The organism is Desertibaculum subflavum (assembly GCA_003576705.1).
GTDB classification, from domain to species: domain Bacteria; phylum Pseudomonadota; class Alphaproteobacteria; order Ferrovibrionales; family Ferrovibrionaceae; genus Desertibaculum; species Desertibaculum subflavum.
The window spans coordinates 55767-159737 of the sequence record QOZS01000003.1 but is presented as its reverse complement, the minus strand read 5'-3'; the positions used below and the strand labels follow the sequence as shown (position 1 = coordinate 159737).

General features: G+C 68.1%; 104 protein-coding genes (1 of these 104 cut by a window edge). 55 read left to right on the top strand and 49 right to left on the bottom strand.

From position 1 onward, the window contains the following. Nucleotides 1-114: 114 nt before the first annotated feature. Entirely contained in the window at nt 115-507 is a 393-nt protein-coding gene (locus DT074_RS02935; RefSeq protein ID WP_119418301.1) for a hypothetical protein, read from the bottom strand. Nucleotides 508-533: 26 nt separating this feature from the next. Next, on the bottom strand, nt 534-1433 hold the full coding sequence (locus DT074_RS02930) for a hypothetical protein (protein ID WP_162914578.1): 900 nt from the start codon (nt 1431-1433) through the stop codon (nt 534-536). A gap of 190 nt (nt 1434-1623) precedes the next feature. On the opposite strand from DT074_RS02930, the gene DT074_RS02925 reads away from it, so the two are divergent. Continuing rightward, nucleotides 1624-2346: a ribonuclease activity regulator RraA gene (locus DT074_RS02925; protein WP_119418299.1), complete on the top strand. Its 723-nt coding sequence runs from the start codon at nt 1624-1626 to the stop codon at nt 2344-2346. A gap of 199 nt (nt 2347-2545) precedes the next feature. On the opposite strand, the gene DT074_RS02920 is transcribed toward DT074_RS02925, so the two are convergent. From DT074_RS02920 to DT074_RS02910, 3 genes are all read right to left on the bottom strand, one after another. After that, on the bottom strand, nt 2546-3280 hold the full coding sequence (locus DT074_RS02920) for a hypothetical protein (RefSeq protein WP_162914577.1): 735 nt from the start codon (nt 3278-3280) through the stop codon (nt 2546-2548). Between the two features lie 81 nt (nt 3281-3361). Next, entirely contained in the window at nt 3362-4420 is a 1059-nt protein-coding gene (locus DT074_RS02915) for a TIGR03617 family F420-dependent LLM class oxidoreductase (protein WP_119418297.1), read from the bottom strand. A gap of 55 nt (nt 4421-4475) precedes the next feature. Then, entirely contained in the window at nt 4476-5072 is a 597-nt protein-coding gene (locus DT074_RS02910) for an MgtC/SapB family protein (protein ID WP_368744394.1), read from the bottom strand. A gap of 29 nt (nt 5073-5101) precedes the next feature. On the opposite strand from DT074_RS02910, the gene DT074_RS02905 reads away from it, so the two are divergent. Both DT074_RS02905 and DT074_RS02900 read left to right on the top strand, forming a co-directional pair. Further along, nucleotides 5102-5503 carry a CBS domain-containing protein gene (locus tag DT074_RS02905; RefSeq protein ID WP_119418316.1) on the top strand — a complete coding sequence of 134 codons (402 nt, stop codon included), beginning with the start codon at nt 5102-5104 and terminating at the stop codon, nt 5501-5503. A 2-nt stretch (nt 5504-5505) separates the two neighbouring features. Next, a complete protein-coding gene (locus DT074_RS02900) occupies nt 5506-5763 on the top strand; it encodes a hypothetical protein (protein ID WP_119418296.1) in 258 nt (85 codons plus the stop codon). Here the strand turns inward: DT074_RS02900 and DT074_RS02895 are convergent. Further along, nucleotides 5760-6404, bottom strand: coding sequence for a PAS domain-containing protein (locus DT074_RS02895; RefSeq protein WP_119418295.1), 645 nt, complete (start codon nt 6402-6404; stop codon nt 5760-5762). The two genes, DT074_RS02900 and DT074_RS02895, sit on opposite strands and share 4 nt — an antisense overlap. A gap of 177 nt (nt 6405-6581) precedes the next feature. Between DT074_RS02895 and DT074_RS02890 the strand changes: the two genes are divergently transcribed. Continuing rightward, nucleotides 6582-6878 carry a hypothetical protein gene (locus DT074_RS02890; protein WP_162914576.1) on the top strand — a complete coding sequence of 99 codons (297 nt, stop codon included), beginning with the start codon at nt 6582-6584 and terminating at the stop codon, nt 6876-6878. Nucleotides 6879-6885: 7 nt separating this feature from the next. Here DT074_RS02890 and DT074_RS02885 read toward each other — a convergent pair whose 3' ends face one another. Together DT074_RS02885 and DT074_RS02880 are read right to left on the bottom strand one after the other, a co-directional pair. After that, on the bottom strand, nt 6886-7383 hold the full coding sequence (locus DT074_RS02885; RefSeq protein WP_119418293.1) for a P-loop nucleotide/nucleoside kinase family protein: 498 nt from the start codon (nt 7381-7383) through the stop codon (nt 6886-6888). Nucleotides 7384-7430: 47 nt separating this feature from the next. Then, entirely contained in the window at nt 7431-8498 is a 1068-nt protein-coding gene (locus DT074_RS02880; protein WP_119418292.1) for a class III extradiol ring-cleavage dioxygenase family protein, read from the bottom strand. A gap of 183 nt (nt 8499-8681) precedes the next feature. On the opposite strand from DT074_RS02880, the gene DT074_RS02875 reads away from it, so the two are divergent. Together DT074_RS02875 and DT074_RS02870 are read left to right on the top strand one after the other, a co-directional pair. Then, nucleotides 8682-9611, top strand: a complete 930-nt coding sequence (locus DT074_RS02875; protein ID WP_119418291.1) for a DMT family transporter — start codon at nt 8682-8684, stop codon at nt 9609-9611. Nucleotides 9612-9674: 63 nt separating this feature from the next. Continuing rightward, nucleotides 9675-10220, top strand: a complete 546-nt coding sequence (locus DT074_RS02870) for an acyloxyacyl hydrolase (protein ID WP_119418290.1) — start codon at nt 9675-9677, stop codon at nt 10218-10220. An 11-nt stretch (nt 10221-10231) separates the two neighbouring features. Here the strand turns inward: DT074_RS02870 and DT074_RS02865 are convergent, their stop codons facing one another. The 4 genes from DT074_RS02865 to DT074_RS02850 form a co-directional block, all read right to left on the bottom strand. Beyond that, on the bottom strand, nt 10232-10561 hold the full coding sequence (locus DT074_RS02865; protein ID WP_119418289.1) for an NIPSNAP family protein: 330 nt from the start codon (nt 10559-10561) through the stop codon (nt 10232-10234). Between the two features lie 93 nt (nt 10562-10654). Continuing rightward, nucleotides 10655-11173, bottom strand: coding sequence for a hypothetical protein (locus DT074_RS02860; RefSeq protein WP_119418288.1), 519 nt, complete (start codon nt 11171-11173; stop codon nt 10655-10657). A 13-nt stretch (nt 11174-11186) separates the two neighbouring features. Then, on the bottom strand, nt 11187-11924 hold the full coding sequence (locus tag DT074_RS02855) for a hypothetical protein (protein WP_119418287.1): 738 nt from the start codon (nt 11922-11924) through the stop codon (nt 11187-11189). A gap of 86 nt (nt 11925-12010) precedes the next feature. Continuing rightward, nucleotides 12011-12631: a PRC-barrel domain-containing protein gene (locus tag DT074_RS02850; protein ID WP_162914575.1), complete on the bottom strand. Its 621-nt coding sequence runs from the start codon at nt 12629-12631 to the stop codon at nt 12011-12013. A 189-nt stretch (nt 12632-12820) separates the two neighbouring features. Between DT074_RS02850 and DT074_RS02845 the strand changes: the two genes are divergently transcribed. Continuing rightward, nucleotides 12821-13303 carry a DUF3592 domain-containing protein gene (locus DT074_RS02845; RefSeq protein ID WP_119418285.1) on the top strand — a complete coding sequence of 161 codons (483 nt, stop codon included), beginning with the start codon at nt 12821-12823 and terminating at the stop codon, nt 13301-13303. Between the two features lie 45 nt (nt 13304-13348). Here the strand turns inward: DT074_RS02845 and DT074_RS02840 are convergent, their stop codons facing one another. Then, a complete protein-coding gene (locus tag DT074_RS02840) occupies nt 13349-13543 on the bottom strand; it encodes a hypothetical protein (protein WP_119418284.1) in 195 nt (64 codons plus the stop codon). A gap of 152 nt (nt 13544-13695) precedes the next feature. Here DT074_RS02840 and DT074_RS02835 point away from each other — a divergent pair, with 152 nt between their 5' ends. Together DT074_RS02835 and DT074_RS02830 are read left to right on the top strand one after the other, a co-directional pair. After that, entirely contained in the window at nt 13696-13998 is a 303-nt protein-coding gene (locus DT074_RS02835) for a type II toxin-antitoxin system HigB family toxin (protein WP_119418283.1), read from the top strand. An 8-nt stretch (nt 13999-14006) separates the two neighbouring features. Continuing rightward, nucleotides 14007-14420 carry a helix-turn-helix domain-containing protein gene (locus DT074_RS02830; protein ID WP_119418282.1) on the top strand — a complete coding sequence of 138 codons (414 nt, stop codon included), beginning with the start codon at nt 14007-14009 and terminating at the stop codon, nt 14418-14420. Nucleotides 14421-14638: 218 nt separating this feature from the next. Here the strand turns inward: DT074_RS02830 and DT074_RS02825 are convergent, their stop codons facing one another. From DT074_RS02825 to DT074_RS02815, 3 genes are all read right to left on the bottom strand, one after another. Continuing rightward, nucleotides 14639-15106 (bottom strand): hypothetical protein, encoded by a 468-nt coding sequence (locus DT074_RS02825; protein ID WP_119418281.1) that lies wholly within the window; start codon nt 15104-15106, stop codon nt 14639-14641. 166 nt (nt 15107-15272) lie between these two features. Next, nucleotides 15273-16025, bottom strand: coding sequence for a DUF5131 family protein (locus DT074_RS02820; protein WP_119418280.1), 753 nt, complete (start codon nt 16023-16025; stop codon nt 15273-15275). Beyond that, nucleotides 16018-17142 (bottom strand): three-Cys-motif partner protein TcmP, encoded by a 1125-nt coding sequence (locus tag DT074_RS02815; RefSeq protein ID WP_119418279.1) that lies wholly within the window; start codon nt 17140-17142, stop codon nt 16018-16020. The genes DT074_RS02820 and DT074_RS02815 overlap by 8 nt, the downstream gene beginning before the upstream one ends. Nucleotides 17143-17288: 146 nt before the next feature. Here DT074_RS02815 and DT074_RS02810 point away from each other — a divergent pair, with 146 nt between their 5' ends. The 3 genes from DT074_RS02810 (at nt 17289) to DT074_RS02800 (ending at nt 20690) form a co-directional block, all read left to right on the top strand. Next, nucleotides 17289-18005: a hypothetical protein gene (locus DT074_RS02810; protein WP_119418278.1), complete on the top strand. Its 717-nt coding sequence runs from the start codon at nt 17289-17291 to the stop codon at nt 18003-18005. Further along, the gene (locus tag DT074_RS02805; RefSeq protein ID WP_162914574.1) at nt 18002-18838 is read left to right on the top strand and encodes a hypothetical protein; all 837 of its coding nucleotides are present in this window, start codon (nt 18002-18004) and stop codon (nt 18836-18838) included. The genes DT074_RS02810 and DT074_RS02805 overlap by 4 nt, the downstream gene beginning before the upstream one ends. 196 nt (nt 18839-19034) lie before the next feature. After that, a complete protein-coding gene (locus tag DT074_RS02800) occupies nt 19035-20690 on the top strand; it encodes a thiamine pyrophosphate-binding protein (protein ID WP_119418276.1) in 1656 nt (551 codons plus the stop codon). A gap of 96 nt (nt 20691-20786) precedes the next feature. On the opposite strand, the gene DT074_RS02795 is transcribed toward DT074_RS02800, so the two are convergent. Next, the gene (locus DT074_RS02795) at nt 20787-21599 is read right to left on the bottom strand and encodes an NAD-dependent epimerase/dehydratase family protein (protein ID WP_119418275.1); all 813 of its coding nucleotides are present in this window, start codon (nt 21597-21599) and stop codon (nt 20787-20789) included. Between the two features lie 11 nt (nt 21600-21610). Continuing rightward, a complete protein-coding gene (locus DT074_RS02790; protein WP_119418274.1) occupies nt 21611-22369 on the bottom strand; it encodes a FadR/GntR family transcriptional regulator in 759 nt (252 codons plus the stop codon). A 90-nt stretch (nt 22370-22459) separates the two neighbouring features. Here DT074_RS02790 and DT074_RS02785 point away from each other — a divergent pair, with 90 nt between their 5' ends. From DT074_RS02785 to DT074_RS02775, 3 genes are all read left to right on the top strand, one after another. Then, complete coding sequence (locus DT074_RS02785; RefSeq protein ID WP_119418273.1) at nt 22460-23470, top strand: TRAP transporter substrate-binding protein; 1011 nt, start codon at nt 22460-22462, stop codon at nt 23468-23470. An 87-nt stretch (nt 23471-23557) separates the two neighbouring features. Continuing rightward, the gene (locus tag DT074_RS02780) at nt 23558-24073 is read left to right on the top strand and encodes a TRAP transporter small permease (RefSeq protein WP_119418272.1); all 516 of its coding nucleotides are present in this window, start codon (nt 23558-23560) and stop codon (nt 24071-24073) included. Nucleotides 24074-24083: 10 nt separating this feature from the next. Next, entirely contained in the window at nt 24084-25367 is a 1284-nt protein-coding gene (locus tag DT074_RS02775) for a TRAP transporter large permease (RefSeq protein ID WP_119418271.1), read from the top strand. A gap of 4 nt (nt 25368-25371) precedes the next feature. Here DT074_RS02775 and DT074_RS02770 read toward each other — a convergent pair whose 3' ends face one another. Together DT074_RS02770 and DT074_RS02765 are read right to left on the bottom strand one after the other, a co-directional pair. After that, entirely contained in the window at nt 25372-26970 is a 1599-nt protein-coding gene (locus DT074_RS02770) for an MBL fold metallo-hydrolase (RefSeq protein ID WP_119418270.1), read from the bottom strand. Nucleotide 26971: 1 nt separating this feature from the next. Then, nucleotides 26972-28492, bottom strand: coding sequence for a thymidine phosphorylase family protein (locus DT074_RS02765; protein WP_119418269.1), 1521 nt, complete (start codon nt 28490-28492; stop codon nt 26972-26974). A 132-nt stretch (nt 28493-28624) separates the two neighbouring features. On the opposite strand from DT074_RS02765, the gene DT074_RS27890 reads away from it, so the two are divergent. Continuing rightward, nucleotides 28625-29053 (top strand): host attachment protein, encoded by a 429-nt coding sequence (locus DT074_RS27890; protein WP_162914573.1) that lies wholly within the window; start codon nt 28625-28627, stop codon nt 29051-29053. 78 nt (nt 29054-29131) lie between these two features. After that, complete coding sequence (locus DT074_RS02755) at nt 29132-30538, top strand: methyl-accepting chemotaxis protein (protein ID WP_119418268.1); 1407 nt, start codon at nt 29132-29134, stop codon at nt 30536-30538. Between the two features lie 15 nt (nt 30539-30553). Here DT074_RS02755 and DT074_RS02750 read toward each other — a convergent pair whose 3' ends face one another. Continuing rightward, entirely contained in the window at nt 30554-31252 is a 699-nt protein-coding gene (locus DT074_RS02750; protein ID WP_119418267.1) for a 2OG-Fe(II) oxygenase, read from the bottom strand. Then, nucleotides 31249-32346, bottom strand: a complete 1098-nt coding sequence (ada, locus tag DT074_RS02745) for a bifunctional DNA-binding transcriptional regulator/O6-methylguanine-DNA methyltransferase Ada (RefSeq protein ID WP_368744393.1) — start codon at nt 32344-32346, stop codon at nt 31249-31251. The genes DT074_RS02750 and ada overlap by 4 nt, the downstream gene beginning before the upstream one ends. Nucleotides 32347-32556: 210 nt before the next feature. Between ada and DT074_RS02740 the strand changes: the two genes are divergently transcribed. After that, nucleotides 32557-34347 carry an acyclic terpene utilization AtuA family protein gene (locus DT074_RS02740; protein ID WP_119418266.1) on the top strand — a complete coding sequence of 597 codons (1791 nt, stop codon included), beginning with the start codon at nt 32557-32559 and terminating at the stop codon, nt 34345-34347. 41 nt (nt 34348-34388) lie between these two features. Here DT074_RS02740 and DT074_RS02735 read toward each other — a convergent pair whose 3' ends face one another. Further along, nucleotides 34389-35030 (bottom strand): peroxiredoxin, encoded by a 642-nt coding sequence (locus tag DT074_RS02735; RefSeq protein WP_119418265.1) that lies wholly within the window; start codon nt 35028-35030, stop codon nt 34389-34391. A gap of 102 nt (nt 35031-35132) precedes the next feature. Between DT074_RS02735 and DT074_RS02730 the strand changes: the two genes are divergently transcribed. Both DT074_RS02730 and DT074_RS02725 read left to right on the top strand, forming a co-directional pair. Then, nucleotides 35133-36047 carry a DMT family transporter gene (locus tag DT074_RS02730; RefSeq protein ID WP_119418264.1) on the top strand — a complete coding sequence of 305 codons (915 nt, stop codon included), beginning with the start codon at nt 35133-35135 and terminating at the stop codon, nt 36045-36047. Between the two features lie 51 nt (nt 36048-36098). Next, nucleotides 36099-37460 carry a sodium-dependent transporter gene (locus DT074_RS02725; protein WP_119418263.1) on the top strand — a complete coding sequence of 454 codons (1362 nt, stop codon included), beginning with the start codon at nt 36099-36101 and terminating at the stop codon, nt 37458-37460. Nucleotides 37461-37464: 4 nt separating this feature from the next. Here DT074_RS02725 and DT074_RS02720 read toward each other — a convergent pair whose 3' ends face one another. The 3 genes from DT074_RS02720 to DT074_RS02710 all read right to left on the bottom strand — a co-directional run bounded on the left by DT074_RS02720 (nt 37465) and on the right by DT074_RS02710 (nt 40769). Further along, nucleotides 37465-38007, bottom strand: coding sequence for a redoxin domain-containing protein (locus tag DT074_RS02720; RefSeq protein ID WP_119418262.1), 543 nt, complete (start codon nt 38005-38007; stop codon nt 37465-37467). 347 nt (nt 38008-38354) lie between these two features. Continuing rightward, nucleotides 38355-39644 carry an amidase gene (locus DT074_RS02715; RefSeq protein ID WP_119418261.1) on the bottom strand — a complete coding sequence of 430 codons (1290 nt, stop codon included), beginning with the start codon at nt 39642-39644 and terminating at the stop codon, nt 38355-38357. Between the two features lie 213 nt (nt 39645-39857). Next, nucleotides 39858-40769 carry an N-formylglutamate amidohydrolase gene (locus DT074_RS02710; protein ID WP_119418260.1) on the bottom strand — a complete coding sequence of 304 codons (912 nt, stop codon included), beginning with the start codon at nt 40767-40769 and terminating at the stop codon, nt 39858-39860. A 73-nt stretch (nt 40770-40842) separates the two neighbouring features. Here DT074_RS02710 and DT074_RS02705 point away from each other — a divergent pair, with 73 nt between their 5' ends. From DT074_RS02705 to trxC, 5 genes are all read left to right on the top strand, one after another. After that, nucleotides 40843-41211: a response regulator gene (locus DT074_RS02705; protein WP_119418259.1), complete on the top strand. Its 369-nt coding sequence runs from the start codon at nt 40843-40845 to the stop codon at nt 41209-41211. Nucleotides 41212-41264: 53 nt separating this feature from the next. Further along, nucleotides 41265-41831 (top strand): class I SAM-dependent methyltransferase, encoded by a 567-nt coding sequence (locus DT074_RS02700; protein WP_119418258.1) that lies wholly within the window; start codon nt 41265-41267, stop codon nt 41829-41831. Further along, entirely contained in the window at nt 41828-43060 is a 1233-nt protein-coding gene (locus DT074_RS02695; protein WP_119418257.1) for a hypothetical protein, read from the top strand. Before DT074_RS02700 ends, DT074_RS02695 begins: the two co-directional genes overlap by 4 nt. An 18-nt stretch (nt 43061-43078) precedes the next feature. Continuing rightward, nucleotides 43079-43843, top strand: a complete 765-nt coding sequence (locus DT074_RS02690) for a glucose 1-dehydrogenase (protein ID WP_119418256.1) — start codon at nt 43079-43081, stop codon at nt 43841-43843. A 64-nt stretch (nt 43844-43907) separates the two neighbouring features. Then, nucleotides 43908-44345 (top strand): thioredoxin TrxC, encoded by a 438-nt coding sequence (trxC, locus tag DT074_RS02685; RefSeq protein WP_119418255.1) that lies wholly within the window; start codon nt 43908-43910, stop codon nt 44343-44345. Here trxC and DT074_RS02680 read toward each other — a convergent pair. Both DT074_RS02680 and uvrB read right to left on the bottom strand, forming a co-directional pair. Further along, the gene (locus DT074_RS02680; protein WP_119418254.1) at nt 44311-45993 is read right to left on the bottom strand and encodes a tetratricopeptide repeat protein; all 1683 of its coding nucleotides are present in this window, start codon (nt 45991-45993) and stop codon (nt 44311-44313) included. The two genes, trxC and DT074_RS02680, sit on opposite strands and share 35 nt — an antisense overlap. A 28-nt stretch (nt 45994-46021) precedes the next feature. Continuing rightward, complete coding sequence (uvrB, locus tag DT074_RS02675) at nt 46022-48217, bottom strand: excinuclease ABC subunit UvrB (RefSeq protein ID WP_119418253.1); 2196 nt, start codon at nt 48215-48217, stop codon at nt 46022-46024. A gap of 47 nt (nt 48218-48264) precedes the next feature. Here uvrB and DT074_RS02670 point away from each other — a divergent pair, with 47 nt between their 5' ends. Next, nucleotides 48265-49194 (top strand): SMP-30/gluconolactonase/LRE family protein, encoded by a 930-nt coding sequence (locus DT074_RS02670; RefSeq protein WP_119418252.1) that lies wholly within the window; start codon nt 48265-48267, stop codon nt 49192-49194. Between the two features lie 22 nt (nt 49195-49216). On the opposite strand, the gene DT074_RS02665 is transcribed toward DT074_RS02670, so the two are convergent. Both DT074_RS02665 and DT074_RS28405 read right to left on the bottom strand, forming a co-directional pair. Continuing rightward, on the bottom strand, nt 49217-50041 hold the full coding sequence (locus DT074_RS02665; RefSeq protein ID WP_119418251.1) for a universal stress protein: 825 nt from the start codon (nt 50039-50041) through the stop codon (nt 49217-49219). Between the two features lie 93 nt (nt 50042-50134). Beyond that, nucleotides 50135-50992 (bottom strand): hypothetical protein, encoded by an 858-nt coding sequence (locus DT074_RS28405; protein ID WP_368744390.1) that lies wholly within the window; start codon nt 50990-50992, stop codon nt 50135-50137. A gap of 113 nt (nt 50993-51105) precedes the next feature. On the opposite strand from DT074_RS28405, the gene DT074_RS02655 reads away from it, so the two are divergent. Both DT074_RS02655 and DT074_RS02650 read left to right on the top strand, forming a co-directional pair. Beyond that, entirely contained in the window at nt 51106-51864 is a 759-nt protein-coding gene (locus tag DT074_RS02655; protein ID WP_119418250.1) for a cyclic nucleotide-binding domain-containing protein, read from the top strand. 110 nt (nt 51865-51974) lie between these two features. Next, nucleotides 51975-53138: an acyl-CoA dehydrogenase family protein gene (locus DT074_RS02650; protein ID WP_119418249.1), complete on the top strand. Its 1164-nt coding sequence runs from the start codon at nt 51975-51977 to the stop codon at nt 53136-53138. A gap of 6 nt (nt 53139-53144) precedes the next feature. On the opposite strand, the gene DT074_RS02645 is transcribed toward DT074_RS02650, so the two are convergent. Further along, nucleotides 53145-53576 carry a BLUF domain-containing protein gene (locus DT074_RS02645; RefSeq protein WP_162914572.1) on the bottom strand — a complete coding sequence of 144 codons (432 nt, stop codon included), beginning with the start codon at nt 53574-53576 and terminating at the stop codon, nt 53145-53147. A 154-nt stretch (nt 53577-53730) separates the two neighbouring features. Here DT074_RS02645 and DT074_RS02640 point away from each other — a divergent pair, with 154 nt between their 5' ends. Then, nucleotides 53731-54768 carry an LLM class F420-dependent oxidoreductase gene (locus tag DT074_RS02640; RefSeq protein ID WP_119418247.1) on the top strand — a complete coding sequence of 346 codons (1038 nt, stop codon included), beginning with the start codon at nt 53731-53733 and terminating at the stop codon, nt 54766-54768. 2 nt (nt 54769-54770) lie between these two features. After that, the gene (locus DT074_RS02635) at nt 54771-55763 is read left to right on the top strand and encodes a hypothetical protein (RefSeq protein WP_119418246.1); all 993 of its coding nucleotides are present in this window, start codon (nt 54771-54773) and stop codon (nt 55761-55763) included. Nucleotides 55764-55770: 7 nt separating this feature from the next. Here the strand turns inward: DT074_RS02635 and DT074_RS02630 are convergent, their stop codons facing one another. Further along, nucleotides 55771-56745 (bottom strand): LLM class flavin-dependent oxidoreductase, encoded by a 975-nt coding sequence (locus tag DT074_RS02630; RefSeq protein WP_119418245.1) that lies wholly within the window; start codon nt 56743-56745, stop codon nt 55771-55773. A gap of 30 nt (nt 56746-56775) precedes the next feature. Beyond that, nucleotides 56776-57747 (bottom strand): Gfo/Idh/MocA family protein, encoded by a 972-nt coding sequence (locus tag DT074_RS02625; protein ID WP_119418244.1) that lies wholly within the window; start codon nt 57745-57747, stop codon nt 56776-56778. Between the two features lie 70 nt (nt 57748-57817). Here DT074_RS02625 and DT074_RS02620 point away from each other — a divergent pair, with 70 nt between their 5' ends. Then, nucleotides 57818-58927, top strand: a complete 1110-nt coding sequence (locus DT074_RS02620) for an enolase C-terminal domain-like protein (RefSeq protein ID WP_119418243.1) — start codon at nt 57818-57820, stop codon at nt 58925-58927. Here DT074_RS02620 and DT074_RS02615 read toward each other — a convergent pair. Next, nucleotides 58924-59382, bottom strand: a complete 459-nt coding sequence (locus tag DT074_RS02615) for a hypothetical protein (protein ID WP_119418242.1) — start codon at nt 59380-59382, stop codon at nt 58924-58926. The genes DT074_RS02620 and DT074_RS02615 overlap by 4 nt on opposite strands. A 342-nt stretch (nt 59383-59724) precedes the next feature. Between DT074_RS02615 and sdhC the strand changes: the two genes are divergently transcribed. The 4 genes from sdhC to DT074_RS02595 are packed head-to-tail and all read left to right on the top strand — an operon-like array spanning nt 59725 to nt 63106. After that, nucleotides 59725-60114 (top strand): succinate dehydrogenase, cytochrome b556 subunit, encoded by a 390-nt coding sequence (sdhC, locus tag DT074_RS02610; protein ID WP_119418241.1) that lies wholly within the window; start codon nt 59725-59727, stop codon nt 60112-60114. A 5-nt stretch (nt 60115-60119) separates the two neighbouring features. Continuing rightward, on the top strand, nt 60120-60512 hold the full coding sequence (gene sdhD, locus DT074_RS02605; protein ID WP_119418240.1) for a succinate dehydrogenase, hydrophobic membrane anchor protein: 393 nt from the start codon (nt 60120-60122) through the stop codon (nt 60510-60512). Between the two features lie 4 nt (nt 60513-60516). Then, entirely contained in the window at nt 60517-62307 is a 1791-nt protein-coding gene (gene sdhA / locus DT074_RS02600) for a succinate dehydrogenase flavoprotein subunit (RefSeq protein ID WP_119418239.1), read from the top strand. A 13-nt stretch (nt 62308-62320) separates the two neighbouring features. Further along, nucleotides 62321-63106 carry a succinate dehydrogenase iron-sulfur subunit gene (locus DT074_RS02595; protein WP_119418238.1) on the top strand — a complete coding sequence of 262 codons (786 nt, stop codon included), beginning with the start codon at nt 62321-62323 and terminating at the stop codon, nt 63104-63106. 109 nt (nt 63107-63215) lie between these two features. Here the strand turns inward: DT074_RS02595 and DT074_RS02590 are convergent, their stop codons facing one another. From DT074_RS02590 to puuE, 4 genes are read right to left on the bottom strand one after another with little or no spacing between them, the layout of a single operon-like run. Beyond that, complete coding sequence (locus DT074_RS02590) at nt 63216-64244, bottom strand: LLM class flavin-dependent oxidoreductase (RefSeq protein ID WP_119418237.1); 1029 nt, start codon at nt 64242-64244, stop codon at nt 63216-63218. Nucleotides 64245-64270: 26 nt separating this feature from the next. Next, nucleotides 64271-66598, bottom strand: coding sequence for a xanthine dehydrogenase molybdopterin binding subunit (gene xdhB / locus DT074_RS02585; RefSeq protein ID WP_119418236.1), 2328 nt, complete (start codon nt 66596-66598; stop codon nt 64271-64273). After that, nucleotides 66595-68001 (bottom strand): xanthine dehydrogenase small subunit, encoded by a 1407-nt coding sequence (xdhA, locus tag DT074_RS02580; RefSeq protein ID WP_119418235.1) that lies wholly within the window; start codon nt 67999-68001, stop codon nt 66595-66597. Before xdhA ends, xdhB begins: the two co-directional genes overlap by 4 nt. Beyond that, entirely contained in the window at nt 67998-68912 is a 915-nt protein-coding gene (puuE, locus tag DT074_RS02575; protein WP_119418234.1) for an allantoinase PuuE, read from the bottom strand. The genes xdhA and puuE overlap by 4 nt, the downstream gene beginning before the upstream one ends. A 131-nt stretch (nt 68913-69043) precedes the next feature. On the opposite strand from puuE, the gene DT074_RS02570 reads away from it, so the two are divergent. Together DT074_RS02570 and DT074_RS02565 are read left to right on the top strand one after the other, a co-directional pair. Then, on the top strand, nt 69044-69670 hold the full coding sequence (locus DT074_RS02570; protein WP_368744389.1) for a GNAT family N-acetyltransferase: 627 nt from the start codon (nt 69044-69046) through the stop codon (nt 69668-69670). A 213-nt stretch (nt 69671-69883) separates the two neighbouring features. Further along, the gene (locus DT074_RS02565) at nt 69884-70393 is read left to right on the top strand and encodes a GNAT family N-acetyltransferase (protein ID WP_119418233.1); all 510 of its coding nucleotides are present in this window, start codon (nt 69884-69886) and stop codon (nt 70391-70393) included. A gap of 21 nt (nt 70394-70414) precedes the next feature. On the opposite strand, the gene infC is transcribed toward DT074_RS02565, so the two are convergent. From infC to DT074_RS02545, 4 genes are all read right to left on the bottom strand, one after another. Next, on the bottom strand, nt 70415-70903 hold the full coding sequence (gene infC / locus DT074_RS02560; RefSeq protein ID WP_368744388.1) for a translation initiation factor IF-3: 489 nt from the start codon (nt 70901-70903) through the stop codon (nt 70415-70417). 106 nt (nt 70904-71009) lie between these two features. Continuing rightward, entirely contained in the window at nt 71010-72983 is a 1974-nt protein-coding gene (gene thrS / locus DT074_RS02555) for a threonine--tRNA ligase (protein ID WP_119418231.1), read from the bottom strand. 39 nt (nt 72984-73022) lie between these two features. Continuing rightward, nucleotides 73023-73751: an endonuclease/exonuclease/phosphatase family protein gene (locus DT074_RS02550; RefSeq protein ID WP_119418230.1), complete on the bottom strand. Its 729-nt coding sequence runs from the start codon at nt 73749-73751 to the stop codon at nt 73023-73025. 7 nt (nt 73752-73758) lie between these two features. Next, on the bottom strand, nt 73759-75936 hold the full coding sequence (locus tag DT074_RS02545; protein WP_119418229.1) for a VTT domain-containing protein: 2178 nt from the start codon (nt 75934-75936) through the stop codon (nt 73759-73761). A gap of 190 nt (nt 75937-76126) precedes the next feature. Between DT074_RS02545 and DT074_RS02540 the strand changes: the two genes are divergently transcribed. Next, a complete protein-coding gene (locus DT074_RS02540) occupies nt 76127-76582 on the top strand; it encodes an acyl-CoA thioesterase (RefSeq protein ID WP_119418228.1) in 456 nt (151 codons plus the stop codon). Here the strand turns inward: DT074_RS02540 and DT074_RS02535 are convergent. After that, a complete protein-coding gene (locus DT074_RS02535; RefSeq protein ID WP_119418227.1) occupies nt 76557-77573 on the bottom strand; it encodes a redoxin domain-containing protein in 1017 nt (338 codons plus the stop codon). The genes DT074_RS02540 and DT074_RS02535 overlap by 26 nt on opposite strands. 115 nt (nt 77574-77688) lie before the next feature. Between DT074_RS02535 and DT074_RS02530 the strand changes: the two genes are divergently transcribed. Continuing rightward, nucleotides 77689-78885, top strand: coding sequence for a CaiB/BaiF CoA transferase family protein (locus DT074_RS02530; RefSeq protein WP_119418226.1), 1197 nt, complete (start codon nt 77689-77691; stop codon nt 78883-78885). Here DT074_RS02530 and DT074_RS02525 read toward each other — a convergent pair. Further along, nucleotides 78866-80191: an AmpG family muropeptide MFS transporter gene (locus tag DT074_RS02525; protein ID WP_368744387.1), complete on the bottom strand. Its 1326-nt coding sequence runs from the start codon at nt 80189-80191 to the stop codon at nt 78866-78868. The genes DT074_RS02530 and DT074_RS02525 overlap by 20 nt on opposite strands. Nucleotides 80192-80566: 375 nt before the next feature. Between DT074_RS02525 and DT074_RS02520 the strand changes: the two genes are divergently transcribed. From DT074_RS02520 to DT074_RS02500, 5 genes are all read left to right on the top strand, one after another. Continuing rightward, complete coding sequence (locus DT074_RS02520; RefSeq protein ID WP_368744386.1) at nt 80567-81346, top strand: GNAT family N-acetyltransferase; 780 nt, start codon at nt 80567-80569, stop codon at nt 81344-81346. Between the two features lie 10 nt (nt 81347-81356). Next, nucleotides 81357-81653 (top strand): DUF1330 domain-containing protein, encoded by a 297-nt coding sequence (locus tag DT074_RS02515; RefSeq protein ID WP_119418224.1) that lies wholly within the window; start codon nt 81357-81359, stop codon nt 81651-81653. Between the two features lie 89 nt (nt 81654-81742). Beyond that, nucleotides 81743-82543 (top strand): NUDIX hydrolase, encoded by an 801-nt coding sequence (locus tag DT074_RS02510; RefSeq protein ID WP_119418223.1) that lies wholly within the window; start codon nt 81743-81745, stop codon nt 82541-82543. A gap of 92 nt (nt 82544-82635) precedes the next feature. Continuing rightward, on the top strand, nt 82636-83478 hold the full coding sequence (locus DT074_RS02505) for a transglycosylase SLT domain-containing protein (RefSeq protein ID WP_162914571.1): 843 nt from the start codon (nt 82636-82638) through the stop codon (nt 83476-83478). A 41-nt stretch (nt 83479-83519) separates the two neighbouring features. Beyond that, nucleotides 83520-84260 (top strand): SDR family NAD(P)-dependent oxidoreductase, encoded by a 741-nt coding sequence (locus tag DT074_RS02500; protein WP_119418221.1) that lies wholly within the window; start codon nt 83520-83522, stop codon nt 84258-84260. A gap of 3 nt (nt 84261-84263) precedes the next feature. On the opposite strand, the gene DT074_RS02495 is transcribed toward DT074_RS02500, so the two are convergent. Further along, entirely contained in the window at nt 84264-85046 is a 783-nt protein-coding gene (locus DT074_RS02495; RefSeq protein ID WP_119418220.1) for an enoyl-CoA hydratase/isomerase family protein, read from the bottom strand. Between the two features lie 128 nt (nt 85047-85174). On the opposite strand from DT074_RS02495, the gene DT074_RS02490 reads away from it, so the two are divergent. Continuing rightward, nucleotides 85175-85744 carry a DUF2889 domain-containing protein gene (locus DT074_RS02490; protein ID WP_119418219.1) on the top strand — a complete coding sequence of 190 codons (570 nt, stop codon included), beginning with the start codon at nt 85175-85177 and terminating at the stop codon, nt 85742-85744. Here the strand turns inward: DT074_RS02490 and DT074_RS02485 are convergent. Then, nucleotides 85721-86929, bottom strand: coding sequence for a multidrug effflux MFS transporter (locus DT074_RS02485; protein ID WP_119418218.1), 1209 nt, complete (start codon nt 86927-86929; stop codon nt 85721-85723). The two genes, DT074_RS02490 and DT074_RS02485, sit on opposite strands and share 24 nt — an antisense overlap. Before the next feature lie 68 nt (nt 86930-86997). Further along, entirely contained in the window at nt 86998-88308 is a 1311-nt protein-coding gene (locus DT074_RS02480; RefSeq protein ID WP_368744395.1) for a caspase family protein, read from the bottom strand. Between the two features lie 84 nt (nt 88309-88392). Here DT074_RS02480 and DT074_RS02475 point away from each other — a divergent pair, with 84 nt between their 5' ends. Beyond that, entirely contained in the window at nt 88393-89085 is a 693-nt protein-coding gene (locus DT074_RS02475) for a GntR family transcriptional regulator (RefSeq protein WP_119418216.1), read from the top strand. On the opposite strand, the gene atzF is transcribed toward DT074_RS02475, so the two are convergent. Next, entirely contained in the window at nt 89058-90878 is a 1821-nt protein-coding gene (atzF, locus tag DT074_RS02470; RefSeq protein ID WP_119418215.1) for an allophanate hydrolase, read from the bottom strand. The genes DT074_RS02475 and atzF overlap by 28 nt on opposite strands. Nucleotides 90879-91184: 306 nt before the next feature. Here atzF and DT074_RS02465 point away from each other — a divergent pair, with 306 nt between their 5' ends. The 8 genes from DT074_RS02465 to DT074_RS02430 all read left to right on the top strand — a co-directional run bounded on the left by DT074_RS02465 (nt 91185) and on the right by DT074_RS02430 (nt 102447). Then, nucleotides 91185-92804: an ABC transporter substrate-binding protein gene (locus tag DT074_RS02465; protein WP_119418214.1), complete on the top strand. Its 1620-nt coding sequence runs from the start codon at nt 91185-91187 to the stop codon at nt 92802-92804. An 11-nt stretch (nt 92805-92815) separates the two neighbouring features. Continuing rightward, nucleotides 92816-93829, top strand: coding sequence for an ABC transporter permease (locus DT074_RS02460; protein ID WP_119418213.1), 1014 nt, complete (start codon nt 92816-92818; stop codon nt 93827-93829). Continuing rightward, nucleotides 93826-94713 (top strand): ABC transporter permease, encoded by an 888-nt coding sequence (locus DT074_RS02455; protein ID WP_119418212.1) that lies wholly within the window; start codon nt 93826-93828, stop codon nt 94711-94713. Before DT074_RS02460 ends, DT074_RS02455 begins: the two co-directional genes overlap by 4 nt. Nucleotides 94714-94715: 2 nt before the next feature. After that, complete coding sequence (locus DT074_RS02450) at nt 94716-96404, top strand: dipeptide ABC transporter ATP-binding protein (RefSeq protein ID WP_368744385.1); 1689 nt, start codon at nt 94716-94718, stop codon at nt 96402-96404. Nucleotides 96405-96411: 7 nt separating this feature from the next. Next, a complete protein-coding gene (locus DT074_RS02445; RefSeq protein ID WP_119418211.1) occupies nt 96412-96597 on the top strand; it encodes a DUF4089 domain-containing protein in 186 nt (61 codons plus the stop codon). Next, complete coding sequence (locus DT074_RS02440; protein WP_119418210.1) at nt 96594-97982, top strand: AtzE family amidohydrolase; 1389 nt, start codon at nt 96594-96596, stop codon at nt 97980-97982. Before DT074_RS02445 ends, DT074_RS02440 begins: the two co-directional genes overlap by 4 nt. Before the next feature lie 151 nt (nt 97983-98133). Next, entirely contained in the window at nt 98134-100404 is a 2271-nt protein-coding gene (locus DT074_RS02435) for a calcium-binding protein (RefSeq protein ID WP_119418209.1), read from the top strand. A gap of 189 nt (nt 100405-100593) precedes the next feature. Next, nucleotides 100594-102447 (top strand): calcium-binding protein, encoded by a 1854-nt coding sequence (locus DT074_RS02430; protein ID WP_119418208.1) that lies wholly within the window; start codon nt 100594-100596, stop codon nt 102445-102447. Between the two features lie 49 nt (nt 102448-102496). Here the strand turns inward: DT074_RS02430 and DT074_RS02425 are convergent, their stop codons facing one another. Next, a complete protein-coding gene (locus tag DT074_RS02425; RefSeq protein ID WP_119418207.1) occupies nt 102497-103714 on the bottom strand; it encodes a polyhydroxyalkanoate depolymerase in 1218 nt (405 codons plus the stop codon). Nucleotides 103715-103961: 247 nt separating this feature from the next. On the opposite strand from DT074_RS02425, the gene DT074_RS02420 reads away from it, so the two are divergent. Further along, a protein-coding gene (locus DT074_RS02420; RefSeq protein WP_119418206.1) for a glutathione S-transferase family protein crosses the window boundary here: on the top strand, nt 103962-103971 show its 5' portion. 650 nt of this gene lie beyond the right edge of the window; the window shows 10 of its 660 coding nt (coding positions 1-10); the start codon lies at nt 103962-103964; its stop codon lies beyond the right edge, outside the window.

Here is a 103971-nt window from a genome sequence, read left to right as displayed (position 1 = left end):
ATCATTGGATAGAGGTCGAGCCATCGATGCTGGCCTCCAGCTCCAGCCAGCATCTTGAATCACAAATCGACCAAAACCGGAATCCCCGCCGATTCAACAAAGCCGTGAACCGCTCTAGTCGTCCTTCGCCAGCTTGGCGAGCTTGTCGCTCACCTTCTTGATGCCGTCCGAGGCGGCGCCGACGGCATCGGCGATCTTGCCGATCTTCCTGATCTTCGCCGTCGCCTTGTTCAGGTCGGCGCTGATCTTCCGGACCCTGGCGATCAGGTCCTGGATGTCGGTGCTGGCGTCGAGCCGCTGCACGGCATCGAGCGCCACGACGCTGATCTCCCGCAGGATCTTCTTCTCTGCTTCGGCGAGCTCGGTGAGCCGGGCATCGTCGTCGGCGGTCAGCTTGGGCTTGGCGCGGATCGCCTCGGCCTCGTCGACGATCGCATTGTTCACCGTATCGAGCTTCCGGAGCGCCTGTTCGGCATCGGCGGCGATCTCGGCGAAGGTGGGGGGCATGCGCCTCGCTCCTCGGCTTTGGGCTCTCAACCCGCGGCCTTGTCGAAAGCCTCGAAGGCCTTGGCCAGTGTCTCGATATCCGCGCCCAGCTTGTCGATCCGCTGGAACAGCTCGGCCAGCGACAGGTCGCGGTCGTTGAGCACCCGCACCAGCTCCTTGTGCGTCTCGTTGATCTGCCGGAACACGGCGTCGGGATCGGCCTTGAGCAGCGCGTCCATGCGCCCGGCCTTGTCCAGATAGGCCGTCGCCGCCGCGGCCGACGGCTTGCGGCGGAACTCGTCGGCCGCGCGCGAGACCTCTTCCTGGGCGGCGGCGCGTTCCGGCAGCAGAAGCAGCCGCGTCGTGGTGGCGAATTTCTCCGTGGCGTCCGGCAGCACCTTCGCCATCTCGTCGGCCGCGTGGCGCATCGCGCTCCGCTTCAGGTTGTCCTGATAGCGGCCATAGATCCAGGTGGCGAGTTGCGCGATCGGCGCTGCGAAGCCGGCGGCGGGTGCGCCGGAGACCAATGTCGCGATGCCGGTGACGGCGAGCGTCGCCTTGTCCGCCGCCGCCTTGACCTTGCCCGCCGAATCCGCGGCGGCGAGCTGTTTCAGTGCTTCCGCATAGTTCGCCAGCTCGCGCAGCAGTATCCGCTGTTTGGGAACCAGCGTGGCGGGGCGCAGCGGCTCGCCGTCGAGCCACAGGGTGCAGGCAAGGCTCGATGTCCGGCATTCGCCGCCGGACTTGCCCCTCATCACCAGGTTTGGTACGGCCACCGCGCTCTCGATACGGAGCTGCGTTTCGCGCGCAGCCCCGGCCTGGTCGGCCTTGGCGAAGGCGGTCTCGGCCTTGCCGATGGAATCGGAGAAGGCGGTAAGCGGGGCCCCGAGATCCGGCGCCGCACAGCCGGCGAGGCCGGCAAACAGCGCCAGCCGCACCCAACGCATGACGCCCGCCCGCCGCATGCGCACCCTCGCCGGTGCAAGGATCGGCCGGCATCCTAACCGGCACCGGGCCGGCAACAAGGAACTTTGCTGTGACGCGCAAAGCAGCGTCGAAAAGGCCCGGCCTGTCCGGCTAAGATGGCCGCCGCCGCGCGACAATGGGGCGGGCAACGAAAGCGGGGAGGAGATATCGATGACCGTGCTCAATCCGGATCTGCGCGAGGCGCTGGCCCGCGTCGGCACTTCCACCCTGACCGGCGTGTTGAACCGGCGCGGCCTGCGGTCCATGTGCCTCTACGACGTCTGGCCGCTGCGCGCCGGCCAGCCGCGCATGGTCGGCATCGCCTACACCATGCGCTTCATCCCCTCGCGCGAGGACAAGGACGGCCCGACTTCGACCAACCGCTCCACCATCCAGCCGCAGGCGATGGAGGAATGCCCGCCCGGCCATGTGCTGATGGTGGACAGCCGCGGCGACAGCCGCGCCGCCTCCGCCGGCGATCTCTATGTCGGCCGGCTGAAAGCGCGCGGCTGCGCCGGCATCGTCACCGATGGCGGCCTGCGCGACACCGACGGCGTCGCCAAGACCGGCCTGCCGGCCTATCTCCGCCGCGCCTCCTCGCCGCCCTCGCCGATCGCGCACCGCCCGATCGACCTGCAGCTGCCGATCGCCTGCGGCGGCGTCGCCGTCTATCCGGGCGACATCGTGGTGGGCGACGGCGACGCCGTGCTGGTGATCCCGCCCGACATCGTCGAGGCGGTCGCCGAGGAGGCACTCGCCACCTACCACTACGAAGAGTTCGCCGAAGCCGAGGTGGCGCGCGGCCGCTCCCTCAAGGGCCTGTTCCCCACCGCCGGCGAGGAGGCCAAGCGCGATTTCGAGGCCTGGAAGGCGGCGCGGGCGGGGAAGGGGTGACGTCAAGCGAAGCCGGCGCACGGGTTGTTCACCCCTCCACGGCTACCTATATTCGGACCGAGCAGCCGGGAGATCCTCATGCGCCGCAATGCCATTGTCGGTGGCACCGAAATCCCCTTCCCCTGGGGCCCGGGCGACGACAAGCGCGTGCCCGACGATTTCAAGGACAAGAAGAAGGGCTGAGGCCGAACGCTGCCTGCTAGTGAGCGGGCGGCTGCCGCGTCGCGTAATGCGCCTGGAACGCCGCGGCCAGCTCCGAGATCGCAGCATAGGGGTCCGGCATCTTGCCGTTGTGCATCGAGCGGTTGGTGGCGCGCACCGATTCGAAATGCGCCTCGAGCAGCCGGTTCATGTCGACGAAGACGAGCCCGAGCAGGTGATCGAGGTCGTCGAGGTCAAGCAGGCCGCGCTTCCACAGCACGGCCACCCAGTCGAGGTAGTCGATCAGGAGCATGATCGATTCGAAGCGCATATAGGCATTGTGCTTCATGTCCGACAGCTGCTTGGCGATGTAGAGCTGCAGCTTCCGATAGTTCGCCGCATCGGCGAGGTATTCGCTGATCGGCCGCCCGTCGCCGTGTTCGACGATGAAATCCTCGATGATCTTGAAGAAGTTCCGCCGCGCCCGGGACATCCGCGGCTCCGACCAGCGGCTGTCGATATTGGTGTAGAGCGCGGCGCGGCGAGCGTTGCGCGCCTCCTGGATCTGGCCGCGGGCGAAGATCAGCGCCGCCACGGCGATGATCGGCAGCGCGATGTTGGCGACGAAATAGCCGAGCTCGAGAAAGGCGCGGACGCGATCGTTCTGGCCGCTCAGGGCGTCGACCCGGCCTGAATCCAGCACCAGCGCCAGCAGGTACAGCAGGACCAGCGCCGCAATTGCGCCGCACAGCGCGGTGATCGCATTCGACCAGCGCATCTCGTCCCGGTGCATCGCGCCCCCAGCCCCCCGCCGTCGCGCCGCCAGTCTCCGATGGATGCCGGTCGGGCGGCAATGGGTTTCGCGCGCCGGCGGTCACCCCGCCTGGATGCGCGAGATCATGCCTTTCAGCTTCTCGGCGTCCTGCTCGCTCTCCACCGCGATGGAGAAGCCGACCTGGTCGAGGATGCCGGCATAGCGGCTGACGATCTTGTCGGCGATCTCGTCATGCGTGCCGACCACGGCGAAGGTGTGCATCACCTCGTCGGTGATCTGGCCCGGCATCTCCTCCCAGCGCTGCTCGCGCGCCAGCACGGAAAGCCGCTTCGTCAGGTCCTGCAGGCCGAAGATGTCGAAGGCCGGGCGATAGGCCGGCGTCGAGGCATAGAAGGCCACGCGGGCGCGGATGTCGCGGATGCGCGGCGCGAGCTTCTCCGGCGTTGCGGCAGTCGCCAGCATCGGCCGCATCACCCATTTCACTTTCGTCAGGTCGCGCCCGCTTTTCGCCGCGCCTTCGGCCGCCGCCGGCCGCATCACCTGGTTGATGTATTTCGGCGTGCAGATCGGATGCGGGCGGATGCCGTCCGCCACCTCGCCGGCCGCCTGGCACATGAACCGGTTCACCGCCGCGACATGGATCGGGATGTCCGGCCATTCGATCGGCCCCGGATTGAACAGCGGCACCATCAGGTCGAGGCGATAATTCTCGCTCTCGTATTTCAGCGGTGTCCCGTTCTGCCAGCAATGCCACACCGCCCGCACGGCGCCGACATAGTCACGCATCCAGGGCGCCAGCGGCGCCGCCTTCAGCCCGTAGCGGCGCACCAGATGCGCCTTCACCTGCGAACCGAGGCCGAGGGTGAACCGCCCGCGCGCCAGCTTCTGCAGGCCCCACGCCGTCAGCGCCATCGAGGCCGGCGCGCGCGGAAACGCGATCGCCACCGCCGAGGACAGCCCGATCCGCGTGGTCGCCTGCGCGGCGAGCGTCAGCAGCAGGAAGGGATCGTCCTTGGTCTCTGTCGCCATGATGCCGTCGAAGCCGAGGCTTTCGATCAGCTTCGCGTTCTCCGCCGTGCGGCCGATATCGAATGGCAGCTCGGGCTCGCGCAAGCCCGGATCGGCCTTGCCGAGCAGCAGCTCGGTGATCACCTGCATATGCGATTCCTTCCGCCGCCGATTTCGCCTTGGCGCGGGGCCGAAGTCCAGCGCCTCAACCGTCGCCGTTGCCGTTGCGCCGCTTCAGATTCTCGTCGCCCATGCCGAGCCAGCGCTCGACCGGCTTCAGCACCGCCAGAAGAAGCAGCGCGAGCGCGGTACCGATCAGCACCGTCGACCAGGCGCCGACGCCGCAGGCGACGCCGAGCGAGGCGGTGACCCAGACCGTCGCCGCCGTGGTCAGCCCGCGCACGTCCAGCGCCTTGCCGTCGCGTAGGATGACGCCGGCGCCGATGAAGCCGACCCCGGTCAGCACGCCCTGGATCAGGCCCTGCACCACGCGGGAGAGCGCGTCCGGATGCTGGTCGAGCCCGGCATAATGCACCGTGCCGGTCGAGATCGCGGCGGCACCCAGCGCAACGAGGCCGAGCGTGCGCATGCCCGTCGGCTTGCCGTTCATGTCGCGGTTGATGCCGAGCAGGATGCCGACCAGGCAGGCCGCGCTGAGCCTGACCAATGCCTCGCGCGTTTCGCCGTCCAGACTTTCCCAGATCTGCGTCAGCCATTCGAGCATGCCGCGCAAAACGCGGAAATCGGCCCGGAAGTTGCGCACGCGGCCCGGAACCATGTCCCCCATGGCCCGTTGGCTCAACGAGGCATTCTCGTCAGGAGTGGATGGTCATGCGCATCGCCGAAATCATGTCCCGCGAGGTGCGCCTCGCGCGCCCGACCGATACCGTTCAGCATGCCGCCCGTCTGATGGCCGAGATCGAGGCCGGCGCGCTCCCGGTCGGCGAGGGCGACCGGCTGGTCGGCATGCTGACCGACCGCGATATCGCCGTGCGCGCCGTGGCGGCCGGCCGCGGCCCCGACTGCCCGGTGGCGGAGGTGATGACGCGCGACGTCAAATACGTCTACGAGGACGAGACGATCGACGACCTCGCGCGCAACATCGCCATGCTCCAGGTGCGCCGGCTGCCGGTGCTGAGCCGGGACAAGCGCCTGGTCGGCATCGTTTCGCTGAGCGACCTCGCCGCCACGCCGGTGATCGAGCCGGCGCGGGACGACCGGAAGGTGTCCTGACCATGGCCCGCAAAGCCCGCCACGCCGCACCGGATCGGCCCGCACCCAAGCCACTTTACGAGGAGGTCGTGCTGCCGGAGGATCGTCCGCCGGAGAGCCCGCGCGGCGGCTATGGCGGCGACGACGATATCGACGAGCGCTACCGCTACAGCGAGCCGGATTTCAGCCCGCTGCACGACCGCCGGCCTTTCGACGCCCGGCTCGGCGGCCATGCCGAGCTCGCCTGCGAGCCGCGCCGCCGCACGCCGCGGCGCCGTTAGCTCTCCGGGTCGAGCAGGGCCTGGCGGAAGCGCTGGTCCGCCGGCGATGCGGTGAGCAGCCGGCTGCGCTCGCGCAGCACGATGCACCTGGCTTCCCAGGCCGCAGCCCGCTCCGCGGCCTCGGCCTCGGAGCCGATCTCGACGAAGCCCTCGACCGTCCCGTCGGCGGCGCCGAGCCAGTCGATGCCGACCGCGCTCGGGTCGGGATAATGCGCCACCCGGGACACGATCATCATGTCCACATTCACGCCGTCGGCGGCGAGCGGCAGCAGCAGGCGGGAGACCGAGTGCACCGCGCCGGCCGGCGTGCGATAGCCGCCCTGGGCAAAGATCGGCACCGCCCTGGTTCGGGCATGTTCGTAGACGGCGCAGATCGCCGCCGCATATTCCGGCGGCTGCACCGACGCGCCGATATAGGCGCCGGTCAGCTCGCGCCCGGTATCCTCCACCACCCGGGTCCCGGCCAGGCGATAGCGGAACCGGCCGCCGACGATGTCCACCAGCGAAAGGTGCGGCAACAGCGGCACGATCTCTGCCGGATTGATATCGGCTCGCCCCGGCAGCAGCCCGTCCCGGCGGCGGCCCTGCCAGTAGCGATACAGGTCGATATGCAAGCTGGTCAGCGCGGACGCCTGCGACATGCCGCGAATCCTGGGCGCCAAAGTTCAACTAATGGTGAAGCGGGCGGCGGCCAGGCCCGCGATGTGGCGCGCAGGGCTTAGGTGCCGGCGGGCCTTGAACTATTTTTGCTGCGGCGCGGAACCGGCTGTCGCTGCTGCCGGTTTTATCGACGCGATCGGCGGGCCAAGGGGTGCGACATGACAGGATATGCAGAGTTGCAAGTGACGGCGGGCGCCAGCCAACCGACGCTCAAGGTCGCGTTGCCCGAAACCATCTTGCGCGCCGCGGCGATCCGGCCGGATGACGGCTGGCGCACGCTGCTGGTTCAGGCCATCCGGCATCTGCGGCCGCCGGGCGCCGCCGCCTTCCTGGCCGCGCTGGAAGAGCAGGGCAGCCGGGCGGCGGTGACCTTCATCCTACCCGCGCGGCAGGACGGCGACCCGCCGGCCGAAGTGGTCCGCTGGATCGGCGATACCGACGTCGCCGCGGCCTGACCGGGTCTCAACCTTCGAGCTGCGCGATCACGGCATCGCAAGCCGCCTCGATGGAGAGGTTGCCGGTGTCGACCACCAGATCCGCCGACCACGGCTCCCATGGCCGCGCGACCACATCCGCCCAGCGCGGCAGGCGGTGGCCGGGGATGTCGGCCGCGCGGGTTTCCACTCGCTGCCGGTGCAGAAGGGGATCGGAACAGCGCAGCTCGACCTCGAACGCTGGCACGCCGGCCCGCGCCGCCACCGCGCGCCAGGCTTCGCGGGTGATGCCGATGCTGTTCACCGAATCGGCGATCACCCTCGCGCCGAGGCGCAGGTTCTCCTCCGCCAGCGCATAGGCGACGAGATAGCCGGCGGGCCCAAGCTCGTCCTTCAGCACCGCGGCCGATTTCAACATCTGTTCGATGGTGTCGATGCGCAGGTGCAGCGCGCCGAGCCGCCTCGCCAGGGCGCGTGCGAGCGTCGTCTTGCCCGTGCCTGGCAGCCCGCCCAGCACGATCAGCATGTCGCCGCCCGCATTAAGCGGGCTCCCCCGTCATGCCGGCTCCCCCATCATGCGGGCTCCCACTGCGCGAACACCTTGTTCGAATTGAACACGTGGGTCTCGACGAAACGGCTCCAGGCCAGCGGCGCCCCGATCGCCTCGACCGCGCCCATCAGCGCGAACCAGTTCAGCACCTCGTGCTGGCCGGCAGTTTCGACCTGCTGCAGCGTCGTGGCGCGCCACAGCGCGAAATCGCTGCGGCTGAGCGCGTCGTAGAGCCGGCGGTCGGCATCGGTATCGGGGCGCAGCCGCCAGGTCCAGTCGCACAGGAAGGCATGCGACCAGCTGGAGGACGCGATCATCGCGATGCGCCACGGGCTGGCGCTTAAGGCACGCGCCGCCGCCGCGCCCATCTCCATGAAGCGCTTCGGCGAGGGCGAGGGCGGATCGGGATCCACCGGCGCATCGAAGCGCGAGAGAAAGCCGCGCGTCGAGATCACCCGCCGGCCATAGCAGTTGAGCGGCACGCAGATCACCGGATAGGGGAAGCCCTGGCGGTGATAGTCGAGGAACAGCACCGCGTTGAGGAAGGCATGCGCGATGCCGGGATGGTGCAGCGGCTGGTAGGCATAGGCGGCGTCGATGCCGGCCTCGATCATGCCGGTTGCCAGCTGCCGGGCGATATCGGGCCGGCCTTTCAGGGTGAAGCCGAAATCCGGGCCTTCGCGCCACACATTGGGCTTGCCGCCGATGGCGCCGGAATCCTTCACCTGCGCCCAGGGCCTGACCTCGAGGTCGCCATAGGCGCAGACGGTGAAGGCCGGGATCACGTCCTCCTTGAAATTCTCGTACTGGTCGTCGCCGAAGATCACCACCGCATCGGGTGCGAAGGCGTCGAGCGCGGCGCGCAGCTGCTCGAAGCCGCTCACCAGTGCGGCGCGATGCGCGGCCGCCGCCGTGGCGCCGCGATCCGCGCCCCATTCGGCCCGCATCGCCGCCGGCCAGTTCGCCGGGTCCTTCGCCGCCGCCGGGATCGCCGGGTCGTCCAGGGTCCAGCCGAGGATGCCCGCCATATTGGCATCGTCGAGGCAGAGCGGCGGGTAGTGCGTCAGCCCGAGGGCCAGGATCTCTGCCATTCGCCCTCCCCTTCGCGCCAGCCGAGAGTCGTACAAAGCCTAACACGCCCGCGTCACGCTCCAACCCTCGGGCCTGTCCCGCGGCTGGATGGAACCCATGCGCCCTCGGCATTGGGCGGCGGGACCGAACTCGCGTCCAATGTGGCGCGGTTGCAAGGATATCGGGCGTGGTGCGCGTGATGCATGACGAGTGAGACGGCGGGCGAAGCGGCCCGCCGCGCGGCACGCGACGAGCGCTTGGGCTATGCCAACGGATTGATGATGGCGATCGGGGCGGCGCTCGCCTTCGCCGTCGCCCGCGCCGGCATCGTCGGCGGCCTCGCGCCGGAAGACCTGGTGCTGATGCGGTTCGGCGTCGCCGGCCTCCTGCTGCTTCCCTTCCTGCTGCGCTGGGGCCTCTGCGATCTGGCCGGCATCGGCTGGCGGCGCGGGCTCGCGCTGCTGCTGTTCGGCGGGCCGCTCTTCGCGCTGCTGCAGATCGGCGGCTATCGCTTCGCGCCGCTCGCCCATGGCGCGGTGATCGCGCCCTCGACCGTCACCATCCTCTCCACCATCGGCGCCGCCTGGCTGCTCGGCGAGCGGCTGACGCGCGCCCATCTCGCCGGCGCGGCGCTGGTGCTGGTCGGTATCCTGGCGCTCGGCGGCGAGGGCTTGGTCACCGGCGGCGGCCGGGCCTGGATCGGCGACTTGCTGTTTTTCGCCTCCAGCGTGCTCTGGGCCGGCTTCACGCTGCTGCTGCGGCATTGGCGGCTCGAGGCGCTGCGGGCGACCGCCGTGGTCTCGGTGCTGTCCTGCGCCGTCACCGTGCCGGCCTATCTCGCCTTGCAGGGCTTCGATCACCTGGCCGCGCTTCCGGCCGGCGCGCTGGCGCTGCAGGGCCTGGTCCAGGGGGTGGTGCAGGGCGCCCTGACCCTGATCGCCTATAGCCGCGCCGTCGCCCTGCTCGGGGTCAGCCGCGCCGTGCTGTTTCCGGCCGTGGTGCCGGCCATCGCCGTGCTGCTCGGCATCCCGATCGTCGGCGAATGGCCGAATGCGGCCCAGATCGCCGGCCTCGTCCTGGTTACCATCGGCCTGCTCACCGCCGTCGGCCTGTTCCGCCGCCGCCCGGCCTGACCGCGCGCGCCGGCAACCAAAGCGCGCTTCGCGCGTTTAGACCCGGGCCGGAGATCGCAAACCATGCCGAAGAGCCTGCTTCGCTTGCTCACCGTGGCCGCCATGGTGGCGCTGCCGCTCACCGCCGCCGCGCAGGAGCGGGACGCCGCGCCCCTGATTTACGAGCTGCGCCTCGGCCTGCTGCAGCACGACATCGCCATCGTCGCCGCCGACGACGTCGAGGACGGCGCCGCCCTGAACGGCGAGCTGGCCTTCCGCTCGCTGACCGATTTCTGGGGCGGCTCGCTCCGCCCGGTGCTCGGCGGCACGTTCTCGACCGAGAACCGGACCCATTACGGCTATTTCGATCTGCGCTGGGAGGCGCTGTGGGACAAGGTGTTCTTCGGCATCGGCCTCGGCGGCGCCATCCATGACGGCGAGCTCAGCCGCGACCGGAAGAACAAGGACCTGGGCAGCCGCGTGCTGTTCCATATCCCGGCCGAGCTCGGCTATCAGTTCACGCCGCGCAACCGCATCTCGCTCTATTTCGAGCACATCTCCAATGCCGATCTCGCCGATCCCAATCCGGGCATGGACAGCATCGGCCTACGCCTGTCGCACCGGTTCTAGGGCCAGGATCACTATGGCCTGATCAGCGGCGCGTGCGGGGCGGAAACCTGGCGCAGGAACAGCCGGTCCTCGCGCTTGATGAAGCCCTCCTTCTTGGCGAAGGCATAGTTCTCCCGGCCCGCCGCGCTGTCGCGCAGCCGCGTGCGATAGGCCTCGTAGGCAGCGAGGCTTTCGATGTTGTAGACGCCGTAGGCGACCGTGGCCGAGCCCTCATGCGGCGCGTAATAGCCGATCAGGTCGGCGCCGGCCTTGGGGATCGCCTGGCCCCAGGCGCGGGCGTAGTGCTCATAGGCGTCCACCTTGAACGGGTCGATCTCGTAGCGGATGAAGCAGGTGATCATCGGTCTGGCCCTCCGGCACCGGTTGCGATGCGCGGAGGCTAGGCGCACGGAACGCGCCGTGCTTCGAGCGCGCTCGAAGCGAACCCGCCGCGCTCAATCCGCCTTGGCGCCGAGCGGCGGGCGGTCCACCGGGCCGTCGCCGACGATGGCGAAGTCGATCCGCCGGCATTGCGCGAGCTCGATCTCGACACGCGCGCCGTCGCGGGCGAAGCCGCGCAGCCGGATCGGCTTCTTGTCGTCGCCCTGCACCTTGGCCTGCGTTGCGCTGCCCGCCATCGGCTCGGCATCGGCGCGGTAGAGCTGCACGGCGACCGCGCCGTCATCGTCCGCCACCACGCCGTCGTCGATCTCGATTCGCTTGATCAGGTCGAGATAGATCGGCGCGAAGGCGCCGTCGGCGCGGACTAGCAGCGCGCCTTCCGGCACCGCGAGACCGGCGAGCCTGGGCCGCACGATGTCGAGCCTGGCGCCGTCCGCACGGCTCTCGCAGGTCGCGGTCAGGATCGCCGTGCCGGCCGGGCGCGGCGTCGAGCGGCCGTTGGCGAGCGCGGGCAGGGCCAGCGCGCCCGACAGCGCCACCGCGGTGGCGAGACAGGAAACGGCTTTCCGCATGCGCGACCTCCCTTCAGCGTGACGCCTGGAAATGGGCGGCGATGGTCGCCGCCACCTGGTCCGACCGCTGGTTGACGATGTCGAGCACCGTCGCCTGCACGGTGCCGAAGGCGCGATGGCCGTCGAACAGCGGATCGAACCGGGCGCAGGGGCTGTCGGCGCGCTTGACCGGCGTGCAGTAGAGCCCGCGCAGCCAGTCGTCGATCGCCGCCGAGGCCTGGTTCACCTTGACCGCGTAGTCCTCGATCGCCGCCTCGACGGCGGAGCGCGCGGCGAGGTCGTCGCCGCGGAACACCACCGCCAGCGCCTGCACCTTGGCATAGGCGTCGTAGCGCTTGAGCTTGATCTCGCTGATCGCGCCCATCGCCTGCACGTAAGTGTCCTTCTCGATCTCCGGCTCCAAGGTCAGCGGCAGGACGGCGTAGTATTCCTGCAGCATCGAGTTGCTGTAGAGCAGGAACTGCGCGAACACCTCCTGGCGCTGCGCCGCCGCCCGCGTGCGCGCCTCGTAGGCGCGCTGGAATTGCGGCACCAGGAACGAGGTGATGGCGGAGCCGATCAGCAGCAGCACGAAGCCGTTCGACAGCATGCCGAGCAGCCGCTCCGGCCAGGGCTTGTCAGGGGCGGGCCTTGGCGGCGCCGGCCGCATCGCCTCGGCGGCGATCATGGCGTGGCGCATCTCGGCGCGGATGCGCGCGCGCTCGGCCTCGGTGAGGTCCGCGTGAGCTTCCGGTGCTGTGCTGTCCGTCATCCCGCCCGCCGTCCCGCCTCGCCCGGCAACAGCCGGTCGCCACGATAGCGCGTTCGGCGGCGCGCCTTAAGCGGCGCCGGCGGGGATCAGTCCTTGGGCGGCCAGTTGCGCGGAATCGGGTCGCCCTCGAACCGCGGCGCCTGTTCCAGCTGTTCGCGGGTCAGGTTGATCACCACCTTGAGCGGCACGTCGTCGGTGCCGCGATCGTTGACCATCGGCTCGGTGCGCGGGCTCGTCGTGGTGGCAGCGCCGGGATCGATGTCGGCGGTGCCCTGCAGGTCGCCGCTGCGGGCATGCGGGGCCGCGCCGAGCACGGAGACGTCGCGCATCGGCACCGCCACGCGCTCCTCGCCGATGCCGAGCGTGCCGCCGAACTCGATTACCAGCGCCAGCACGCGCCGATCGGGGTCGATCAGCAGGTTCCTCACCTCGCCGACCTCCTCGCCCTCGCGCGTCACCGCGTCCCGGCCGATCAGGTCGGTCGCGCGCCAGATCCGCGCGCTGCGCGAGGTGATGAACTCGCGGCCGAGATATCCGGCGGTGTTGTCGATGCGGCTCGAGACCGGCGGGTCTTGGTAGTTGCCGGCCGGTGCGGCGTCGCGCGCGGGCGGCGGTGCCTGCTGGCCGGTATCTCGCTGAGCCGAAGCGGCGCCGGTCGCGCCGAGCAGCGCGGCGGCGAGCAGGAATGCGGATGCGCGTTGCGCCATGGCGAACCTCCGGACAAGGCGGCCCCGGTTGGGGGCGCCGGTGGGGAAGGAAGCGCCGCATCGCGCCTTCGGTTCCATGTCGATGGCGCCGGCGCGCCGCCGAGCCTCGCCGGTGAAGTTGCGCCGCCGGGCCCGGGCCGCTCAAATGGCCCGGGCGATCCGGCCGATCGCCTGCGTGGGGGGCGCCGCATGGAATGGCTTGATCGTCTGCTGGCATCCTGGCTCGGCGCGCCGGGCGTGGGCCTGTGGATCTTCGCTGCCGCCGCCATCGGCAGCCTCGTGGTGGCCGCCGTGATCCTGCTGGACCAGCGCCGCCGCACCGCCCGCGGTGCGCGCATGGCGCATGCGCTCGGCCGCGTGCGCAAGCTCGAGCTCACCGAATGGCTCACCACCGCCGGCGCGCGCAAGGGCGCCGCCCAGATCGAGGTCGACTACGCGGTCGAGGGCCGGCCCTTCACCTGCACCACCTTCCGGCTGTTCCGCGGCAACAGCGTGGTCGGCGGCGAGCCCTTCACCACCTTGCCGCCGGGGCACGAGGTGCTGGTCTTCTACGACCCGCGCGAACCCGGCTTCTCCGCGCTGGTCATCGACCAGCCGACCTACGTCGCCGCTGTCATCGCGGCGGCGCTCGCCGTCGCCTTCGTCGGCATGGCGGTCTTCATGGCGCCGTAGGGCGCCTAGGACTGCCCCGCTGCGCAGCCCGCGGCTAGCGGGTCCCTATCGGTTGCGGTCCAGCACCTCGCGCACGGCGCGCAGCCTGGGCAGCATGTCCCGCATCGCGGCCAGGTCGAGCTCGCCCGCGAAGGCGGCGATGGCGCCGGTCGCCTGCTTGATGGCGCGGTCGCGAAACTTCCGGCCCGCGCCGGTCAGGAAGAACCGCGCGATGGACCTCCCAATCTGGGAGAAACGCACTTGCTCCCAAAATGGGAGGAGGCTATATTTGCGCGACGGCATGCGGGCTGGACCCCCGGCAATGCCGTTGACTGGATGATCCGGAAGAGCACGGGTGCGCCGCTGGTCCGGCGCGCAGCGAGGTCCGGGCGAGCGATGGAGGACATGACGCAGTGCGTGTCTTCAACAGCAACACCCTGCTGGCATTCGGCAAGCGCCATGCCGGCGCCGACAATGCCTTTCGCGAGCTGAATCGAACGCTTCGGGCCGCGGCGTGGAAGTCGAACCAGGACATCCTGGCCGCCTATCCCGGCACGCGGCCGATCAAGGGCGGGCGCGTCGTTTTCAACGTGAAAGGCAACGAGTACCGGGTGATTGCCAAGATCGATTTCCAGTTTCAGGCGGTGTTCATCAAGTTCGTCGGCACGCATGCCGACTATGACAAGATCGACCCGGAAACCGTGGATCACTATTGAGGCAGACGATGACGTTCGAAGCTATCGCGCCGATCCGCAACGCCGCCGCCCACAAGGCGGCGCTGAAGGAGATCGACCGTCTGTGGGGTGCGCGCAAGGGCACGCCGGAGGGCGACCGTCTCGACGTGCTGATGACGCTCGCCGATCTCTACGAGCGTTCGCGCTGGCCCGACGAGGATCTCGATCCCGTGGAGGCCATCAAGGCGCGCATGGAGAATTCCGGCCGCACGCGGAAGGATTTCGAGGCGATCGTCGGCTCGTCCGGCCGGGCGTCGGAGATTTTGAACCGCAAGCGGCATTTGACGCTGACGATGATTTGGAAGCTGGTCCACGAGTGGAAGATGCCGGCGGAGGTGCTGGTGCGGCCCTACGCACTCGCGACAGCCGCCAAGCGCTCGGGTGGCAAACGGCGGGCGGCGTGAGGCGAGTTCGGCGCGTGCAGCGCATAGGACAGCGCGCGCGTCAGCTCCCGCGTCGCATGGAAGCCCGCGCCGGCGGCGCCGGCCGTGAGCACGAAGCCGCGCCGATGGCGGCGTTGCCTGCGATGCTAGGGGCAGTTTGGAGTCCAGCGGAAACCTGATTCGGGCGCTGGCCGTTCCGCGTTGAAGTTTCAGGCGAGTCTGATCGGCTTGGGCTGTCCCTAACCGAACACATTCCAGAGCACCAATGCAGAGACGATGCCCAGCACGGCGAGGGGTGCGCAGATCCAGGCGACGCCGCGCACGCCGACGCCGTAATTCGCCTCGTAGTACAGCCAGTATTCGCCGAACCGCGACAGGCCGAGCGGCAATGTGAAGAGGCAGATCACCAGAAAGGGCACGATCACGGCCAGGCCAAAGGCAAGCCCGAGCGCCCAGAGAAATCTCAAATCGAAGGACAGCACATTGTTCAGCGACGCCAGCAGGCTGATCATTGTGGCGCACACCGCCAGCAGCGAAACGACATCGATCCAGAAATAGCGCCGTTGCAGCATGCGCCGCTGGCTTTCGCTCAGGTGGCGAGGGGGCCATAAGCTGCCGAGCCAGCGCATCACTAGCGGCGTAATCGCTGCGGCCACGACGATGGGCAGCGCAGGTGCTGCCGTCTCGATGAAGTTATTGAACTGCATGGGTCCCCTTTGCTCGGCCGCGGAATGCAATTCTGTTGGAAGGCTACGCCCCGCGCTTGGGGATGGCTCTAAGCGCTGGATAGCCAATCATTGCCGTGGTGGCGATACCGCGAGCTATCGCTTCTGTGCTTCGGCCGATGGTGTGGCGGATGTTCAATAGTGATCCCTAGACCGCCGCCGGTGCGGGAAACTGATCCCAAATGCGGCCGTCGAGTGTACGCCCACTCTTCTTTTTGTTGACACCGCCCCATTGCTTAAAGTGGAAGGGCACATTCGCGGCTTCGCACCGATCTCGAATTGACCGAAGCCATGTGGCGTTCATTGGTCGCGCGCCCGGGCCGCTCTCGCCGCCCGCAATGACCCAATCGATTTCGGTAAGGTTCAGATCTTCCAGTGGCCCCAACAGTGGCTCAAGGCTGAGGAACTTCACTGGCGCACCAGTTCGGCGAAGATGTTCGATCCGATACGCGTAGTCAGCATTTTCAACGCTAACGCCCATCCACGCGTTGGAGGGCCAATCGAGATTCTCGCTGAGCTCTTCCAAGCGCTCGGCTCGCTTTGTGAGAATTTGGTACGTGTGCTGCGGCGTCTCCCACATGGTGTCGAACACGCGCCTGATGAAATTTAAAGGTACCTTCTCGTGAAAGAGATCGGACATCGAGTTTACGAAGATGGCCCGGCCGGTCTTCCATGACTTCGGCAGACTCAGAGCGCCCTCATCGAGGCGGATGACGCCGTTCCATTTCGGCCGGTCTCCGGAGATGCGGGTGGTGCCGGCATACTTTGGTTGACCCATAGCTTCCAGACGCCGAGCTAAACGCATGGCGTAGCAATTCGTGCAGCCAGGCGACGTCACCGTGCAACCCGCGACCGGATTCCAGGTTGCCTCAGTCCATTCGATGGAGGATTTGTCACCCATGGCTCGCCCTCGCCGGGAATCGCACCAACAGATGGCCTGGGAAAGTTTCCTTGCGGCGCTTCGCAACTTTCACGGACCGCACGGTGATCTCACCGTCCTCTTCCATTTTGCTGAGGACGTCCTTGTAGTTCTTCAAAAGGAATCGTCTGTCCACGCTGTGGCGCTCGAAAATCTGATCCGTGCTGAGCTCTTGCCCTGCAAAGGTCTCTAGCAACGAGCTACGTAGCTCTGACAAAGGCTGCTGGAGTGAGAATAACAGTGGCATCGAAGCGTCGGCGGGCGAATAAGTGAAGGACGGCACGCCTTCCTCCTCCGTCGAGCTTTCCTTGCTCATTATCTGCTTCATGATGTCGTAGCCGCGGAAGCTCTTCGACACGAAGATCAGATGATGCGTCGGACGGCCGCTTGGGTTCTTGAAACGGAAGGGCAGCACATACTTCCCTCCCATCTCCTTGATGGCCGATGTCATCTCTTCCAGCACCATCGATTCTCGTTGCGACGGGGTGAGGCCATCGAGGCGCTGCCGCAGCTTCTTCGCTCTCTCTGGTCCGAACAACGCCTCCATGTGCTGCGCGACGATGTCGTTGGAGAGGCCTGGGTTGATCCGGTTGTAGTTGAAGAAAAAGACGCAGTCGCATCCCCAATCCTTGATGACTCCGTTTACGACTTTCAGGGACAAGCCTTTGTATCCCCACGGGTCGATGAATGTGAAAGAGGGAACCAAGCGCGTTTCGTTGAAGTAGCGCTCGGCGTCATCGTCCACCGCGCCGCGTGAAACGTGCGGCTTGTGGTCGAGCTTTTCCACGCCAGGCAGTTTGTCGATCTCGGTTTGCAACGTCGCCGTGTTGGAGTCGTCTACATCGTTGAAAAGGGTGACAAGCCGCTTCGACAATCGAGGGTCAGCAACCGCGGTTTGTAGGATGAGCAGTGGCGTTGATGCCGAACCATCTTTGTATCGGCCTGGTCCGGCGTAGAGGTCGATGTAAGCCAACTTTGTGTCGTATCGCTCAACGCTTGGGAGGATGACGCGCGACCAGGCAACAAAATATTTCACCACGATCCGGGCCTTCACCTCGGACTGGTCCTTCCGCTCTTCGAAAAACGTTGCTTCGACCATCAGCTCTTCGCAGTGCGTCGCCGAGCAATTGCAGCTTTCATTACCACGTTTGCGAGTGGAGAACAAATGAGAAACATACCAAAATCCGCTAGCTTATTTGATACAAATATTGTACGATACGGCAATCACTCTCCTAGGCCTTCCCGATGTCCCACACCCCCGCCTACCCCCGCAAACACTCCCCCGCCGAGTGGTCCTTCATCTACCGCCGGCGCAACGTGCTCCGCGCCATCCGCCACCGGCATCTCACCCCCGCCGCCAAGCAGGTGATGGTCTACTTGAGCCTGCTCACCGACGATCCCTTCGTCATGGCCGAGCGGCCCGACGTGGCCGCGCTGGCGCGCCGGCTCGCGCTCGCCGAGCGCACCGTGCGCCACGCCATCGCCGAGCTGGTCGAGCACCGCCTGCTCACCTTTCGCCAGACCGGCGAGCCGTACCACGCGAACGACCCATCGCCCGAGAACCCGTCGGAGCGCCCCGATCTCACCCGCGAGAAGGACTTTCTCGCCCAGGCGCGCGGCCCCATCACCTTCGCCGAGCAGATCGACATGCTGCATCACCTGCGCGAGCGCGCCGTCGCCGCGCGCCGCATCGCCACCGCGGTCCAGGCCGAGCGCGCCATCGGCCGCGCCCTCGGCCTCGCGCAGGCGCCCAAGCCGCCGCCGCGCGAGCCGACCGAGTACCAGAAGATCCCGCTGAACGAGCGCAAGCGCCGCGTCTTCGAGTCCGGCGTGCCGGACCTGCCGCGCCTCTACGCGGCGGACCCGCAATTCGGCCCCGAACTGCGTCGCCTCGCCGACCAGGCCGAGATCCTGATCGGCGAGCACCGCGCCGCCGAGGCGCAGCGGGAGCGCCAGCCGTGAGCCCCTGGCCGGCCCGCGACTTGGGCCTCGCCCGCGAGATCGCGGCGGCGGCGCGCGACGATGCCTGGTTCGCCGACCGCGCCGCTTTGCTGCTCGACCTCGCGACGGACCGCGCGCTGGCGCCGATCGCGCGCCATGCGCTGATCGAGCTGCTGCTCGACGAGGTGGAGGACGACGTCATGCCGCCGCCGGAGCCGAGTGACCTGCCCTGGAGCGGCCGCCTCGCCGAGCGGCTCGGCATCACCCCGCGCGGCGCCCGCAAGGCGCTTTCCGAGCTCGCAGGCCTCGGCCTGATCGATCAGCGCGGCGCGGAAGTCTCGGTGCTGCCCGGCGCCATCGCGGAACATTTGCGCCGCGGAACAGATATGCCGCAACGCCCGGAGCCCGCCGACCCGACCGAGGCGCATGCCGCCCGGCTCGAGCGCCTGCGCGACCTCGCCCTCGGCGACGGCCTGATCTCGACCGCCGTTTCCGCCACCCGCGCCATCAACCGCGCCCTCGGTTTCGAGGCACCGCGCAAGCAGCGGCGCGGCTTCGACCAGGACGAGGACGAGCGCACCCGCCCGCCGCACGAGCGGCGCGCGCTGCATTTCGAGCGCATGACCCGCTTCCTCCGCGACTACTACATCGGCGACCCCGACTACCACGACGACCTGCTGGCGTGGGTGGCGGCGGTGCGCGCGGCGAGCGGCGGGGAGGCGGCTGCCTCACAGGAGGAGTCCCTCTCTTCCACGACAGAGTCCCTCTCTCCCCACTGGTGGGGAGAGAGGTTAGGTGAGGGGGGCGTTAGCCACGAACGCGACGATGGCAGTGGAATCTCCGCGGTGTCGTAGCGCGTGCGTCTTGGATGTGCGTCGAGTCCTGGGCCAACGCCCCCCTCATCCCAACCTTCTCCCCCCACCAGTGGAGGGAGAAGGAGTGTTTGGCAGTGCGGGGAGATGGCGAAGGCGAAGGACCACCACGCTTGACCGCCGCCCGCATCCCCTCGACGCTCCACCCCCAGAAAGTCCGAAGGGGAGCGAAATACCCATGACCTCGAACCGCATCACCGGGCGCAGCGCCTTCCTCGCCGTGCTGAAGGACGAAGGCGTCACCCACATGTTCGGCAATCCGGGCACGACCGAGCTGCCGATCATGCACGCCCTCGCCGAGCATCCGGAGCTCACCTATGTGCTCGGCCTGCAGGAGAGCCTGGTCGTCGCGATGGCCGACGGATTCGCCCGCGCCACCGGCCGGCTCGCCGCCTGCAACGTGCATGTGGCGCCGGGCCTCGGCAATGCGATGGGCGCGCTCTACACCGCCTGGAACACCGGCTCGCCGCTGATCGTCACCGCCGGCCAGCAGGAGCAGGGCCACGGCCTGACCGAGCCTTTGCTCTACGGCCCGCTCGTCCCGATGGCGCAGCCCTGCGTCAAATGGGCGGTCGAGGTGACGCGGCTCGAAGACCTGCCGCGCATCTTAAGGCGCGCGGCGAAGATCGCGCTGACCCCGCCGACCGGCCCGGTCTTCATCTCGCTGCCCGGCGACGTCTTGAACCGCGATGCGGCGATCGAGCTTGGCCGCGCCACGCGCGTCGATACCCGCGTGCGCCCCTCCGACGCTTTGCTGCGCCAGCTCGCTTCGACCATCGCGGAGGCGAAGCGCCCCGTCATCCTCGCCGGGCACGAGCTCGCCACCGGCGACGCGCTCAAGGAGGCGGCGGAGTTCGCCGAGGCGCTCGGCGCGCCGGTCTACCAGCAATCGGTGATGCAGGGCTCGCACTTCCCCTCGGAGCACCCGGCCTATATGGGCGGCACCACCCGCCAGCAGAAGGATGTGCGCGCCATCCTCGAGCCCTACGACATGATCGTCTCGCTCGGCACCGACTTCATGCGCATGTCGGTCTATAGCGAGGTGGACCCGATGCCGGACGGCATGCGCGTCGTCCAGATCGGCCAGCGCGACTGGGAGCTCGGCAAGAACTATCCGGCCGAGCTCGCCGTGCGGGCCGACCTGAAGGAGACCCTGCCGGCGCTCTCGGCGCTGATCCGCGAGCGGGTGGAGCCGGCGAAGGCCAAGGCGCAGATCGCCGCGCTTTCGGCCACCAACTGGACGGCGAAGCGCATGGCGCTGGCCGACAAGGCGGCGGCCAGGCGCGGCCTCACGCCGCTCGATCCCGACTGGCTGATGCTCAAGCTCTGCGAGCTGCTGCCGCTGGATTGCGTGGTGGTGGACGAGGGCATCATCACCGCGCGCAGCCTCAACGCCTTCTATCCCTACCGCGACAAGGACAATTATTTCGGCAACGTCTCCGGCGGCATCGGCTGGGCGCTGCCGGCCGCGATCGGCGTGGCGCTCGGCCTGCCGAAGCGCCGCGTCGTTGCGGTGATCGGCGACGGCTCCTCGATGTACTCGATCCAGGCGCTCTGGACCGCCGCGCATCTCAAGCTGCCGATCACCTATGTCATCGCCGACAATGGCGGCTACCGCATCATCAAGGAGCGGCTCCGCGCCTTCCACGGCTCCAGCCACTTCATCGGCATGGATTTCAAGGACCCGGCGATCGACTTCGTCCAGGTGGCGAAAGGCTTCGGCATGGTCGCCGACCGCGTCGAGACCGCCGACGAATTCGAAACCGCCTTCCGCGCCGCCCTGCAGACGCCCGGCCCCGTCCTGCTCTCGGTCAGCGTTGAGAAGGGCCTCTGATGGGTTTCACCGCCAAGGACGCAAAGCCACGCCAAGGGATTGATAAAAAACCCTTGGCGTTCCTTGGCGCTCTTGGCGTCCTTCGCGGTGAAGGGGTCAGTCGCGACGCGGCTCCAGCGGGTTGTCGTATTCCGCCGAGCAGAACGTCCCGCCCTGGTACCAGTCGCCGATCGGATCGAGCGGCAGCTTGGCCTGCGCCGCCAGCGCCGCCTCGCGGCTCTCCTCGCCCCGGCCGGCCGGCCGGTAGCCGAGCCGGAAGGCGTTGCCGTTGTCGAACCAGGCCCGCTCGTTGTCGGAGACGCCGTACATGATCTCGCAGCGGATATCGGGATGCTCGAGGCCGATGCGGATCAGCTGCACGAGGTCCTCCGGCTTCAGCCAGATCGAGAGCCGGCGCTTGTCGACCGGCTGGTCGTCGACATTGCCGATCCGAAGGGAGGTGACGCGCAGACCGTGCTTGTGGGCGTAGAGCGCGCCCAGCGCCTCGCCGAACGCCTTGGAGACGCCGTAGCGGCTGTCGGGGCGCACCGGCTCGTCGATGCCGATCTTGCGCTGGCGCGGATAGAAGCCGACGGCGTGGTTCGATGACGCGAAGACGACCCGCTTCACGCCCTTCCTTCGCGCCGCCTCGAACAGGTTGTAGAGGCCGATGATGTTGGATTGCAGGATCGGCTCCCAGGCGTCTTCCACGGAGACGCCGCCGAGATGCACGATGCCCTCGATCCCCTCGACCAGCCGCTCGACGGCAGCCGGGTCGGCGAGATCGGCGGCGACGAATGTCTCGTCGGCCTTGAGGTCTTTCGGCGTGGCGCGGTCGCTGAGGCGGATTTCGGGGTACATGCCCTTCATCAGCTTGCGCAGCCGCGTGCCGATGCCGCCGGCGGCGCCGGTGATCAGGACCGATCGCATGGTGTCTCCTCCTAACTCTGCTGGGCCTTGGCGGCGAGGCGGCTGTAGCGCTGCCGGCTGCCTTCCAGGTGCTTGCGCATGGCGGCGCGCGCCGCGGTGGGGTTGCCGCCCTCGATCGCCTGGAAGATGCGGCGGTGCTCGCCCTGGATCATCTCCAGATAGCCGCGCCGGTCCTGCTCGGCGCCGGGGCGCAGGTTCTGCCGCGGCGGCACGAAGCGCCCGAGGAATTCGAGGAAGCGGGTGAACTGCGGGTTGCCGGTCGCCTCGGCGATGGCGAAATGGAAGCGGAAATCCTGGTCGACCGCCGCCTCGCCCTCGGCGATGGCGCGGTCGAGCGCCTTCAGCGCCGTGCCGATGCGGCGGATTTCGGCGCTCCCGGCGCGCTCCGCCGCGATCCCCGCCGCCTCGACCTCGATCCCGGTGCGGAGTTCCATGACGTGCACCACCTCGGCGAGCGAGCTCAGCTCGTCGGCGTCGATGCGGAAGGGGCGCTCGCGCACATCGGCCGCGACGAAGGCGCCGACGCCCTGGCGGGTGACGACCAGGCCTTCGGCCCTGAGTGCGGCGACCGCCTCGCGGATCACCGTGCGGCTGACCCCCATCGCCGCCATCAGCTCGGCCTCGGTCGGCAGCTTGGCGCCGGGTTCGATCTTGCCGCTCAGGATCTCGGCCTGCAGCCGGTCGGCCACGTCGCGCGACCGGTTGCGGGCCGGCGCCAGGGGGGCCAGCCGGTCGAGCGCGAGGTTGGTCCTTGACTCGGAATCGGCCATGCGTTGTATGCTCATCGTACAAGCTGACAAGTAGCACCGCCTCTCCGCCGGGGTCAATGCGCGGGAGGCAAGGGAAGGGAGAGCGCAGCGATGATCAGGCGAGAGATGTTGGGCGTCGGCCTCGGACTGGCCGCGGCCCTGGCGATGGCGGCAGGCGCCAGCCTGCCGGCGATGGCGCAGCAGAAGATGGTGCTGAAGGCGACCGACGTGCACCCGGTCGGCTATCCGACCGTGGATGCCGTGATCGCCATGGGCAAGAAGCTGGAGGCGGCGACGGGCGGCCGGCTTTCGATCCAGATGTTCCCGTCGATGCAGCTCGGCGGCGAGAAGGAGATGATCGAGCAGGCGCAGGTCGGCGCGCTGCAATACGCGCGCATCTCGGTCGGCCCGATGGGCCCGATCGTGGACGAGCTCAACGTCTTCAACATGCCGTTCGTGTTCCGCGACATCCCGCACATGAACAAGGTGATCGACGGGCCGATCGGCGACGAGATGCTGGCCAAGCTCACCGCCAGCCCGCAATCGAAGCTGGTCGGGCTGTGCTGGATGGATGCCGGCGCGCGCAGCGTCTACAACTCCAAGAAGCCGATCAAGTCGATCGACGACCTCAAGGGCCTGAAGATCCGGATGATGGGCAATCCGATCTTCGTCGACACCATGAACGCGATGGGCGGCAACGGCATCGCCATGGGCTTCGACCAGCTCTACAACGCGCTGCAGACCGGCGTGGTCGACGGCGCCGAGAACAACCCGCCCTCCTACGAGAGCGGCAAGCACTTCCAGGTCGCCAAGTACTACTCGCTGACCGAGCACCTGATCATCCCGGAGATCCTGGTCTTCTCCAAGGCCACCTGGGACAAGCTCTCCAAGGAGGACCAGGCGCTGATCAGCAAGGTGGCCAAGGAGGCGCAGCAGGAGCAGCGCAAGCTCTGGAACGAGCGCGAGGCCAAGTCGATGGCCATGATCAAGCAGGCCGGCATCGAGGTGATCACCATGCCGCCGGCGGAGAAGAAGAAGTTCCAGGCGGCGGTGAAGCCGGTCTGGGACAAGTACGGCGCCAAATACGCCGACCTGGTGAAGCGCATCCAGGCGGTGAACTGAAGGCAGCGCTGCATTGCCCGAGGGGCCGGCCGTGATGCCAGCGCAGGCAGCGGCCGGCCCTTCGCTTTCCCAGCCGGAGAGCGTCGCATGAAGGCGGCCTATGCGAGGGCGATGGACGCTCTCTATCTGTTCTGCGTCGGGGTGTCGGGTTTCTCGCTGGTGCTGATGACGCTGGTGATCCCCTACGGCGTCTGGATGCGCTACGTGATGAACAGCGCGGCGGCCTGGCCGGAGCCGATGTCGGTGCTGCTGGTCATCGTCTTCACCTTCTTCGCCGGCGCCGCCTGCTACCGCGCCGGGGTGCATATCAGCGTGGCGCTGGTGGTCGATACGCTGCCGGAGGGGCGGCGGCGCCTGGTGCTGCTGGTGTCCGAGCTGTTCATGGCGCTGCTCGCCGTCTTCATGGTGGTCTGGGGCACCGGGCTGGTGCAGATCACCTGGCACCAGGTGATCGCCGAGTTCCCCTTCCTGTCGGTCGGCCTGACCTACATGCCGATCCCGCTCGGCGGCGCTTTCACCCTGCTGTTCATCCTGGAGCGCCTGTGGATCGGCCCGCCGCGGCCGGATTCCTTCGTGTTCCGCGAACCGGCCGCGCTCGACTGATGGAGTCGCCATGGACGCGCTGATCCTGCTCGGCGGCTTCTTCGTCTTCATCGCCCTCGGCGTGCCGGTCGCCTATGCCATGGGCATGGCGGCCTTGGCCGGCGCCATCTGGATCGACATCCCGCTGGAAGCGGTGATGCTCAAGATTTCGGACGGCGTCAGCAAATTCTCGCTGCTCGCCATCCCGTTTTTCGTGCTGGCCGGCGCCATCATGGCCGAGGGCGGTATGGCGCGGCGCCTCGTTGCCTTCGCCAATGTGCTGGTCGGCTTCATCCGCGGCGGGCTCGGCATCGTCAACGTGCTGGCCTCCAGCATGTTCGGCTGCATCTCCGGCTCCTCGGTCGCCGACACCTCCTCGATCGGCACGGTGATGATTCCGCAGATGGAGAAGGCCGGCTATCCGCGGCTGTTCGCCGTCAACATCACCATCACCGGCTCGGTGCAGGCGATCCTGATCCCGCCGAGCCACAACGCGGTGATCTATTCGCTGGCTGCCGGCGGCACCATCTCGATCGGCGCGTTGTTCCTGGCCGGCGTGCTGCCCGGCCTGCTGCTCGGCCTCTCACTGGTCACGCTGGTGCTGGTCCTGGCGCACAAGCACCAGTATCCGAAGGGCGAGGTCGTGCCGCTCGGCCAGGCGCTGAAGATCGCGGCCGAGGCGCTGTGGGGCCTCGGCACCATGATCATCATCCTGGGCGGCATCCTGACCGGCGTGTTCACGGCGACGGAATCTGCCGCGGTCGCCTGCGTCTGGGCCTTCCTGGTCACCATGTTCGTCTATCGCGACTATCGCTGGCGCGACCTGCATCACCTGGTGCACCGCACGGTGAAGACGGTGGCGATGGTGATGATCCTGATCGCCTTCGCCTCCAGCTTCGGCTACGTGATGGCGCTGATGCGGCTGCCGGCGCAGGTGACCGAGTTCCTGCTCACGATCTCGGACAACAAGTACGTCATCCTGCTGATGATCAACGTCATGCTGCTGGTGCTCGGCTGCCTGATGGATATGGCGCCGCTGATCCTGATCTGCACGCCGATCCTGCTGCCCGTCGTGGTCAAGCTCGGCGTCGACCCGGTGCATTTCGGCATGATCATGCTGATCAATCTCGGCATCGGGCTGGTGACGCCGCCGGTCGGCGCGACCCTGTTCGTCGGCTGCGCCGTCGGCAAGGTGAAGATGGAGGAGGTGACGCGGACGATCTGGCCGTTCTACATCGCCATGATCGTCGTGCTGATGCTGGTCACCTACGTGCCGGCGATCTCGCTCTGGATTCCGCAATGGGCGAAGATCTGAACGCCTAGCCGCGCCGCGGTGCCGTCATGGCGGCATGCAGCCTGGCAATCAGGGTGCGTCGCGTCTCGTCGTCGGGCAGGGCGCGCAGCCGCTCCTGCAAGGCAAGGCTGAAGGCGGCATAGTCGTTGTGCCAGTCCGGACGGCCCAGGACCTCCGGCACCAGGCGGTGCGGCGCCGGCGCAGCCGGGACCGCTGGCGCGTCGAGTGGATAGACATCGTCGAGCTTGGGCACCGCGATGCGCTCAGGCGCGCAGCCGGTCTCGACCAGCGCCTGCTTCAAACCGTCGAGCGCCGTGTCTTCGCCATGCGTCAGGAAGATCTGCCCTTTGACCGGCAGGCGCTCGCTGACCCAGGCCACGAGGCCGCCACGGTCGGCATGGCCGGAATAGGCGTCGAGCCGGCGGATGGCGGCGCGCACCGCCACTTCCTCGCCGCGGATCCGCACCGCGCGCACGCCGCTCTGCAGCAGGTTCCCGAGCGTGCCCGGCACCTGGTAGCCGACCAGCAGCACCGTTGCATCGGGGCGCCACAGGTTGTTGCGCAGGTGGTCGCGGATGCGGCCGGCATCGCACATGCCGCTGGCCGAGATGATCACGGCGCCGCCGTTGATGCGGCCGAGCGCCCGGCTCTGCTCCGGCGTCTCGACATAGCGAAGGTTGGGCGCGGTGAAGGCGCCGGCGGCCGAGGCGACATCCTCCAGATCGCGCGCATGGCGGGCGAACACGCCGGTGGCCCGCGTTGCCAGCGGTGAGTCGAGATAGACCGGCAGGCGCGGCAGCTCGCCGGCCGCGAAGAGATGCAGCAGGTCGACCAGGAGCTCCTGGCTGCGCTCCACCGCGAAGGCGGGGATCAGCAGGTTGCCGCCGCGCTTCATCGCCTGCTGCACCTCCTCGCGCAGCGCGCGCCGCCGCGCTTCCGGCGTGAAAGGCGGGCGCTCGCGGTCGCCATAGGTCGCCTCCACGACCAGGTGATCGATATTGGCGGGCGCGTCGGGATCGGGGTGGAACAGCTTGTGCTCCGGCCCGAGATCGCCGGAGAACAGCAGGCGCAGGCGGCGCTGCGCCGCATTGCCAGTCGCGATCTCGATCTCGACCGAGGCGGAGCCCAGGATATGGCCGGCATTCCAGAACCGGGCCCGGACGCCATTGCCGCATTCGATCCAGCTGTCATAGGCTGCAGCCACCACCTGGCCGAGGCAGGCCTCGGCATCGTCGCGGGTGTAGATCGGCTGCACCTCGTCGCGCCCGCGCCGCGCATTGCGGCGATTGAGGCGTTCGACCTCCAGCTCCTGGATGTAGCCCGAATCCGGCAGCATGAAGGTGAGCAGGTCGCGGCTGCCTTCGGTGGTCAGGATGCGGCCGGCAAAGCCCGCCCTGACCAGTTTCGGCAACAGGCCGGAATGGTCGATATGGGCATGCGTCAGCAGCACGAAGCCGAGCTCGCGCGGATCGAACGGGAAGGGATCGTAGTTCAGCTGCTTGACCGTCTTCGGTCCCTGGAACAGGCCGCAATCGACCAGGAAGGCGCCGCCTGGATGCCGCACCAGATAGCAGGAGCCGGTGACCGTGCCGGCGGCGCCGTGAAAGGCGATGGTGACGCTCATCTCAGGCGATCCGATAGCCGTGATCGGTGCCCGCGAACTCGGTCGCAAAGCCGAAATCGGCGGCGACGCAGGCATGGATGCGGTACAGCGGATCGCCGCGGCGCACGCTGTCGCCGACCTTGCGCAGCAGGTCGATGCCGGCGCCCTTGTCGAGCGGCGCACCGGCCAGCCGGGCGATGCGCGCCAGCCGGTAGCAATCGATCGCCGCCACCACGCCGGCCGCATCGGCGGTGATCTCGCGGGTCAGCGAGCCGAGCTCGAACCGATGCGTCGCGGGGCCCTGCGCTTCGATGATACGCTCCATCGCGCTGAGCGCCGCGCCGGAGGCGAGCAGCTCGCGGGCCCGGGCCTCGCCCTGGCCGCCGCGCAGGGCGGGATCGAATTCCAGGATGCGGCCGGCGAGCAGCAGCGACTTCTCGCGCAGATCCGCCGGCGCGGTGGGCTCGCCCCGCAGCACGGCCATCACCTCGCGCGCCTCCAGCACCGGGCCGATGCCACGGCCGATCGGCTCGCGCGTCTCGGTGATGGCCACGTCGATCTCGAGCCCCACGCGGGCGCCGATATGCTCGAACAGCTTGCGCAGGCGCACCGCTTCGGTGTGGCTCCTGACCTTGGCCGAAGGGCCCATCGGGATGTCGACCAGAAGGTGGGTCGAGCCGGCAGCGATCTTTTTCGACAGGATCGAGGCGACCATCTGCTCCGGCGTGTCGACGCCGAGCGGTCGCTCCACCGCGATCAGGATGTCGTCGGCCGGCGACAGGTTGACATGTCCGCCCCAGACAAGGCAGCCGCGGGCGTGCTGCACCACGCGCTGCATCTCGGCGATGCCGAGATCGACGCGGGCCAGCACTTCCATGGTGTCGGCGGTGCCGGCCGGCGAGGTGATGGCGCGGGACGAGGTCTTCGGCATCGGCAGGCCGTGCGCGGCGACGATCGGCACCACGATCATCGAGGTCCGGTTGCCCGGGATGCCGCCGATGCAATGCTTGTCCAGCACCACCGGCTCGGGCCAGCTCAGGCGGGTCCCCGCTCCGGCCATGGCGAGGGTCAGGCTCAGGATCTCGTCGGTGGTGAGGAAGCCACCGCAGGCGATCAGGAAGGCCGCGATCTCGGTCTTGGAATACCGGCTGGCGGCGATGTCGCGGATGATCGCCTCGATCTCGCCGGGGGTCAGCGTGTGGCCGTGGATCTTCGCCCGCACGGCATCCAGGCTGGCCGGCGGGGCGGCCGGGCGGATGCGGATCTCGGCGCCTTCCTGTAGGCCGAACTGGCGGAAGGCCTGGTCCGCCAGCCCGATCTCGTCGGTTGCCAGCAACCGTTCGTCGTCCACGATGTTGATACTGGCGATGATCCGGTGGCTGTTGGCGAGCAGCTCGATCTTGGCCAGCGCCTGGAAGTCTTCCGGCCGGTAATGGGGGCAGCGACGGGCCAGGAAGGCGACGTTCTCGCGATAGGTATCGATGCCGATGCGGCGCAGTTTGAGGCGCGCCGGCGCGGCCGGTTCGGGTTCACGGGTGGACATCACGGGCAAGGCTTAGTTTCATGGCCTGGGGAAGGGAATGAGCCAGATCAACCGCCGTTGGCGGCACGGACCTATTCTGGTCCGGCAGCCGCAGGGAGCAGAAGCATGATCAAGGCCCCCAAATGCTGGTTCGTGGTCGCCGATTCGGGCCGCGCCATTGCCTATATGCGCCGGCAGGACCGCCCTGGCTATGACGAGGTTGCGCGTTGGGAATCAGTCGACGCGACCAAGCCGGCCCGCGACCTGGTCAGCGACCGCCCGGGCCGCGCCTTTGACAGCCGCGGCGGCCAGCGCCATGCGATGGAGCCCCCGACCGATCCCAAGCTATTGGCCAAGCGGGCTTTTGCCGCCGAACTGGCAGACGCCCTGAGCGGCGCGCATGCAGAGCAGCGATACGAGCATCTGATCCTGTTCGCCCCGGCGCGGGTCCTGGGGGAGATTCGCAAACGTCTGGCGGCGCCGACGGCCGAGGCTCTTGCCAAGGCGGTCGACAAGGATCTCACGAAATCACCGGCGCTCGACCTGTTCGCGACTTTCGATGCGGCCCGGTCGCCGCCCTGACGACCTGCGTTCAACCCGGCATTAACCGAATGCTGCCTATACACGCCGCTTCACAACGTTGCGGCGGATGAGGCGCGGATGGCCGGGACGGCTGACAGCGACGGGCAGGTCCGACATTCTGTTGTCGCCGAGCTGGCGGCCGAGGCCGGGCGCCTCGGTATCGAGGTGGCGGATGTCTCCGGCGAGTTGGAGGCGCTGACCACCCGGGTCAAGGCTCAGGCAACGATGGCGGCGGAATTGAAGCAGGCGGCGGACGGGCTCGCCGCCGGCAATGCCGAGATCGCCGCCGCCGCCGCCGAGACCGGCCGCTACGTCGCGAACTCCTCGGCCGAGATGGGCGCCTCGCGCGACCGGGTCGCCACGGCGCTGGGCGAGATCCGCGCGCTGGCCCAGGACGCCTCCACCATCGAGGTCGAGCTCGGCGGGTTGAAATCGGCCTTCGCCAACGTGCACAAGGTGGCGCGCGCGATCGACGCCATCGCCGCACAGACCAATCTGCTGGCCCTGAACGCAACCATCGAGGCGGCGCGGGCCGGCGAGGCGGGCCGCGGCTTCGCCATCGTCGCGACCGAGGTGAAGACGCTCGCCAAGCAGACCACCGATGCCACGGCGGAGGTGAGCCGCACGCTGGAGGCGCTCGATGCCGTGACGGCCAAGCTGATGGCGCTGAGCGGCACCGCGACGCGGCGCGCCGGCACGGTCGAAGGCGGCACGGCCGCGATCGGCGACGTGCTGGACGGCGTCGGCGGCGCGATCAGCGAGATCGAGGCGCAGGTGGCCCGCATCGCGCAAGCGACCCGCGACGGCGAGGCGCGCTTCGCCAAGGTGCGCGACACGGTCAGCGAGATGGCAGACGGCGTCGCCGATGCCGGGCGCAACCTGGACACGGCGCGCAGCCGCGTCGGCAACATGGTCGGGCTAGGCGAGACCCTGATCGGCCTCGCCGTCGGCTCCGGCGAGCCGACCGTCGACACGCCGATCGTCGAGCTCGCCCGCGCCAAAGCGGCGGAGATCGCGGCGGTGTTCGAGGCGGCCTTGAGCAAGGGCGAGATCAGCGTGGGCGATCTGTTCGACGAGGCCTATCAGCCGATCGCCGGCACCGATCCGCAACAGGTCATGGCGCGGTTCACCGGCTTCACCGACCGCGTGCTGCCGGCAATCCAGGAGCCCGCGCTGGCGATCGATCCTCGCATCGTGTTCTGCGCCGCGCTGGACCGGAACGGTTATCTGCCGACCCACAACCTGAAATTCTCGCAAGTCCAGCGGCCGGGCGATGCTGTGTGGAACGCCGCCAATTGCCGCAACCGGCGCCTGTTCAACGACCGCGTCGGCCTTGCCTCGGGACGCAGCACCAAGCCGTTCCTGGTGCAGACCTATCGCCGCGACATGGGCGGCGGCCAGTTTGCGCTGATGAAGGACGCCTCGGCGCCGATCACCGTGCAGGGCCGACATTGGGGCGGCTTCCGCATCGGCTACAAGGTCTAAGCGCGCCCCATCGCCTCACGCCGCATCGTGGAAGATGATGCCGAGCGTGCGGCGCTCGCCCGAGCGGATCTGGCTGACGCCGTGGCGGAGCGTGGTGCGGTAGGTGCCGCGCGTGCCTTTCACCGGCCGCTCGCGGACCGCGAAGACCACTGCCTCTCCCTGCGCCATAGGCACGACATGCGGTCGTGACTGCATGCGCGGGCGGTTTTCCACCAGCACCAGCTCGCCGCCGGTGAAGTCCTCGCCCGGCCGGTCCAGCAGGATCACCACCTGCAGCGGGAACACCACCTCGCCGTAGAGATCCTGGTGCAGGCAGTTGTAGTCGCCGGCGCCGTAGCGGAGCATCAACGGCGTTGGCCGCATCTGCCCCGCCGCGTGGCAGCGGGCGACGAAGTCGTCGTGCGCCGGCGGATAGCGCTCGTCCTGGCCGAGCCGCTCGCGCCACACATTGGCAAGGCCGGCGAGCGGCGGATACAGCGTCTCGCGCAGCCGGGCGACGATCTCTGGCAGGGGCCGCGCGAAGTACTTGTACTCGCCGAGCCCGAAGCCGTGCCGCGCCATCACCACGCGGCTGCGGAACCGGGCGTCGTCGGCATAGCTGGCCGCCAGATCGCCGCACTCGGCCGGCTCGAGCAGCCGGCCGAGGCCTGCATAGCCTTGCGCGTCGAGTGCCGTGCCGATCCCCGCCCAGTCGAGCGTGGCCGGATCCTTCATCGTGCCGCGCCGGCGTTCTCCTGCGCCAGCAGCTTCTTCTTGCGCGCCTCGCCCCAGCGATAGCCGCCGAGGCCGCCATCGCTGCGCACCACGCGGTGGCAGGGGATCAGCATGGCGATCTCGTTGGAGGCGCAGGCATTGGCGACCGCGCGCACCGCCGCGGGCTTGCCGGCCGCCGCCGCGATCTCGGCATAGGAGCGCGTCTCGCCGCGCGGGATCGCCCGCAGCAGCTCCCACACCCTCGCCTGGAAGGCGGTGCCGCGCACATCGAGCGGCAGGTCGGGCAGCGCCTTGCCGGCCGTCACGCTGTTCGCGAGCGCGGCAAGCCAAGGCTCCACCATCGCGCCGTCGCGGCTCAGCGCCGCCTTGGGGAAGCGGGCGCGCAGCTCCTCGACCAGGCTCTCCTTGCGGTCGCCGAGCTTGACCGAGATCACGCCCTTGTCGCTGGCGGCGAGCAGCAGCCAGCCGAGCGGCGTCTTCGCGGTGGCGTAGCGCAGCGCCAGGCCTTCGCCGCCGGCCTTCAGCACGCCGGGGGCGACGCCCATCAGGTCCTTGGCATCGGCATAGGCGCGCCCGCCGGAGCCGTAGCCCGCCTCGTAGATCGCGGCGGTGACGCTGCCGTCGCCCTTCAGACCCTGGGTCAGGCGATCGACCCGGGCGGCGCGGGCATAGCGCGCCGGCGTGGTGCCGGTCACCTTCCGGAAGGTGCGGTGGAAGTGATACGGGCTCATATGCGCGGCGGCGGCGAGCTCGGTCAGGCTCGGCGGCGTCTCGGCTTCCGCGATCAGGCGCAGCGCCCGTTCGACCGCGGCGACGCGCCCGGCATCGGCGCTGATCGCGGTCGGGCGGCAGCGCTTGCAGGGGCGGAAGCCCGCCATCTCGGCGGCGGCCGGGTTGGCGAAGAACAGCACGTTCTTGCGGAGCGGCGGGCGCGAGGCGCAGGAGGGCCGGCAATAGACGCCGGTCGTCTTCACCGCATAGAACCAGCGGCCGTCCTGCGATGCGTCGCGGGCGATCAGGCGGCCGTAGCGGGCCTCGTCGAAATCCGCTGTCGCTTGCGTCTTGGCCGTCGGCATGGCGGGGGCGGTATCCATGGCTTGGTCTCCGGTGGCTGTGTTGTCCGGCAATCTGCGTCGCCGGCGCGGAGCCCTCCATCCGGATCTTGCTGTTTCATTCGGGAGTCTAGCCGATCTTCCGCGGGGCGGGAGGGTCGGGGCGGCTTTCGGCGCGGCGCAGCGGCCGTATTTTTCTGCTATTCAAAGCCAAATCCCGGACGGAACCCGGACAGAAAGTCGGAGGAAACCATGGCCCAGGCCCAGCCTGACAAGGTGGTGCGGATCGGTTCGTCGAGCGGCTTCTGGGGCGACAGCCAGGTGGCGGCGGCCCAGCTCGTGCATCGCGGCGAGATGGACTACCTGGTCGGCGATTATCTGGCCGAGCTCACCATGTCGATCATGGCGCGCGCCCGCGAGGCCGATCCGAACATGGGCTATGCGACGGATTTCGTTACCGTCACCATGCGCCGCTTGATCAAGGATTTGGCGCGCAAGAACATCAAGGTGGTGTCGAATGCCGGCGGCGTGAATCCGCGCGCCTGCGCCGAGGCGATCCGCAAGATTGTGCGCGATGCCGGGCTGTCCTTGAAGGTCGCCTATGTGCATGGCGACGACCTGCTGCCGCAGGTGGAGCAGTTCCGCGCGGAAGGTTTGAAGGAGATGTTCACCGGTGCGGCGCTGCCGCCGAAGCTGCTCTCCATGAACGCCTATCTCGGCGGCATACCGATCGCCGAGGCGCTGAAGGCGGGTGCCGATATCGTCGTCACCGGGCGCTGTGTCGACAGCGCGCTGGCCCTCGGCATCCTGATGTACGAGCACGGCTGGAGCCCGACCGACTACGACAAGCTCGCCGCCGGCTCCCTGGTCGGCCACATCATCGAATGCGGCGCGCAATGCACCGGCGGCCTGTTCACCGATTGGCGCGACGTGCCGGACTGGGACGATATCGGCTATCCGATCGTCGAATGCCATGCCGATGGCAGCTTCATCGTGTCCAAGCCGCCTTCGACCGGCGGCCTCGTCTCGTTCGGCTCGGTGGCGGAGCAGCTGCTCTACGAGATCGGCGATCCCGGGGCCTACATCCTGCCCGACGTGGTCTGTGACTTCACCCAGGTGACGATGCAGGAAGTCGGCGAGAACCGCGTGCGCGTCGCCGGTGCGAAAGGGCTGCCGCCGACCGGCATGTACAAGGTGAGTGCGACCTTCCCGGATGGCTGGCGCGCGGTGGCGCAGATCACGATTGGTGGCCCCGAGGCGGTGCACAAGGCGCGCCGCACCGGCGAAGCGCTGCTGAAGCGCACGCGGCGCATGCTGGCGGCGATGAATCAGGCGGATTTCCGCGACAGCCTGGTAGAGGCGATCGGCGGGGAGAACATGTACGGCCCGCATTCCCGCGCGCTGGAGGCGCGCGAGGCGCAGATGCGCCTCGCGGTCAGCCATGACGAGCGCATGCCGGTCGAGATGTTCCTGCGCGAATGCTCATCGCCCGGCTGCTCGATGGCGCAGGGCACGACCGGCTCCGGCGGCGCCCGGCCGAAGGCGAGCCCGATCGTGCGCCTGTTCTCCTGCCTGGTGCCGAAAACGCGGGTGAAGGCGGCGATCGATCTGGAAGGTCAGGCGATCCCCGTCTCGATCCCGACCGAAGGCGGCTTCAAGCAGGGTGCCAAGGCGCCGGCAGGTTCAAGCGACGTACCGGCCGGCCCCACGGTGACGGTGCCCCTGATCAGGCTCGCCTGGGGCCGCTCCGGCGACAAGGGCAATGCCAGCAATATCGGCATTATCGCTCGCAAGCCGGAATACCTGCCGGCGATCCGCCGCGCCCTGACCCCGGAAACGGTCGGCGCCTACATGGCGCATCTAGTGAAAGGCAAGGTCGAGCGCTTCGAGGTGCCCGGCATCCGCGCGCTCAACTTCCTGATGCAGGACGCGCTCGGCGGCGGCGGCATGGCGAGCCTGCGCAACGACCCGCTCGGCAAGGCGCATGCCCAGATCCTGCTCGACATGCCAGTCGAGGTGCCGAAGGCCTGGGGATTGTCGTGACAGGAGCCCTCCCGCGCACCGCGCGCGGGAGGGCGAGCTGATTACCGCGCGCCGGCGCGGGGATCCTTGGTCAGGCGGAGATACGGCTTCAGCGCCCGCCAGCCGGAGAACTGCTTCTTCGCATCCTCGTCGGAGAGCGACGGCACGATGATGACGTCCTCGCCCGGCTTCCAGTTGACCGGCGTCGCCACCTTGTAGCCGTCGGTCAGCTGCAGGCTCTCGATCACCCGCAGGATCTCGTCGAAATTGCGGCCGCAGGTCTGCGGATAGGTGATCATCAGCCGGATCTTCTTCGCCGGGTCGATGACGAAGACGGTGCGCACGGTGAACACCTCGTCATGCGCGGGGTGCATCATGCCGTAGAGGTTCGCGACCTTCTTGTCCGGGTCGGCGACGATCGGGAAGTTGAGCGCCTGGCCCTGGGTCTCCTTGATGTCCTCCGCCCACTGCTTGTGGGAATTCACCGGGTCGACCGAGAGGCCGATCACCTTCACGTTCCGCTTGGCGAATTCGCCTTTCAGCTTGGCGACATAGCCGAGCTCGGTGGTGCAGACCGGCGTGAAGTCCTTCGGATGCGAGAACAGGATCGCCCAGCCGGCGCCGATCCAGTCGTGGAACTTGATCTTCCCGTCGGTGGTATCGGCTTCGAAATCCGGTGCCACGTCGCCAAGCCGCAATGTCATGGCTGATCTCCCCAGGTTGAACGCGTGATGCCGCCGATGCGCTGTCTATAGTGCGTGGCGGGCGTCTTTTCCAGCGGCGCTCCAATCGCGAGGTGGGAAGCGATGAGTGCTGCCGTTGAGCAGGCCGGACGCGGTTCGCGGCTTTCGGCCTATGCGCTGCTCACCTTCGCCGTACTGCTCTGGGCCGGCAACTGGATCGTGGGCCGTGCGGTGCACGAGAGTTTTCCGCCGGCGGCGCTCAATTTCTGGCGCTGGACTGCCGCGGTCCTGATCCTCGTGCCCTTCGCGCTGCCGGGCATGTTCGCCCGCCGCGCACTGCTGGTGCGACATTGGCGCTATCTTGCGCTGCTGGGTCTGTCCGGGATCACGCTGTTCCAGACCGGCGTCTATGTCGGCCTCCGCTCGACGCCCGCCGTGAACGCCGTCCTGCTGAACGCGTCGTTCCCCTTGTCGATGGTGCTGGTCAGCTGGGCGATGACCGGCGAGCGCGCAAGCATGCGGCAGGTCGGCGGCATGCTGGTTTCGGCATTGGGCGTCATCGTGATCATGTCGGGCGGCGAGATCGACAACCTGCGCCGGCTGGAATTCCATGTCGGCGATCTGTGGATTCTCGCGGCGCTGCCCTTCTGGGCGGTCTATTCGGTGCTGCTGAAGCGGCGCCCGCCGGAATTCGGCGGCGTCGAGCTCGTCTTCCTCACCGGCGTCGCCGCACTCGTCACGCTGCTGCCGCTCTATGCGGTCGAAACCGCCTTGTTGCCGCCGCCGGTCTGGAGCGGAACGACCTTGGCCGCCATCGCCTATATCGCCGTGGGGCCCTCGGTGCTGGCCTTCGTGTGCTGGAACCGGGGCGTCGCTCTGGTCGGGCCGAATATCGCGGGCCTGTTCGTCCATCTCATGCCGGCCTTCGGCACCCTGCTGGCCGTGCTGTTCCTCGGCGAGCGGTTCCTGCTTTCGCACGGCATCGGCATCGCCGTGATCCTGGCCGGCGTGATGCTGGTTACCGCCACGAAGCGCTGAGCCTTGATCGATGTCAGAGATCGCGGCGGCCGGCGGCGCTATGCATGAAGCGTGGCGGTTGATGCATCTCTCTCCGAGCCGCGCCGCGCGCAATGGCGTTCGCGGCTCGGCTTCGTTTTGGCGACGACCGGCGCCGCGGTCGGGCTCGGCAATGTATGGCGCTTTGCCTACGTCGCCGGCGAGAATGGCGGCGGCGCCTTCCTGCTGGTCTACATTGCCTGCGTGGTGCTGATCGGCATGCCGCTGCTGGTGGCCGAGCTGGCGCTCGGTCGCATCGCGCAGCGGGATGCCGTGCGCAGCTTCGAGTTGATCGGCGGCGCCCGCCGTTGGGGAGCGGTCGGCTGGATCGGCGTCGCGGCGAGCTTCCTGATCCTGACCTACTATGCGGTGATCGCCGGATGGGTGCTGCGCTATCTGGCAGGCTATGCCACGGGCGTGCTATGGCATGTGCCGGCGGGCGAGCAGGCGCAGGCCTTTGCCGCCTATATCGCGCAGCCGATCGAGCCTGTCGTCTGGCAGTTCGTGGCCATCGCTGCCTCGGCGGCGATCGTGCTTGCCGGCGTCGAGCGCGGCATCGAGGCGGTAAGCAAGGCCCTGTTGCCGGTGCTGGGGCTGGTCGTCGTTCTCCTTGCCGGCTACGGCCTGGCGCTGCAGGGCGGGGAGGCCGGCCTCGCCTTCCTGTTCGCTCCCGATTGGTCCGCTCTGGGGCGGCCGGGCGTCTATCTCGCCGCATTGGGTCAGACGTTCTTCTCGATCGGCCTCGCCATGGGCGTGCTCATCACCTATGGCGGCTACATTGGACATCGCGGCGGCCTTGCCGCGACGGCCGCCGTGGTGGCGGGGGCCGACACCGTCTTCGCGATCCTGGCCGGGATCGCGATCTTTCCGGCCGTCTTCGCATTCGGCCTCGATCCGGCCCAAGGGGCAACGCTCGCTTTCGTCACCCTGCCTCAGGTCTTCTCCGTCATGCCGGCAGGGATCGCCTTTGGACTTGGCTTCTTCCTGCTGCTGGCAGTTGCGGCGATCACCTCGATGGTATCGCTCATCGAAGTGCCGGTCGCGGTAATGATCGATCGGCTGGGATGGCCGCGCCGCCGCGCGGTGCTCATGCTCGCCGCGGCGGCCTTCCTGGGCGGCCTTCCTTCGGCGCTCGGATTTGGGCTCTGGCGCGCGGTCACACCCTTCGGGCACGGCATCCTCGATCTGGTCGACCACGCGGCGTCCGGTCTGCTGCTGCCGCTCAGCGGCCTCGCAACCGTCCTGTTCGTCGGTTGGCGCTGGTCGCGCAAGGCGGCATTGCTGGCCGCGGAGCTGGAGGGCAGCGCTTTCGGCGCTTGCTGGTGGATGCTGCTCCGCTATGTCCTGCCGGCGGTCATCGCGGTCATCCTCCTGGGCGGGATCGCCGCCCTATAGCCTCTCACCAGCTGCCGAGCGTTGCGGCCTGGCGAAGACGCCAGTCGCTGCGATCGGCGCGCGAGCGTGCGTCCGCGCGCTGCAATCCGGCGATCAGCCGCAGCACTTCGCCGAAATCGCGTTCGCGCCGCGGCGGATAGCCGAGCAGCAGCCGCACGCGATGTTCCGGGTCGATCACCGCGACGCTTTGGGCACTCGGGGTGAGCCCATAGCCGCGCATCATCTCTCCATCCGGATCGAAGGCGACGGCAAACGGCGCCGATGCTTCGCCGGGCCAGGCCCGCATGGCGACACCGAGCAGCTTGACGAACCGGGCGCGGAATTCCGGCAGCAGGGCGGCCAGGCGCCGCGTCTCCGCCGCGCGGTCGAGCGCGTCGCCTGCGCCCAGCGCGAAGAGCGCGACCCAGGCATCGTCGGACCAGCGATGCAACCGGGTCCGCTGCCCGTCGAACCGCAGGTCGGCATCGGGAGCATGGTCGCCGACCCTCAGGGCGGCCGGCGGCAGGTTGGTGAGGGCGACGGGGTCGAGAATGTGGGTGAGCGACATGTCGGTGATCCTGTGGGAGAGGCCTCTGGGAAGCCGGCTTCAGGCAAGGTCGAAGCCGCTGCTGCGCTCAGGCGGCGCAGCAGCCGGTACAGGTCGCTCGGATGACGCCTTCGGTGCGCTCCTCGATGCCGCGTGCGGCGACAGCCGCGCTGGCGAGCGCGCCCAAACGGCGGAGCAGGGGCCGCCAGATCCCAGTACTGCGATGTGTCGCCGGAGACGCCATATCACACATCTATTGTGCGTTATATCATGTTAAATATCTAAGTATCTCGGATGGTATAAATCAATACATATATTCAGTGTTGAATATGAGAAGCGCACGGCGCATTCTCCGGCGGCGCATGAGTTCAGCTGATCGCGGATTCGACCCAGGCGGCGAGCTGCAGCAGCCGATCATCGCCGCCGAGGGGGCCCATCAGCTGCAGCCCAAGCGGCAGGCCTGACGGGCCTTTGCCGTTTGGCAGCGAGATCGCCGGGGCCCCGAGAAAGCTCGCGAGGCGGTTGAAGCTTGGATCGCCGGTGCCGTCCGCTTTGGGCCACGCCTCGCCCGGCGCCGCCGGCAGCACGATCGCATCGTAGTTGGCGAACAGGTCGGCAAGCGCCGCCCGCGCCCGGGCGGCCGCTTCCAGGCTCGCCCGGTAGGTGGCCTCGGTGGTGCCTTCGCCTTCGCCGAGCAGCTTGTGGAACGCCGCCGACAGCTTGCTGCCGTGACGGTCGCGCTCATAGGCGAAGACGAATTTCGCTTCATAGGCCATGACGCGCTGATGCGCCTCGGTCAGGCCCTCGAAGGCCGCCGGCGTGGGCAGATCGACGATGCGCGCGCCTTTCGCTGCCAGGGCTTTGCGGGCTCGCTCGATCGCCGCGGCCATCGGCGGCGTCACCTTGGCCGCATCGGGATAGAGCGAGAAGGCGAGCCGCGGCGCCGAGACGCTGCGGGCATCCGGCGGTGCCGGCCGGCGCAGCAGCATGGCGTCGCGGAACAGGCAGATATCAGCGACGTCGCGCGCCATCAGGCCGAGCGTGTCGCAGGACGGCGCCAGCGCCTTGATGCCGACCACCGGGAACCAACTGATGCTGCCCTTGAAGCCGACGACGCCGCAATAGCTGGCCGGCCTGAGCACCGATCCCGCCGTCTGCGTGCCGAAGGCGAGAGTCGCCGTGCGGTCCGCCACGGCGGCGGCCGAGCCGCTGGAGGATCCGCCCGGCGTGCGCGCCGGATCGTGCGGGTTGGTGGTCGGGCCGGCATGGAAGGAGGCGAATTCCGTCGTCACCGTCTTGCCCAGCACCAGCGCGCCCTGCGCGCGCGCAATGGCGACCGCGGGCGCATCCCAGGCCGGGCGGTTGCCGGCATAGATCGGCGAGCCGTAGCCGGTCGGCATGTCGGCGGTGTCGATGATGTCCTTGACGCCGAGCGGCAAGCCGAACAGCGCCCCTTCCGAACCTGCCTTGTCCAGCCGGTCGGCAGCGGCGCGCGCTTGCGCGGGATCGAGATGCGTCCATGCCTGGACCACCGGTTCGCGTAGCGCGTGGCGTGCCAGCACCGCCTCGACGACATCGCGCACCTTCAAGTGCTTGCGGCGCAGGCCGTCGGTCAGCGCCCAGGCCGTCAGGCTGATCGGATCGGTCGAATTATTCATGGACGCCCCGCCCTCTGTAGTCGCGTCGTTGCAGGAATGTCACAACGACTTGTGGATTTCCGCTCGCACTTGCACAAGTCCTTGTGGGAAACCCTCTGTTTACCTTACATTTACGTTGCGTGGTCAGGATATCGACCGCGCGCCCTTCTTGGGCGTTTCCTCCCTAGACTTGGGCCACCCCGCAAGCGGTGGCCCTTTTTTCGCCCGCTGCCGTCATTCCGCCGCCGGCCGCAGCTCGCGGTCCTGGGCGAAAGCGGACAAAGCAGCGACCAGGCGTTCCAGGTCGCCGGCCAGCCGGGCGAAGCCCGGCTTCTTCGCCAGCCGCTCCTCGTCCATGTAGAGCCCGCGGTTGATCTCGATCTGCAAGGCGTGCAGCCGCTCTGCCGGCCGGCCGTAGTGATACGTGTTGAAGCCGCCGGCATAGGGCGCATTGCGGCTGACGCGGTAGCCGAGCGATTGCAGCGCGCGTGTCGCCGTCTCCACCAGTTCCGGCGCGCAGGCGCTGCCATAGCGATCGCCCAGCACGATATCGGGCCGGGCGCGCCCGCTGTCGCGCTCGAGCGGCCCGCCGGTCGACGGCATGGAGTGGCAATCGATCAGGACGGCGACACCAAAGCGTGCGCGCGTCTCCGCCAGCAGGCGGCCGAGTGCGGCGTGATAGGGCTGATAGCAGTCGCGGATGCGCCGGTCGGCTTCGGCAAAGGTGAGCTTGCCGCGATAGATCTCGGCGCCGGCACCGACCACGCGGGCAATGGTGCCGTGGCCGCCCGCCACGCGCAGGCTGGTCGTGTTGGCGAAGGCCGGCAACTCGTCCTCGAACATTGCCGGGTCCAGCTCGTAGGGCTCGCGGTTGACGTCGCAGAAGGCCCGGGCATAGCGCGCCGCGACCAGGGGCGCGCCGAGAAGCGGCACGGCGGCGAAGAGTTCGTCGACGAAACTGTCCTCGGAGCGGCGGATCGCCACATGGTCGAGCCGGGCGGCGGCGAGAAAATCGGGTGGGTAGAACGTCCCGCTATGGGGCGAGGAATAGACGAAGGGTATGCTTTGCACGGTCGGCAGGCTTAGGATGACCGGATCCGGTCCGGCTGCTTCGCCCGCCGCGCGCGCCACTTCGGCGTTCGGCATCGGGCTAGCGTATAGCAAGGAAACCGCGGCGTTAACCCGTTCTCGACCATTGGGTTTCTATAGGTTGCACATCATGGGACGGATCCTGCTTGCCGAAGACGACGCGACCATCCGCCGCTTCCTCGCCCGCGCGCTGGAGCGCGCCGGGCATGACGTGACGGCGGTCGGCGACGGCGCCCAGGCGCTGCCGCACCTCAAACCGGCGCGGTTCGACCTGCTGATCGCCGACATCGTGATGCCTGAGCTCGACGGCATCGAACTGGCGCGCCGAGCCATCGGCCTCGACCGCGGCCTCAAGGTCATCTTCATCACCGGCTTTGCCGGCGTTGCCAAATCTTCGGCGCCGGGCGCGACGGTGCTGTCCAAGCCGTTCCACCTGCGCGACATCGTGGCGGAAGTAAACCGCCAGCTGACCCCGGTTCCCGCCTCCACCGCCGACTAGGCTCGCCAGTCACCGCGCGCGCGGCTAGTGTCCGGCCACGCGCGAGGGCAACGATGAAGCTCAATCTCGGCTGCGGCGGCGACAAGCGGCCGGGCTGGATCAATGTCGACAAGTACCCGGATTTCGCTCCCGACCAGGTGGCGGATCTGGAAGCGCTGCCCTGGCCCTGGGCCGACGACAGCGTCGACGAGGTGATGCTGCGCCACGTGCTGGAGCATCTCGGGCAATCGTCGGATCTCTATCTCGGCATCATCAAGGAATTGTGGCGGGTCTGCCGCGACGGCGCGCTCGTCACCATCGTGGTGCCGCATCCCCGCCACGACAGCTATCTCAACGATCCGACCCATGTGCGGCCGATCACGCCGGCCGGGCTCGAGCTGTTCTCGCAGGCGAAGAACCGGGAATGGCGCGAGAAGGGCATCGCCAACTCGGCGCTCGGCCTCGCGCACGGAATCGATTTCGCGATCGAGCGCGTGGACATGCGCCCCGACGATGTCTGGGCGAAGCGCGTGTCGTCGGGGCAGATCACCACGGCGCAGCTGGCCGAAGCGGCGCGGCAGTTCAACAACGTGATCAGCGAGATGACGATCCGCTGGCGTGCGGTCAAAAAGCGGCCGTGAGCGACGCGACCAACCACACGCCGCTGCTGCTGTTCGAGGCCTTCGCGCCGTTCCGTTTCCGCCAGCCGGATGCGGCGCCCGCGGCGGAGCAGAGGGGCCGTGCCGGCGCGCGCTACCTCACCAGCTCGACGCCGTTCGTGAACCAGGTCGTGCTGCGCGAGCCGGCGCGGTTTCGCGTCCTGGCGGAACGGGCGCAGATCGCCTGCCGGCCGCGCGCCGAGTGGCCGGGCGCGGCCTTCGAGGGGCGGTCGGTGCTGTTCCTGCTGCCGAGCCAGATGCTCGGCTCCAACGTCGCGACGATGCTGTTCATCGACGCCTTCATCGCCGCCAGGCGGCCGAAGCGCGTCGGCGTCTTCTGCGCCCGTTCGTCGAGCGACATCTATCTTCGCGACCGCCGCATCACCACTTATCCGCTCTGGCTGCCCGAAGCAGAGCTGCCGGGCTGGGATGCCGTCATCGATCTCGGCCATCTGGAAAGCCGGCGCGATATCGATCTCTGGCCGGTCGAGATGGAGGGCGAGCTGAACCAGGCTTTCGGCCTGGAAGCGACCACGGCGCGCTATCCGAGCGAGGCGCGGTCCCTGGCGAAGCGGGCGCGGCCGTCCTTCGGCATCCTGCCGCTGGCGAGCTCGCCGCTGCGCACGCTGCCGCCGCCGGTGACGTTGGCGCTGGCCGACGCGCTGGCGCCGCTCGGCGAGGTGACGGTCTCGCTCAACCGTTTCCAGCGGCAGGGACAGCTTCAGGCCGAGGCGCTGAAAGCAACGCTGCCGAAGGGCGTCCGCATCGTCGACGGCTTCGCCGCGATCGGCGAGCTGCTGCGCGCGGTGGAGCGCTTCGACTACGGCATCTATGCCGATTCCGGCCCGGCGCACATGACCAAGCTCTGCGCCGCGCCCGGCACCGCCGTCTATGCGCCGGCGCCGGGCGAGGTGCTGCAGGGCCGGTTCCGCAATCTCGCGCTCTATCAGGTGCCGTTCCAGGGCCCGCATTGCGCAACGCCCTGCGGCCTTGCCAAGCTGCGCAAGGCACGCGACGGGCGGATCGGCTGCATGGGCTCGCTCGGTCTCTCGCTGGAGGAGCTGCCGGACCTGCCGGGCGTGCGGGATTCAGGCGTGGTCGAGCAGCTGCACGACCGGCCGGTGCCCTGCCTGGCGACCCTGGCGGCTGACCCGAAGCCGTTGGTCGATTTCGTGCTGGCCGATCTCAAGCGGCGCGGCATGCCGATTTAGAAGAAGCGGAGGAGAGACATGCGCCTGTTCGATCTCAAGGGGAAGGTGGCGATCGTCACCGGCGGCAATGGCGGCATCGGCCTCGGCATGGCCAAGGGGATGGCGGAGGCCGGGGCCGACATCGTCGTCGCGGGGCGCAACACGACCAAGAACGCCGCCGCCGTCGAGGCGCTCGGCAAGCTCGGTGCGCGCGCCGTGGCGATCGAGCACGACGCGACCGACGAGGGGTCGTGCAAGGCGCTGGTCAACGGCACCGTGCAGATGCTGGGCCGGCTCGACATCCTGGTGAACAACGCGGGCATCAACATCCGCAAGACGCCGGACGTGATGACGCTCGACGAATGGAACCAGGTGATCACCACCAACCTGACCAGCGCCTTCATGTGCTCCAACGCCGCCTATCCGGAGATGAAGCGGGCCGGCGGCGGCAAGATCGTCAACATCGGCTCGATGATGTCGATCTTCGGCGCGCCCTTCGTGCCGGCCTATGCGGCGAGCAAGGGCGGCATCGTGCAGTTCACCCGCAGCTGCGCCACCGCCTGGGCGCGCGACAACATCCAGGTCAACGCGATCCTGCCGGGCTGGATCGATACCGACCTGACCAAGCGCGCCCGGGTCGAGGTGCATGGGTTGCACGACCGCGTCCTGGCGCGCACGCCGGCCGGCCGCTGGGGGACGCCCGAAGACCACGCCGGCATCGCCGTGTTCCTGGCTTCCGCCGCGTCCGACTTCGTCACCGGCACGGCCATCCCGGTCGATGGCGGGTTCTCGGTTTCGGGCTAGGGGCTTGAACCGGCGGTTGCCGGTTCCGACATAAGAGGAACCCGTTGCCGCCGGATTCAGCTCGATGAACGATACCCTGCACCTCGTTTGCACGCATTGTCAGGCTGTCAACCGCGTGCCGCGGGGCAAGCTCGGCAGCGGCCGGTGCGGGAAGTGCAGGGCGCTGCTGCGCGACGATCATCCGATCGAGCTCGACGCGGCCGCCTTCCGCCGCCAGGTGGAGAAGAGCGACCTGCCGGTGGTGGTGGATTTCTGGGCGCCCTGGTGCGGACCGTGCCGCAGCATGGCGCCGCATTATGAAGGCGCCGCCCAGGCCTTCGGACCCACGGCGCGCTTCGCCAAGCTGAACACCGAGGCAAATCCCGACATCGCCGCGGCACTCAACATCCGCAGCATTCCGACCCTGGCGATCTTCGCCGGCGGTCGCGAGATCGCCCGCCAGGCCGGCGCCATGCCGGCCGGCGCCATCACCGAGTGGGTGCGGCGGAACCTGCCGCAATAAGCGCTTCGACATGGCCGGCGAGGCTCGCCGCGATCCGCGCCGTATCGAAATGCGGCGCCGCGGCGAAGCGGGTGCGGAGTTCGCGGCGCAGGTCGCGGCGCCGCGCCACGTCCCAGACCAGCTCCACCGCCTTGTCCACATAGGCGTCGCGGCTGCCGACGCAGAGATCCGCCAGGCCGGCGCCGGTGAGCAGGCTGGCGCCGGTGCGCTGCCAGGGCGCGATGCCGGCCCAGCTCACCGCCGGCACACCCATATGCAGTGGCTCGGCCAGACGCTCGCCCAGACTGAGCGGGAAGGGATCGAGGCAAAGATCGACCACGTTCCACAGCGCTGGCGGCGGCAGGCCCGATGCCTCGGCATGGGCGAAGTCGATGCGCTGGTCGATGCCGCAGGCCTCGAAGGCGGCGATCAGGTTCTTCCGCACCGTCGATACCGAATAGGCCGGACCGAAGAAGATCAGCCGCGCCGGCGGCAGTTCCTGCAGGATCGCCGCCCAGGTCTCGATCACGATCGGCCTTAGCCAGTCGGGCTCGGCCAGCGTGGCGAAAACCGGGAAGCTGGCGCGGACCGAAGCGACTTCCGGTTCGATCTCGATCTCCGGCAAGGCTTCGAGCGGCAGCCAGGCGCCGTCGAGCGGCAGCAGCTTTTCGATGCCGCCGCCCTTGGGCACCGCGGCCAGCACAGGATCGGCCAGAGTCGCGTTGACGGCGGAGAGGCCGGCAGGCACCGGCCGCTCCGGCCAGACGAGCTGTACCAGCGCCGGCTTGTAGGCGAGCGCCGAGATGCGCGCGCCGACGCGGCCATGCCCGTCGAGATCGATCACCGCGTCGAAACCGCGCGCGGCGAGCGCCTCGGCGATGGCACGCGCGGAGGTCTCCGGCGTCACCGTGACCTTGTCGAAAGCGTCGTGCAGCTCGTCGAATTGCTCGCGGGCGTCCCGATCGGCCGCGCCATGGACGAAGAGCTCCACCCGGAACCGGCCGCGATCCAGGTGACGCGCGACGCGGGCCGCGCGGGCGGCACCGTTCGGCGGCCCCGCCGTGCCGGCGAAGCAGAGTCGGATCTTGTCGCTTGGTGGGGACGCGGCCCGCGTCACCGGCAGGATCGAGGCGTCGATCGAGCGGGCGCGGGCCCAGTCGCGGATGCAGGCATTGAGTCGCTTCAGCCGCTCCGGCGTGTCGGCGGCGGCGAGCAGGCTCGGCAGCACGAAGGCGCGGCCGCGCTGGCCCTCCGGCAGCTGCTCGGCGAGGTCTAGCGGATCGCCGGCCTCGTCCGCCTTCAGGAAGTCGGCGGCATCGGACCACAGCTCCTGCAGCGCCAGTGCCGCCTCGGCGGTGATCTCCCCGGGCTCCAGCTTGGCGGCGAGGGCGAAGGCCTCCTCGTGCCGGCCGGAAGCGCGCATCAGGTCGATCAGATCGATCGCGGCCGCCACACCCTTCGGGTCGCAGTCGATCGCCACGCGATAGGCGCGCTCGGCCTCGCCGAAGCGCTGCTCCTCGCGCAGCAGGCGGGCATAGCGGTGATGCGCCTCGGCATGATCGGGCAGCGCCCAGATCAGGTCGCGGATCATGCCCTCGGCCTGGCGCGTCTCGCCCAGGCGATAGAGCTGCTCCGCGGCGGCGAGGACACGTTCGGGGTTTTCGATCACGGCCGGATTCCGGCCCGGGTCAATGCGCTCACGGCCCGCGCCGCTTCTTGAACTGGCGGCTGCCGGCGCGCCCGCCAGTGGAGCGCGGCTTCGCCTGGTAGGCGGCCTGGCCACCCTCGCCGAATTTCTGCGGCAGGCCGATTTCCAGATCGGCCTGTTCGAGGCGGCGCAGCTCGTCGCGCAGGCGCGCCGCCTCCTCGAATTCGAGATTGGCGGCGGCCTCGCGCATGCGCTTCTCCAGGCTGGCGAGATGCGTCTTCAGATTGTGGCCGACCAGATGCGCGACATCGTCGTCGCCTGTGCCGACGGTGAAGTGATCCGCCTCGTAGACGCTTTCGAGCACGTCGGAGATCTGCTTCTTGATGCTTTCCGGCGTGATGCCATGCGCCTCGTTATAGGCGCGCTGCTTGTCGCGCCGGCGATCGGTCTCCTTCAGGGCGCGGGTCAGGCTGTCGGTCATCTTGTCGGCATAGAGGATGACGCGGCCCTCCACGTTGCGCGCGGCGCGGCCGATGGTCTGGACCAGCGAGGTCTCGGAGCGCAGGAAGCCCTCCTTGTCGGCGTCCAGGATGGCGACCAGCGCGCATTCCGGGATGTCCAGGCCCTCGCGCAGCAGGTTGATGCCGATCAGCACGTCGAACGCGCCGAGGCGCAGATCGCGGATGATCTCGATCCGCTCAAGGGTGTCGATGTCGGAATGCAGATAGCGCACGCGGACGCCGTGCTCGCCGAGATATTCCGTCAGATCCTCGGCCATGCGCTTGGTCAGGGTGGTGACCAGCACGCGATAGCCCTGCTGCGCCACCGCCTTGCATTCGCCGAGCAGGTCGTCGACCTGATGCTCCACCGGGCGGATGATGCAGGTGGGATCGATCAGGCCGGTCGGACGGATCACCTGCTCGGTGAATACGCCGCCGGTGCGTTCCATTTCCCACGAGCCGGGCGTGGCCGAGACATAGACCGATTGCGGCCGCATGGCGTCCCATTCCTCGAATTTCAGTGGCCGGTTGTCGACCGCGGAGGGGAGGCGGAAGCCGTATTCGGCCAAGGTCGCCTTGCGCCGGTAGTCGCCGCGGAACATGCCGCCGATCTGCGGTACGGTGACGTGGCTCTCGTCCACCATCAGCATGGCGTTCTCGGGCAGGTATTCGAACAGGGTCGGCGGCGGCTCGCCCGGCCGGCGCCCGGTGAGATAGCGGGAATAGTTCTCGATGCCGGCGCAGGAGCCGGTCGCCGCCATCATCTCCAGGTCGAAATTGGTGCGCTGCTCCAGCCGCTGCGCCTCGAGCAGCTTGCCGGCGCCGCCGAGCTCCTGCAGGCGGATCTTGAGGTCGATCTTGATCTGCTCCATCGCCTGGTTCAGCGTCGGTTTCGGCGTCACGTAGTGGCTGTTGGCGTAGAGCTTGATCTGCTTCAGCGACGCGGTGCGCGCACCCGTCAGCGGGTCGAACTCGACGATCTGCTCCACTTCGTCGCCGAACAGCGAGAGCCGCCAGGCGCGGTCCTCCATATGCGCCGGGAAGATCTCGACGGCGTCGCCCTTGGCGCGGAAGGCGCCGCGGGTGAAGGACGCTTCGTTGCGGCGGTAATGCAGCTCGACCAGCCGGCGCAACAGGTCGTTGCGCTCGATCTTCTGCCCCGCCTGCAGCGACAGTGTCATCTCCGAATAGGTCTCGACCGAGCCGATGCCGTAGATGCAGGAAACCGAGGCGACGATGATGACGTCGTCGCGCTCCAGCAGCGCCCGCGTCGCGGCATGGCGCATGCGGTCGATCTGCTCGTTGATCGAGGCGTCCTTCTCGATATAGGTGTCGGTCCGCGGCACATAGGCCTCGGGCTGGTAATAGTCGTAATAGGAGACGAAATACTCGACCGCGTTCTCCGGGAAGAAGCTCTTCATCTCGCCATAGAGCTGCGCGGCGAGCGTCTTGTTCGGCGCCATGATCAGGGTCGGCCGCTGCTCCCGCTGGATCACATGCGCCATGGTGAAGGTCTTGCCCGAGCCGGTGACGCCGAGCAGCACCTGGTCGCGCTCGCCACGGTTGACGCCTCCGGCCAGCTCCACGATCGCCTGCGGCTGGTCGCCGCGCGGCTCGAACTCGGAGACCAGCTTGAAGGGAACGCCGCCTTCGCTCTTTTCCGGCCGCGGGGCGCGGCTCGGCAGCAGCAGCGGGCCACCGGTATCGGCCGCGGGGAATACGGGGAGCGGTACAGGTTTGAGCATCCGATGAGTATAACCGAGCGGCAAGCCGACGCTCACGGGAGGAAACGGTGACACCAAAAATTCGTGAAATCGCCTCGGGCCTTCGCTTTCCGGAAGGGCCGGTGGCGATGCCGGACGGTTCCGTCATCCTGGTCGAGATCGCCGCCGGCCGGATCTCGCGCATCCTGCCGGACGGTCGCCGCGTGACGGTCGCCGAGCCGGGCGGCGGCCCGAACGGCGCGGCGATCGGACCGGGCGGCAAGCTCTATGTCTGCAACAACGGCGGCAACGAGTGGTACGAGAAGGACGGGCGTACCTTTCCGGGCCTGGCCGACAAGGGCTATTCCGGCGGCCGCATCGAGGTGGTCGATCTCGCCAGCGGCAAGGTCGAGGTGCTGTACCGCGAATGCGACGGCGTGCCGCTCAAGGGCCCTAACGACCTGGTCTTCGACGGCAAGGGCGGCTTCTGGTTCACCGATCACGGCAAGACCTATCGCCGCTCGCGCGACCGCGGCGGCCTGTTCTACGCGCGCGCCGACGGCTCGATGATCAAGGAGGTCGTGTCGGCGCTGGACGGGCCGAACGGGGTCGGCCTGTCGCCGGATGGCGGCCGCGTCTACATCGTCGAAACCGGTCCCGGCCGCTTCTGGGGCTGGGATATCAAGGGCGAGGGCGAGGTGGAGCGCCTGCGCGGCGGGTTCGGCCATGAACGCGGCCATCTGCTGGCCGGCCTGCCGGGCTACCAGCTGCTCGACAGCCTGGCGGTCGATGCGGAGGGCTATGTCTGCGCCGCCACCATCGGCAATGGCGGCATCACGGCGGTCTCGCCCGATGGCAAGGTGATCGAGCATTACGCGCTGCCCGACCCCCTGGTCACCAATATCTGCTTCGGCGGGCCCGGCCTCCGCACCGCCTATGCCACGCTGTCGATGACCGGGAAGCTGGTCAGCTTCGAGTGGCCGAGAGCCGGCCTGCCGCTCCACCACCTGAACCGGTGACGGAGCGGCGTTGCCGCTACTTTTAGTGCGACAGGATGACCGGGACGGTCATGGTCTCCAGGATCGACCGCGTGGCGCCGCCGAAAGCGAGCTCGCGCAGGCGGCTATGGCCATAGGCGCCCATCACCATCAGGTCGATGCCGAAATCGGATACCGCGCCGAGCAGTGCGTCGCCGACGCCGATATCCCTGGCGACGGTGTGCTTGGCCTCGACCTTGACGCCGTGGCGGGCGAGATGCGTCGCCATGTCGGCGCCGGGATGGTGCGAGCCGCTGTCGGGGTTGACGCTGAACACGATCACCTGCTCCGCCTTCTTCAGGAAGGGCATGGCGTCGTGTGCGGCGCGGGTCGCCTCGCGGGTGCCGTTCCAGGCGATCATCACCCGCTTGCCGATGGTCGGGTAGTTGCCGACATAGGGCACGCAGAAGACCGGGCGTCCGGCGCTGAGGGCGACATGGGCGGCCAGCACCATGGTGCCGGGCAGGCCTTCATCCATCGGGTCTTTCTGATCGACGACGATCAGGTCGCAATAATGGCCCTGTTCGATCAGGTTGGAGATCTCCGGGCCGTCGGCCTCGCGCCATTCGAGATTGCGGCCGGCTTTGTCGGCGACCTTGAGCGCCGCCACCTTGGCTTGAGCCGCTCGATCCTTCAGGCGCGCCATCTCCTGCTCGATGACCCCGGCCGGGATGAAATCGACATAGCCGGTCGGTATGATCGGGGTGGGGATGACGTAGAGCGAGGTCACGTGGGCATCGAACTTGGCCGCCAGCGACAGCGCCACGTTCAGTCGCGCTTCGGCGCGCGCATCGCTGCCGCCTTGCACGAGTATGGTCTTGATCGACATAGGCTCTCCTCCTGGATTCTCGCCTGCCCGTTCTTATGGCCGGCGATTGAGGCGCCGGCGCTGACCTAGGTCAACTGCCGCGAACTATTTGCATCAGCTTGCCGGCGCAGGGCCGGGGCGCACCGAGGCAACGCGGAACGTATAGTCGTGCCCATCCGGCTCGTGGATGGTGACGTATTCGCCCGGGCGGAAGACGTGCTGCTCCAGCCGGTAGAAGGACTCGTCGTCCTCCTCCCCCGGCACGTAAGAGAACACCCAGCGATGATTCCGCGTGCGGTGCAGGCTGCCCATCCGCTCGTCCTCGCCCGGCCAGAAGCGGCGCACCTTGCATTGCGGCTTCGACTTGCCGAAGGCATCGGCATCGATATGGCCGTCCGGCATCAGCGGCGCCACGAACTCGTAGCCGCGGTCGCGGCTGCCGTTCGGGAAGTCGTGGCTGCGCGCCAATTCGAGGCGGATGGTGCTGAGCTTCATCGCGTCGTTCCCCGTCCGAGATTGACCAGACATGCACCCGTTCTGCACCAGGGCGCGCTCGAAACCGCCATCCTTCTCAATGAAGCCGAGCGCGGCAAGTTGCGCAGGAGAGGCAAGATTAGGGCATTCCCTCGTCTCGATCCGGAGTTTTCTGCACCCGAGCATGCGCGCCAATCCCACCAGGGCGTCGACCAGCATGACCAGCGGCTCCTTGGCATGCGCGAGCGCGGCCTGGGCAATCGGCTCGGACACGAGCACGCCCTGACGGTCTCGGGTGAAAACCACGAGCGCGTAGAGATAACCGCGTTCGCATGAGAGCCCGATGATGCCGCGCTGCGGCGTTCCGCCGCGGCCGATATGCCGCCGCCCGTAGGTGACCCAGCCATCCAGGGTCAGGTCCGGCCGGGCCAATCGGGCCAGCGGCCAAGCGTGCCGAAGGCTGTCACGGTCAAGAAAGACGGGATGAAGGGTAAGCAACCGCCAGCTCCGCAATGTCGAAACAGCAGAGCCGCCCCGCAGCTTGGCAGCTATGACTTAAGTCAAACGGGTGGTACCCTGCACTGCACAATTGGACTAGATGTCGCCGCGTCATGTCGTCTTCCTCCGATCGCCGCGTGCACGCTGTGCCGCTTCCCCAGGCCCTGAAGCGCGAGCCGGGCCTGCCGGCGCCGTGCGCCGCCTGCGCCGCGCGCACGTTTTCCGTTTGCGCGCCGCTGGACGGCGAGGCCCAGCATCGGTTCTTCGGCATGGCGACGCGGCTTCAGTATGCGCCGCGCAAGCTGCTGTTCCAGGAAGGGGATGCCGCGGACCACGTGTTCAACGTGACCGAGGGTTCGGTCTGTGTCAGCAAGGCGCTGTCCGATGGGCGTCGGCAGATAACCGGTTTCCTTCTGCCGGGCGATTTTCTCGGTCTGGCGCAAGGCGATAGCTACGCCTATTCGGCCGAGACGCTGACCGAAACCAATGTCTGCAAATTTCCGCGCGGCCGTTTCCAGCGCTTCCTCGCCGAGAACCCGCAGATGGAGCATCGCCTGCTCGGCATGGCCTCGAACGAGCTCGCCGCCGCACAGGACCAGATGCTGCTGCTTGGCCGCAAGACGGCGATCGAGCGTGTCGCCTCGTTTCTGGTTTCGCTCTCCGATCGTCGCGCCGCGCGCGGCTTTGCGACGTCGCCGCTGCCTTTGCCGATGACCCGCGGCGAGATCGCCGACTATCTCGGCCTCACCATCGAGACGGTAAGCCGCGCTTTCACCAAGCTGCGCAAGCAGGAACTGATCGCATTGGAGACGATCGACCGGGTGCAGATCCCCGATCTCGAGAACCTGCGCGACCTCGCCCTCGGCAGCTGACCCCGAACTTCGCGGGCGCTTCACAAGCATGATGAATTGACGCGAGCGTGCCGGTTGACCGGGCGCGCCGCTAAGCTGCCGCTCCCGAAGGTGCCGGCGAGAGGAAGCCCATGACCTACATGACCGAGGAGCGCCGCCTCATCCAGGCGCAGGCCCGGGAATTCGCCATGAAGGAGGTGCTGCCGGTGGCCAATCGGCTGGACCCGGTGCAGGGCGAGATCCCGATGGAGCTGCGCGCGAAGATGGCGGCGATGGGCTATTTCGGCATCGTCATCCCGGAGGAGTATGGCGGCCTCGGCCTCGGCGTCTTCGAGTACTGCCTGATCACCGAGGAACTGTCGCGCGCCTGGATGAGCGTCGCCTCGATCATCGCGCGCGGCAACGGCCTCTCCGCCGGCCGCGGCATGAGCGAGGAACAGCGCCGGCACTACCTGCCGAAGATGGCGCGCGGCGAATATCTCGGCGCCGGCTCGATCTCGGAACCGAATGCCGGCTCCGACGTCGCCAACATCTCCTGCCGCGCGCGGCGCGACGGCGACAGCTGGGTCATCAACGGCAACAAGTACTGGTGCACCTTCGCCGATGGCGCCGATTACATCATGCTGCTGGCCCGCACCTCCGATCCGCCGGATCCGAAGCGGCGCCATCTCGGCATTTCCAGCTTCATGATCCAGAAGCCGCGCGGTGAGCTGCCCAAGGGCTGCAAGGGCGCGCCGATCCCGAAGATCGGCTATTTCGGCTGGAAGACCTGGGAGCTCGCCTTCGACGATTGCCGCATCCCGGCGGATTGCCTGGTCGGCGAGGAAGGCCGCGGCTTCTATTACACCTCGGCGGGCCTGGAGCGGGCGCGAGCGCATACGGCGGCCCGTGCCATCGGGCTCGCCCGCGGCGCGCTGGAAGACGCCATGGCCTATGCCCAGACGCGCGTGCAGTTCAACCAGCCGATCGGCGAGTTCCAGGCCATCCGGTTCAAAATCGCGAAGATGGCGACCGAGATCGAGGCGGCGCGACAGCTGATGTATTTCGTCTGCGACGAGATCGACAGCAAGCGCCGCTGCGACCGCGAGGCGGCGATGGTCAAGCTGTTCGCCTCCGAGATGGCGGAGCGCGTGACCTCGGAAGGCCTGCAGATCCTCGGCGGCGCCGGCTACACCAAGCTGCATGCGATGGAGCGCCACTGGCGCGATGCGCGGCTGACCAAGATCTTCGAAGGCACCTCCGAGATCCAGCAGCGCATCATCTCCGACAGCCTGCTCGGCAAGCCCGCCGGCTGATCGCTATCAGCGCAGGTGCCGGCGGAAGCTTTTGAGGAATCCGAGAGCAGGGGACTCGCCGCCATCCGGCGCGGGCTGCCCGGCGGGGCGCTGGAGAAAGTCGTTCAGGTTGCTCTGGCCTTCGCCGGCAAGCGCCTCGGCGCCGACGAAGCCCATGCTCCAATCGGCGAAGGACCGCTCGCGCACGCTCTCCTCGGCCATGACGATGATGCCCTGGTGCCGCGGGTCGCGCCGAATCCGCTGCATCAGCGCGTCGACGGCCGATTCCGGCCCTTCCACGGCCTGGATGAAGTTGCCGTCGTGAAAGAGCAGCATGCCGGTGATGTCGGCTTGGGCGTTGTTGCGGCGCGACTGGTCGAGGAGCGCGAGGATGGTTTCGCGCCTGAACGGCACGGCGGCAGCGCTGACATAGACGATCATCTTGAAGGAGGCGGGCATCGGCAGGCACCACGAAACGAAACGCGCATCTGGTTTAGCTCCGTTCCTGCCTTTGGCAAGTCTGGCCATTGGGAAGCGGCGTCATCGGGCTTCACGCCGCTCTTCGGTCTCTGCATGATCGCCGTCAAGCAACGACGACGGGAAGGAGACGGCCATGCGCATCGGAATGCTGCTTCGCTACGACGGGAAAGCGGGCGGGCCCGATATGGAACCGGTGCTGGAGGCCGAGCGGCTCGGCTTCCACTCGGTCTGGGCCGGCGAGAGCTACGGCACCGATTCGGTGACGCCGATCACCTGGGTGCTGGCGCGAACCAGCAAGATCAAAGCCGGCACCGGCATCATCCAGATGGGTGCCCGCACGCCGGCTTGCGCGGCGATGACGGCGATGACGCTCGCCGCCATGTCGAACAACCGCTTCCTGCTCGGCATCGGCCCCTCCGGTCCGCAGGTGATCGAGGGCTGGCACGGCGTCGCCTATGGCAAGCCGCTGACGCGGACGAAGGAATATATCGAGATCATCCGCCAGGTTCTGGCGCGCAAGGGTCCGCTCGAATACCAGGGCGAGCACTACACCATCCCCTACAAGGGGCCGGGCGCGACCGGCCTCGGCAAGCCGCTGAAGAGCATCCTGCACGGCGACCCGGGCTTGCCGATCTACACGGCGGCGATCTCGCCGCCGGGCCTGCGCACCGCGGGCGAGGTGGCGAACGGCGTGCAGCCGATCTTCATGTCGCCGGAGCGCAGCGCGATCATCGCCGGCCCGGTGAAGGAAGGCCTCGCCAAGGCCGGCAACAAGCCGCTCGCCGATTTCGACATCGCGCCCTTCGTGCGCGTGCGCATGGGCGATGATCTGGAAGCTTGCCGCAACGCGGTCAGGCCGGAACTCGCGCTCTATATCGGCGGCATGGGCGCGCGCGAGAAGAACTTCTACAACGACTTCGCCAAGCGCCTCGGCTACGAGGCGGAGGCGAAGCAGATCCAGGACGCCTTCCTGGCCGGCCGGCGCGAGGAGGCGATGGCGGCGGTCCCCGACAAGCTGATCGACGAGATCTGCCTTGTCGGCCCGAAGGACCGCATCAGGGACCGCCTGCAGGTGTGGAAGGAAGCGGCGAAGCGCCACGAGGTCGGTACCCTGCTGCTCGGCGGCGCCAGCACCGAGGCGATGCGGGCGATCGCGGAGGCCGCGCTCTGACCATGCCGGGTGGCGCGGAAGATTTGCGCAACTTCGCGCAAGGCTTCCGGGTCGACGGCACGCTGGTTCTCTGGGGCATCGGTCTGGCTGAGGCAGCACGGCTCTTCGGTGCCGCGCCGCGCGATGGCCGGCCGGTCGCCCAGTTCCTTTGCCGCGATGTCGCGGGGATCGCGGTGCTGAGCGGAGAGCTCACCGCGCCGCAGGTGGACCGGCCGGTGCTCGGCGCGTCGTTCGAAATCGCGCCCGTTCCGCAGGCGCTGTGGCGGCCGAACCACTGGTACGACATGTTGAAGGCCGCGTTGGGCGAGCCCGCGGCGGCGAGCCGCAGCGACGTGCCGCCCCATGCCGACGCCTCGGGCTGCGTGACTTTCTATGCGCGCTGGAACGGGGACGATTGCAGCATCGGCCTGTCGATCTATGGCGCGCCCCGTACAGTCCTGGGCGGTCGGTCGATCGGCACGCTCTGGCTCGGCTGGAGCGAGGCGAAGGCCGCCGAGCCCTTCATCGCGGAATGGCGAGAGCGATGTGCCTGGCTCGACGGCTGCGCCGCCCGACTGTCGAAGCTCGATCGTTTCAGCGTCGACGAGAAGCTCTATCCGATGTCGAGCGGTGGTTATCACCCGGTCGGCCTTTCGGCCGAAATCGCCGCGCGCCGCGCGAGCGGCCTCGTGCTGCACTATCCAGACATCCTCCTCACCCCGCGTGCGATCGCCTCGAAGCTGACGACCAGGAGCTTCGCGATCTGGACCAGCGAGGCAGACGGCATCTGGTGCGCGTCGACGGCCTGGGACAGCATCGCCTATCCGATCGGTACGCCGGTGACGGCGAACTGGGCGGAGATCCTCGCAGCCAAGGGCCCCGGCTATTCCGAGCTCGGCATCCGGCCCTGGGGCGTGCGCAGCGGCGACCGCTCCCGCGAGATCGCCGCCGCCGCGCAGCGGTTGCGCGGCATTCCGGGCGTCACCGTCAAGCACCACGAAGGCTACAACGCCTGAGGGCGGCTCAGCCCGTCAGGTCTTTCAGCAGCGGCAGGGTCTCGGCGGCGATCCATTCGATCTGGCGGTCGCGCTCCTCGTAAGGCCCGACCAGGTCCAGGATCACATGCCGTACGCCCGCCTCGTAGAAGCCGCGGATCTGCTCCGCCACCTGATCGGGCTTGCCGAGCGCGGCGTAGCGGCGCGTCGCGTTGCGGAAATCCATCGCATAGCGCGCGCTCAAGGTGACGGTCGCGGCGTCCAGCGCCTTCTCGTAGGTATCGTCGACGCGGGCGAAGAGGAGGTGGCCGGTGCCGTAGGTCGCAAGATCGCGGCCCTGCGTCGCCGCCTCGATCTTCTCCAGCGACGACTTGTACATCGCCGGCGTCACCACATAGGAAAGCCAGCCATCGGCCATGCGTCCTGCGCGCGCGAGCGCCGCGTCGGATCGCCCGCCGCACCAGATCGGCGGGCCGCCCGGCTGGCGCGGCGGCGGGCGCATCGGCACGCCGTCGAACTGGAAGAAGCGGCCGCGATGCGTCGCCGGCTCGCCGGTCCAGAGCTTGCGCAGGACCTCGATGCTCTCGCCGAGCCTCGCGCCGCGCTCGGTGAGCGGCACGCCGCAGGCTTCGTACTCCTTCGGAAACTCGCCGCCGACGCCGACGCCGAAGATGAAGCGCCCCTCGGTCAGGTGGTCGAGGGTCGAAACCTGCTTGGCGACCGGCGTCGGATGGCGCAGCGGCAGCAGATAGACCGCGGTGCCGAGGGTGAGGCGCTGGCTCACCATCGCCGCCTGAGCGAGCTGCTGGAACGGATCCAGGATCGCGACCGGGAAGGAGATGTGGTCGCCGACCCAGAGCGAGGCATAGCCGGAGCGGTCGACCAGCTCGACCAGCTCGCGCAGCTCGCCGATGGTGGGCATCCACGGCGCCGTCGCCGGCTCGGTGCGGCGATGGATAGTCTGGATGCCGACCTTCAGCCGTTTCTCCAGCGGCAATGTCATGCGTCCCTCCCGGTTTCCGGCGCCCGCTTCCTAGGCTTGGGCCAGCATTCCTTCAATCAGGTTCTGCACCGACAATGCGTCCCGGGCGGAGGCGATGTGATGCGGCCTGCCGTCGAGCCACGCGGCCATGTTGTCGAGCTGGCGGGTAAAACCTTCGCCGCGGGCGTCGTGCTCCGATGCGATCACCGGCGACCATGCCTCGTTGCCTTGCGCCATCTGCAGCCAGAACCAGTCATGCAGCCGATAGCTGCGGCGGTCGCCATGGACCAGCATTTCTACCCGATCGGGGCCGGCGCCGCCTGTGCCGCCGACGATGGTGACCGGCACACCGCCGGCCCGGAGCGCGGCGGTGATATGGGTCTCGCAGAGTGCCGGGTCGCTTTGGAAAACCGGGGTCGAGCCGAGCAACTTGGCCGGGCCGAGCAGGCGCTCGATCAGGAAGACGTAGTGCGACAGCACCTCGCGAGTGAAGCCGCCTTCGGCGCGGAAGCGCAGCCAATCGGCCGTCACTTGCCAGTCGCGCGGCCAGCGCGCGAAATGCACGCCGACCGAGATTCCGCGGATCTGCCCCATCGAGCCGTCCTTGAGCGCGCCGGCAATGGTCTCGACCGCGCGGCAGGATGCCTGGATGAAATTGACCGCGTTCGGCACCTTTGCCGCTTCCAGCCGATCGACCAGATCGCGGCTCTCCGCCGCGTCGGTCCCGAGCGGCTTTTCGCATAACACCGCCTTCCCCGCCGCCATCGCCGCCAGGGCATGGATGCGGTGAAATGCCGGTGGGCAGGCGATGTAGACAAGGTCGGCCAGCCCGCCGGTTGCGCTGGCCGCGTCCGGCACGACGGCGAGATCGGGATGCTCGGCGGTAGCGGCGGCGACCGCCTCGGAGCTCGGGTCCCAGGCCGCCTGGATTGAGAAACGTGGATGCCGACCCAGATTCGCGATCATGCGGCGGCCCATGATGCCGAGCCCGATTACCGCGACGCCGTAGCTCGTTGCCGCCATACTTCACCCTCCGATCGGCCGATCCTGCAGGATCGGCGATGATAGCGCGGCTGCGGGGGAGGGAGGGCAAATGAAGATCACCGACGTCACGGTCACGCTGTTCGCCTGGGACGGCATCCCGCCGACGCAATACGGCCGGCATACCGGCCGCTTCGCGGGCGTGAGCGATCTCGGCCTCGTCACCATCCGCACCGACCAGGGACTGGAAGGTCATGCCTTCCTCGGCGCCTCGAGCCGCCCCGCCAGCGACGATGGCGGCACGCTGATCCGCCATCTGAAGCCGCTCCTGGTCGGCGACGACGCGCTCGACCGCGAGCGTCTGGTGCAGCGCATGTGGCAGCGTGGGCGCGCCACCACCTTGCGCTGCATCGGCGCCGTCGACATCGCACTCTGGGACCTGGCCGGCAAGGCGGCGGGCATGCCGATCCACCGGCTGATCGGCACCTATCGCGACAGCGTGCCGGCCTATGCGAGCTCGGCCGTGCTGCCATCGCCCTCGGCATACGCGGAGGAGGCGCAGGCCTTCAAGGCGCGCGGCTGGACCGCCTACAAGATCCACCCGCCGACGCGCTGGGAGGAGGACATCAAGGTCTGCGAGGCGGTGCGCAAGGCGGTCGGCGACGACTATCGCCTGATGCTGGATTCGACCTGGGCCTACCAGTATCCGGAGGCGCTGCGCGTCGGCCGCGCCATCGAGGATCTCGGCTTCTACTGGTACGAGGACCCGTTATCGGAGGACGACATCACCTCCTACGTCAAGCTGCGCCAGCAGCTCCGCGTGCCGATCCTGGCGACCGAGTACACGCCGGGCAGCCTGACCGCCTATGCGCCCTGGCTCACCCTGCAGGCGACCGACTATTTGCGCGGCGATGTCGCGGTGAAGGGCGGCCTCACGGCGTGCCTCAAGGCGGCGCATCTCGCCGAGGCCTTCCACATGAACTACGAGGTGCACCATGGCGGCAACTCGCTGAACAACGTCGCCAACCTGCATCTCGCGATGGCGATCCGGAACTGCGAGTATTTCGAGGTGCTGCTGCCCGACGCGGCGCAGAAATGGGGCCTGGTGAAAGATATCGAGGTCGATGCCCAGGGCTTGGTTCACGCCATCGACAAGCCGGGCTTGGGCGCCGAGATCGATTTCGAGCTGATCCGCAAGAAGCAGATCGGCGTGCTGAGCTAGTTCAGCTGCTGCGTGCTCACGCCGCGATTGCCCGGCGGTTGCGCAGCCGGCGGCTGGCCATAGGCCGGCTGCCCCGCCGGCGGTTGGCTCGCCGGCGCGTTGGGGGAGAGGCCGGGGCTGGTGCGCATCGGCGCGGCCTGGCCGGTGGTCGCCTGGGTCACCACCACCTCGACATAGGAGCCGTAGAGCGTGCGCGGGCTGACCTGCACGGTCGCCACGCGGCCGCCGCGCTGGAAGTTCAGCACGCTGGTCGGCCCGCGGAACACCGAGATCTCCTGCCAGCCCAGCGCCGGCATGTCGCGGCGGTAGAAGGTCACCATGTCCTCGGCGGCGGCGTTGATGGTGTAGACCACCTTGCCGTTCCAGGTGTCGCCCTCGCCGAAGATCACCGTCTTGCTGCGGCTCAGGTCGTAGCCGCGCGGCAGCGCCAGGTCGGTCAGCGCCGCCAGCCGCATATCCGCCTCGCTGTTCGAGCTGCTGCAACCGGCCGCGGCCAGAGCGCCGCACGCGGCAAGTAGAAGAAGGCTGCGTCGATGCAGATTCGCCATGATTCTCTCTCGCCCGACGGGCCGGCCCGACTCGGGAGGCCCTTATTTGGTTTACGCCATAACCACAGAGCGATGCGGCTGCAACATGGCCAGAATGCGGCGCCAACATTGACTTGAGGGCATGAGGGTCTACACTCGCCCCCCGCTCGCACATTCAAGCTAATGTCCTGCGGCAGCGTGGTTTTCCCGCGTTGTCACGGCCCCGGGCGAAGAACCCGCGAGCGCGGAAACAAACGGTGTCGGAAGCAAATGGCCAGCGCGGAGCGACCTCTTTCCCCGCATCTTCAGATCTACAAGCCGCAGATCTCCTCGGTTCTTTCCATCCTGCACAGGATTACCGGCGCGGCACTGGGAATTGGGCTGCTGCTGCTTGCCTGGTGGCTGATCGCTGCTGCCGCCGGCCCCGATGCCTTTGCCACGGTCCAGGGCTTCATCGGCAGCTGGCTCGGCCGGCTGATCCTGCTCGGCTTCACCTGGGCGTTGTTCTACCACCTGCTGAACGGCATCCGGCATCTCGGCTGGGACCTGCTCTGGGGCCTGGACCTGCCGACCATGACCAAAACGGGCTGGGCGGTGGTGATCGGCTCCGGCGTGCTGACGATCCTCGCCTGGATCGTCGCCTATGCGATGAAGGGCTGACCCAGATGGCCGACGCGAACAGATACCGCTCGCCGCTGGCGCGCGTGCGGGGTCTCGGCGCCGCCAAGACCGGCACCGAGCATTTCTGGCTGCAGCGGGTCACCGCCGTGGGCCTGATCCCGCTCGTCATCCTCTTCGTGATCTACCTGCTCGGCCTCGTGGGTGCCGATCTCGCGACGGTGAAGGCGACGCTCGGCCGCCCGGTGCCGGCCACGATCACCATCCTGCTGCTGGTCGCCGCATTCTGGCATGCCAAGCTTGGCATCCAGGTGATCATCGAGGACTACGTTCATCACGAGGGCACAAAGCTCGCGAGCCTGCTGCTGCTCTCCTTCGCCTGCATCGCCATCGGGCTTGCCTCGGTGCTGGCGGTGCTGAAGCTCGCGCTCGGGATCTGACGCCATGTCGAAGAGCTACAAGATCATCGATCACGTCTACGACGTCATCGTCGTCGGTGCCGGCGGCGCGGGCCTTCGCGCCACCCTCGGCTGCGCCGAGGCCGGCCTGAAGACGGCCTGCATCTCCAAGGTGTTCCCGACCCGCAGCCACACCGTGGCGGCGCAGGGCGGCATCTCGGCGGCGCTCGGCAATATGGGGCCGGACGACTGGCGCTGGCACATGTACGACACCGTCAAGGGCTCCGACTGGCTTGGCGATCAGGACGCGATCGAATACATGTGCCGCGAGGCGGTGCCCGCGGTGCTGGAGCTCGAGCATTTCGGGGTGCCGTTCAGCCGTACCGAGGAAGGCAAGATCTACCAGCGCGCCTTCGGCGGCATGACCACCGAATACGGCAAGGGCACGGCGCAGCGCACCTGCGCCGCCGCCGACCGCACCGGCCATGCCATGCTGCACACGCTCTACGGCCAGTGCCTGAAGCACGATGTCGAGTTCTTCATCGAGTATTTCGGCCTCGACCTGCTGATGACGGAGGAGGGCGCCTGCGCCGGCGTGCTCGCCTGGAAGCTCGATGACGGCACCATCCACCGCTTCAAGGCGCAGATGGTGATCCTGGCGACCGGCGGCTATGGCCGCGCCTATTTCTCCTGCACCTCGGCGCATACCTGCACGGGCGATGGCGGCGGCATGGTGCTGCGGGCCGGCCTGCCGCTGCAGGACATGGAGTTCGTGCAGTTCCATCCGACTGGCATCTACGGGGCCGGTTGCCTGATCACCGAAGGCTCGCGCGGCGAGGGCGGCTATCTCACCAACTCGAAGGGCGAGCGCTTCATGGAGCGCTATGCGCCTTCGGCCAAGGATCTGGCGAGCCGCGACGTGGTCAGCCGCGCGATGACGATCGAGATCCGCGAGGGTCGCGGCGTCGGCCCGAAGAACGACCACATCTACCTGCATCTCGACCATCTCGACCCCGCGGTGCTGGCCGAGCGCCTGCCCGGCATCTCGGAGAGCGCCAAGATCTTCGCCGGAGTCGACGTGACGAAGGAGCCGATCCCTGTGCTCCCGACCGTGCATTACAATATGGGTGGCATCGCCACGAACTATCACGGCGAGGTACTGACCAAGCTGAACGGCGATCCCGACAAGGTGGTGCCCGGCCTGATGGCGATCGGCGAGGCGGCCTGCGTCTCGGTGCACGGCGCCAACCGGCTTGGCTCCAACTCGCTGGTCGATCTCGTCGTGTTCGGCCGCGCCGCCGCCATCCGTGCCGCCAAGGTGGTGACGCCGGGCGCGGCGCCGCGCGAGGCCCCGGCGGCGGCGACCGAGAAGGCGCTCGACCGTTTCGACAAGCTTCGCCACGCGAAGGGCGGCAGCCCGACCGCCGGCATCCGCGACCAGATGCAGCGCACCATGCAGACCAACTGCGCGGTGTTCCGCACCGGCGACGTGCTGCAGGAGGGCTGCAAGCTGATGGACAAGGTGCATGGCAGCTGGGCCGATGTCGACGTCAAGGACCGCTCGCTGGTGTGGAACTCGGATCTCGTCGAAACCCTCGAGCTCGACAACCTGCTCGGCCAGGCCATGGTCACCATGTACTCCGCGGCGAACCGGCAGGAGAGCCGCGGCGCCCATGCGCGCGAGGACTATCCGGAGCGCGACGACAAAGAGTGGATGAAGCACACCCTCGCTTGGTGCGACGAGCGCGGCAAGGTGACGATCGACTACCGCCCGGTGCACACCTACACGCTCACCAACGAAGTGCAGTACATCGCGCCCAAGGCGCGGGTCTATTAGGAGCGCGCCCGAGATGGCCGAGTTCACGCTGCCGAAGAATTCCAAGGTCAAGGCCGGCAAGACCTGGGCCGCCAAGCCCGGCGCCAAACAGCCGCGGCGCTTCCACATCTATCGCTGGAATCCGGATGACGGGCAGAATCCGCAGGTCGATATCTACGAGGTCGACATGGCGGAATGCGCGCCGATGGTTCTCGACGCGCTGATCAAGATCAAGAACGAGATCGACCCAACGCTCACCTTCCGCCGCTCCTGCCGCGAGGGCGTCTGCGGCTCCTGCGCGATGAACATCGACGGCACCAACACGCTCGCCTGCACCATGGCGGTGGAGGACTGCGCCAAGGGCGGCGACGTGAAGATCTATCCGCTGCCGCACATGCCGGTGGTGAAGGACCTGGTGCCCGACCTGACGCAGTTCTACGCGCAATACGCCTCGATCCAGCCCTGGATGCAGACGCAGTCCGCCACGCCGAGCCGCGAGCGGCTGCAGTCGAAGGAAGACCGCCAGAAGCTCGACGGCTATTACGAGTGCATCCTCTGTGCCTGCTGCTCGACCTCGTGCCCGAGCTACTGGTGGAACGGGGACCGCTATCTCGGCCCCGCCGTGTTGCTGCAGGCCTGGCGCTGGATCGCCGACAGCCGCGACGAGATGACCGGCGAACGGCTCGACAACCTCGAGGATCCGTTCCGGCTCTACCGCTGCCACACGATCATGAACTGCGCCAAGACCTGCCCGAAGGGCCTCAACCCGGCCCGCGCCATCGCCGAGATCAAGAAGCTGATGGTCGAACGGCGTCTCTGAGACATTCCTTCACTGCCAAGGACGCCAAGAGCGCGAAGGCACGCCAAGGAACCAAATAGTAATTCTTGGCGTACCTTTGTGTCCCTTGGCGCTCTTCGCGGTTCAGACCTCAGATCCCCTGTCGCACTTTCGGCCCTACCTCCTCGGCGATCAGCTGCATGGTGTCGAAGACGAGGCTCTGCGGCATGCCGGCCCATTCGATGCTCATGATCAGGTGATTGGCGCCGATGCGGCGATGGATCGCGATGATCTGCTCGGCCACTTCGTCGGGCGAGCCGATCAGGAAGCGGTCGCCGGCCAGCGCGTCGAAAGCCTGGGATAGGTCGTTGTCGCCCGCCGGCATCTCCTTGTCCTGGCCCCAATCGGCATAGGCCTTGTACTTGGCTTCGAGATAAGGCCCGCAGAGCCGGATCGCCTCCGCGCGGCTCTTGGCCACGAACAATTCGCGCCGCATCGGCAGCTCGGCCGGGAAGGGACGGCCGGCGGCGTCGAGCGCGCGCTTGTAGATCTCCATCTGCCGCTCGATCGTGGCGATCTGATTGTGCGGATTGATGTACCAGCAATCGCCGAGCCGGGCAGCGCGCTCGACACCGACATCGGCATTGGCGCCGATCCAGATCGGCGGATGCGGCTTCTGCACTGGCTTGGGCAGGCAGCTTGCCTCGTCGAGCTCGAAATGCCCGCCCGAAATCGTCACCTTCTCCTCGGTCCAGAGGCGGCGCAGCGCGACGAGATTCTCCTCGAACCGTCGCACGCGTTCCTGCTTCGGCACGCCGAAGGCCTTGAACTCCACCTCGCGATAGCCGAGCCCGGCGCCGAAGACCAGCTTGCCGCCCGACATGACGTCGAGCGCGGCGAAGTTCTCGGCGAGCGCCAGCGGCGTCTCCAGCGCGACGAGCACGATGCCGGCGACCAGGCGCAGGTTCGGCGCCTCGGCGCTGAACCGCGCCAAGAGCGGCACCTGGCTCAGCATCTGGAACGGATAGCTGCTCCAATGCGAGGTCTTGGTGATCGAATCGAAGCCGAGCGCATCGGCCTTCCGCGCCATCGCGATGGTCTCGGCGAAGCGCTGCGCCATATCGTCCTTGGCTGGATACTGGCCGCGCACCACCAGGCCGAACTGGAATTTCTTTGTCATGGAACCTCCCAGAACCCGGGAGGATGTTAGCGCAAAGCGGCCCGGCGCTTCATGTCCTCGCAGGCGAACAGAACCCGCTCCGGCGTCGCCGGCGCGTCCAGGCTCACCGGCACACGGTGATCGCCGAGACTCGCCACCGCGTCGCGGAGCGCGCTCCAGACGGCGATGGCGAGCAAGAGCGGCGGCTCGCCGATCGCCTTGGAGCGGTAGATGGTCGGCCGCGGGTTGGGTGAGTTCTCCAGGATGCGCACATTGAAGATCGGCGGCACGTCGCGGCTGCCCGGGATCTTGTAGGTCGAGGGTCCGTCGGTGCGCAGACGGCCTTGGGCGTCCCACCACAGCTCCTCGCAGGTGACCCAGCCCATGCCCTGCACGAAGGCGCCCTCGATCTGGCCGAGATCGATCGCCGGGTTGAGCGAACGGCCGCAATCCTGCAGCAGGTCGGCGCGCAGCACCTTATGCTCGCCGGTCAAGGTGTCGATCGCCACCTCCGCCACCGCGGCGCCGTAGGAAAAGTAGTAGAACGGCTCGCCGGTCATCGATTGCGGGTCCCAGCTGATATCCGGCGTGCGATAGAAGCCGGTGGCCGAGAGCGAGATGCGGTGGAACCAGGCGAGATGCGCCAGCTCGCCGAAGTCGAGCACATGGTTGCCGGCCCTCACCTGGTTGTCCTGGAATACCACCTGGTCCAGCGCCGCGCCGAAATGCGCCGCGGCGAAGCCGATCAGGCGTTCTTTGATGGTGTTCGCCGCGGCGAAGGCCGCCATGCCGTTGAGGTCGGAGCCGGTGGAGGCGGCGGTGGCCGAGGTGTTCGGCACCTCCGCCGTCGTGGTTGCGGTGATCTTGATGCGGTCGAGATCGACCTTGAACACATCCGCCACCACTTGCGCGACCTTGGTGTGCAGACCCTGGCCCATCTCGGTGCCGCCATGGTTCAGGCGGATCGACCCGTCGGCATAGATATGCACCAGCGCGCCGCCCTGGTTCAGGGTCGGCAGGTTGAACGAGACGCCGAATTTGAGCGGCATGAAGCCCAGGCCGCGCTTCACCACCGGGCTTGACGCGTTGAAGGCGTCGATCGCCGCGCGGCGCGCTGTCCAGTCGGACGATGCCAGCATTTCCTGCGTCACGCGCGGCAGCAGATTGTCGAACACGCGCTGGCCGTAGGGCGTGACGTCGCGCCCACCGTCGCCGTAGTAGTTCAGCTGCCGGACGGCGAGCGGATCGCGGCCGAGATGGCGCGCGATGTGCTCGACCACCGCCTCGATGGCGGCGGCGCCCTGCGGCCCGCCGAAACCGCGGAAGGCGGTGTTCGACTGCGTGTTGGTCTTGCAGCAGAAGCCGCGCGCCCTGGTCGCCGGCAGGTAATAGGCGTTGTCGATATGGCAGAGCGCCCGCGTCATGACCGGGGGCGAGTGATCGGCCGACCAGCCGGCACGGCTGGCGAGCAGGATGTCGAGCCCCCGGATGCGGCCCTCGTCGTCGAACCCGACCTCGTAGCGGGCGAGGAAATCGTGCCGCTTGCCGGTCACCCGCATGTCGGTGGCGCGGTCGAGGCGGAGCTTGACCGGCTTCGCCGTCTTGCGCGCGGCCAGCGCGGCGAGGCCGGCGACCAGGCTCGCCTGGCTCTCCTTGCCGCCGAAGCCGCCGCCGAGCCGGCGCACCTCCGTTGTCACTGCATTGTACGGCAGGCCAAGCAGGCGCGAGACGATGTGCTGCACCTCGGTCGGATGCTGGGTCGAGGCGACAAGGCGCATATCGCCGTCCTCGCCCGGGATGGCGAGCGCGATCTGGCCTTCGAGATAGAAATGCTCCTGCCCGCCGACCTTGACCTGACCTGTCAATCTCTGCGGCGCGCCGGCGATAGCTGCGGCCCAGTCGCCGCGCTTCATCTCCATCACCGGCCAGACGACGCTTTCGTTCGCCAGCGCCGCTTCGATGGTGAGAACCGGCGGCAGCTCTTCGATGTTGAGCCGGACGGCCTCGGCTGCATGCACGGCCCGGTCGCGCGTCGCCGCGACGACGATGGCGACGGGATGGCCAAGATATTCGACCTTGTCCGTTGCCAGCGCCGGCTCGTCCTTGCCGACCGGCGCCACGTCGTTGACGCCGGGAATGTCGGCCGCGGTAATCATCGCCACCACGCCGGGCATCGCCAACGCCGCCGCGGCATCGATCCCCTTCAGCCGGCCATGCGCAACCGGGCTGGTCACCAGCGCCGCGTGCAGCATGCCGGGCGGGCCGGCCTGGTCGTCGAGATAGATCGCCTCGCCGGTCGTGTGCTTCAGCGCGCTATCGTGGCGGACTGAGCTGCTGACGGCGCCATGACGGGGCGAGAGCGTCGCCGCGCTCATGGCATCGCCTCCAGCCCCGCGGGTGCCGGGCCGGCGATCAGGAAACGGCGCAGCAGATTGCCGGCGACGGCCATGCGATAGGCGGCGGTCGAGCGCATGTCGTCGATCGGCGCAAGATCGCCGGGCAGCGCGGCGACGGCAGCGTCGACCGCCGCCGCATCGAACGGCCCGCCGACCAGACAGGCTTCCGCCGCCATCGCCCGCTTCGGTGTAGCCGCCATGCCGCCATAGGCGAGCCGCGCTTCGACGACGCGACCATCCTCGATGCGCAAGCGGAACGTGCCGGCGACGTTGGAGATGTCCTGGTCATAGCGCTTGGAGACCTTGTCGCAGCGAAACAGGTCGCCGTCGACGAGCTTCGGCAGTCGGATCGTGGTGATCACATCATCCGGCTTCAGCGCGGTCTTGCGATAACCGGTGAAGAAATCGGCGATTGCCACGTGCCGGCTGCCGGCGCGCGAGGCGAGCTCGATTTCAGCATCGAGCGCAAGCAGGAACGGCGCGCTGTCGCCGATCGGCGAGGCGGTACCGAGATTTCCGCCGATCGTGCCGCTGTTGCGGATCTGGCGCGAGCCGAGCCGCCGCAGATAGGTGCCGAGGGTCGGGTAGAGACGGTCCAGATGCGGCAGCGCGCGGGCATAGGTGACGGCGGCGCCGATCTCGATGGCGGTCGATGTTTCGGTGATGTCGTTCAACTCCGGCACACGCGTCACGTCGATCGCGTCGACAATGGGCGCACGGTCGCGCGACGGGCCGAGGCCGAGATCGGTCGCCCCGGCAACGAGCACAGCCGCGGGACGCTCGGCGCGCAGCTGCAGCAGATCGGCCAGCGTGCGCGGCGCATGCCAGCCGGGAACATTCACGTCGGAATCGGCCAGCCCGCCCAGCGGGCTCGCCGTCGCATCCTCGCGCGCCGGGCCTGCGAGCCCGAGCGCGGTATCGACGATCGGCCGATAGCCGGTGCAGCGGCAGAGGTTGCCGGCCAGCGCCTCGTGCACGTTCTCGACGGTCACCGCCTCGCCGCTCTGCGCGAAGGCATGGAGCGACATCACGAAGCCCGGCGTGCAGAACCCGCATTGCGTGCCGTCGGTCTCGGCCAGCAGCCGCTGCACCGGATGCGCTGCGCGGCCGGGTCCGAGCAGGCCTTCGACCGTGGTGACGGCGCGGCCATCCACCTGGCCCATCAAGGTGATGCAGGCATTCACCGCCTCGAGCACCGGCTCGCCGTTCACAACGCGCGTGACGACCACGGTGCAGGCGCCGCAATCGCCTTCGGCGCAGCCTTCCTTGGTGCCGGTCAGCCGCTCGGTCTCGCGGATGAAGTCCAGAAGGGTCGTCGACGCCGCCGCGGTCTCGCGCGACTGCCCGTTCAGCAGGAAGCGGATGCGGTGCTCGGCGGTCATGGCTTGGGCGGATGCACCTTCTGCCAGTGGCGGGCGAGATCGACGCGGCGGCAGACCCAGACCTTGTCGTGGCCCAGCACATGGTCGAGGAATCGAATCAGCGCCACCGCACGGCCGGGTCGGCCGACCAGTCGGCAATGCAGCCCGATATTCAGCATCTTCGGCTGGCTCGCACCTTCGGCATAGAGCAGGTCGAAGCTGTCGCGCCAATAGGCGAAGAGCTCCTCGCTGGTCGGCAGATAGGTGCCGGCGACGGTGCGGTAGTCGTTGACGTCGAGCGTATAGGGCACGACGAGATGCGGCTTGCCGCCTTCGCTCACCCAATAGGGCAGGTCGTCGGCATAGGAATCCGACGAGTAGACGAGGCCCGGATGCTCCTCCAGCACGATGCGCCGCGTGTTGGGGCTGGTGCGCCCGGTGTACCAGCCATCGGGCTTGCGGCCGGTCGTCCTCTCATGGATCGCCAGCGCCTGGCGGGTATGCGCGCGCTCCTCGGCCTCGGGCATGTGCTGGTAGTCGATCCAGCGATAGCCGTGGCTCGCGATCTCCCAATCCGCCTCTTGCATCGCCGCGACCGCGGCGGGGTTGCGCTCCAGCGCCATGGCGACGCCGTAGACGGTCAGCGGCATCTGCCGCTCCGTGAAGGCGCGGTGCACGCGCCAGAACCCGGCCCGGCTGCCGTACTCGTACATCGACTCCATGTTCATGTTGCGGGCGCCCGGGATCGGCGCCGCGCCGGCGATGTCGGAAAGGAAGGCCTCAGAGGCCGGGTCGCCGTGCAGGATCGAGTTCTCGGCCCCTTCCTCGTAATTCAGTACGAACTGCACCGCGATGCGGGCGCCGCCCGGCCATTTCGGGTCCGGCGGGACGCGGCCATAGCCGATCAGGTCACGCGGATAGGCTGGCGTCATGGCGGGCTCCCCGAATTCTGTCGCCGATCTTAAAGCACGTGGCATGCCAGCTTCACGCCCTTGCTCGTTGCAGGGGTTACAATTCCCCACTACGAGGTCGCCACCAAGCCTTCTTGTCCAGGTCGCCCATCGTGAAAATCCGCCCATACCAGCCGGACGATCTCGAGGCGCTGTATGCGATCTCGCTCGCGACCGGGAATGCGGGAGCGGATGCCTCGCATCTCTACAGCGACCGCAGGATGATGGGGCACATCTACTCTGCCCCCTATGCATCGCTGGAACCCGGCCTTACCCGTGTCGTGGAGGACAGGGCGGGCGTCGCGGGCTTCGTCGTCGGCGCTGTCGACACGGAAGCCTGGGAAGCGAAGCTGGAACGAGAGTGGTGGCCGGCGCTGCGCCGGCGGTATGCCGCGCCGCCGGCGGCGGATGCGGCGCGTCGGACGCCGGACCAGCGGCGCGCTTTCATGATCCATCATCCGGCGCGGACACCGTCCGCGGTGACGCGGGAATATCCGGCGCATGCTCACATGAACCTGCTACCACGCCTGCAAGGGCGCGGGATGGGATCGCGACTGTTCAACGACTGGATCGGCATCGCGGTCGAGAGCGGAGCGCAGGCGGTGCATGTCGCGGTCAACCGGGACAATGTCGGTGCGGTTCGGTTCTGGCGGAAGCTGGGTTTCGTCGACTTGAATCTCGATGAGCTGCCCCCTGGCCGGACAATCTGGCTGGGCCGACCACACGCGGAAAACCGCTAGCGCCCCTGTGGCGCTGGAATTGACCAAAGCCGGCGCCGCCGCTAGGGTCCGCGCCCATGATCGTCCCGGCCCGCGCCACCCGCTGGTATTTTAGCGCCACCTCATAAGGCGGCGGGGACGATTATGGTTTGAAACCCACGCCGCCGCGGTCCGGCGGCGTCGTTGTTTCAGGGGCTTCCGGTCCGCGAGGGCGGATCAGGACGGAAGCCCGATATGAGTGATCAGACAGACCATCCACCCACCAGCATCCGCCAGGCCAGCATGGCGGATTACCCGCAGCTCTGCCCGCTGTTCGAAGAGCTGGACCGGCATCACCGCGAAGCGCGGCCGGCGCAGTTCCGCGCTCCCGATGGCCCGGCCCGCAGCGAAGGCCTCATCCGCGGCCTGATCGAAGGTCGCGACAGCACCATCCTGGTCGCCTGCCGGCGCGAAGGGCCGGTCGGCCTGGCCGTGCTGATCGAGCGGCAGGTCCCACCCAGCATGGTGCGGCCGCCGCGCCGCATCGTCGAGGTGGACAACCTTGTGGTGACCGTTGTCTGCCGCGGCCAGGGTATCGGCACCGCGCTGCTCCGCGCGGCGGAGACCTGGGCGCGCGAGCGCCGCGCCGAGACGCTGGAACTTGGCGTGCACGAGTTCAATGCCGGGGCGGTCGGCTTCTATCAGAGCTGGGGAATGGAGACCGATCTCCGGCGCATGCGCAAATCGCTCGCCGGTGGGTGGTAGCAGGGCGGGGAGGGCTGCCGGCTATTTGGCCGACAGCACCATCACCATCTGGCGGCCTTCCATCTTCGGGAACTGCTCGACCTTGGAGAGGTCGATCAGCATCTCGCGGACCTTGTTGAGGACCTCCATGCCGATCTCGGTATGGGCGAACTCGCGGCCGCGGAAGCGCATGGTGACCTTCACCTTGTCGCCTTCCTCGAGGAAGGCGCGCATGGCGCGCATCTTCACGTCGAAGTCGTGGTCGTCGATGCCGGGGCGGAGCTTGATCTCCTTGACCTCGATGACCTTCTGCCGCTTGCGCGCCTCGGCGGCCTTCTTCTGGCTCTCGTACTTGAAGCGGCCGAAATCGAGGATCTTGCAGACCGGGGGCGCCGCATTAGGCGAGATCTCGACCAGGTCGAGACCGGCATCGGCTGCCATGGCAAGGGCTTCTCGGGTGGTTACCACGCCCCGGTTTTCGCCGGTGTGGTCGATCAGGCGCACGCTGGGCACGCCGATCTCGTTGTTCACGCGCGGCCCATCTCGGGTGGGCGGTGCGATATTGCCAGGACGCGGGGCTATATGATCCTCCGTTTATTGCCTAGGACGAGGGTACTGCATCAACATAACAGAAGCGTCAGGTACCGGGCACCCGCGCCTCGCTACAAAGTTTAGCCAGGGCGTCGCGCAAGGCAAGGCTCTCCTGGGCATTGGAGCCGAGGCGGCGGATCGACACCGTCTCCTGCTCCGCCTCGCGGGCGCCCACGACGAGCAGCACCGGCACCTTGGCCAGCGAATGCTCGCGCACCTTGTAGGTAATCTTCTCCGGCCCGACATCAAGATCCGCCCGCAGGCCGGCCTCGGTCAGGGCCTGGTGCACCTTGCGGGCATAGGGCTCGGCGTCGGAGGTGATGGTGGTCACCACCGCCTGGACCGGGGCGAGCCAGAGCGGGAACTTGCCCGTGTAGTGCTCGATCAGGATGGCGATGAAGCGCTCGAACGAGCCAAATATTGCCCGGTGCAGCATCACCGGCCGGTGCTTGGCGCCGTCCGGGCCGACATATTCGGCGTCCAGCCGCTCCGGCAGCACGAAATCGACCTGCAGGGTGCCGCATTGCCAGTCGCGGCCGATGGCGTCGCGCAGCACGAATTCCAGCTTCGGGCCGTAGAATGCGCCTTCGCCGGGATTCATCGTGTAGTCGATGCCGGCCGTCTTGCAGGCGGCGTGCAGCGCGCCCTCCATCCGGTCCCACAGCGCGTCGTCGCCGGCCCGGACGGCCGGGCGATCCGAGAACTTCACCTTGAAGTCCTCGAAGCCGAGATCGCGGTAGATGCCGGAGAGCAGCTTGTAGAAGCGCACGCTCTCGGCCTCGATCTGGTCGAAGCTGCAGAAGATATGCGCGTCGTCCTGGGTGAAGTTGCGCACCCGCATGATGCCGTGCAGCGCGCCCGAGGGCTCGAAGCGGTGGCAGGAGCCGAACTCTGCCATGCGCAGCGGCAGGTCGCGATAGCTGCGCAGACCCTGGTTGAAGATCTGCACATGGCAGGGGCAGTTCATCGGTTTCAGCGCGAAGATCCGGCTGGCCGGGTCAGTGACGAATTCCTTCAGGCCTTCCTCGTTCTCCGCGATGTACATGTTCTCGCGGAACTTCTCCCAATGGCCGGAGGCCTCCCAGAGCTTGCGGTCGACCAACTGCGGCGTCTTCACCTCGACATAGCCGTCGCGCTCCAGGCGGCCGCGGATGAAGCGCTCCAGCGCCCGGTACATGGTCCAGCCCTTGGGGTGCCAGAACACCATGCCGGCGGCCTCTTCCTGCTGGTGGAACAGGCCCATCTCCTTGCCGATGCGGCGGTGGTCGCGCTTCTCCTGCTCCTCCAGCAGGGTGAGGTAGGCGTCGAGCTCCTGCTTGCTGCGCCAGGCGGTGCCGTAGACGCGCTGCAGCTGCTGGTTCTTCGCATCACCCCGCCAATAGGCGCCGGAGACGCGCATCAGCTTGAAGGCGACCGGCAGCTTGCCGGTGGAGGGCAGGTGCGGGCCGACGCAGAGGTCCAGCCACTTGCCCTGGCGGTAGATCGAGATCGCCTCGTCGGTCGGGATCTCGTGCACCCACTCGGCCTTGTATTTCTCGCCGAGGTCCTGGAACAGCCGCACGGCTGCGTCGCGGTCCATCTCCTCCCGCGCGATCGGCTCGTCGCGCGCCACGATCTCGCGCATGCGGGCCTCGATCTTCGCCAGGTCCTCTGGCGTGAACGGCTCGTCGCGCACGAAGTCGTAGTAGAAGCCGGTCTCGGTCGACGGGCCGAAGGTGATCTGGGTGCCGGGATAGAGTTCCTGCACCGCCTCGGCCATGACATGCGCCGCGTCGTGGCGGATCAGCTCCAGCACGTCCTGGCTCGGGTCCTTCAGGGTCAGGATCTCGACCTTGGCATCGCCGGCGATCGGGCTCTTCAGGTCCTTCAAGGTGCCGTTGACCCGCAGCGCCAGCGCAGCCTTGGCCAGGCCCGGGCCGATATCGGCCGCGAGCTTGTCACCGGTCACAGGGCCGTCGTAGCGGCGCACCGACCCGTCCGGCAGCGTGATCGCCACGCCCCTTTGAGCCAATTCGGACATATGGAGAACCTCCGAAGCGCGGCACCTTAGGCGGCAAGGTCAAGGTGTCAAGGCGGCCGGGGCCATCGGCATCCGGATATCGGCGATGACCGGCAGGTGGTCCGATGCCTCGCGCGCCGCCCGGTCGGTCCAGCTGCGGATCAGGGCCTCGGCCGGGCGGCAGTAGATCCGGTCCAGCCGGAGCAGCGGCCAGCGGGCGGGGAAGGTGCGGTGCCGGGTGCGGCCCTGCATGACGACGGCGAGCGTGCGCCGGACTGGCCCGCGCCAGCCCCATTCGTTGAAGTCGCCCAGCATCACGGTGGCGGCAGCGCCAGGCTCGGCGATCTTGGCGAGCCTGGCCGCCTGCCGGCGCCGTTCGCCGAAGCGCAGGCCCAGATGCACGGCGGTCAGGTGGAGGGCGCCGTAGGGCGTCTCGATCCAGGTCTCGATGGCGGCGCGCGGCTCGCGCCGGGATTCCGAGAGATCGTGCAGGCGGGTGCGGGTGAACGGCCAGCGGCTGATCACCGCGTGGCCGTAATGGCCGTCCGGCGCGGTGATGGTGCGTGCTTCCGCCGCGTGGCCGCCCAGCGTCTCGGCGAGATAGGCGAGCGGCGCCACCTCCCGGCCGCGGGAATCGAGCTCCTGCAGGGCGACAATATCGGGGTCGTGCCGCCGCAGGATGGCAATAGTGCGGCCCAGGTCGTAGGTGCCGTCGATGCCGCGGCCGGCATGGATGTTCCAGGTGGCAAGCCGGACGATGCCGCGTCGCTCCCTGTCCTCGATCCGCATCCCGGGATCAGCGCCGCCACCGCGCCACCAGCGCCTGCAGACCGAAGGCAAGCCCGATCCAGGCCGCGAGCAGGCCCACCGTCACCGCGACCGCGGGGCCCGACGGGTCTTTCAACACGTCGAAGAAACGCTCGCCCAGCAGCGACATCGCGATCAACCCAGGCGCCAAACCGATCGCCGTGCCGAGCAGATAGTCGAGCAGTGGTACGCGGGCGGCGCCGCCGGCAAGATTCACCACGGTGAACGGCGCGATCGGCGCCAGCCGGATCGCCGCCACCGCCAGCACGCCGCGGGCGACGATGTTGCGCCGGATCCGGTTGATCCTCTGGCCGAACAGCCGCTTCAGCGGCTCGGCGCCGATCGACCTGCCGACCAGATAGCCGAGATAGGCACTGAGCAGCGTGCCGGCGGCGGCGATCGGCAGGCCCGGCCAGGTCCCGAAAGCCGCGGCGGTGCCGGCGATCAGCACGGTCACCGGAAAGGCGATCAAACCCGCGATGACGAACACCAGGATCATGCCGAGCGGTGCCCAGGGCTTGCCGGTGACGCTCGACAGCCAGCCGGTCAGGTTCTCCGGCTTGGCGAGCTCGGCCAGCGGCGTGTACCGCCAGGTCAGCACCACGCCGATGACGATCAGAACGGCGATCGCGCTCTTGAACAGCAGAGAGGTGCGGCCGACCTGCGACGGCCCCTTGTCGAAGGCCGAGAGGTATTCGTGCGCGCCGACCGGGCGGACCGGATCGGCCACGGCGTCGACCGGTACGACCGTCTCGGCATCGCGCAATTCGCCGTCCTCGATCGGGCGCAGCCGGCGCGCTCCACCGTCGACGGCGTCAAGCGCGGCAAACAGCGATCCGGTGCGCATGAGGGCCTCATCGACTTCACCGACGCTGACGCCGCAATGCTCTGCCAGAAGCCGGTTGCGGAAGCCCGCGACGGCGGCGCGCGCCTTGTCGTCCTGCGCGTCGATCGTCAGGTCGCATTCGGTATCGACGCCCATGGAGCGGTTGCAGAGGTTGGCCGAGCCGATGCGGAGCAGTCGGTCGTCCACGACCATGACCTTGGAATGGACCATTACGGGCGTTGCACCGTTACCGTCCGCGACCTCCGGATAGAGCAGGCGCACGCGATCGCCGAAGCCCGCCTCTGCGATCATGTCGCGGAAGCGGATGCGGCCCGCCAGCATGGTGACATGCTCGAGCCAGGTGTGATGCGTTTGCGGCGCCACGATCGCGACTTCGAGCTCCGGCCGTTCGCGCAGCCTGGCGATCAGTCGCTCGGCGATCGGCAGCGCGGTGAGGAACTGGTTCTCGACATAGATCGACCGTTCGGCACTGTCGATCATGTCGAAGAACAGCTGCTCGACCTCGCGGACGGCCGGGGCGCCGTAGCAGGCCGGCATGGTGCGTGCGATGCCGATATCGATGTCGCGCAGCAGCGGCGCTTCGTGTTCCGGCCACGGATCGTCCTCGGCCGCGGGCGCGGCGCGCAAGGCCTGGCAGGTCGCGCGTGCCCAGCGCCGGCGAACCAGATCGCCGAGCGACCGCGCCGCGGCGCCGTCCACCATCATCTGGATGTCGTGGAACGGCGGATAGGGTTCGCGCGCTACGTCGACGCGCAGCGGATTGCCGGGATCGTGGGCCGGCGTGTCCCAGCGGCGGTTGGTCAGGTCCAGGCCGCCGGCGAAGGCCACGGCATCGTCGACCACCACGATCTTCTGGTGGTGCGAGGCGGCGACCGGCAGCACGTCGTCGAGGCAGAACTCCACCTGCGGCGGCGTGCCCCAGCCGAGTGCGAGATTGGGCAGCGGCTCGCGCTCGGCTGCGTAGACCAGGGAATAGTCCCACAGCAGGATGCGGATCGAGAGTTCCGGCCGGCGCTCGACCAGGGCTGTAAGGAAGGCGCCGAGCGGCGCCGGCAGGCCGTCCTCGGATTCCCCGCTCGGGCCGACCAGGGGAGCGCGGCTGTCAATATCCCAGCCCGCGATCAGGATCGATCGCCGCGCGGCCGCCATGGCGGCGCGCACCGCGGCGAAATAGGCCGCCGCATCGACCAGCGGCGCCGCCCGATCGGCCCGGACAAGGCGCCAGACATTGCGTCCAGGCCGGAAGATGGTGCCGTCACCGCGCCAGCGGTGCACGGCGTCGCGCACCTGCCCGCCGATGCTCCACGCCTGCTGATTCATGCCCCGTCTCGATTGCCGTTGTTCCGCCTGGGTTTTCTCGCCCAGGGGCCCCTGGCCCGCCGGGGTAAACGCGCGAGAGGGCGAAAAGTGGCATCGCCCGTCTCTCGCGCTGCGAAAATCGGCTAAGTAGCGGGTGCCTGCTTTGCTCTGGCGGCGGAATTGCAGCAGTTGTTGGGGGTAGACGGGTTCGATGGCCGAATCAGATCTGGATCTCAGCGATCCCGGTATCTACGCGCATTGGTGGACCGACCGGATCCGCTTTGCAGACACCGATGCGTCGCAGCACGTCAACAACGTCGCCTTCGTCGCCTATGTGGAGACCGGCCGTGTCTATTTCTGCAAGCTGGTGCTGGGCGAGGATGCCGTGCAGGGCGAGGGTTACATCGTCGCCCGCATCGCCATCGACTATCTGCGCGAGCTGCACTGGCCAGGCGAGGTGCGCATCGGCGCGGCGGTCACCCGCATCGGCACCAGGTCGTTCACCGTGGCGAACGCGGTGTTCAAGGACGGCGTCTGCGCCGCCACCGCGGAATCGGTCGTCGTGTTCCGCCGCAACGGCAAGTCGGCGCCGATCGAAGGCCAGCGGCGCGAGCGCCTGCTCGCCGCCATGCCGCCGGCCCTCAGTGGAAAAACGTCAGCAGGGTGAAGCGCCGGCCGGAGCGGCAGGGATAGACTTCGTGCAGCAGGTTGCACGAGAAAATGACCGCGCCGCCGGCCTCCGGGCGATAGATCTGCCGGCCGTATTCCGGGAAGTTCAGCTCGCAGCCGGTATATTCGTCGTTCAGGTTGATGCTGCAGGCGAACAGCCGCGGGTCCTTCGGGTCGCCGACCTCGTCGCGGTGCGGCCCGAACGCGCCCTGGTTGCTCGCGTCGTAGCAGCCGATGCGCAAGGTCTGATACGCCTTGATCGGCGCATGGAAGGCCTTGACCATCTCCGGTACCAGGCGGGCGAGGAACAGGTCGCGGATTTCCAGGTTGAGCGGCTCGCTCTCCTCGATCAGCACGTCGGCGCGCCGCTTGATGCCTTCGCGCGCCGCGCTCTCATAGGTGGGATCGCCGATACCCTGGATGGCGACTTCGTTGAGCCGCTTGCGCCCCTTGTCCCACACTTCGATCAGGCGCTTGCACATCGCCGCATCGAACACGCCGGCCACCAGCAGGATCGGCGCCTGGGCGCGGATCAGCTCCGGCCGCGTCGCCTCGTAGAGCTTCCGCGCCAGGGGCAAAGCCTGCATCGCCGGCCGCGCGCCGCCCGGGCGGAAGAGCGCGCCGAGCCGGCCGTTCGGCTCGATCACTGCCACCGCCAGCGCGCGCTCGTCGCGCGGCAATTCCAGATGGTCGAGCAGCGCGCCGGTCGCATCGGCCCAGATCTCGAACGGCAGCTTGCGCTGGGCCGCCAGCGCTGCGTTGGCTTCGGGCGGCTGCTGCGACAGGCCGAGCACGATGGTGTCCGCCTCGGCGAAGCGCGGGTACAGGTCGCGCAGCTTGTCCAACTCCTGCGCGATGCTGGAATGGCCGGCGCGGCGGAACAGGCAGAGCACGATCGGGTGCCCGGCGATGCGCTGCTCCGACAGCATGCGCTGCACGCCGCCGGGCCCGAGCAGGATCGTCTGTGGTACGAGGTCGCCGACCTTCATCGCGTGCGATATAGCTCATCGTTTTGCGGGGCGCGGACGCTAACATGGGGTATCCGCCCGCTCAATCGGGCGCGGCGCGACGTCGCTGCCGTACCGAGTTTCCGTGGAGATATCGATGCCGGATCAAAATCCCCTGCCGCTTTCGGGGCTCAGGGTGCTCGAATTCAGCCATGCGATCATGGGGCCGTCCGCCGGCCTGATCCTGGCCGATATGGGCGCCGACGTGATCAAGATCGAGCCGGCACCGGAGGGCGACCACACCCGCCGGCTGCCGGGCTTCGCCGCCGGCTTCTACGGCCTGTTCAACCGCAACAAGCGCGCGCTGGCGGTCGACCTGAAGAGCGAGAAGGGCCGGGCACTCGTGCATCGCCTGGCCGAGACGGCGGACGTGGCGCTGGAGAATTTCGGCCCCGGCACGATGGACCGTCTCGGCTGCGGCTACGCGGATTTCTCGGCCAGGAACCCGCGCATCATCTATTGCGCGCTGAAGGGATTTCTTTCGGGCCCGTACGAGAAGCGCACAGCGCTCGACGAGGTGGTGCAGTACATGGCGGGCCTCGCCTACATGACCGGCCCGCCCGGCCGGCCGCTCCGCGCCGGCACCTCGATCGTCGACATCCTGGGCGGCACCTTCGCCGTGGTCGGCATCCTGGCCGCCTTGCGCGAGCGCGACCGCACCGGCAAGGGGCAGATGGTGAAGAGTGCGCTTTACGAGGCGGCGGTGCTTTTGATGGGCCAGCACATGGCGGGCATGGCGGCGACCGGCGAGCCCGGCCTGCCGATGCCGGCGCGCAAGGGCGCCTGGGGCGTCTATCACACCTTCCCGAGCAAGGATGGCGAGCGCGTCTTCATCGGCATCACCTCGAACCAGCAATGGGAGCGGTTCTGCGGCGCGGTGCAGCGACCCGATTTGCTGGCCGATCCGCGCCTGAAGAGCAATGCCGATCGCGTCGCCGCGCAGGAATGGCTGCTGCCGGAGATCGAGAAAATCGCTGAGACCTATGCGAAGCCGGATCTGCTGGCGCTCTGCCAGAGCATTGGCATCCCGTTCTCGCCGGTCTCGCGCCCCGAGGACCTGTTCGACGATCCGCAGCTGCAGGGGCCGCACGGCCTGCTCGACGTCACCTTGCCGGGCGGTATCAAGACCAAGCTGCCGCGCCTGCCGATCGAGCTCGACGGCCACAATTTCGGTCTGCGGCGCAACGCGCCGGATGTCGGTGCCGACGGCCGCGACGTGCTGAAGGATGCCGGCTACGGTGCGGCCGAGATCGCCGCGCTGGAGCGCGACGGCGTCATCGTGGTGAAGGCTTAGCGGCGACCGGCGCCTCGTCCTCGGCCTTGTCGTCGCCGATCGGATCGAGCCGCCAGAGCAGTAGCGACAGGATGGCGATGGGGATGCCGACCGCGGCGGTCATAGTGAAGAAGGTCGGATAGCCATAGGCTTCCACGATGAAGCCGGATGTGCCGCCGACGAATTTGCCGGGCAGGGCGTAGAGCGAGCTCAAGAGCGCGTATTGCGTCGCCACGACGGTCGCCGCCGTCAATCCGGACATATAGGCGATCAGCGCCGTGCCGGCGAAGCCGGCCGAGAAATTGTCGATGCTGATGGCGAGCGTCAGCAGCTCGATGCTGTGGCCTTCGCTGGCGAGCCAGGCGAACATCAGGTTCGAGGCGGCGCCGACGATGCCGCCGAACAGCACGCAGGGCATCAGCCCGATCCGCGTCACCGCGATGCCGCCGGCAAAGGCGCCGAGCATGCCGATCCACACGCCATAGATCTTGGAGACGCTGGCGATCTCCGACAGCGTGAACTTCAGGTCGATATAGAGCGGGTTCGCCATCACGCCGGCGACGAAATCCGGCACGCGGTAGAGCACGATCAGGCCGAGGATCGGCACCACGATCCATCGCTTGCGCCGCCAAAGGTCGAGGAACGGCTCGATCACCGCATCGACGAACGAAAACAGCTTGTCGCCGTCGGGCCGAGCCGGAGCGGGGTCGGTGCGCGGCACCAGCAGCGTCGTCACCATGCCGAGCGCCATGAGCGCCGCCATGGCGAGGTAGGCGGTACGCCAGTCGATGAAATCCGCGATGTAGAGCGCGCCGGCGCCGGAGCAGATCAGCGCCAGCCGATATCCCAGCTGATAGACCGCGGCCATGACGCCTTGGCGCGAGGTCGGCGCCGCATCGATGCGCCAGGCATCGACCACCACGTCCTGGGTCGCCGAGGCGAAGGCGACAAGCAGGGCGCCGGCGACCGTGGCGAGCAAGAGGTCGCGCGGATCGGAGAATGCGATGGCGCAGAGTCCGATCGCCACACCAACCTGCGCCGCCAGCATCCAGGCCCGCCGCCGGCCGAGTCGCGGCGCCAGCCAGGGAATGTCCACTCGGTCGATCAGCGGCGACCAGACGAACTTGAAGGAGTAGGCGAGGCCGACCCAGCTCAGCATGCCGATCTCGGCCCGGGCGACGCCCTCCTGCCGGAGCCATGCCGACAGCGTTCCGAACACCAGCAGGAAGGGCAGGCCGGCGCTGAAGCCGAGCGCCAGCATCAGCGCGAGCCGCGGATCGGCGGCGAGTTCGGCGAGGGTCGAGCGGCGGTCGCGGGACGGACTCACGCCTGGGATACCGGGTCATCTTGCGGGGGCCGGGCCAAGGTGCGGCGATTCGCGCCCTCGGACAAGCTGGCGGCCGGGTCGGCGCGCTCAGCTTTAATGTTGCCTATTGGTTGCAGACGGCAGCGAGTCTCTACAATGCCGCGCACAGCTGGGCCTTGATTTGACCCTCCCTGCCCCCTTACCTAGAATGTTACCAATGCGTTGCAGTCTGCCCGACGGTCCGGCAAGCGCGGCGTCATGGCGTCGACATCGGACTGTCACTTGCCCGACATGAACCGGAACGAGAGTGGGTCCTCAATGACTGGTAGCATCGCCCAATCTCGCATACACGATCCGGTTCCGGCCGGCTTTGGGTGGCGGATGATGGCGTCGGGCATGAACCTCGAAGTTCGCCTGACGCGCGACCCCGAAGATATCGCGGCGGCGCAGGCCCTGCGCTATCACGTCTTCTACGAAGAGATGAGCGCGCAGCCGACCCCGGCCATGGCCGCGGCGAAGCGCGATTTCGACGAGTTCGACGCCGATTGTGACCATCTGCTGGTGGTCGATCACACCCAGCCGCCCGGCCGCACGGTGGTCGGCACCTACCGCCTGCTGCCGCAAGCGGTGGCGGAACGGCGCGGCGGCTTCTACTCGGCGAGCGAGTACGACCTGTCCCGCTTCCTCGGCCGCTTCGCGCCGATCGGCGGGCTGCTCGAACTCGGCCGCTCCTGTGTCCGCGCCGAATACCGCACCACCGGTACCATCCAGCTGCTCTGGCGGGCCATCGTCACCTATCTCGCTGAGATGCGGATCACCCACATGTTCGGCTGCGCCTCGCTGCCGGGCACCGATCCGGCGAAGCTCGCCCTGCCGCTCTCCTATCTCCACCACCACCACCTGGCGCCGGAAGACATCCGGGTGCGCGCGCTGCCGCACCGCCATGTCGAGATGAACATGATGCAGGTGGACGAGGTGTCGCTGCGCCGCGCCCTGCATCAGCTGCCGCCGCTGGTGAAGGGTTATCTCCGGCTCGGCTGCTATGTCGGCGACGGCGCGGTCGTGGACCACCAGTTCGGCACGACGGACGTCTTCATCCTGCTGCCGGTCGGCCGCATCGCCGGCCGCTATTTCAGCCATTTCGAACGCGGCGACGCGATGATGGCGCTGGTCTGAGGCCGCGCCCATGCCCGCCTATGTCATCGCCCATGTCGACGTCACCGATCCGCAGGCCTACGAGGGCTATCGCTCTCAGGTGATGGCGACCGTCACCGCGCATGGCGGTAAGTTCCTGGTGCGCGGCGGCACGGTCGAGCGCGTCGAGGGCAATATGGACTGGAAGCGCATCGTGGTGCTGGAATTCGCCGACAAGGCGGCCGCCTGGCGCTGGTACAACAGCCCGGAATACCAGCGCATCCTCAAGATCCGCCAGAGCGCCAGTCGCGGCGACGTCATCCTGGTGGACGGCGCGCCCCCGGCCTGAGATCGGCGGCTTGGCGTTGGCCGCCTTGCCCGCGAAGGCGTTGCGTCTGATACTCGCGGCCAACGAAACCAAGATTTGAGGAAACGTTCATGACCGCGCCCGAGGCGGCCCCGTTGCCGTCCGCGACCGTTCTGCTGCTGCGCGACGCGGCCGACGGGCTGGAAGTCTTCATGGTGAAGCGCCACCACCAGATCGACTTCGCCTCCGGCGCGCTGGTCTTCCCCGGCGGCAAGCTCGAGAAATCCGATGCCGATCCGGCGCTGCGCGCGATGACCACCGGCGGCGAGGGCCTCGACGACCTGACACTCTCGCTCCGCATCGCCGCGATCCGTGAGTCGTTCGAGGAATGCGGCATCCTGCTGGCGCGACCGAAGGGCTCGTCGGCGCTGCTCGCCGGCGCCGAGGCCGAGGCCGTGGAAAGCCGCTGGCGCGCGAAGCTCAACGCCAACACCGCGACCATGACGGAGATGGCTGCCGCCGAGGGGCTCTCCCTCGCCGTCGATACGATGGTGCCCTTCGCGCATTGGATCACGCCGGTCGGCCTGCCCAAGCGCTTCGACACGCATTTCTTCGTGGCCGCCACGCCGCCCGACCAGCTCGCCGGCCATGATGGCCGCGAATCGGTGGACTCGGTCTGGATCTCGCCGGCCAAGGCAGTCTCGGAAGCGGATGCGGGCCGGGTCACCCTGGTCTTCGCCACCCGCATGAACCTGGTCAAGCTCGGCCGCAGCGCCACCACGGCGGCGGCGCTGGCCGCGGCGCGCGGCGACAAGGTCGTCACCGTGATGCCGGTGGTGACCAAGACCGAGAAGGGCCGAGTGCTGCGCATCCCGATCGAGGCGGGCTACGGCGCTGCCGAGTTCAATGTCGAGGGCCAGCCCAGGCCTTGACCGGGCGAGCCGGCGGCCCCCGGGCCTTTATGCTTTGTTAACCAACGTGAATGCATTCTCGCGCCTCGCATAGAGGTCGAGGATCCCGCTCCATGAGTCTGCCCACGGCGGCCGCACGTCCCGATCCGACCAAGATCTCGGCCGGCGGCTATGCCATCGATTCCAAGGTGGTGAGCGGCATCCGCCGGGCCAGCGCAGCGACCGGCATCGATTTCGGCTACCTGATGGCGCAGGCGGCGCAGGAGAGCGGCTTTCGCACCGATGCGCGCGCCAGCACCTCCTCGGCGGCCGGCCTCTACCAGTTCATCGAATCGACCTGGCTCGCCATGGTGCGCGACCACGGCGCCAAGCACGGCGCGGGCGAGCTGGCGAAGCAGATCGAGACCGGCCCGAACGGCGAGGCCCGCGTCGCCGACCCGGCGCTCAAGGCCCGCATCCTGGAGCTGCGCGACGACGCCCGGCTCAACGCCGCGCTCGGCGCCGAATACGCCCGCGGCAACAAGGCAACGCTCGAGGGCGCGCTCGGCCGCCAGGCCGCCGCGTCGGATCTCTATCTCGCGCATTTCCTGGGTCCCCAGGGCGCGGTACAGCTGCTGCAGGCGATCGAGCAGAACGGCAGCCGCGCCGCGGCCGAGCTGCTGCCCAAGGCGGCGGCGGCCAATCCGTCGATCTTCTACGACGCCGAAGGCAATCCGCGCACGGTGCGCGAGCTGCAGCGCCTGCTCGGCGACAAGATCGAGCGCAAGACCGATGCCTTCGCCGGCCTCGGCAAGGACGCCGCGATGTCGAGCTATTTCGCCGGCACCACGCCGCGCGCCGGCAGCGCGGTGGCCGGTGCCTTCGGCCTGCCCAAGCTCTCGGTCCTCTCGGTGCTGGCGCTGTCGGCCTACGAGCTCTTGACCGCCAAGCAGGAAGAGCACAACAGGCGCACCTGAAGGCGCTATCCTCCTCCCGACGACAAAGTCGGGAGGAAACAATGAGACTCAAGGACAGACGGGCGATCGTCACCGGCGCGGCCTCCGGCATCGGCCGGGCGAGCGCGCAGCTCTTCGCCGAGCAGGGCGCCCGCGTGCTGGCGGTGGACCGGCCGGGCACCGATCTCGACGGCACCAAGGGCAATCGCGAGTCGATCGTCACCCATCCCGCCGACATCACCGCGAAAGGCGCGCCGCAGGCGATCGTCGCCGCGGCGGTGAAGGCGTTCGGCGGCCTCGACATTCTGTTCAACAATGCCGGCGTCTCCGGCCGCGCCTTCGTCGAGGAGATGACGGAGGAGGAGTGGGACCGCGTCAACGGCGTCAATGTGCGGGCGCAGTTCCTGCTGGCGCGCGAGGCGATCCCGCATCTGAAGAGCTCGCCGGCGCCGCGCATCATCAACACCGCGTCGGTAATGGCGGAGGCGACCGATTTCGGCCTCGCCGCCTATTGCGCCTCCAAGGCCGGGGTCGCCGGGCTGACCCGCACCTTGGCGCTGGAGCTCGGCAAGTTCGGCATCACCGCGAACTACATCGAGCCCGGCGCGATCCAGACCGGCATGACGGCGAAGAATTTCGCCGATCCCACCATCGCCGGCGTGTGGGCAAAGAAATCGCCGCTGCGGCGCCTCGGCCAGCCGATCGACATCGCCCGCGGCGCGCTGTTCCTCGCCTCCGACGACGGCGGCTTCGTCACCGGCCACGGCCTCCGCGTGGACGGCGGGTTGATGCTGCGCTGCTGAAGCTCAGCGGCCTTTGAACGCCGCCTTGCGCTTGCCCATGAAGGCCTCGACGCCTTCGGCGAAGTCCTCGCTGGCGAAGGCCATGGCCTGGGCCATCGCCTCGCCTTCGAGGAAGCTTTCCAGCGTGTCGTCGTAGGCGCGCTTCATCAGCGTCTTGGTCAGGCCGAGCGACCACGGGCCGTCGGCGAGCTGGGCGGCGAGCTTCATCGCTTCGGCCTGCAGCTCCTGCGCCGGCACCACGCGGTTCACCAGCCCCATCGCCGCCGCCTCCGGCGGCAGCACCTGGCGGTTGGTCAGCAGCATCTCCTTGGCGCGCAGGAAGCCGACCGCGCGCGGCAGGGTATAGGCAAGCCCGAGATCGGGCACGGCGCCGAGCGCGGGGAAGCCGGCGCGGAATGTCGCCGCGTCGGAGGCGATGACGATATCGGCCATCAGCATCAATGAGAGCCCGGCGCCCGCCACCGCGCCGTTCACCATGGCGACCACCGGCTTCTCGTGCTCGAGCAGCATCCGCGTCCAATCGTGCCCGCGGGCCACCCGCTCGCGCACCGCGAGCGGCGCGCGTTGGCCCTGGCCCATGCTGCGGATGTCGCCGCCGGCGCAGAACGCCTTGCCCTCGCCGGTGATGACGAGGCAGCGCACTTCCGCATCCCTCAGCATGGCCGGGATGTGCTGGTCGAGGCCCGCCTTGATGCCGCCCGACAGCGCGTTCATCGATTTCGGCTCGTTCAGCTGGATCAGGCCGACACGCCCGTCGCGCCGGGCGATCACCGATGGCTGCTCCATGTTCCCTCCGTTTTTTCGTTTCCGGCCGGCAGGTTAGCGCATGGCACCGATGCGGCGCTATTGATTGACCGCTAACCAATCGCCCGTACACTGCCAGGAACCGAGTTCCCGTCAAAGGTGACCTGCCCATGCCGCTGTCGCCGCCCGCGAAGCGACGCCATCTGCACACGCGCCGTGTCGAATGCTTCGGCTATCTGCGCGAGGACGGCCTGTTCGACATCGAAGGCCATATCGTCGACACCAAGACCTATGACTGCACCGACATGGAGGACGTGACGCCGGCAGGCGATGCGATCCACGACATGTGGCTGCGCCTGACGCTCGACAAGGAATTCGTCATCCGCGATGTCGATGCCGCGATGGATGCGCGGCCCTACACCACCTGCCCGCAGGTGCTGCCCGACATGCGCTCGCTGATCGGGCTCCGCATCGGCCCGGGCTTCAAGCGCCAGGTGAAGGAGCGCATCGGCGGCGTCAAGGGCTGTACCCACCTGGTGGAGCTGGTCGGCCCGGTCGCCACCGTCGCCTTCCAGACCATGGCCTCCGACATCGTGTCGGAGGACGGCGAGAAGACGCGGCGCGAGCCGACGGCGCCGCATTTCATCGGCGGCTGCCATTCCTGGCGCAGCGACGGCCCGCAAGTCGAGAAGCGCTTCCCGCAATTCTTCACCGGCTCACCGTCGCGGCGCAGCGCCTAGCCAGGCGGCGAGAAAGCCGAGCGCCAGGGTCGCCGCCATCAGGATGGCGAGTGGCAGCGAGGTGTTCGCCTCGAGCGTGCCGATCAGAAAGGTCGTCACCGCAGCCGACAGCATCTGCACCATGCCGAGCAGGCCGGCGGCGGAGCCGGCGAGGCGCGGATTGGTCGCCACCGCGCCGGCGGTGGCGTTCGGCTGGCACAGCCCGTTGCCGAGCGCGATCAGCGCCATCGGCAGGAACAGTGCGAGCGGGTGCAGCACGCCGAACAGCGCAAATGCCAGCATGACGAGCCCGGCCGGAAAGTTGACCGCCACGCCGATGCGCAGCATGCGGTCAAGGCCGAGCCGCTGGGTCAGCCGCCCGGTCAGCACATTGCCGCTCATGAAGGTGATGGAGATGAGAATGAACCAGAAGCCGTATTCGTCGGCCGATCGCCCCATCACGTCGACCATCAGATGCGGCACGCCGCCGACGAAGGCGAAGAAGGCGCCGGACGTGAAGGTGACGACCAGCGTATAGGCGATGAAGCGCCGATTGCCGAGCAGCTCGTGGTAATTGCCGAGGATGGCGCGCGGCGAGATGCTGGCGATGCGGCGGAAATTGGTCTCGGGCGCCGCTGCCGCGGTCCAGCCGAGCAGGCCGACGAAGAACACCAGCATCAGCACGAACACGGCGCGCCAGCCGAAATGCACGTCCAGCACGCCGCCGATCGCCGGCCCGATGGTCGTGACCACGGCCAGGCCCGCGGTGAGATAGCCGAGCACGCTCGCCGCTTTCTCGCGCCCGAACACGTCGCCCACCATGGCGCGGCCGACCACCATGCCGGTGCAGGCGCCCACCGCCTGGACCAGGCGGCCGAGCACCAGGACCTCGATGCTCGGTGCAAGCAGGCAGAGCACGCTGCCGGCGGTCGCCACCGAGAGCCCGATCAGCAGCACCGGCCGCCGGCCGAACTTGTCGGAGAGCGGCCCGATCACCGGCTGGCCGATGCCGACGCCGAGCAGAAACAGGGTGAGCGCCAGCTGTGCCATCGCCGCCGTGGTGTCGAAATGCCGGACCAGGCCCGGAATCGACGGCACGAAGGCGTTCATGCTGAACGATACCGTCGCCACCATGGCGACCAGCAGGGCGACGGAGGGCGGGCGCGGCGGCACGGCTGCCGTGCTCGAATCGGAAGGAATGGACATGAGCGGCGTGATAAAACCACGCCGGCCGCGACGCCGCTAATGCGTTTGCCGACGACCTGCCCTGTCGCTCACTCGCGCGTGTAGTCCAGGCTGCATTCGCGGTGGGCGTAGATGCCGCTCACCTTCATGCGGTTGCCGTCGATATGGCCGGTCATCCGGATCGGCAGGCTGAGGTCCTGTCCCGGCATGCCGACCACGCCACCGATATCCACCCGGCCATCGTCCGAAACCATCCCGGTCAGTTTCGCGTAGGAGCGCTTGCCATCCGGCCGACTGAATTCGCGATAGCCGGTGATCTTGCCGCCGCTCACCGTGAGCGGCCGGTTGTTCAGATTGACCGGGCCCCATCCGGCCTTGGAGTTGGGGCCGCAGGCGAGCGTGCCCGACCACAATCCGTCGAACGGATCGGGCAGCCGTGCCGCCGCCACCTGCTGCGGGGGCGCCGGTCGGGTCAGGCTGCGGATCTTCGCTTCGGCGAGGCCGGCGAAGGTGCCATCCGGGAACTGCGCCAGATAGGCCTCGAACATCTTGGGATCGGTGCTGTCCTCGACGGATTGCCAGAACACCACTTCCTTGTCGGCGACCACGGCGGGTGCAATGGCGGCTGATGGCGGCGGCGACGGTGGCTTGGCCGCGGTGTTCGCCGGCGCGGTGAAATAGAAGTTCCCGGTCAGCGACGAGGATTCCCAGGGCGTCTGAGCATTGGCGGATTCCCGCGCCACCTCGACGCGCACGCGCTTGAACACTTCCTCGATGGCCAGGCCCGGCGCGCCGATCGCCTCCAGCAGTTTCGCCGTGTAGAGGCCATGATCGCCGGTGCCATCCGCCGCAATCTTGCCGGGCGCCGTGGCATAGGCGATCAAAGTGCCTTGCGGCGCATTGACCTGCGCGAGCCCGCCGCCGGCGGAGCGGAACTTGCGCTCGAACGGATTGTTGCGGCAGGCATCCAGGATGACGAGGTTCACCCGCGTCGCCGCCGCGGCCATCTCGTCCAGGATGGCGTCAAGGTCGAGCGCCTCCAGCCGCACGCGGGTCTCGGTCGCGATCTGCGCGTCGATCGGCAAGAGATAATTCTTGCCCTGCACCTGCATGCCGTGTCCGGCAAAGAAGACGAGGCCGACCGTATCCGGCTGGCGTAGCGCATCGCCGAAATCGGCGACGGCGCGCTCCATTTCCAGCTTGGTCGCGTCCTCGCGCGCAATCACCTGGAAGCCGAGCGTCTTCAACTTGGCGGCCATGGCACGGGCATCGTTCGCCGGGTTCTTGAGCGGGCTTGCCTTGTAGGCGCTGTTGCCGATGACCAGCGCCACACGCCGCTCCGCCTGTGCCGGTGCGGCGAGTATGGTTAAGCAAGCAATCAGTAGGACCAGGGTCCGCATGAGCTGATCGAAGCCGTTTGCCTCTGCCATTTCGTTAAACTCGGGCCGCCCGGTTGTCGAATCTCTTGTGCTAGAAATGTGACGATGAGCACCGCTGCCCCCAAGCGCACCCGGGCCGAAGAATTGCGTATCGCCCTGGCCGACGACATCGTGTCGGGGCGCCTTGCGCCCGGGTTCCGGCTGGACGAGCGCGAGCTCGCCGAGCGCTTCGGCGTGTCGCGCACGCCGGTGCGCGAGGCGCTGCGCCAGCTCGCCGCCGCCGGCCTTGCCGAGACCCGGCCGCACAAGGGTGTCGTCGTGGCGCCGGTCACCGAAGGCCGCCTGCACGAAATGTTCGAGGTGATGGCCGAGCTCGAAGGGGTATGCTCGCGCCTCTCGGCCGAGCGCATGTCACCGCGCGAGCGGCGCGAACTGGAGGCGCTGCACGAGAACTGCGCCCGCTTCATGCGCTCCGGCGCGGCGGAGGAATATCACCTCGCCAACGAGGCGTTTCACGGCGCGATCTATCGCGGCAGCCATAACGGTTTCCTGGCCGACAACGCCTTTATGGTGCGCTCGCGGCTCGGCCCCTTCCGCCGCGCGCAGTTCCGCGTCGTGGGCCGGCTCGGCAAGTCGGTCGCCGAGCACGACGCCGTCGTGCAGGCGATCCTGCGCGGTGACGGTGATGCGGCGGCCCGGCTGATGCGCCATCACGTGGCGGTGGTGGGTGATGCCTCCGCCGATTACGTGGCGAGCCATCGGCCCGAGGCTCAGGCCGCAGCCATCGCCCTGCGATAGGCGCGCCAGCCGCCGAAGCTCGAAATATCGGTCGCGTCCTTCAAGCCGACGCTCTCGCAGAGGAAGCCGAGCGGCGTCGAGCCGTCCGCGAGATCGATGCGGCCGATCGAAAGCGGCGCCGGCACGCCGGCGATGAAGGGCCCAAGCTTGTCCGCCGGCATGTCCCATACTTCGACGGCAATGGCCGTACCGCCCGCTTCCTGGTCCTTGGCGCCGACCTTCACCATGCCGGGCCGTTCCGGCGGCCCGCCGGGCAGCGCATAAAGCTTGTAAATCGGCTTGGTCGCGACTTCGCGCAGCAGGCGGGCGCCGGCGCCGGCCAGCTGGTGGTTCAGCGGCTCGCCGGCGAGATGGGCGCCGACCACGGCGATCTCGATGCCCTGCGCCTTCGGCTGCGGCGGTGCATGCGCCGGCAAGGCGCGGCCGGTGGCGCCGAGCGGCAGCGCGCGGGCCCGCTGCCACAGATTGCCAAGGCTGATCAGATAGTGGTCGTGCAGCGCCGGCGCGATCAAGGTGATGCCGAACGGCCGCCCGCCATCGACCAGCGCCGCCGGCACGGCGAGCGCGCAGAGGTCCAGCAGGTTGACGAAATTGGTGTAGCGGCCGAGCTCGCCGTTGCGCCTGACGGGCTCCGCGGCGATCTCGGCCAAGGTGAAGTGGCGGGCGGCGGTGGGCACGACCAACACGTCGACCTCGCGCCAGACCGGCGCGGTGCGGCGGCGCAATGCCTCCAGCCTGTACTGGCCTTCGAAGGCCTCGCGCGCGGTGCGCTCGCGCCCGCCGGAAATGATGCCGCGCGTCACCGCCAGCACGTCGTCCGGCCGCTCGGCGACGAAGCTGCCGACCGCGGCCCAGCGCTCCGCCACCCAGGGGCCGTCGTAGAGCAGCGCGGCCGCTTCCAGGAAGGGCGCGAGGTCGATCTCGATCGGCGTGCCGCCCATGCCGGCGAGCCCGGCCAGCGCTTCGTCGAACGCACTCGCATAGGCGCTGTCGCCGAAGAATTCTCTCTGCCCCGGTTTCGGCACGCCGAAGCGGAAGCGCGGCACCGCCATCGGCGGTCCGAGCGCCGGGCCGAATCGGCCATAGGGATCGGCCGCGTCCTCGCCGGCCGCGTGGTGCAGCACGAAGCCGGCATCGCCGGCGGTGAGCGCGAAGATGGACACGCAATCGAGTGACCGGCAGGCCGGCACCACGCCGCTGCAGCCAATCAGCCCGCGGCTCGGCTTCAGCCCGATGATGTTGTTGAAGCCCGCCGGCACGCGGCCGGAACCCGCCGTGTCGGTGCCGAGTGCGAAGCTCACCTGGCCCTGCGCCACCGCGACGGCGGAGCCGGAAGAGGAGCCGCCCGGCACGCGCGCTGGGTCGAACGGGTTGCGCGCGGTGCCATAGGGCGAGCGCGTGCCGACGAGCCCCGTTGCAAACTGGTCCAGGTTGGTCTTGCCGATGGCGATGGCGCCGGCGGCCTCCAGCCGCGCGACGACATTTGCCGAGCGGTCTGGCCGGTAGGCGAAGCCGGGACAGGCGGCCGTGGTGGCACAGCCCGCCACGTCGATATTGTCCTTCACCGCGAAGGGCACGCCATAGAGCGGCAGGCCGTCGGGCCCGCGCCGGGCAAGATCGGCGGCGCGGGCGCGGAGTCGATCCGCATCGACCAGGGAGATCCAGACGCCGTCCTGCCCCCGCGCCGCGATGTCGGCCAGGATCGCCTCGACCAGCCGGAGAGGGGCGAGGCCGCCCGCCTTGTAGGCCTCGCTCAGCCGAATCAGGTCCAGCGGCGGCAATCCGGTGCTCATTTCCCCTCCAGGCGGCGCATCTGGCCGTGTACACAATTGGTATGCAATTGCCCTGCCAACGGATTGTCAGAAAAGATATCATAAAAACAATAAGATAAGGACAGATCACAGGCATTGAGATGGCATGCAATCGGCCTTGATTGATTAAAAAATAGACATCTCTACATACGCCGAAATTTTGCCCAGCCGTCGCAGGTGCGTCACTTCGCCAATGGAAACAGGACGTTAAGGGAAGGTGCCGCGGCGGCGCAACGGCTGGCATATGCATTGCTTTGTACGCCCTCGATCAAGCCAAAGGGGGGCGCCATGGACCGCCGTCAGTTTCTCAAATCGACCGCCATTGCCGCCGGCGCGGCGACGCCGATCGGCGCGCCCTTCGTGCGCTCCGCCGCCGCGCAGGCGCGCGCGGAAACCTTGCTGGTGGTGACAGAAAGCGGGCCGAACAACGTCGACATCCATGGCGTCGGCACCAACCGGCCGGGCTACGAGGTATCGTGGAATTGCTATGACCGGCTGTTCACCCACGGCAAGAAGACGCTCGCGGATGGCAGCGAATCCTACGACCGCGACAAGTACGAGCCGGAACTGGCCGAGAGCTGGGACATCGGCCCGAACTCGGCCACCTTCAAGCTGCGCAAGGACGCCAAGTTCCACGACGGCACGCCGATCACCGCGAAGGACGTGAAGTGGTCGTTCGACCGCGCCGTCTCGGTCGGCGGCTTCCCGACCTTCCAGATGAAGGCCGGCAGCCTGGAAAAGCCGGAGCAGTTCGTCGCCGTCGACGACCATACCTTCCGCGTCGACTTCATCCGCAAGGATGCGCTGACCATTCCCGATCTCGGCGTCATCGTGCCCTGCGTGCTGAATGCCGGGCTGGTGAAGAAGAACGCGACCGAGAAGGATCCCTGGGGCCTCGACTACACCAAGCAGAACACCGCCGGCGGCGGCGCCTTCAAGATGGTGAAGTGGACGCCCGGGACCGAGGTGGTCTACGAGCGCAACGATGACTGGAAGTCGGGCCCGCTGCCCAAGCTGAAGCGCGTGATCTGGCGCATGGTGCCGTCGGCCGGCAACCGCCGCGCGCTGCTGGAGCGCGGCGATGCCGACATCTCGTTCGACCTGCCGAACAAGGATTTCGCCGAGTTGAAGGCCGGCTCCAAGATCAAGGTCGTGGCCAATCCGGTCGGCAACGGCATCGGCTATATCGGCATGAACGTGAAGAAGCCGCCGTTCGACAACGTCAAGGTGCGGCAGGCCGTCGCCTATGCCATTCCGTACCAGAAGATCATGGACGCGGTGCTATTCGGCCTGGGCAAGCCGATGTTCGGCGCGCCGGCCGACAAGGGCCTCGACGTTGCCTGGCCGCAGCCGCACAGCTACAACACCGACCTCGCCAAGGCCAAGGCGCTGCTGGCCGAGGCCGGCTATCCGAACGGCTTCGAGACCACGCTGTCCTTCGATCTCGGCTTCGCCGTGATCAACGAGCCGCTCTGCGTGCTGGTGCAGGAGAGCCTCGGCCAGATCGGCATCAAGACGACGATCAACAAGATCCCCGGCGCCAACTGGCGGGCCGAGCTCCTGAAGAAGGAGCTGCCGCTGATCTCCAACTTCTTCTCCGGCTGGCTCGACTATCCGGAATACTTCTTCTTTTGGTGCTATCACGGCCAGAACGCCGTGTTCAATACGATGAGCTACCAGTCGAAGGAGATGGACGCGCTGATCGAGGCGGCGCGCACCGCGGCGGCGGCGGGTGATAAGGCGGCCTACGAGAAGGAGGTGAAGGGCTTCGTCGGCAAGGCCTTCGCCGAGGTGCCACGCATCCCGCTGTTCCAGCCCTATCTCTGCGTCGCCATGCAGCCCTCGGTCACCGGCTATCGCTACTGGTTCCACCGCCAGCTCGACTACCGGACGATCGCCAAGGCCTGAGGCGGGGCCTGATGCTGCGCCAGGTCCTCAAGCGGCTCGCCACCGCGATCCCGAGCGTGATCGGGGTCGTGGTGGTGACCTTCCTGCTGACCCGCGTGCTGCCCGGCGACACCGCCGCCTATTTCGCCGGGCCGGCGGCGACACCGCAAGCGATCGCCGAGATCCGCGCCAAGCTCGGCCTGGACCGGCCGCTGCCCGAGCAGTTCGCGGCCTATGTGAAGGACCTCGCCACCGGCAATCTCGGCAACTCGCTCTCGACCGGGCGGGCGGTGACGACGGAGATCATCGCCCGCCTGCCGGCCTCGGCCGAGCTCACCCTGGTCGGGCTGCTGCTCTCGATGGCGGTCGCCATCCCGCTCGGCATCGTCGCGGCGGTGAAGCAGGGCTCGATCGTCGACCATGCCTGCCGCATGGTGGCGACGGCGGGCGTGTCCCTGCCGGTCTTCTTCACCGGCCTCTTGCTCGTCTACGTGTTCTACTTCCTGCTCGGCTGGGCGCCGGCGCCGCTCGGCCGGCTCGACGTGTTCTATTCGGCGCCGCCGGACGTCACCGGCTTCTACCTGATCGACAGCCTGATCGCGCGCGATCTCGACACCTTCCGCGCCGCCGCGGCCCAGCTTGTCGTGCCGGCGCTGACCATGGGCATCTTCTCGCTCGCCCCGATCGCGCGCATGACGCGCGCCTCGATGCTCGCCGTGCTGTCCTCGGAATTCATCCGCACCGCGCGGGCGAGCGGCCTCACGCCCCGGACCGTCATCATCACCTACGCGTTCCGCAATGCGCTGCTGCCGGTCATCACCACGCTCGGCATGGTGTTCTCCTTCCTGCTCGGCGCCAACGTGCTGGTCGAGAAGGTGTTCGCCTGGCCCGGCATCGGCTCCTATGCGATCGAGGCGCTGATCGCCTCCGACTACGCGCCGGTGCAGGGCTTCGTGCTCACCATGGCGATCATGTACGTAGCGCTAAACCTGGTGATCGATCTGCTCTACGGCGTGATCGATCCGCGCGTCAGGATCGAGGGATGACGGCGCGGGCGCAGACCGGCGCGCCGCCGGCCCGCAGCTCCTTCGCGCTGCTGCGCCATGCCCGCTATGTGATCGGCGAGAACCCGGTCACCGGCATCGCCTTCGCCATCTTCGTTCTGCTCGTCGTCGCCGCGCTGCTCGGCCCGCTCGTCACCCCCTACGATCCGCTGGCGAGCGACACGTCCGCGACCCTGCGGGCGCCGTCGGCGAAGCACTGGTTCGGCACCGACCAGCTCGGCCGCGACATCTTCAGCCGCGTGGTGGCGGCGACGCGCCTCGATCTCGGCATCGCCATCTTCTCGGTGGCGCTGGTCTTTGCGCTTGGCGGGCTCTCCGGCATCGCCGCTGGCTTCTTCGGCGGCTGGGTCGACCGCGTGGTCTGCCGCATCGCCGATACCATCATGGCCTTCCCGCTCTTCGTGCTGGCCATGGGCATCGTGGCGGCGCTCGGCAACACGGTGACCAACATCGTCATCGCCACCGCCATCATCAACTTCCCGCTCTATGCCCGCGTCGCCCGCGCCGAGGCCAATGTGCGGCGCGAGGCGGGCTTCGTCATGGCGGCGCGGCTCTGCGGCAATGGCGAGCTGCGCATCCTGCTGACCCAGATCCTGCCCAACATCATGCCGATCATGATGGTGCAGATGTCGCTCACCATGGGCTATGCTATCCTGAACGCGGCGGGGCTGTCTTTCATCGGCCTCGGCGTGCGCCCGCCGACGCCCGAATGGGGCATCATGGTGGCGGAAGGCGCCGCCTTCATCGTCTCCGGCGAGTGGTGGATCGCCTTCTTCCCCGGCCTGGCGCTGATGCTCGCCGTGTTCTGCTTCAACCTGCTCGGCGATGGGCTCCGCGACATCGTCGACCCGCAGCGGCGGACCTGAGCGTGGACGCAGCCGTCGGCATCCCGCTGCTCGAGATCCGCGATCTCACGATCGAGTTCGCCACCCGGCGCGGCAAGGTGCGCGCGGTCGAGCATGTCGATGTCAGCGTGGCCAAGGGCGAAACGCTCGGCATCGTCGGCGAATCGGGCTCCGGCAAGTCGGTGACCTCCTATGCCGTGATGCGCATCCTCGACCGTGCCGGGCGCATCGCCGAAGGCTCCATCGCCTTCTCCGGCATCGACGTGAAGGCGGCGGCCGAGAGCGACATGCGCGACCTGCGCGGGCGCGAGATCTCGATGATCTTCCAGAACCCGCGCGCGGCGCTGAACCCGATCCGCAAGGTCGGGCGCCAGATCGAAGACGTGCTGCTCCGCCATGTGCAGGCCGCGCCCAGGGACGCCAAGGCCAAGGCGATCGAGATCCTGAAGCAGGTCCGCATCGCGCGGCCCGAGGAGCGCTACCACGCCTATCCTTTCGAGCTGTCCGGCGGCATGTGCCAGCGCATCGTCATTGCGCTGGCCCTGGCCTGCCGGCCGCAGCTCCTGATCGCCGACGAGCCGACCACCGGCCTCGACGTGACCACGCAAAAGGCTGTCATGGACCTGGTGGTGGAGCTGACGCACGCGCGCGCCATGTCCACCATCCTGATCACGCACGATCTGGGTCTCGCCGCCGCCTATTGCGATCGCGTCGTGGTGATGGAGCGGGGCCGGGTGGTCGAAACGGCGCCATCGTCGGTGATCTTCACGGCGCCGTCCCACCCCTATACGCGCAAGCTGATGCGCGCGACGCCGCGGCCCGGCGTGTCCTTGCGCGATCTGCTGCCCGATAGCGAGGCCACGCCGCCGCCCGCGCCGGCAGCCGCCGCCGATACGGCGCCGCTGCTCGTGGTCGAGAACCTGGTGAAGGAGTATCCGCGCCAGGGCACCAGGAAATCCTTGTTCAAGCGCAAGGCGGCAGCCGAGGGGCCGTTCCGCGCCGTCGACGGCATCGGCTTCGAAGTCGGCCGCGGCGAAAGCGTCGGCCTGGTCGGCGAGTCCGGCTGCGGCAAGTCCACCACCTCGATGATGGTGATGCGCCTCACCGACCCGACCAGCGGAACCATCCGCTTCGCAGGCGAAGACATCGGCACGATCGCGGCGCGGCGCTTCGCAACCCTGCCGCAGCGCCGCCGCATCCAGATGGTGTTCCAGGACCCGACCGACAGCCTGAACCCGCGCTTCACCGCTTTGCGCGCCATCGCCGACCCAATCCTGCGCCTCGGCGACATCAGGGGTGGCGCCGCATTGCGGGCGCGCTGCGAGGAACTCGCGCGCCTGGTCGGCCTGCCGCTCGACCTGCTTGACCGCTTCCCGCACCAGCTCTCCGGCGGCCAGAAGGCGCGGGTGGGCATCGCCCGCGCCATCGCGCTGAACCCGGAGCTCGTCATTCTCGACGAGCCAACCGCGGCGCTCGACGTCTCGGTCCAGGCCGTGGTGCTCAACCTGCTGCAGGACCTGAAGGCCCGCCTCGGCATGAGCTATCTCTTCGTGTCGCACGATCTCTATGTGGTGCGCATGCTGTGCGACCGTGTCATCGTCATGCGCCAGGGCAAGATCGTGGAGGAGGGGCCGACCGAGCAGGTGATGAACGCTCCGGCGGCCGACTACACGCGCGAGCTCCTGAGCGCGATCCCGCATCCGCCGGTTTGAGGTTTAGATGAGTGAAACGAAGGATTGGGGCGGCCATGTCGATATCGTGTCGGCATCGATCGGCCTGAGCATCGATCCCGCCTACCGCCAGGGCGTGGTCGAGAACTTCACCCGCATCGCGACCGTGGCGCAGGCCTTTCTCGGCTTTCCGCTCGACGACGAGGCGGAGCCGGCGCCGCGGTTCGAGCCGTGACCGGCGCATCGGCCACGGCGGCCGAGATCGCCGCCGCCATCGCCGCCGGCAAGGCCTCGGCGAGCGAAGTCGTGCAGGCTGCACTCGACCGCATCGAGGCCGGCAACCCGCGCATCAACGCCTTCACGGCGGTGTTCCGCGACCGCGCGCTGAAGGCCGCCGCCGCGGTGGATGCGCGGCGCGCCCGGGGCGAGGCGCTCGGGCCGCTCGCCGGCGTGCCCTATGCGGTGAAGAACCTGTTCGACGTGAAGGGCGAGGTCACCATCGCCGGCTCCAAGATCAACCGCGAGCACGCGCCGGCGAAACAGGACGCGACCGCGGTGGCCAAGCTCGAAGCCGCGGGCGCGGTCATCGTCGGCGCGCTCAACATGGGCGAATACGCCTACGACTTCACCGGCGAGAACGCGCATGACGGCGCCTGCCGCAACCCGCACGATCCCAACCGCATGACCGGCGGCTCGTCCTCCGGCTCCGGCGCCGCGGTGGCGGCGGGCCTGGTGCCCTTCGCGCTGGGCACCGACACGAACGGCTCCATTCGCGTGCCGTCCTCGCTCTGCGGCACCTTCGGCCTCAAGCCGACCTATGGGCGGCTCAGCCGCGCCGGCGCCTATCCCTTCGCCGCGAGCTTCGACCATATCGGGCCGCTCGCCCGCTCGGTCGCCGACCTCGCGCTGAGCTACGACGCCATGCAAGGCCCGGATCCGCGCGATCCCGCGCAGGCGCCGCGCCCGGCCGAGCTTGCCCTGCCGGCGATCGACAAGGGTATCGCGGGCCTGCGCATCGCCGTGGCCGGCGGCTATTTCGCGAGCGGCGGCACGCCGGAGACGCATGCCGCGGTCGACGCTGTCGCCAAGGCGCTCGGCGCCGCGCGCAAGGTCGAGCTGCCGGAAGCCGGCCGCGCCCGCGCCGCCGCTTTCATCATCACTTCGGTGGAAGGCGCCGCGCTGCATCTCGATCGCCTGAAGACGCGCCAGCGCGACTACGATCCGGATACGCGCGACCGCTTCCTTGCCGGCGCGCTGGTGCCCGGCACCTGGTACGTGCAGGCCCAGCGCTTCCGCCGCTGGTACCGCGACCAGGTCGCGCAGGTGTTCCGCGAGGTCGACATCCTGCTCGCCCCGGCGACGCCCTGCACCGCGCCGCCGGTCGGTGAGGCCCACATGGCGATCGGCGGGCAGCAGATGCTGGTGCGACCCAATCTCGGCATCTTCACCCAGCCGCTCTCCTTCATCGGCCTGCCGGTCGTGGCGGTGCCGCTGAGATCGGCGAACGGCCTGCCGATCGCGGTGCAGGTCGTCGCCGCGCCATGGCACGAGGCGCTGGCGCTCTGCGTCGCGCGCGTGCTGGAGCGCGACGGCTTGGCGACCACGCCGGTCGCCGCCTGATCGATACAATGCCGCGCGAATACGCACGGCATTGAGGGCTTAAGCATCTTTCTGCGGTTGCGGTGCTTGCGCCGATTGCGCGCACTCTGCTAGCTCATCGCCTCGTTGTCGGGGAGAGACTTCGGACGCAAGCAACCGGAGCTCTCGCATCATGTCCACGCTTATCGGCAAGAGGCCGATCTACATGACCGGCCCCAATGGCGAGCAGGTCCAGATCGGCTGGGAGCTCGACGGCACCGGCGGCGACGACCGCATCACCGGCGATGCGGGCCACGACCTGATCCGCGGCCATGCCGGCAACGACACGCTGCTGGGCGAGGGCGGCAACGACACGATCGAAGGCGGCCTCGGCGCCGACCGTATTCATGGCGGCGACGGGAGCGATGTCATCTGGGCGAAGGCGAGCCAGTGGGTGCACGACAAGACCGACGCGACCGGCCTCTATGGCGGTGCCGGCAACGACACCGTGCATGGCGCCGACGGCAGCGACACCATCACCGGAGATGAGGGCGACGACCTGCTGATCGGCTGGGACGGCGACGACTACATCTTCGGTGGCGACGGAAACGATGCGATCGGCTGCGAACGGGGCAACGATCGCGCCACCGGCGGTGCCGGCGACGACGAGATCCTTGGCTTCGCCGGCAACGATCACCTGTCGGGCAACGACGGCGACGACTATATCGATGCCGGCTTCGATGACGACCGCCTGGAAGGCGGCGCCGGCAACGACACCCTGGTCGGCGGCGCCGGCGACGACCTCGTCCTCGGCGGCGACGGCGACGACCTGGTCGACCTCAACTGGGAAGGCGCCCATGAGGCGCCGACAGGCCAGAGTCCGGTGCTGGAGCATCTCGGGCGCGACACGGTGGATGGCGGCAACGGCGACGACACCATCGAGTTCGGCCGCTATATCGTGCAGTCCGCCGATCTCCGCGGCGGCGCCGGCAACGATGTGATCGCGCCTTTCGGTTGGGACCAGTATCCCCTCGGAGGACTGATCGTCGAGAGCCGTATCGACGGTGGCGCCGGCGACGACACCGTCTCTGGCATCTACGATGCCAGCACGATCCTGGGCGGCACCGGCAACGACTGGATCTATGTCGCCGCCGACGGCAGCCATATCGATGCCGGCGCCGGCAACGATACGGTGGCGATCGAATCCGACCCATTCGGCAGGAGCAACACGGTGGTGGCTGGCGAAGGCGACGACCATGTCACCGGCGGCGACGGCATCGAGGCGATGCAGGGCGGTGCCGGCAACGACACGCTGATCGGCGGGCGCGGCGCCGACCGCCTCAATGGCGGCGACGGCGACGATTGGATCTATGCACAGGCGGAGGACGCGTTCGACGAAGCCGACGGCAACCAGATCTACGGCGGCGCCGGCAACGATAGTCTGGTCGGCGGCGCCGGCAGCGATACGTTCGCCGGCGGCAGCGGCAACGACGTCGCCGACGGGCGCGCCGGCGACGATTTCATGTTCGGCGAGGACGGCGACGATGCAATGAGTGGCGACGTCGGCAACGACCGCCTGACCGGCGGCGCCGGCAACGACAATTTGTGGGGCGGCACGGGCAATGATCACCTCTCCGGCAATGACGGTGACGATACGCTGAGCGGTGACTACGGCGATGATCGTCTGGAGGGTGGTGCCGGCAACGATTGGATCCTCGGCGGCGAAGGCGACGATCTGATTCTCGCCGGTGATGGCAACGACGGGATCAATTTGACGCACATCGGATTCTCCGACTCGTCCCAGCAAGGCCCCGGTGGTCCGGGCTGGCCAGATGACTTTGGTCAGGACACCGTGTTTGGCGGCGCCGGTAACGACGGCGTTTACCTGGACGATGTGCTCCGGAACGTCGGCATCCAGGTCGATATGGGCGATGGCGACGACTTCATCGGAGTCCGCAATGGCGCTTTCGAACCGCTGAACGGTGCGGTCGATTCCAGCACGCTGATCGGCGGCGCCGGCAGCGACACCATCCTTGGTTCCGGCGCCGGCAACACGGTGCAGGGCGGCACCGGCGACGACGTGATCGATTTCCGCGGCAGCGGCAACCTGATCGACGGCGGTGCCGGCAACGATATGATCTCGATCAGTGTCGGTCCGTACGATACCGACCTCGGCGGCAACAACGCGCTACGTGGCGGCGCGGACGCGGATACCTTCGTCTTCGGCACGGTGTTCGGTGCCGACCGGATCGAGGATCTGGAACTCGGCCTGGATATCGTCCGCATCGCCCAGGATGCCGGCGGCCATAATTTCGCCTCGGTGGCGGAGATCGCGGCGCTGATCGGCAACGATGCCGAGGGCAATGCCGTATTGACGCTCGCCGCCGGGCAATCGATCACATTCGAGGGAATTGACGCGGCGATTCTCGCGGGCGCCGCAGAGTCAACGTTCCTGATCGGGTAGCGGCGTACGTCGTCGGCCAGTCGGCGCGGCGGAAAAGGCCGACGGATAAAATCCCCGGCGAATTCGCCGCGCATTGCCGCCTTAAGACTCTTTGTGCGGCCTGCGAGGTTGCACTGCGTCAGCATCGCCCAATAATGCAGTTGTCGCCGGGGGGAGACTTCGGACCCACGGGAACCGGAGCCTGCGACGATGACCACTTTGACCCAGAAGCCGATCTACGGCACCGGACCGAACGGTGAGCAGATCATCGTCGGTTGGGAAATCGACGGCTCTGCGCTGACCGACCACATCGTCGGTGGCGCCGGCAACGACATCCTGCGCGGCCATGCCGGGCGGGATCGCCTGTTCGGCGGCCTCGGCGACGATTTCATCTATGCGCAATCGGAAAGCGTGGCTGACGAGCAGGACGGCGGCCAGCTCGGCGGCGGCGGCGGCAACGATCTGTTGGCCGGCGCGTCGGGCAGCGACACCGTCAACGGCGACGATGGCGACGACGTGCTGTTCGGCTGGGAAGGCGACGACTACCTGTTCGGCGGCGCCGGCAACGATGCGATCGACGGCTGGCTTGGCGCCGACCGCATCACCGGAGGCGCCGGCGACGACATGCTGTACGGCATGTCGGGCGACGACCATCTTTCCGGCAATGACGGCGATGATTGGCTGCACGGCGGCTTCGGCAACGACCGGCTCGAAGGCGGCGCGGGCAACGACCTGCTGTCCGGCGATGCCGGCGACGATCTCATCCTTGCCGGCGACGGCGACGACCTGATCGACCTCGTTTCGGAGGGCTTCGACGAGACCGGAGCGTCCGGGGCGCCGCCCGGGATGCCGCTCGGGACGGGCAGCGATACCGTCTATGCCGGCGCCGGCAACGACACCGTCGAACTGGGCGCGAACCAGGCTGTCGATGTCCGCGGCGAAGGCGGCGACGACGTCATCGCGCCGGTCGGCTGGCAGCCGGGCGATGCCATCTCGGCGCAAGGCGATCAGGTGCGCCTCAGCCGGCTCGATGGCGGTGCCGGCAACGACACGATCGCCGGCTGGTACGACCAGAGCACCATTGTCGGCGGCCTCGGCAACGACGCGATCGGCATCGCCGCGGATGCCAGCACCGTGCATGGCGGCGACGGCGACGACGTGCTCGAAGTGGTCGGCAGCGCGAACAGCATCGATGCCGGCGCCGGCAACGACTTCGTGGTGGTGCACAATCCGGGCGCGGTGCTCGATCCGGCATCGAGCAACAGCGTCTCCGGTGGCGTCGGCGACGATACGATCTTCGGAAGCGAGGGGGTCGATGCGATCCAGGGCGGCACCGGCAACGACGTCATCTTGGGCGGAGGTGGCGCCGACCGCCTGAACGGCGGCGACGGCGACGACCTGCTCTACGGTCACGATGGCCTGGACGACGACGAGCTGGATGCAAATCAGCTCTATGGTGGCGCCGGACACGACACCGTCTATGCCGCCTCCGGCGACGATACCGTCGCCGGCGGCAGCGGCAACGACCTGGTCGATGGCGGGGCCGGCAACGACTTCCTGTTCGGCGAAGCGGGTGACGACAGCATCTATGGCGCCGCCGGCGACGACCGCATTACCGGCGGCGAGGGCGACGATTTCCTGCTGGGCATGGATGGCAGCGACCATCTGAGCGGCCATGACGGCAACGACCTTCTGGATGGCGGGGAAGGCGACGACAGCCTGGAAGGCGGTGCAGGCAACGACTTGCTGGAGGGCGGTGTCGGCGACGACTATCTGTCGGGCGGGGCCGGGAACGACGTGTTCTCGTTCACCGCAGTGTCCGGCGCCGATCAGATTGCCGATCTGGTGATCGGCGAAGATATTATCCGTCTCACCAAAAACATTGGCGGCCAGGTCTTCAACGACGTGGCGGATATCGTGTCGCTGCTCAGCCAGGACGCGGCGGGCAATGCCGTTCTCGTGCTGGGGCCGGGCCAGTCCATCACCTTCACCGGCATCTCGGCGCAGGCGTTGACCGATGGGGCCGGCGCCGCCTTCGTGATCGAATCCGACATCCTGTCCTGACCGGCCGGTTGTGGCCGCGGGCGCGGGCGGCAGGCCCGCGCCCCGCCGCTCAGTCGAACTGCAGGATCACGTTGCGCAGCAGCGGATAGATCTGGTTCTGCCAGCGCCGGCCGCTGAACACGCCGTAATGGCCGACGCCGGGCTGCAGGTGGTGCTTGCGGAAATAGGGGCGCAGGCCGGTGCAGAGGTCGTGCGCCGCCAGGGTCTGGCCGATGGCGCAGATGTCGTCCTTCTCGCCCTCCACCGTGAACAGCGCGGTGCGGCGGATCGCCTTCGGATTGATCTTGCGGCCGCGATATTCGAGCAGGCCCTGCGGCAGCAGGTGCTCCTGGAACACCATGCGCACGGTCTCGAGATAGAACTCCGCCGGCAGGTCCAGCACGGCGAAATACTCGTCGTAGAATGCCTTTGACGCCTCGGCCTTGTCGCGGTCACCGCCGACGATGTGGTCGTAGAGATCGAGATGCGCCCGGACGTGCCGGCTCAGATTCATGCTCATGAAGGCGGTCAGCTGCATGAAGCCGGGATAGACCCGCCGCCCGGCGCCGGGAAATTGCAGCGGCACGGCGGTGATCAGGTGCTTCTCGAACCACTCGATCGGCCGGCCGGTGGCGAGCTCGTTGACCTTGGTCGGGTTGATCCGGCAATCGATCGGACCCGCCATCAAGGTCATCGATCGCGGCTGCGCCGGATTGTTGGTCTCCGCCATCACCGTCGCCGCGACCAGCACCTGCACGCAGGGCTGGCACACCGCCACCACATGCGCGCCCGGCCCAAGATGCTCCAGGAACTGGATGATGTGGTCGACATAGTCGTCGAAGCCGAACCGCCCGTGCTTGAGCGGCACATCGCGCGCGTTGTGCCAGTCGGTGATGTAGACGTCGTGCTCCGGCAGCATGGTCTCGACCGTGTTGCGGAGCAGCGTGGCGAAATGGCCGGACAGCGGCGCCACCAGCAGCACGCGCGGCTGCGTCACCTCGATGTCCTTCTTGAAGTGCAGCATCGTGCCGAACGGGGTGACGAAGGCCGCCTCCTCCGTCACCGCGACTTCCTGGTTGCCGACGGTGACGCGGGTGATGCCGTAGGGCGGGCGGCCGTGGCTGAGGCCTGCCCGCGACAGCATCTCGAGCCCGGCAGCGATCCGGTTGGCCGGGGTGTTCTGGTACAGGCCCTCGGTGAAGAAATTGATCGCCGGGCTGGCCAGATTCGCCATGACGCGCAGCGGTGCCAGCAGGTCGGCATGCGTCTGATAGGCGAGATACAGCATCCGGTACGATCGGCCCGCTTCGACTGTCCGTGGCCCCCGACCTACGATTTTTTCGCGGTTTCTTCGGCCCCCATGCGAAAAGGCTAGTGCCTTTCTTGCTGCAGTGCGAGATGATTGTGACGGGGAGGCGCCTTGCGTACCGCGAGAGCCCCCGGCCGATGGCGGGCTTTGCCGGCGGGCCGGAACGATCGCCCGGTCGGTCGCGCTGATCCTTCGGATGGGCTGCTCAACCGCTCGGATAGTCGGGATGGCGAACA

Coding starts and splice junctions, on each gene's coding strand:
- DT074_RS02730 (WP_119418264.1), top strand. CDS start 35,133: ATGAGTGCTGCCGTTGAGCAGGCCGGACGCGGTTCGCGGCTTTCGGCC.
- DT074_RS02780 (WP_119418272.1), top strand. CDS start 23,558: ATGAAGGCGGCCTATGCGAGGGCGATGGACGCTCTCTATCTGTTCTGC.
- DT074_RS02530 (WP_119418226.1), top strand. CDS start 77,689: ATGCCGGATCAAAATCCCCTGCCGCTTTCGGGGCTCAGGGTGCTCGAA.
- DT074_RS02845 (WP_119418285.1), top strand. CDS start 12,821: ATGGAATGGCTTGATCGTCTGCTGGCATCCTGGCTCGGCGCGCCGGGC.
- DT074_RS02895 (WP_119418295.1), bottom strand. CDS start 6,404: ATGTCGCAGGCGTCCGCGCTGACCAGCTTGCATATCGACCTGTATCGC.
- DT074_RS02490 (WP_119418219.1), top strand. CDS start 85,175: ATGCCGCTGTCGCCGCCCGCGAAGCGACGCCATCTGCACACGCGCCGT.
- DT074_RS02665 (WP_119418251.1), bottom strand. CDS start 50,041: ATGTCGATCAAGACCATACTCGTGCAAGGCGGCAGCGATGCGCGCGCC.
- trxC (WP_119418255.1), top strand. CDS start 43,908: ATGAACGATACCCTGCACCTCGTTTGCACGCATTGTCAGGCTGTCAAC.
- DT074_RS02755 (WP_119418268.1), top strand. CDS start 29,132: ATGGCCGGGACGGCTGACAGCGACGGGCAGGTCCGACATTCTGTTGTC.
- DT074_RS02870 (WP_119418290.1), top strand. CDS start 9,675: ATGCCGAAGAGCCTGCTTCGCTTGCTCACCGTGGCCGCCATGGTGGCG.
- DT074_RS02810 (WP_119418278.1), top strand. CDS start 17,289: ATGTCCCACACCCCCGCCTACCCCCGCAAACACTCCCCCGCCGAGTGG.
- DT074_RS02900 (WP_119418296.1), top strand. CDS start 5,506: ATGGCCCGCAAAGCCCGCCACGCCGCACCGGATCGGCCCGCACCCAAG.
- DT074_RS02855 (WP_119418287.1), bottom strand. CDS start 11,924: ATGACGGACAGCACAGCACCGGAAGCTCACGCGGACCTCACCGAGGCC.
- DT074_RS02640 (WP_119418247.1), top strand. CDS start 53,731: ATGCGCATCGGAATGCTGCTTCGCTACGACGGGAAAGCGGGCGGGCCC.
- DT074_RS02545 (WP_119418229.1), bottom strand. CDS start 75,936: ATGAATCAGCAGGCGTGGAGCATCGGCGGGCAGGTGCGCGACGCCGTG.
- DT074_RS02860 (WP_119418288.1), bottom strand. CDS start 11,173: ATGCGGAAAGCCGTTTCCTGTCTCGCCACCGCGGTGGCGCTGTCGGGC.
- DT074_RS02455 (WP_119418212.1), top strand. CDS start 93,826: ATGACGGCGCGGGCGCAGACCGGCGCGCCGCCGGCCCGCAGCTCCTTC.
- DT074_RS02690 (WP_119418256.1), top strand. CDS start 43,079: ATGCGCCTGTTCGATCTCAAGGGGAAGGTGGCGATCGTCACCGGCGGC.
- DT074_RS02465 (WP_119418214.1), top strand. CDS start 91,185: ATGGACCGCCGTCAGTTTCTCAAATCGACCGCCATTGCCGCCGGCGCG.
- puuE (WP_119418234.1), bottom strand. CDS start 68,912: ATGACGCCAGCCTATCCGCGTGACCTGATCGGCTATGGCCGCGTCCCG.
- DT074_RS02790 (WP_119418274.1), bottom strand. CDS start 22,369: ATGGCCGATTCCGAGTCAAGGACCAACCTCGCGCTCGACCGGCTGGCC.
- DT074_RS02540 (WP_119418228.1), top strand. CDS start 76,127: ATGGCCGAATCAGATCTGGATCTCAGCGATCCCGGTATCTACGCGCAT.
- DT074_RS02510 (WP_119418223.1), top strand. CDS start 81,743: ATGACCGCGCCCGAGGCGGCCCCGTTGCCGTCCGCGACCGTTCTGCTG.
- DT074_RS02625 (WP_119418244.1), bottom strand. CDS start 57,747: ATGGCGGCAACGAGCTACGGCGTCGCGGTAATCGGGCTCGGCATCATG.
- DT074_RS02460 (WP_119418213.1), top strand. CDS start 92,816: ATGCTGCGCCAGGTCCTCAAGCGGCTCGCCACCGCGATCCCGAGCGTG.
- DT074_RS02800 (WP_119418276.1), top strand. CDS start 19,035: ATGACCTCGAACCGCATCACCGGGCGCAGCGCCTTCCTCGCCGTGCTG.
- DT074_RS02520 (WP_368744386.1), top strand. CDS start 80,567: ATGAACCTCGAAGTTCGCCTGACGCGCGACCCCGAAGATATCGCGGCG.
- sdhD (WP_119418240.1), top strand. CDS start 60,120: ATGGCCGACGCGAACAGATACCGCTCGCCGCTGGCGCGCGTGCGGGGT.
- DT074_RS02505 (WP_162914571.1), top strand. CDS start 82,636: ATGAGTCTGCCCACGGCGGCCGCACGTCCCGATCCGACCAAGATCTCG.
- DT074_RS02795 (WP_119418275.1), bottom strand. CDS start 21,599: ATGCGATCGGTCCTGATCACCGGCGCCGCCGGCGGCATCGGCACGCGG.
- DT074_RS02485 (WP_119418218.1), bottom strand. CDS start 86,929: ATGTCCATTCCTTCCGATTCGAGCACGGCAGCCGTGCCGCCGCGCCCG.
- DT074_RS02825 (WP_119418281.1), bottom strand. CDS start 15,106: ATGCAGTTCAATAACTTCATCGAGACGGCAGCACCTGCGCTGCCCATC.
- DT074_RS02565 (WP_119418233.1), top strand. CDS start 69,884: ATGAGTGATCAGACAGACCATCCACCCACCAGCATCCGCCAGGCCAGC.
- DT074_RS02445 (WP_119418211.1), top strand. CDS start 96,412: ATGAGTGAAACGAAGGATTGGGGCGGCCATGTCGATATCGTGTCGGCA.
- DT074_RS02865 (WP_119418289.1), bottom strand. CDS start 10,561: ATGATCACCTGCTTCATCCGCTACGAGATCGACCCGTTCAAGGTGGAC.
- DT074_RS02750 (WP_119418267.1), bottom strand. CDS start 31,252: ATGAAGGATCCGGCCACGCTCGACTGGGCGGGGATCGGCACGGCACTC.
- DT074_RS02935 (WP_119418301.1), bottom strand. CDS start 507: ATGCCCCCCACCTTCGCCGAGATCGCCGCCGATGCCGAACAGGCGCTC.
- DT074_RS02720 (WP_119418262.1), bottom strand. CDS start 38,007: ATGTCGCTCACCCACATTCTCGACCCCGTCGCCCTCACCAACCTGCCG.
- DT074_RS02740 (WP_119418266.1), top strand. CDS start 32,557: ATGGCCCAGGCCCAGCCTGACAAGGTGGTGCGGATCGGTTCGTCGAGC.
- DT074_RS02480 (WP_368744395.1), bottom strand. CDS start 88,308: ATGCGGACCCTGGTCCTACTGATTGCTTGCTTAACCATACTCGCCGCA.
- sdhA (WP_119418239.1), top strand. CDS start 60,517: ATGTCGAAGAGCTACAAGATCATCGATCACGTCTACGACGTCATCGTC.
- DT074_RS02765 (WP_119418269.1), bottom strand. CDS start 28,492: ATGTCCACCCGTGAACCCGAACCGGCCGCGCCGGCGCGCCTCAAACTG.
- DT074_RS02785 (WP_119418273.1), top strand. CDS start 22,460: ATGATCAGGCGAGAGATGTTGGGCGTCGGCCTCGGACTGGCCGCGGCC.
- xdhA (WP_119418235.1), bottom strand. CDS start 68,001: ATGACCGCCGAGCACCGCATCCGCTTCCTGCTGAACGGGCAGTCGCGC.
- DT074_RS02920 (WP_162914577.1), bottom strand. CDS start 3,280: ATGCACCGGGACGAGATGCGCTGGTCGAATGCGATCACCGCGCTGTGC.
- sdhC (WP_119418241.1), top strand. CDS start 59,725: ATGGCCAGCGCGGAGCGACCTCTTTCCCCGCATCTTCAGATCTACAAG.
- DT074_RS02705 (WP_119418259.1), top strand. CDS start 40,843: ATGGGACGGATCCTGCTTGCCGAAGACGACGCGACCATCCGCCGCTTC.
- DT074_RS02880 (WP_119418292.1), bottom strand. CDS start 8,498: ATGGCAGAGATCCTGGCCCTCGGGCTGACGCACTACCCGCCGCTCTGC.
- DT074_RS02875 (WP_119418291.1), top strand. CDS start 8,682: ATGACGAGTGAGACGGCGGGCGAAGCGGCCCGCCGCGCGGCACGCGAC.
- DT074_RS02535 (WP_119418227.1), bottom strand. CDS start 77,573: ATGAAGGTCGGCGACCTCGTACCACAGACGATCCTGCTCGGGCCCGGC.
- DT074_RS02430 (WP_119418208.1), top strand. CDS start 100,594: ATGACCACTTTGACCCAGAAGCCGATCTACGGCACCGGACCGAACGGT.
- thrS (WP_119418231.1), bottom strand. CDS start 72,983: ATGTCCGAATTGGCTCAAAGGGGCGTGGCGATCACGCTGCCGGACGGG.
- DT074_RS02655 (WP_119418250.1), top strand. CDS start 51,106: ATGTCGTCTTCCTCCGATCGCCGCGTGCACGCTGTGCCGCTTCCCCAG.
- uvrB (WP_119418253.1), bottom strand. CDS start 48,217: ATGCTCAAACCTGTACCGCTCCCCGTATTCCCCGCGGCCGATACCGGT.
- DT074_RS02500 (WP_119418221.1), top strand. CDS start 83,520: ATGAGACTCAAGGACAGACGGGCGATCGTCACCGGCGCGGCCTCCGGC.
- DT074_RS02905 (WP_119418316.1), top strand. CDS start 5,102: ATGCGCATCGCCGAAATCATGTCCCGCGAGGTGCGCCTCGCGCGCCCG.
- atzF (WP_119418215.1), bottom strand. CDS start 90,878: ATGAGCACCGGATTGCCGCCGCTGGACCTGATTCGGCTGAGCGAGGCC.
- ada (WP_368744393.1), bottom strand. CDS start 32,346: ATGGATACCGCCCCCGCCATGCCGACGGCCAAGACGCAAGCGACAGCG.
- DT074_RS02915 (WP_119418297.1), bottom strand. CDS start 4,420: ATGCAGGTGATCACCGAGCTGCTGCTCGGCAAGGCCGATCCGGGCTTG.
- DT074_RS02850 (WP_162914575.1), bottom strand. CDS start 12,631: ATGGCGCAACGCGCATCCGCATTCCTGCTCGCCGCCGCGCTGCTCGGC.
- DT074_RS02635 (WP_119418246.1), top strand. CDS start 54,771: ATGCCGGGTGGCGCGGAAGATTTGCGCAACTTCGCGCAAGGCTTCCGG.
- DT074_RS02495 (WP_119418220.1), bottom strand. CDS start 85,046: ATGGAGCAGCCATCGGTGATCGCCCGGCGCGACGGGCGTGTCGGCCTG.
- DT074_RS02435 (WP_119418209.1), top strand. CDS start 98,134: ATGTCCACGCTTATCGGCAAGAGGCCGATCTACATGACCGGCCCCAAT.
- DT074_RS02930 (WP_162914578.1), bottom strand. CDS start 1,433: ATGCGTTGGGTGCGGCTGGCGCTGTTTGCCGGCCTCGCCGGCTGTGCG.
- DT074_RS02770 (WP_119418270.1), bottom strand. CDS start 26,970: ATGAGCGTCACCATCGCCTTTCACGGCGCCGCCGGCACGGTCACCGGC.
- DT074_RS02775 (WP_119418271.1), top strand. CDS start 24,084: ATGGACGCGCTGATCCTGCTCGGCGGCTTCTTCGTCTTCATCGCCCTC.
- DT074_RS02700 (WP_119418258.1), top strand. CDS start 41,265: ATGAAGCTCAATCTCGGCTGCGGCGGCGACAAGCGGCCGGGCTGGATC.
- xdhB (WP_119418236.1), bottom strand. CDS start 66,598: ATGAGCGCGGCGACGCTCTCGCCCCGTCATGGCGCCGTCAGCAGCTCA.
- DT074_RS02595 (WP_119418238.1), top strand. CDS start 62,321: ATGGCCGAGTTCACGCTGCCGAAGAATTCCAAGGTCAAGGCCGGCAAG.
- DT074_RS02515 (WP_119418224.1), top strand. CDS start 81,357: ATGCCCGCCTATGTCATCGCCCATGTCGACGTCACCGATCCGCAGGCC.
- DT074_RS02815 (WP_119418279.1), bottom strand. CDS start 17,142: ATGGTCGAAGCAACGTTTTTCGAAGAGCGGAAGGACCAGTCCGAGGTG.
- DT074_RS02710 (WP_119418260.1), bottom strand. CDS start 40,769: ATGCCGAACGCCGAAGTGGCGCGCGCGGCGGGCGAAGCAGCCGGACCG.
- DT074_RS02650 (WP_119418249.1), top strand. CDS start 51,975: ATGACCTACATGACCGAGGAGCGCCGCCTCATCCAGGCGCAGGCCCGG.
- DT074_RS02615 (WP_119418242.1), bottom strand. CDS start 59,382: ATGCGGCTGGCGGCGCTGACCGACCTGGCGCTGCCGCGCGGCTACGAC.
- DT074_RS02630 (WP_119418245.1), bottom strand. CDS start 56,745: ATGACATTGCCGCTGGAGAAACGGCTGAAGGTCGGCATCCAGACTATC.
- DT074_RS02620 (WP_119418243.1), top strand. CDS start 57,818: ATGAAGATCACCGACGTCACGGTCACGCTGTTCGCCTGGGACGGCATC.
- DT074_RS02475 (WP_119418216.1), top strand. CDS start 88,393: ATGAGCACCGCTGCCCCCAAGCGCACCCGGGCCGAAGAATTGCGTATC.
- DT074_RS02645 (WP_162914572.1), bottom strand. CDS start 53,576: ATGCCCGCCTCCTTCAAGATGATCGTCTATGTCAGCGCTGCCGCCGTG.
- DT074_RS02820 (WP_119418280.1), bottom strand. CDS start 16,025: ATGGGTGACAAATCCTCCATCGAATGGACTGAGGCAACCTGGAATCCG.
- DT074_RS02550 (WP_119418230.1), bottom strand. CDS start 73,751: ATGCGGATCGAGGACAGGGAGCGACGCGGCATCGTCCGGCTTGCCACC.
- DT074_RS02925 (WP_119418299.1), top strand. CDS start 1,624: ATGACCGTGCTCAATCCGGATCTGCGCGAGGCGCTGGCCCGCGTCGGC.
- DT074_RS02590 (WP_119418237.1), bottom strand. CDS start 64,244: ATGACAAAGAAATTCCAGTTCGGCCTGGTGGTGCGCGGCCAGTATCCA.
- DT074_RS02425 (WP_119418207.1), bottom strand. CDS start 103,714: ATGCTGTATCTCGCCTATCAGACGCATGCCGACCTGCTGGCACCGCTG.
- DT074_RS02715 (WP_119418261.1), bottom strand. CDS start 39,644: ATGAATAATTCGACCGATCCGATCAGCCTGACGGCCTGGGCGCTGACC.
- DT074_RS02885 (WP_119418293.1), bottom strand. CDS start 7,383: ATGCTGATCGTGCTGGGCGGGCTGCCAGGCACGGGCAAGACGACGCTC.
- DT074_RS02890 (WP_162914576.1), top strand. CDS start 6,582: ATGACAGGATATGCAGAGTTGCAAGTGACGGCGGGCGCCAGCCAACCG.
- DT074_RS02830 (WP_119418282.1), top strand. CDS start 14,007: ATGACGTTCGAAGCTATCGCGCCGATCCGCAACGCCGCCGCCCACAAG.
- DT074_RS02735 (WP_119418265.1), bottom strand. CDS start 35,030: ATGACATTGCGGCTTGGCGACGTGGCACCGGATTTCGAAGCCGATACC.